The following is an 86937-nucleotide window of genomic DNA, read 5'->3' as shown; positions in this document are numbered from 1 at the left end:
CGCCGCGCCGCGCCGTCCCGGCGGCCAGCCCGTCCAGCACGACCCGCACCGCCCGCTCCAGCTCCCCGCCGCCCGCCCGCGACAGCAGTCGCGCCGGCGCGGCGGCGTCGGTCCGTGCGGGCGTGGGGGTGTCGGTCCGTGGGGGTGCGGCGGTTGCGGGCGTGGTGGCGTCGTCCTGCCGGAGGGTGTCCGTCATGCGGGCCGCCCGGCCAGGCGGGGAGCCGTCACCGTGGCGATCGCGTCGGCCAGCCGGTCCACGACCGTCTCGGCCTGCTCGTCCGAGATGACCAGCGGCGGCAGCAGCCGCACCGTGGAGTCGTACCGCCCGCCGAGCTCCACGATGATCCCGCGTTCCAGGCAGGCCGCGCGGACCGCGGCCGCCGTCCGCGGTGCCGCGGGGAAGGCGCCGCACGCGTCGGGTGTCCCCGTGGGGTCGACCAGCTCGACGCCGATCATCAGGCCGCGCCCGCGCACGTCGCCGACCGCCGGCAGCTCGTCCCGCAGCGCGCCGAGCCGCTCCAGCATCCGGGCGCCGACCGCGGCGGCCCGCCCGGCGAGCCCTTCACGGGCGACGTGCCGCAGCGTCGCCGTGCCGGCCGCCATGGCCAGGGTGTTGCCGCGGAACGTGCCGGTGTGCGCGCCCGGCAGCCAGCCGTCGTAGTCCTCGTGATAGACGATCACCGCCAGCGGCAGGCTGCCGCCGATCGCCTTGGACAGCACCATGGCGTCCGGCACGATCCCGCTGTGCTCCACCGCCCAGAACGCCCCGGTACGTCCGACGCCGGTCTGCACCTCGTCCACGATCAGCGGGATCTCCCGCTCGGCGGTGACGCGGCGCATCTCGCGCAGCCAGGAGTCCGGGGCCGGCACCGCGCCGCCCTCGCCCTGCACCGCCTCCACGATCATCGCCGCGGGCGGCACGACGCCGCCCGCCGGGTCGTCCAGCAGCCGCTCCGTGTACGCCGCCGACAGCTCCGCGCCCGCCTGCCCGCCCACGCCGAACGGGCAGCGGTACGGGTACGGGTACGGCAGCCGGGTCACGTCGGCCGCGATGCCCGCCACCGGCTCCTTGACCGCGACGTTCGCGGTGGCGGCCAGCGCGCCGAGCGTCATGCCGTGGTAGCCGCCGGTGAAGGCCAGCAGGCCGCGCCGGCCGGTCGCGGTCTGCATGAGCTTCAGGGCCGCCTCGACCGCGTCGGTGCCGGCGGGCCCGCAGAAGTGGACGCGCGCCCGGTCGGCGAACCCGCGGGGCAGCGTGCCGAACAGCTCTTCCACGAACGCGTCCTTCTCCGGCGTCGCCAGGTCGAGGACGTGCAGCGGGGCTCCGCTGTCGAGCGTGCGCCGGATGGCCTCCAGGACCACCGGGTGGTTGTGGCCGAGGGCGAGGGTGCCCGCGCCCGACAGGCAGTCGAGGTAGCGGCGGCCGTCGGCCCCCTCGATCACCATCCCCTCCGCCCGTACCGGGACGATCGGGAAGGACCGGGCGTAGGTGCGGGCGGACGACTCGCGGTCACGCTGCCGGCGCAGGAGCGCACCGGCGAGGGGAGCGGAGTCGAGGGCGGAGTCCGGGGCCAGGTCGGCCGGATGCGCGGTCATGGGTCTCCAGGACATAGGGGGACAGGACGTCAAGGAACGTTCAGATCAGGTGGCGCTCGGCGACGGGGTGGCCGAGGAAGCGGTGCATGGCGAACTCCCAGCCGTAGGAGCCCGCGTACGGGAAGACGACGAGGTCGCCGGCGCGCACGCGGTCCACCCGCACGTCGCGCAGCAGCGTGTCCTCGGGGGTGCACAGCTCGCCGGTGACGGTCACCTCGGTCCCGGCGGCGGCCGGCCGCGGGCAGTCCTCGGGCCAGCTCTCGACGGGCAGCACCGCCATGTTGTGCACGATGTCCCACGACGTGGGGAGCTGGAAGTGGTTGATGCCGCCGCGGATCAGCACGAACGTCGTCCCGTACGAGGTCTTCACGTCGATCGCCTCGGCGGCGTACCAACCGCAGTCGGCGACCAGGAAACGGCCGGGCTCCAGCAGCACCTTCACGCCGGGCGGCGGCTCCACCTGGGCGGCCAGCTCGCCGAAGCGGGCCACGTCGAACGGCTTCTCGCCCTCGAACGCGACGCCGATGCCGCCGCCGACGTCCACGAGCCGCAGGTCGACGCCGCAGGCCAGGGCGGTGCGGGTGCTCCACTCGACGCACCAGCGCAGGTACGCGGCGTGGGCGTCGGCGTCGAGGTTGCCGGAGGCGGCGTGCACGTGGAAGCCGGTCACGTCCAGGCCGGGCAGCCGCAGCGCCTCGCGCAGCACGTCCGGCACGTCGGGCTCGGCCACCCCGAACTGGGACGCGACGCCGCCCATCCGCAGCGAGCCGGTCACCGGGATCGTCGCGGGGTTCACCCGCAGGGTGACCCGGGCGCGCAGGCCCTCGGCGACGGCGATGCGGCTGATCCGGTGCAGCTCCAGCAGGCTCTCGGCGTTGATCGCCTCGACCTCGGCCCGGACGAGCGCCGCCAGGAACGGCGGTGACTTGGCCGGTCCGGAGGCGACGACGGGAGCCGGCGCGGCCGTCGCGGGACGCGCGCCGAGGGCGAGGTCCAGCTCGGCCCGCGACGCCACCTCGAACCCGTCCACGTGCGGGGCGAGGGCGGCGACGACGCCGGGGAAGGAGTTGGCCTTGACGGCGTAGTGGACGGCCGCCCACTCCGGTAAGGAGGCCCGCAGCTCGCGGGCCCGTTCGGCGGCCACCTCCCCGTCGTAGACGTAGGCCGAGACGGGGGTGCCGGTGGCGGCGAGGTGGAGGAGGAGACGGCGGAGCCGGGCGGGGAGCACGTCCGCGGGGTAGGCGGAGCGCGGCGCGGCGGAGGGCGGGAACTGCACGGACATGGAGCTTCTGCCTCCGAAGTCTTAGGTAAGCCTAACCTAAACTGCGGATCATGCCCTGGCAAGGCGGCAGTGGCTCCCAATTATCTGATCTACAACGTAAAGGCGCCCGCATCGGCTGTCGCGATCGTGAGCGCCCGGGGGCATCCGGACCACCCTCTGGAAAGGGGAGCACCCGGCCCGAGGAGGAACGGCTCCTCGGGCCGGGTGACGTCACTCGCCGGTCATCGCCGCATGGAGACGCAGGTACGGCTCGGCGTCCTGCGGCCTGTTGCGGCGTTGCAGCGTACGGCCGAGCAGCAGGTACGCGTACCCCTCGGCGGGGTCGCGCTCCAGGACCAGCCGGAGCTCGGCCTCCGCCCGGCCGAGCTGGGCGGAGTGGTAGTAGGCGCGGGCCAGCAGCAGCCGGGCCGCCAGGTTCTCCGGGGCCGCCGCGACCACCCCGGCCAGGATGCGCGCGGCCCCGATGTAGTCCTGCGAGTCGAAGAACAGGCGGCCCCGCTCGTACTCCTCGGCCGCCGTCTCGATCCCCGTCTTGATCCCCGTCTCGATCTGCATGGTCACTCCTGTCCCGGGACGGGCCCGTCGGTGTGCGGAAGGCGCTCGGCGGGGGCGACGCCCAGGCGGCCCGCCTGGTAGTCCTCCATCGCCTGGATGATCTCGGCGCGGTTGTTCATCACGAAGGGGCCGTAGTGCACGACCGGCTCGCGGATCGGCTGCCCGCCGAGCAGCAGCACCTCCAGGTTCGGCTCGGCCTGGGGCTGGGCCGGGCCGGCGGCGACGGTGAGCGCGCCGCCCGGGCCGAAGACGGCCAGTTGCCCCTTGCGCACCGGCCTGCGCTCCTCCCCGGCGAAGCCGCTCCCGGCGAGCACGTAGGCGAGGGCGTTGAAACCGGGGTTCCACGGCAGCTCCAGCCGCGCGCCGGGGCTCACGGTCGCGTGCACCATCGTGATCGGGGTGAACGTGACGCCGGGACCGGCGTGCCCGTCCAGCTCACCGGCGATCACCCGCAGCAGCGCGCCGCCGTCGGCCGAGGCCAGCAGCGCCGCCTGCCGGCCGCGGATGTCCTGGTAGCGGGGCAGGTGGAACTTGTGGGCGCGCGGCAGGTTGACCCACAGTTGGACGCCGTGGAACAGCCCGCCCGAGACCACCAGGTGCTCCGGGGGCTTCTCGATGTGCAGCAGCCCCGCTCCCGCGGTCATCCACTGGGTGTCGCCGTCGGTGATCGTGCCGCCGCCGCCGTTGGAGTCCTGGTGCTCGAAGATGCCGTCCATGATGTAGGTGACGGTCTCGAAGCCGCGGTGCGGATGCCAGGCGGTGCCCTTGGGCTCGCCGGGCGCGTACTCGACCTCGCCCATCTGGTCCATGTGGATGAACGGGTCCAGCAGCGACTGCGGCACCCCGGCGAACGCGCGCCGGACCGGGAAGCCCTCGCCCTCGAACCCGCTCGGCGCGGTCGTCACCGACCGCACGGGCCGCCGCGCGACGGCGGCCGGATCGGGTACGGCGATGCGCGGCAGCGTCAGCGTGTCGGCGGTGATGGCGGGCATGATCCCCTCCGGTTTGTTGAAAATTCAACTTGTGCCCGGCTCAACACCCCATCCCCCTCGGGCATTCCCGGCTCTCGCGGATCACCCGGACACTAGGCTGGGATCATGACGCGTGAGGCGCTGTTCGCCTATCTGGCGGTCGTCGGAATGATCACGATCACGCCAGGGCCCGACACCGCCCTCGTGGTACGCAACGCGATGCGCCAGGGGTGGGGCGCCGGAGTCCGGACGGGCCTGGGCAGCGCGGCGGGCCTGCTGCTGTGGGGGCTGGCGGCGGGTGCCGGCATCTCCGCCGTCCTCGCCGCCTCCGCCATCGCGTTCACCGTGCTCAAGCTGGCCGGAGCCGCCTACCTCGGCTACCTGGGTGCCCGCATGCTCTGGCGGTCCTGGCGGTCGAAGGAGAACGTGGCTGCCGCCGCGGCGCCGGTGCCGGCGCCCGCTTCGTCTCCCGCGCTGTTCCGCCAGGGGCTGACCACCAACCTGCTCAATCCCAAGGCCGCGGCCTTCTTCACCGCGCTGCTGCCGCAGTTCGTCACCGCCCACGACGGCACGGCGATCCCTGTGATCATCGGCTTGACGCTCATCGCCGCCACGGCCAACCTGACCGGCCAGTTCGCCTTCGCGATCACCGCGCACCACACCGCCCGGCTGGTCGGCCACCGCCGCTTCGAGAAGATCCTGGACCGCCTGGTCGGCTCCGTCCTCCTGGGCCTCGGCCTCAGGATCGCCACCGGCGACCGTCCCTGACGGGCGTCCGGCTCGGGCGCGCGGCGGTCGGAGCCGGTTTCACGCGGCGGTTCCGGTGACGAGGCGCAGGGCCGACAGGGCGCGCGAGACGTCCTCCGGGGTGTTGAACCCGTGGAAGCCGAACCGGAGCGCGCCCACCCGTGCGGTCACCCGCACGCCGAGGTCCTCCAGCCGGCGCACGGCGTCCCCGGCGTCCGGGACCTCGACGGTGACGATGTGGCTGGGCCGCTCGCTCGGCGGGCAGCGCAGACCCAGCTCGGCGGCGCCCTCACGCAGCAGTCCGGCCAGCGCGAGGCAGTGCCGTTCCAGCCGTACGGGGTCCAGGCCGGCGACCAGGTCGAGCGCCGCGGTCGCGCCCGCCCAGCTCGGCCAGCACAGCGACAGGTCGAGCCGGCGGGCGTCCGGCGCGTAGGCGAGGGGGCCGCCGTAGAACTCGGACCACGGGGCGGCGGTGGACTTCGGGCCGGGGGCGAGCGGATGCAGCTCGGAGAGCCGGTCGGGCCGCACGTACAGCCAGGCCGCGCCGCGCGGGCACAGCAGCCACTTGTACCCGTGCACGGCGACGTAGTCGGGGTCCACGCCGGGCGGCAGGGGGAGCACGCCGGCGCTCTGGGTGGCGTCCACGAACAGCCGCGCGCCCGTCTCGCGGCAGCGGGCGGCGACGGGCTCCAGGTCGACGCGCCAGCCGGTGGCGGACTGCACGTGGCTGACGGCCACCAGCGCCGTCCCCGGGGTGACGGCGCCGGCCAGGGCCTCGCCCGAGAGCCGCCCGTCCGGCATGGGGACGAGCTCCACGCGCAGGCCCCGCCGTGCCGCGTCGAGCCAGGGGAACAGGTTGCTGCGGTACTCCTCGGCGCCGACGACGACCCGGCTGCCGGGCGGGAGGGAGGCGGCGACGGTGGCGGCGGCCTCGGCCACGGACTGCACGAGCGCCACCTCGCCCGGCCCTGCCCCCGGTGGGGCGGCCCTCATCAGCCGCGCGAACTGGCCGCGGGTGCGCTGGGCCGCCTCGTCACGGCGGGGCCAGGACACCTCGCCGGCCTCCCAGTCGTCGATCTCGGCGCGCAGGGCGCGGGTCACGGGGAGCGGGGCCGGCGGGCTGCTGGGCGTGGTGAACCACGCGAGCCGGTCGAGGACGGGGAAGCACGCACGGAAGGCGTCGAGGTTCACGGGCGCGCCTCCTGAATCCGTTTACGGCATTCGTCCCTTTCTACCTTGCCCCGTGTCGCCGCCCTGCCGTCCGGAGACGTTAACTGTCATTCCATTGCAACGATCTCGGTCGGGTTGTTGCGTTAACCAACATTGTCATTGCAACAATGTCCCCTGATGTGGGGAATTCTGCGATATTTCAATTGACAGTAAAGTGAATGCAATCTAGCTTTTGTCGCGACCGAACACGTACTATCGCGAAAAGGCGGACGACATGCCCCCATCCCCCTCGGCGGCCCAGCCGGCGAGCGTCAGCGTCCGATCGCTGGCCCCCGACCTGGCCCGCGGACTCATGCTGCTGCTCATCGCCCTGGCGCACGCGCCGGCGTTCGTCAGCGACTGGCGTCGCGGGCCGCTGCCGCTGGACGCCGCCGCCGAGTTCCTCAAGTCGCTGGTGGCCGAGAACCAGGCGCGCAACATGTTCGTGTTCCTGTTCGGGTACGGCCTGGTCCAGCTCACCCGGCGGCAGGAGGAGCGGGGCGCCGACTGGCCCGCGATCCGCGGCCTGCTGCGGCGCAGGGGCCTGTGGCTGGTGGTGATCGGGTTCGCGCACACGGTGCTGCTGGTGCCGCTCGACATCGTCGCGGTGTACGGCCTGACGCTGCTGGTGCTGACGTCCCTGGTGCGGGCCCGCGACGCGGTGCTGTGGCGGACCGCGCTGGCCACGCTCGTCCCGGCCACGCTGCTGCTCGCCTGGCAGAGCGTGACCGCGTGGACGGCCGCCGCGGCGGGCAGTCCCGTCACGATGGCCCGCTTCATGGAGCCCGACGTGCTCACCCACCTCGTGGCAAGCATCCCGTCCTGGCCCGTGGAGACCGCCGTGGGCACGATCACGGTCGTGCCCGGCATGGCGCTGGGCGTGTGGGCGGCGCGGCGCCGCGTCCTCGAAGAGCCGGAGCGGCACGAGGCCCTGCTGCGCCGCGCGGCCGTGCTGCTCATCGGCGTGTCACTGGCGGGCCGGCTGCCGGCGGCGTTGCTGGCGGCGGGCGCCTGGTCGACCACCTCGGCTCCGGCTCTGTGGGCGGTGGCCGTCGCCCACGACCTGACCGGGTACGCCGGGGGCATCGGCCTGGCCGCCGCCGTCGGGCTCGTCGCCCTGCGGGCCGGCCGCCGGCGCGGGCGGCTCACCGAGGCGCTGGCCGCCCTGGGACAGCGGTCTCTGACCTTCTACCTGTTCCAGTCGGTGGTGTGGCTGGCGCTGTTCTACCCGTTCACGCTGGACCTGCGCGACGACATGGGGGCGGCCGGCTCCTTCGCCGTCGGGGCGGGGAGCTGGGCGCTGTCGGTCGTGCTGGCGGAGTGGATGCGGCGCGGGGGACACCGGGGGCCGGCGGAGGTGCTGCTGCGGCGCCTGTCCTACGGCCGCGCGCCTCGATGATCAGGCCGCGCCGAGCAGGATCTTGAGCAGCTCGTCCGGGGCGTCGCGCATGAGGTTGTGGCGGCCGTCCACCGTGTGGGCCGTCCACGCCGGGTCCTGCCGCAGCCGCTCGTAGAAGACGGTGAACGGCGACTCGCCGTCCCATCCCGCCGCGTACACGTAGTCCCTGCGGCGCACGTGCGCGAGGTCGCCCGTGAGGCGGAGCGGCTGCAGGACCGAGGCGAGCGGGTGCGGCGTGGCCCGCGGGTCGAAGAAGGACTGCGGGCGCACCCCGTACCCGGTCTCGTCCACGTCGGTGTACCACCGGCGCTCCTCGTCACGGACGAGGGACCAGCAGGAGTCGCCGTCGGAGGGGACGACCGCGTCGATGTAGACCAGTGAGCGGGCCCGGCCGGGGGCGCGGTCGGCGGCGCCGGTGATGACCATGCCGCCGTAGCTGTGGGCGACGAGCACGGCGTCCTCGATCTGCTCGGCCTCCAGGAGGGCGGTCACGTCCTGGATGTGGGTGTCGAGGTTGACCCCGCCGGCCATCAGGTGGCGGCGCTCGCTCACTCCGCTGAGCGTGACGGCGTGGACCCGGTGGCCGAGGGCGCGCAGCCGCTCGGTGAGCGGCTCGAAGCTCCAGCCGCCGTGGCACATGCCGGGGACGAGGACGAAGGTGGCCATGATGGGTTGCTCCCTGTCGAGGTTCCGGTTGGTCTGTCCAGGGTGCCCGGCGGGGAGGCAGAAGTCCAAGAGATGGTTGTGATGCCTACCAGAAGCAGTTGTTATGGAAGGCGGTCAGCGGCCCTCGACGGCGACACGCAGTCCGAGGGCCACGAGCACGGTCCCGCTCACCGCGTCCAGGCGGCGGCGGACGACCGGGCGGCGGAACCACGCGCCCGCGCGGCCCACGACCGCCGCCAGCGAGAGGTAGAGGATCGTCTCCATGGCCACCTGGAGCAGGGCCAGCAGGGCGGTGGTGGTGAGGAGCGGCCGGTCGGCCGGGACGAACTGGGGATAGAAGGCGATCATGAACGCGGCGGCCTTCGGGTTGGCCAGCATCACGACGGCGCCCTCCCCGAACGCCTTCCACCAGGTGCCGCGGGCGGATGCCGCCACGGGCTCCTCCACCTCCGCCTCCTTCGTGGCGGCGGTCGTGCCGCGGCTGCGCCATGCCGACCGCCAGGACTTCACCCCGAGGTACAGCAGGAAGCCGGCGCCCACCACGCGCAGGACGACGAAGGCCACCTCGGAGGCGGCGACGAGGGCGGCCAGGCCGGCGGCGGCGCACAGCGCCCACACGTAGAGACCGGCTTCGAGGCCGAGCACCGTGGGGACCGCGCCGGAGAGCCCCCGCACCGCGGCGCGGCGCAGGATGAGGGCCATCGCGGGGCCCGGCGAGGCCGAGATGAGCACGACGGCGACGGCGAAGGCGGGCAGGGAGGCGAGGAGATCCATGCCGGGATGATGACGGGACGGGCGTTCCCGCCGCAATCGGATTCCCTGGGACGCGATCGAGGCGGCGCCGGCGGGCTCGCCGCCGATCATGCGGCGAGCCCCTTCCGTGGCTGCGACTTCGCCAGGAGCGACCGCGCCATGACGGGCCGCTGCACGCCGCGCTGCTCGACCGCGGGGTCGGGCGTCCCGCGCCCCCGCCGAAGGCGACCCCCTCGAAGGCCGGAGTCCCGGGTCCGACGCGACGGTTCAGTCGAGGATCTGGACGTACCCGTCGGTTCCGTGCACGCGGATCCGCTGCCCGTCCCGGATCAGCCGGGTGGCCTGCTCCACACCCACGACGGCCGGCAGGCCGTACTCCCTCGCGATCACCGCCCCGTGCGTCATGAGGCCGCCCACCTCCGTCACCAGTCCGGCGACGGCGACGAACAGGGGGGTCCAGCTGGGGTCGGTGTAGGCGGTGACCAGGATGTCGCCCGCCTCCAGGTCGGCCCGCGCCATGTCCATGACGACACGGGCACGGCCCTCGACGACCCCGGCCGAGACCGGAAGGCCGGCCAGCGCGCCGGGCGGGGCGTCGTCACGCCGGTACCGGCCGGTGATGACCTCGCCGTCCGACGTGAGGACGCGGGGCGGCGTGAGCGCCTCGTAGGACCGGAACGCCTCCCGCCTCTCCGCGATGAGTCGGGCGTCCGCGTCGCCGGTGCGCACGACTTCGTGCAACTCCTGGAACCGGAGGAAGTAGATGTCGTCCTTCTCGCGCAGGGTGCCGGAGCGGACGAGGCGCTCGGCCTCCCGCAGCAACGCCTGCTTGTAGAGGAAGTAACGGCTGACCATGCCGTACTTGGGGTACTCCCGGTACCCGGCGAAGGTGCGGACGCGGTCGATCATCCGCTTGGTCTCCTCGGCCTGCTGCTCCCCGTGGGGAAGGGCGCGCAGTCGCGTCAGCAGTTCCTGCTCCTTCCGTCGGGCCTCCTGGAGTCCTTGGTCGAAGTGTCGCTTGCCGGCGCCGGGCTCGAAGTTCTTGATGTTGCCGAGAATGGCGGGCACGAGCGTGGCGGGCTGCTCGCTCCAGCGCGTTCTGGTGATGTCGATCTCGCCCGCGCAGCGCATGCCGTACCGGTCGAGGTAGCCCCGGATGGCGTCCCGCGCTTCCCGGCCGCCGGCCAGCCCGGCCAGCTCGTTCAGGAAGCCGTCGCCCTCACGGCACTCGTCCACGACGCGGTGCAGGAACGCCACGACGTCCGCGTGCGGTCTGATGGTGTCCGCGACGTCGAGGAGCGCCAGCCCCATCTCCGACGTGACGTTGTGGGGGACGGACTGCGTGAGCACGTCGGCCGCGTTCTTCTCGCCCAGCCACTCCTCGAGGTGGTCGTTGAGCCACCAGGCCGCCTCCATCCCCGCCATGATCACCTGGTGGCTCCGCGGATCGAACAGGACGCGCTTCAGCTCCGCGATGTCGGCCAGGATGAAGTCGAGCAGCGCCGGCCCGGACAGATCGCGGATCTCGCGCCGCAGGGTGGCGACGGACTCCTGATTGCGCCGGATCAGCTCGGTGACGACGGCAGGATCGGTCTCGATCGGGACGGGTGCGTCACCCGCGGGTCCGGCGGGCGCGGCGCCGGAGCCCTCGTCCGGAAGCGAGCGGATGAAGTCGCCGCGGTCGAGGACGGTCTGCAGAGCGTCCCGAATCAGCGGATCGGACCTCCCCAGGGTCCCGACGAGGTACGCGCGACCCGCGGGCGTCGCCAGGATGGGGGCGACGTCGACGAACAACCGTCCGCCCGCCTCGTGCATCGGCCGTGGGGTCGTCAGCTGCCACAGGGAGAGTCCGAGCGGCTTCATCGCGTCGGTCATCATCTGCTGGTGACCGACGGAGACGTAGACGTGGTTGTCCTGGTCGTCGGTCGCGGGGAGGGGGAACAGGGTGGTGATCGGCCGGCTCTGGACGATGTGGAAGTCGTCGCCGACCAGGCACCATTCGATGTCCTGGGGCCGGCCGAAGTGCGCTTCGATGCGCCGGCCCAGCCGCACCAGGCGCACGACCTGAGCCTCCGTCAGAGCCGGCTGCCCCTGCCGCTGCGGCTCGACCGGCGCGTCCTGGACGCCGCCTCCCGGCGACGCCTGGACGGACCGCGGCTTGGTGGCGACCGCCGTGGTGACGACCTGATCGCCGCGCACCGTGTAGACGTCGCCGGTGACCAGGCCGGAGACGAGCGCCTCGCCGAGCCCCCAACCGGCCTCCACAGTGGCGATCTTCCGGTTCGAGGTCACGGGGTCCGCGGTGAACAGGATCCCGGCCGCCTCCGGGAACACCATCCGCTGGACGACCACGGCCATCCGTACTTTCCGGTGGTCGAAGCCATTACGGCGCCGGTAGGTCACTGCCCGCTCGGTGAACAGCGAGGCCCAGCACCGCCGGACGTGCCGGAGAATCGCCTCCGGGCCCACGATGTTCAGGTACGAGTCCTGCTGGCCGGCGAAGGACGCGGTCGGCAGGTCCTCGGCCGTCGCGCTGGAACGCACCGCGTAGGAGGCTTGCTCCCCGAGCCGGGCGAGCGATTCGCCGATCTCCGCCACGAGATCGTCGGGCACCGCGACGCCTTCGATGGCGCGGCGGACATCCGCGCTCAGGGCGCTGATCGCCGCGCGGTCGTCCGGCTCCACGCGCGACAGCACGTCGAGCTGAGCGTCGATCGACGGCGCCTCGGCCATGACCCGCCGGAAGGCGTCCGTCGTGACGCAGAAGCCGTCCGGCACGCGGATGCCGTCGATTCGCGAGAGCTCGCCCAGGTGCGCCCCTTTCCCGCCGACCTCTGCGACATTCGTCGAATCAATGTGCTCGAAACCCATCACGTAGCCCAATTGCGTTGCTCCATCGTTCGTCGGGTCTGTTCGCAACGGGCAAGTATGGAGCACTTTTTGGCGCCTCATGAGGCGCGAGAATCTGATATAGAGTAAAAGTGGCGGGGAACGGTGCGCATCGCCATCGTCATCCGGGGTTGTCAAGCAGGTCAGCCGGCCAGATGCCCGGACCGCCCGCCTGGCGGTCTTTCGCCGGATCACCCGTCACAACACGGTTCGACGGCGCTCCCCGCACAAAGCACTACGAGGGTCAGCAGCCACTTATCGTCAGAAACGAAAAACCGAACCGTGAGATGAGGCCCCCACGGGCCGTTGGTCTTGCCGCTCTCTTCGCCACGTTTCTCGCCCTTGGCACCGCGATCGGGCTGGCCGTCGACCACCTCCTGGTGGGCATCGGGATCGTCATGCCGGTCTACGCTCTCGTCGCCGGCACGATGGCGGCCAAGGCCCGCAAGGCCGAGCAGTAGGGCAGCCGCGTCGCCGCGGTGCTCGTCTCCGGGCTGGGGCGCCGATCACCCATTTCCATGGGCACGTGATCGCGCGCCCGGCACCACCAGGCCCGTCTCGTACGCCGCGACCACCGCCTGCGTCCGGTCGCGCAGCCCGAGCTTGCCGAGGACCCGGCTCACGTGGGTCTTCACCGTCTCCTCCGTGACGGTCAGCCGGGCGGCGATCTCCGGGTTCGACAGGCCCTCGGCGATGAGCCGCAGCACCTGCGTCTCGCGCGGCGTGAGCGTGGCCAGCGCCGCCGCCGACTCGGCGTCGGGCCCCGGCTGGAGCCGGGAGAACTCGCCGATCAGCCGCCGGGTCACCGCCGGGGCCAGCAGCGCCTCGCCCGCGGCGATCACCCGTACCGCGTCGAACAGCCGCTCGGCGGTGACGTCCTTCAGCAGGAACCCGCTGGCCCCGGCGCGCAGCGCGTCGTAGACGTACTCGTCCAGGTCGAACGTCGTCAGGATCAGCACCCGCGGCCCTTCACCGGGGGCCGCGGCCAGGCGGCGGGTGGCCTCGATGCCGTCCATGCCCGGCATTCGCACGTCCATGAGAACCACGTCCGGGCGCAGGTCACGGCACACCCGCACGGCCTGCGCGCCGTCGGCGGCGGTCCCGACCACCTCGAAGTCCGGCTGGGTGGCGAGCAGTTCGGCGAACCCGGTGCGGACGACGAGATGGTCATCGGCGACGACGACGCGCACGGCGGGGGAGAGGCCGGAATCATCCGTCATCCGCCCCAGCCCCCTTCCCGACCGCCACGTCGACGCCTGCCCCCGCCCAGCAACCCACGCCTCCGCCCACGCCTGTGCCCGTCTCCGCGTCCGGACGTGCGCCCGCGCCGCCGTCTGTGCCCGTGTTCGCCTTCGTGCTCCTGCCCGCGTCCGAGGGCTGGTCCGGGTTCGGGGGTTCGCTCGGGTTCGGGGGCTCGTCCGGGTTGCGCAGTTCATTCGGGTTCGGGGGCTCGTCCGGGTTCGGGGCCGCGCCGGGGAGAGTGGCTTCGACCAGGAAGCCGCCGCCGAGGGCGGGCCCGGTCGTGAGCCACCCGCCCACGGACGCCGCCCGCTCCCGCATCCCGGCGAGCCCGTGACCACCCAGGCCATGACCGCCCAGGCCATGACCACCCAGACCATGACCGGCCACCCCATGTCCGCCGGGTCCGTGCCCGCCGGGTCCGTGCTCGCTCGGTCCCTCGCCGGCCGTCGCCCCGTGCCGGACATTCGGTGGCGACAGGGAGTGGTGTGACGGTCCGGGGCCGTTGTCGCGGACCCGGACCCGCAGCGCCTCGTCCGTGTAGTGCAGCTCGACGTCCACGGCGGCCCCCGGCGCGTGCCGGCGGGCGTTGGTGAGCGCCTCCTGCACGATCCGGTACGCCGTCAGCTCCACACCCGGATCCAGCCGGACGGGACGGCCCCGCAGGATCAGGCGCATCCCCGTTCCGGAGGCGTCGCGGGCCGCGTCGAGCAGCTCGTTCAGCTCGCCCAGCCCCAGGCCGGGCTGCGGGCTGCGAACCCCCGGGGCGGCGCCCGCGTCCTCCCGCAGCACGCCGAGCAGCCGCCTCATCTCGGTCAGCGCGGCGCGGGCGGTGTCGCCGATGGCCGTCAGCCGCTCCGCGCCCGCGGGAGGCATGCCGGGCGTGGCCAGCCGGGCCGTCTCGGCCTGCACGGCCACCATCGAGATGTGGTGGGCCACCACGTCGTGCAGGTCGCGGGCGATGCGGGCCCGCTCGCCCCGCGCCACGTGCTCCAGCAGCCCTTCGGTGGCGACCTGGCGGGCCGCCGCGCTCTCACGCGCCTCGCCGCGGGCCCGCCGAGCGATGCCGGCCAGCGCCGCGGCCGGTGCCAGAGAGGCCAGCACCAGCGTGAGCAGCCGCGCCTCGCCCTGGGCCTGGCCCATCAGCGCCAGCAGCGGGAACGGCACCGCCGGCGCGACCGCCACGACCCGCGGTGACACCCGGCCGAGGCGGTGACCGGTGACGAGCTGAGCGACCGCGCCCGCGACGGTCAGGGTCTGGAACGCCGTCAGGGACAGCACGCCCGCCGCCGAGACGGCCAGCCCGGCCGCCACCGGCTGCCCCCGCAGCGCCGCCACCGGCAGCGTCGTGGCCAGGGCCAGCAGCCCGTACACGATGACGAACAGCGGCCGGTCGGTGGTCAGCGCGAGCGCCGGGCCCACGGCGTGCGCCGTCGACTCCACCAGCGCCCCGACCACCAGGAACGCCCCCACCACGACCGGCCCGTACGCCCCGCCGAGACGCTCCCCCCACGACCGCCCAGCCCCAGACCGGTCCTCGCCCACACTGCCCCCGTCGGGTCGGCCCCCGTCCGGTCCACTCGCGGCGGCTCCACCGGCTCCCGGCCTGTCCGCACCCAACGCTGCCGTGACATCCAACGAGCCCGCAGTCCCCGACGAGCCCGCAAACCCCGACGAGGCTGCGGCATCCGGCGGGGCTGCGGCTCCCGGCAGGGAGGGGCGCTTCGGCTGGTCGTGCGTTCCGTCCACCCTGGTCATTGTCCTGGTCGTCCAGGTTCGCGGCATCCCTCGATCGAGGGATGCCGCGCCGGTGACGATGGCTCCTCCGCGTGACGCGCCCGCCCGGCGCCGCCGCCTAGCCTGCGGTGCCATGGAAACCACCATCGAGGTCGCCGGACTGCGCAAGCGGTACGGCTCGACCCTGGCGCTGGACGGCATGACGTTCACCGTGTCACCGGGACGGGTCACCGGGTTCGTCGGCCCCAACGGCGCGGGCAAGTCCACCACCATGCGGGTGGTGCTCGGTCTGGACGCCGCCGACGAGGGCAGCGCGCTGGTCGGCGGCCGGCCGTACCGGAGCCTGCGTGAGCCGCTGCGGCACGTCGGCGCGCTGCTGGACGCGGGCGCGTTGCAGCCGAGCCGCACCGGCCGCCACCACCTGCTGTGGCTGGCCCACTCGCAGGGACTGGGCGCCCGGCGGGTGGACGAGGTGATCGACCTGGTCGGGCTGGGGCCGGCGGCGCGGCGCAGGGCCGGCGGGTACTCGCTCGGGATGCGCCAGCGGCTGGGCATCGCGGCGGCGCTGCTGGGCGACCCGCCGACGCTGATGCTGGACGAGCCGTTCAACGGGCTGGACCCCGAGGGCATGGTGTGGATCAGGGGGCTGCTGCGCTCGCTGGCCGGCGAGGGCCGGGCCGTGCTGGTGTCGAGCCATCTGATGAGCGAGCTGGAGGACACCGCCGGGCACGTGGTGGTGGTGGGCCGTGGCCGGGTGGTGGCGGACGCCGCCGTGGCCGATCTGGTCGGCGCCGCCTCCCGCGGCCGGGTCACGCTGCGCACCTCCGACCGGACCGCGGCGATGACGGTGCTGGCCGGGGCGGGCGGCGTCGTGGCCGTGACCGGCCAGGACACGGTGACGGTCTCGGGGGTTCCGGCCGAGCGGGTCGTGGGGCTGCTCAACGCCGGCGGGGTGCCGTTCTCGGAGGTGTCGGCGCACCGGGCGACGCTGGAGGAGGCGTACATGGAGCTGACCCGCGACGCGGTCGAGTTCCGTGCGTCGGGTGGAGCGGCGCGATGAGCGCGGCGGGCACGGACTCCCCGGCAGGCCGCGGGAGCGGTGCGGTGAGCGCGAGGACAGACTCCGCGACGAGTCGCGGGAGCGGCGCGGTGAGGGCGGGCACGGACTCCGCTCGGGGTGGCGGGTTCGGGCGGCTGGTGCTGGCCGAGTGGACGAAGTTCCGCACGGTCCGCGGCTGGGTGGCCGGCATGGCCGCCGCCGCCCTGGTCACCGTGCTGCTCGGGCTGATGACGGCGACCGGCAGCCACACGTCGTGCGGCGGTCCCGACGACGCCTGCCCCGCCTCGCCGGTCGGACCGGGCGGCGAGGCGGTGACCGACCACTTCTTCTTCGCGCACCGGACGATCACCGGCGACGGCTCCGTCACCGCCCGAATCACGTCCATGACGGGCCAGGTACGGCTGCCCGACCTCCCCCAGGGCGTCCGGCGGGTCGAGGACCGGGTCGTGCCGTGGGCCAAGGCAGGGCTCATCATCAAGGACGGCGTCCGGCAGGGCTCCACGTACGCGGCCGTCATGGTGACGGGCAGTCACGGCGTGCGGATGCAGGACGACTTCACCCACGACACGGCCGGCCGGCCGGCCGGAGTGTCGGCGTCGTCGCCGCGCTGGCTGCGGCTGGTCCGCTCGGGTGAGGACATCACCGGGTACGAGTCCGCCGACGGCGAGCGGTGGACCAAGGTGGGGACGGCACGGCTCGCCGGGCTGCCGGCCACGGCCGAGATCGGGATGTTCGCCTCCTCGCCCGGCGACCTGACCGTGCAGCGGGCCGACTTCGGCGGCAGCATCGAGCAGGTCCGCTTCTCCGAGACCACCGCCGTGTTCGACCGGGTCGGCCTGTCGGGCCGCGTCGCGGGTGGGGCGTGGAGCGGCGACGACATCGGCGCCGCCAGGGAGCCCGGCGGGGCGATCCACCATCCGGGCGGCTTCCGGCAGTCCGGCGGCACGTACACCGTGGTCGGCGTCGGTGACATCGGGCCGGCCACCGACGGGCAGAGAGTCGAGAACACCCTGACCGGCGTGGTGGCCGCGCTCATCGTGGTGATCGTCGTGGCGGTCATGTCCGTCACGTCGGAGTACCGGCGCGGGCTCATCCGGACCACGCTGCTGGCGGTCCCGCGGCGTGGACGGGCGCTGGCGGCCAAGGCCGTCGTGATCGCCGCGGTGACCTTCGCCGCCGCTCTGTCGGCCACCGCCGTCACGGTGCCGCTGGGCACGAGCATCCTGCGCGACAACGGCAACGTCGTCCTGCCGGTGTCCTGGCTGACGCAGGTCCGGGTGGTGGCGGGTGTGGCGCTGCTGATGGCCGCCGCCGCAGTCCTGGCGCTCGCGCTCGGCGCGCTGTTCCGGCGCGGGACGGCGGCGATCACGGCCGCCGTCGTGGCCGTCGTGGTGCCGCATCTCCTGGCGACCGCGTCGATCCTGCCGGACGAGGCCACGCGGTGGCTGCTGCGGCTGACTCCGGCGGCCGGGTTCGCGATCCAGCAGAGCATCCCGGCCTACCCGCAGGTCCTGGCCAACTACGTGCCGTCGGCGGGCTACTACCCGCTCGCGCCGTGGGCCGGCCTGGCGGTGCTGTGCGGTTACGCCGTGCTCGCGCTCGCCCTGGCCGCCCACCGCCTGAACAGGAGGGACGCGTGAGCCGCGGACCGGTGGCCCGAGGAGGGTGGATGAGGCGCGAACTGCGGGCCGAGTGGACGAAGCTGCGCACCGAGACGGGCCCCGGCCGGCTGCTGCCGGCGCTGGTCGCCCTGACGGCGGCGGCGGGCGCCGGGGTGAGCGCGAGCGTGACCTGCGGCGCCGCCGGCTGCGGCCACGACACGGTCAAGCTGGCGCTCGCCGGGGTGCAGGTGGGGCAGGCGGTCGTCGCCGTGCTGGCCGTCCTGCTCGTCGGCGGCGAGTACGGCACCGGCATGATCCGCACCACCCTCACCGCGATGCCGCGCCGGGGCGCCGTGCTGGCCGCCAAGGCGGCCGTGCTGATCGGCGTGACGGTGCCCGCCGGAGCTCTCGCCGTGCTGGCCTCGCTGCTGGCCGGGCGGCTCATCCTGCCCGGGCGCGGCTTCACCGCCGGCAACGGCCACCCGCCGCTGTCGCTCGCCGACGGGCCGACGCTGCGCGCCGCCGCCGGGTCGGTCCTGTACCTGGCGCTGGTCGCGCTGCTGAGCCTGGGGATCGCGCTCGCCGTGCGGGACTCGGGGGCGGCCATCGGGGTGGTGCTCGGGCTGTTGTACGTGTCGGCGATCCTGCCGCTCATGGTCGCCGACCCGGACTGGCAGCTGGCGCTGTGGCGGCTGTCGCCGTCGAACGCCGGCATGTCCATCCAGGCCACCACGAACCTGGCGAGTCTGCCGCTCAGCCCGTGGGCGGGCCTCGGCGTGCTCGCCGCGTGGGCCGCCGCGGCGCTCGCGGGCGGCGGCGTGCTGCTGCGCGTACGAGACGCCTGACGCGCCCTGAGGGCTACTGGGGGCGGCGCCGTCAGGTGAGAGCGTCGATCCAGCGCTCCAGACGGTCGCCCTCGGTCTTCATCAGCGCCGGGTCGCGCAGGGTGTTGGTGAGCAGCGAGATGCCCTGGTAGGAGGAGAGCAGGGCGACGGCCAGCTCGCGGGCGTCGTCGCGGCCCAGGGCGGCGAACTGGCGCTCCATCCAGTCCAGCAGCTCCCGCATCAGCACGGCCACCGCCTGGTCCAGCCCGTCGGCCCGTTTGTCCAGCTCGGAGGCCAGCGTCCCGGTGGGGCAGCCGTAGCGGGCGGCGACGTCGCGCTGGTCCACCCAGCCGCGCACGAGCGCCTTGAGTCGCTCCGCCGGGCCGGGCATCCCGTCGAGCCGGTCGAGCAGGCCGCGCAGCGCCCCGGCGTGCGCGTCGATGGCGGCCTCGACGAGCTGGTCCTTGGTCTTGAAGTAGTAGTAGACGTTGCCGACGGGCACGTCCGCCTCGCGCGCGATGTCGGCCAGCGTCGTCTTCTCGACACCCTGCTCGTGCAGCACCTTGGCCGCCGCGCTCGCCAGGCGCTCCCGCTTGCCGCCACGGGCGCCCTTAACTGAGTTGGTCACCTGACTCACTATAGTCGCCGCTTCGGCGGGCCGTCGTCGCGAGCTCCCTCGTACACCCACTGCCCGTCGAGCCGGACGAACCGGCTGTGCTCCTCCATCGAGCCCTCGCGCCCGCGCTCCACGTAGTGGGCGCGGAAGCGGACGGTCCCCTCGGTGTGCAGGACCGTGCCCCGGCCGGTCTCCAGGATCTCCAGCCGCACCCACCGCACCCCGCGGTCCAGGTCGAGGCGCGCCGGCCGCGTGGCCGGATGCCAGGTGCGCAGCAGGTACGCCTCGTCGCCCACGCCGAACGCGGAGAACCGCGACCGCATGAGCAGCTCGGCCGTGGGCGCCGAGCCCTCGCCCCGGTGGAAGCGGCCGCAGCAGTCACGGTAGGGGGCGGGCAGGCCGCACGGGCAGCCGGCGGGTTCGCGACGGGACATGACCCCTATTGTGCCGGGACGGCGGGAACGAGAGCGCCGTCCGAGGGGGGCAGGCGAGTCGTCAGCTCCGTGAGCGTGGCGCCGAGCGGCGCGTCCAGCCGCAGCGCTGCCTCGGCGTCGCCGCGCGTCGGACCCTGGTTGACGATGGCGATCGGGATGCCCAGCTCGGCGGCCCGGCCGACGAATCGCAGCCCGGACCGCACCGCCAGCGACGACCCCAGCACCAGCAGCGCCCGCGCCCCCGCCACCAGCGCGAAGCACTCGTCCACCCGCGGCTTCGGCACGTTCTCGCCGAAGAACACCACGTCCGGCTTGAGCAGCCCGCCGCAGCCCGTGCAGTCCACCACCTGGAAGCCCGCGACCTGCTCGTCGGTGAGGTCGGCGTCGCCGTCGGGCTTGATCGCCGTCGCGGCGGCCTGCCAGCCGGGGTTGGCGCGGCGCAGGCGGCGGTCCAGCTCCATGCGGGGCGTGCGCTCCCGGCACGACAGGCACACCACCCGGTCGAGGCCGCCGTGCAGCTCGACCACCCGCCGTGCGCCGGCCGCCTGGTGCAGGCCGTCGACGTTCTGGGTGATGACGGCGTCGACCAGGCCGCGCCGTTCGAGGTCGGCCACCGCCCGGTGGCCGGAGTTGGGGGCGGCCCCGCCGATCCGCCGCCAGCCGACGTGGCTGCGCGCCCAGTAGCGGCGCCGGGCCTCGGCGCTGCCCACGAACCGCTGGTACGTCATGGGGTCGGCCCGCTGAGCCCGTCCCGTCGGCCCGCGGTAGTCGGGGATGCCCGACTCGGTGGACAGCCCCGCCCCGCTCAGCACCACCAGGCCGCCCCCGGCGACGAGTTCGGCCAGGGCGGCGAGCGGCGCCGTCTCGCGGTCCTCTGCGCTCACGGTCACCCGTCCATGGTGCCCGACGCGGGGGAGTGCCTCGGCGCAGGGGCCATAGGCGCACCGCGCCCTTCGGCGAGCGGGCTGCCCTCTACCCTAAGACTCCCTCGCTGGTGCTAGTTTAGGGAGTCATAGGGAGTTCAAGGGAAGGACGGCGATGGCGGAGCGGTACTACTCGGTGGAGCGTGTGGCCGAGCTGCTCGGCCTGCACGTCAAGACCGTGCGCGGCTACGTCCGCGACGGACGGCTCAGGGCCACCCGCATCGGCCGGCAGTACCGGATCGCCGCGGAGGACCTGGAGGCGTTCACCGGGCGACCGGCCACGACGCCCGCTCGCGGCGGACCCCACGCCGAGACGTCCGCCATCGTGCGGATCGACGGCATCGGCCGTGAGGCGGTCATCCGGCTGGTCAACACCGTCATGGCGGCGGCCGGGAGCCGTCCCCGCGACGGCGGCACGCTGCGCGTCGAGACCGTCTACGACGAGGAACGGGCCAGTCTCAAGGTCATCGTCCTGGGCGACCTCGACGGCACCGCCGAACTCCTCAAAATCATCAACCTGCTCGTGGACGAGGAGCCCTGATCCCGTTGCCTGACACCCTCCAGCATGTCGCCGGCACGCCCGTTCTCGTGTGCGCCGCCGACGGCGAGCCCCTGCGCGGCGAGCGCGAGGCGGTGGACCTCCTCGGGGAGGCGTTCTCCTGCCAGGCCACCTGGGTGGCGATCCCGGCCGAGCGGCTCGGGGAGGGCTTCTTCCGGCTGCGCACCCGCGTCGCCGGGGAGATCCTGCAGAAGTTCGCGAACTACCGGCTGGGCGTGGCCGTCGTCGGAGACATCTCCCACCACGTCGAGGCCAGCACCGCGCTGCGCGACTTCGTGGTGGAGAGCAACCGCGGCAGGCACGTCTGGTTCGTCCCCGACCTCGAGGCCCTGCGCGAACGGCTGGACCAGGCGTAGAACGGGTTCGGCGGAGCTAGGCGGTGGAGGGCGTGACGGGGGCGGCCAGCAGGCCGGTCAGCGCGTCGACCAGGGCGGTCGCCGTCTCCCGCCACACGGTCACCGGGTCGGCCGCCGGGTCCTCGTGCAGGGCGCGCTCCCGCTCGGCCAGCATGTGGACGACCAGTACCCGGCACATGTCGGTCCGCTGCCGGTGGACGGCTTCCGGCACCCCCGGCACCAGCCGGAACAGGTGCTCCACGATCGGCCCCACCGACGGCGTGGCGACCGCCTCCTCGATGACCACCGCCCGCATCGTCGGCTCCGTGTCGGCCTGCGCCAGGAAGCGGGCGTACCAGGTGGGGGCCGGCAGCGAGGCCAGGTGGTCGGTGGCCGGCCGTACCAGGCAGGACGCCCACTCCCGCACACCGGAGTCGTCGCCGACGGACTCCAGCATGCGCGCCCGCCGCTCCTCCATGCCGCCGTTGTGGCGGCGCAGGACGGCCCGCACCAGGTCGGTCTTGGTGCCGAAGTGGTAGCCGACGGCGTAGTTGTTGGACTGGCCGGCGGCCTCGCCGATCTGCCGGTTGGAGACCGCCGCGATGCCGTGCTCGGCGAACAGCCGCTCGGCCGCCACCAGGATCCGCTCGCGGGTGCCCGCCCCGCGCTCGGGCCTGCGCGTACGGGCCGTCGCGCCGGTGCTCGTCGTGCCCGCTGTGCTCACCACCGGACCGGGACCGCCCGCAACCCGCCGACCAGCAGCCCCTCGCGGGGCGCCAGCTCGGCCGCCGGGACCGCGAGCTCCAGGCCAGGCAGCCGCCGCAGCAGCACGTCGAGAACGGTCTGCAGCTCGGTGCGGGCCAGCGCCTGCCCGAGGCACGAGTGAGGGCCGACGCCGAAGGCGAGATGCGTGTTGGGAGAGCGGCGCAGGTCCATCTCGCCGGCGTGCTCGAAGGCCCGCTCGTCCCGGTTGGCCGAGGCCATGCTGCAGATCACCGTCGTGCCCGCGGGCAGCTTGCGGTCGGCCACCTCCACCTCCTCGGTCAGGTAGCGCGGCATCCCGAAGCCGGGGTTGGCGTCGAAGCGCAGCACCTCCTCCACCGCCGGCTGGACGAGCGACGGGTCGGCCAGCAGCGCCGCCCAGCGGGACCGGTCGGCCAGGAGCATCGCGGCCATCTTGCCGATCATGTTCGCGGTGGTCTCGTGGCCGGCCACCAGCAGGCCGCGGGCGGTGCCCACGAGCAGCGGCTCGGTCAGCCGCCCGTCGGCCGCGTCCACGATCCCGATGAGCTCGCTGAGCAGGTCGCCGCCCGGCTCGGCCCGCTTGGCGGCGACGTGCGCCGACAGGTACGCGTCGAACTCCGCCTGCGCCGCGTCGATCTCCTGCTGCTCGTACCGGGTCATGCTGAGCATGGTGTCCGACCAGTAGGAGAACCGGTCGCGGTCGGAGTCGGGCACGCCCAGCAGGTCGCAGATCACCCACACGGGCAGCGGGAACCCCAGCGCCGCGACCAGGTCGGCCGGCGACCCCTGCGCCACCATGGCGTCCACGAGCTGCCCGGCCATCTCCTCCATGCGCGGCCGCATCGCCAGCACGCGCTTGGCCGTGAACGCCCTGCCCACGAGGCGCCGCCACTGCATGTGCGCCTCGCCGCCCGCCGCGGAGGCCGTGTCGGAGCGGCCGAACACGCCACCGGACTCGTTGGCCGTCACGCGGGCGGCGTCGTCGGCGTCGAGCTGCCGGGTGAAGCGCGGGTCGGACAGCACCTGGCGGACGTCGTCGTAGCGGGTCAGCAGCAGCGCCTGGTCGCCACTGGCCAGCCGGATCGGCGCGACCGGGCAGCCGTCGCGCAGGCTCGCCCACTCGGGCGGCGGCTCCAGCGCGGAGGGGTTGCGGAAGGGGTAGTCCGGGACGACGTCGCTCACGGGTTCTCCTCGCTCGGGCCGACCCTCCTATCTAAGCCATGTGACTTAACTCCGTCAACCGAACCTCTCGTCTCGGAGCGGGCCGTCTCACGACGGGCCGTCTCACGACGGGCCGCCGAACCAGGTGCGCAGGGCGGCCTCCAGGAGGGCGGTGTCGGACGGCCTGCCGGGGACGCGGGCCCAAGCCACGGCTCCGTCGGGACGGACCAGCGCGGCCGCCAGCGAGGGGTGGCCGACGGACGTGACCTCGGCCACCTCCACCCGGTCCCGCCAGCGGGCCGCCACGCCGACCGCCGGGTCGCCCGCCGGAGCGGCCAGCAGAGGCCTCCCCCCGGTGGTCAGCCCGCTGAGGCTCACCTTCCGTCCGAAGTCCGCCTCGAGGGTGAGCGGGAGGTCCGGGACGTGCGTGCCGGTCAGCGGGTGGGCGTCCGGCGTCGCGTACGGGAAGGCGTACCGCGTCGCCAGCCCCGACAGCAGCCGGCCGAAGTAGCGGTTGACGTCCGGGAGGTCCATCAGGTCCGCGACGATGTCGCGCAACGCGTCCGTGTGCGGCCCCGGCAGCATCAGCGCCGACTGCGCACGCGTGTTGTGCAGCACGGCGGCCCCCGGAGGATGCCGCTCGGTGGTGTAGCTGTCGAGCAGCCCTTCCGGAGCGGTCCCGCGCACCTGGGCGGCCAGCTTCCAGCCGAGGTTGACCGCGTCCATGAGGCCGAGGTTCAGCCCCTGACCGCCGTTCGGGCTGTGGACGTGGGCGGCGTCACCGGCCAGCAGGACCCGGCCGAGCCGGTACGTCCCCGCCTGGCGGGCCTGGTCGGTGAAGCGCAGGGCGTCGTCCAGTCGGGTGATGGTCACCTCCGCGCCGGAGACGCGCCGGACACTGGCCCGCAGCTCCTCCACCGTCACGGGCCCCTCGTGACGCTCGTGGGCGTCGCCGAAGTCGAACGTGCCGATGCCGCCCGGGCCGTGGAGGAGCATGCCGCCCGGCAGGCGGCCCGGGGGCGGCAGCGCGCCGGGGTCGGCGACCTCGGCGTGCGCCTGGCGGGCCGTCATGAGCGGCGGCGTGCCGGGGAAGGCGAACCCGGCCAGCTTGCGCACGGTGCTGCGCCCGCCGTCGCATCCCACCACGTACGCCGCCCTGAGCCGCCGCTCGCCGTCCGGGGCGGCGACGGTGACGGTCACGCCGTCCTCGTCCTGGGCGAGCCCGGTCACGGTGTGCCCCCGGCGCACGGGCACGCCGAGCCCGGCGGCGTGATCGCCGAGAACGGTCTCCAGATCCGGCTGCCAGATCAGGATGCCGCGCCGGCCGGGCTCCTCCTGGAGCGACGGGTCGATCTTGTGGATCCACGCGAAATGGTCCTTGTCGCTGCCGTGCTCGCGCTGCTTCTGCGCGCCGCGCTCGGGCTGGTGCGCGCTCAGCCGCTCACCGAGCCCGCGCCGCCGCAGGGCCTCGGCGGCCAGCGGCCCGATCCCGCGCGACTTGCGCTGCCCCGACGGCTCGGCCAGCCGCTCCAGCACCAGCGGCTCGGCGCCGGCCAGGCGCAGCTCGGCCGCCAGGCTCAGGCCGACCGGCCCGGCTCCCACCACGATCACCTCGGCGTCCACGACGCCACCTCCTTAACTTGTTAAAGAGTCACCGTGCCTTTAACTTGTTAAAGTGCCAAGCCGGACGACAGGAGGGAGGCCGGCGCGCGTGCCGATCGACAAGGACACCGCGGCCCGGGCCGCGCTGCGGCTGCTGGACGAGGACGGGCTGGAGAAGCTGACCGTGCGGCGGGTCGCGTCGGTGCTCGACGTGCGGGCCCCGGCGCTGTACTGGCACTTCGCCGACAAGCGGGCGCTGCTCGACCAGATCGTGGACGTCATGCTCGCTCCCGCCGCCGCCGGGCTCGGCCGTCCGGGCCCCGGCGAGCCGTGGTGGCGGTGGCTGGAGGAGTCCCTCGGAGCGCTGCGGCAGGCGCTGCTCGCCCACCGCGACGGGGCGCGCGTGGCGGCCGGCGCGGTGGTCACGCGTGCCGTCGCGCTGGGGACGTTCGTCGAGCGGATCACCGAGGTGCTGCACGAGGCCGGCTTCGGGCTGCCGGACGCCTCCCGGGCCGCGGGGGCGCTCGTCCACTTCGTCGTCGGCCGCACCCTGGAGGAGCAGTCGCGGCCGGAGCCCGCGGACGAGGCGCGGGCGGTGGCGAGCGAGAGCTTCCCGTTCCCCGTGCTGGCCCGCGCGCTGCGCGAGCGCCACACGGCCGGCGCCACCCCGGACGAGGACTTCGCCTACAGCCTGACCATCATGCTGACCGGCCTGCGCACGCTGCATTCCGCGACATCCCGCGGCGGCGCGGGGGAGGGGTGACACCTGTCACGGGCGAACCCTGACAGGTGGCACAGGGTGCCCGGCACGTCACCGGCCAGGCTGGCCGCATGACATCCATTCCCCACGCGGTGGCCGCCTCCGGCCTCCGCAAGTCCTACGCCGGACGGCCCGCCGTCGCCGGGGTCGACCTGCTCGTGGCGCCCGGCGAGATGGTCGCGCTCCTCGGCCCGAACGGCGCCGGCAAGTCCACGACCGTCGACATGATGCTCGGCCTCACCACCCCCGACGCGGGCCAGGTCTCCCTGCTCGGCCGGCCGCCGCGCGAGGCCGTCGCCGGCGGCGCCGTCGGCGTGATGCTCCAGGAGGCGGCGCTGCCGGACGACGCCACCGTCCACGAGACCGTGGCGATGATCTGCTCGCTGCACCGCGCCCCCATGCCGGTGGAGCGGGCGCTGCGGCTCGCCGGGGTCGAGGACCTGGCCGGGCGGCGCGCGGCGGCGCTGTCCGGCGGGCAGCGGCAGCGGGTGCGGCTCGCCATGGCACTGGCCCCCGACCCCGGCCTGCTCGTGCTCGACGAGCCCACCTCCGCGATGGATGTGGCCGCCCGGCGCGCGTTCTGGCACTCCATGCGGGAGTACGCGCGGACCGGGCGCACCGTGCTGTTCGCCACCCACTACCTGGAGGAGGCCGAGGCGCACGCGGACCGCGTCGTGCTCATGCGCGCGGGCGCGATCGTGGCCGACGGGCCGGTGACCGCGGTCATGGCCCGCGTCGGCGGGCGCATCCTGCGCGCCACCGTGCCGGCCACCGTGCCGGCCACCGTGCCGGCCACCGTGCCGGGTGCCCAGCGGCAGGACCTGGCCGGTCTGCTGGCCGGTCTGCCAGGCGTCGCCGCCGCCGAGCTGGACGGCGAACGCGCCACACTGCGCTGCGCCGACTCCGACGCGGCGCTGCGCGCGCTGCTGGCCCGCTTCCCCGCCGCCCGGGACATCGAGGTGCGCGCACCCGGCCTCGAGGAGGCTTTCGTCCTGCTGACCGAAGAACCGGCGCGGCCTCGGCGGGCGCGCGTGAGAGGAGCGGTGTGATGAAGGCGGGATACCTGCGTTTCGAGGTCAGGCGCGTCCTGCGCGACCCCCGGTTCCTGGCCTTCTCGGTCGGGCTGCCGGTCGGCCTGTTCCTCCTCCTGTCGAACGTCTACCGGTCCCAGCAGATCCCGGCGGCGTACCTGATGGGCGGGCTGACCGCGTTCGGCGCGTTCAAGGCGGCGCTGGACACCGGCGCCCGCACCGCCGTCGAGCGCGGCGCCGGCTGGCAGCGCCAGCTCCGGCTGACCCCGCTGTCGGGCCTCGGCTACCTCCTGGCGAAGGGGACCGTGGCCATGCTGGTGGCGCTGCCGCCCGTGGCCGGGGTGTCGCTGGCGGCGGCGTTGACCGCCGGGGTGAGGCTGTCCGCCGCGGGCTGGGCGCTGGCCGTGCTGGGCGTGTGGGCGGGCACCGTGCCGTTCGCGCTGCTCGGGCTGCTCGTCGGCCAGGTGTCCACGCCGCGCGGCGTGCAGGCCTACCAGGGCGGCGCCCTGCTGCTGCTGAGCTTCGTCGGCGGGCTGCTGGTGCCGGTGAGCGCCTTCCCCGAGAGCCTGGCGGCCGTGGCCAGGGTGCTGCCGAGCTACTGGCTGGCCGAGATCAGTCACGGGGCGGCCCTGTCCGGCGGCGGCCGGGTGGGAGAGGCGGCGGCCGTCCTGGCGGCGTACACGATGGTGCTGGGCGTCGCCGTGGCGGCCCGGTACCGTCGCGACAGCGCACGCTCCTGACTTCCCCCGGCGAGGTGGACATCATGCTCCGGCAGCGACCCTTCGGGCTCACGGCGTGGCCCGCGTGGTCGCCGATCCGTCCCGGCCGGGGCCGGCGAGAGGCCCGCGGCCTGCTCGTGCTGGTCGCGTTCCTGATCTGGCCGTTGTGGGACCTGCTGGGGCGTGAGCACGCCGGGCCGCTCGCCGTCGCCCTCATGCTGGTGTACGGGGCGAGTTGGGTGACGGCCATGGCGTACGGCGTCGGCCGGCCGCCCAGGGAGCGGGTCGCGCTGCTCGCCTGGCTGCTGGTCCTCACCGTCGCCCTGACACTCGTCCGGCAGGACCAGGCCGGTCACGTCCCGCTCGGCGGGCTCGCGTACGCGCTGACGGCGGCGGTGTGGCTGCTGCCCGCCCTCTGGGGGCTGCTGGTGGCGGTGGCCGCCGCGGCGGCGCGGCTGCTGATCCTGTACGGCACGACGGGCGGGGCGGTGTGGGGTGCCGTGCCGTCCGTGCTCGCCGACACGCTCGCGCCCGTGGCCGTGGTGCTGCTCGTCCGGCTGCTCGTGCAGCTCGGCCAGGCGAACCAGGAGATCGAGGCGCTGGCGACCGCCGCCGAGCGGGCCCGGCTGGCCCGCGACCTGCACGACGTGCTGGGCCACAGCCTCACCGCGATCACCGCCAAGGCGGGGCTGGCCCGCCGCCTGCTGGAGCGCGGCGCCGGCCCGGAGCAGGCGCTGGCCGAGCTGCGCGACGTCGAGCGGCTCTCCCGGCAGGCGCACGCGGAGATCCGCGCCACCGTGTCGGGCGTGCGCAGGCCCTCGTTGACGGCGGAGCTGAGCGGGGTACGGGTGGCGCTGCGCGCCGCGGACATCGCGGCCGTCCTGCCGTCGAGCGTGGAGGAGGTGGCCGAGGACCTCCGGGAGCCGTTCGCGTACGTGCTGCGTGAGGGCGTCACCAACGTCATCCGGCACAGCGGCGCCACCCGTTGCGAGGTACGCCTGGACGCCTCCAGCCTGGAGATCCGCGACGACGGCCACGGCGGCGGCACCGGGGCGGGGACGGCGGGCAGCGGCCTGGCCGGGCTGGGCGAGCGGCTGCGGGTCGTCGGTGGGAGCCTGGAGGCGGGCCCGCTGCCGCAGGGCGGCTTCCGGCTGCGGGCGAGCCGTCCGTGAGCGGGTTCGCGGGGCGTGGTCAGGGTCGGCCGGAGGAGCGGACGTGATCAGGGTGGTGCTGGCCGACGACCAGGCGCTGGTGCGGGGCGCGCTGGCCTCGATGCTCGGCCTGGAGCCGGACATCGAGGTGGTGGCGCAGGCCGGCTCGGGCGAGGAGGCGCTGGAGGCCGTCGCGCGCACCCGCCCCGACGTCGCGCTGATCGACGTGCAGATGCCCGGCATGGACGGCCTGGACGTCACCGAGCGGGTGCGCGCGCTGGTGCCGTCGTGCCGGGTGGTGATCTGCACGACGTTCGGGCGGCCCGGCTACTTCGCCCGCGCCATGCGCAACGGCGCGTCGGGCTTCGTGGTGAAGGACTCCTCGCCGGAGCACCTGGTGGACACCGTCCGCCGGGTCCACGCGGGGCTGCGCGTGGTCGATCCGGCGCTGGCCGCCGAGTCGCTGGCCAGCGGCGCCAGCCCCCTGACCGCCCGGGAACGCGACGTGCTGCGCGAGGCCAGGCAGGGCGGCACGGTGTCGGAGATCGCCAGGGCGCTGCACCTGTCCAACGGGACCGTGCGCAACCACCTGTCGGCGGCCATCGGCAAGACCGGCGCCGCCACCAGGGCGGAGGCGGCGCTGATCGCCGAGGACCGCGGCTGGCTGTAGGGGGCGCCGGGCGGGGGCCAGGTGCGGCTACGTCGCGAAGGGCAGGTGCGGCTACGTCGCGGGGTCGGGGATCCAGCTTCCGTGGAAGCCGGCCGGGACGCGGCGCGGCAGCCGTACCGAGGCCGTACGGGACAGGTCGGCGGCGTCCAGGACCAGCAGCTCGGAGCCGTGCCCGGCCCGGTCGGACACGATCGACAGCAGCCAGCCCTCGTCCTCCGCGCGGGCGCCCTCGGCCGGGACGAACACCGCCTCCCCCGGCGCCAGGTCCGCGCCCAGGTCGAGCGCGGCCGAGGAGCCGGTGCGCAGGTCGTGCTTGACGATCGCGTCCCTGGCGACGGTGTAGAGGTAGCGGTGCGGGCGGCCGGTGCGGGTGTCGTCGTGGGTGGGGAACTCCACGGCCCGGTCGTCGATCGGCTCCTCCTTGACGGCGCCGGTGGCCGGGTCGAGGGTCCAGCGGTGCAGCCGGGCGTGCCCCGTGGCGGCCGCCGCGACCGGGGCTCCTCCGGTGCCCGGCGTGCCGCCGGAGGGCCCGCCGATGCTCGGCCAGAACGCGGTGAACTCCTCCGGCCGGTAGCGGACCCCGTCCACGACGACCCGCCCCGCCTCGTCCTCGTACGCGTTGCCCACGTGGAAGACGTAACAGGGGTCCACCTCGAACCAGCGCGCCGGGCCGCCGGCGCGCGGCATCACGCCGAGCCGCGCCCCGTAGCCGTCGTCCCAGCGGAACGGCATGCCCCCGCCCCGGCGCGCCAGCGCCATGTCGAAGACCACCGGCAGGTCCAGCCAGACCACGTGGTTCGCGGTGATGGCGAAGTCGTGCATCATCGTCGGGCCGGGCACCTCGACCTCGCGGCTCTCCACCAGCCGGCCGTCCGCCGACAGCCGGTGGTAGGTGAGGTACGGCGGGACGAGCCCGTACCCGAAGAACAGCAGTTCCCCGGTGACCGGGTCCTCCTTGGGGTGGGCGGTCATCCCGCTGGTCAGCAGCCCGCCGAAGTCGCGCGGGCCCACCGTGTCCAGCTCGGGCGTCAGCTCGTACGGGAGGCCGGTCTCGACCAGCGCGAGGATCCGCCCGGCGTGCGGGACGACGTGGGTGTTGGCCGGGACCGCCGCGTGGTCGAACGTGCCGTCGGCGCGCACGAACGGGGCGCCGTCCGTCAGCTCGGTGGTGCGCACCCAGCGGTTGCGGTACCACTCGGCGCGGCCGTCGCGCAGCCGCACGCCGTGGACCATGCCGGCCCCGGTGAACCAGTGAGCCGACGGGGTGCCCGGCAGCGGGTTCGGGCCGTTGCGGAAGTAGCGGCCGGTCAGCTCGGGCGGCAGCGCACCCTCGACCGGCAGCTCCGCAGCGTCGATCTCGTCGGGGACGGGAGCCATGTGGCCGTCGAGCCACAGGGACGGGGAGTCGTCGTTCGACTCGGACATGTGGGGGCTCCTCACAGGCTCGGCCGCGCGGCGGCGGTGGTGGCGGCCCTCGCGCGCTCACGCGCCTTGGCGGAGTAGCGCGCGGTGACCACGGCGGGCAGGGTGAAACCGGCGACCTTGCAGGCCACCAGCACGGCGGTGGCGTGCGGCGCCCAGTGCTGCACGCAGGCCAGCGCGATCGCGGTGACGGTGAAGCCGGCGGCCCAGGCCGTGGTGATGACCACGTTGACCCGGCGGAACCGCTCCGTGGCGGCGATCTCGGGGGCGACCTGGCGGCGGGCGATGCCCGCGGTGAACGGGCGGCCGGCGGCGAGGGTGCCCCACGCGGTGACGGCGAGCCAGGCGATGGCCAGCGACGCCCCGTAGCCCAGCACCGCCGAGCCGGGGACGGCGAAGGAGAGCGCGGTCAGCAGCGCCATGTAGACGGTGGTCGAGATCTCCAGGATGAGCGCGTCCCAGGCGATCCCGGAGCGCAGCCGGTCGAGGGCGAGCAGGACGAGCGCGGCCACGAGCCCGGTGATCGCCCCCGCGAGAGCACTGAAGTCGCTCACGATCGCCAGGGCGATCCAGGGCAGAAAGGTACGGGCGTAGTACTTCAGCATGACGCCGCCTCTCGGTGACATTCCAACTTAGACACGTCGAACGTAGACCTTCCGCTTTTGACATGTCAACTCAGGACGGTATGGTCTGAGGTATGAGTCTGCGGCATGCGGTGCTGGGCCTGATCGTGGAGCTTGACGGCGCGAGCGGGTACGACCTGATGAAGCTCTTCGAGATCTCGCTCGCCAACGTGTGGTCGGCGACCCAGAGTCAGCTGTACGGGGAGCTGGCCAAGCTCACGGCCGACGGCCTGATCGAGGTCGCCGCCGAGGGTCCGCGCGGCCGCAAGGAGTACCGGGCGACCGACTCCGGCCGCGAGGAGCTGCGCCGGTGGCTGGTCGAGGAGGAGCCCAAGCCGGCGCAGCGCGACGGCACGCTCCTGCGCGTCTTCTTCCTCGGCCAGCTCGAACCCGAGCAGGCCCGCGCCTACCTGCGCGACCGCGCCGCCCTGATGGGGGAGCGGCGCGACGAGCTGGCCGCGCTCCAGGAGCAGGTGCCGTGGGGCGAGGACAACCTGTCGTTCTACGGGCGGCTGACCATGGAGTACGGCCGGCGTTTCTTCGCCATGCGCAAGGAGTGGTCCGAGTGGGCCGAGGCCGAGCTGGCCCGGCTGCCCGCCCCCGGCGATCGCTCCGGGCGGGGCGACACCGACGCGCCGCCTGCCACAGACCGCGCCCAGCCGTAGGGAGTGTCCCGTGGATCATTGAACCGGGTCACGAAGCCAGATCCTGATCGAGGCGACGTCGAGGGTGCCCTGGTAGATGCGCTCACGCTTGTCGGTGCGAAGGGCCATTGCACGGTAGCCCTTCAACTTGTCGATGCACCGCTCGGCGGTGTTGCGCTCCTTGTACCGCTCGGCGTCGAACCCAGGCGGTGCGCCCGGGACGTTTGCGGGGACGGCCCAGCCCGCGGCGCTGGATGCGCACACCCTCCAGCACACGCCGGAAGTACGGACCGTCGCCATGCTGGCCGGGGCTGATGATCCGGGCGATCGGACGGCAACGCCGGTCGGCGACCAGGTGCATCTTCGTGCTCAGCCCGCCACGCGAACGGCCCAGCGTCTCCCGCCCCTTCACCGGTTTGTGATCTACGCCGTCCCCTTTGACGGGGAATCGGCCGGCGGCCGGCGGCGGGCTCCGGCGGCATGCTGATGGGCACGCACCACGGTGGAGTCCACACTCACCGTCCAGCCATCGCCTTCGGCCTTGTCACATCCGGCCCGCAGCCCGTCCAGGATCTTCTCCCAGGTACCGTCCATCGACCAGCGACGATGCCGGTTACAAACGGTCTTCCAGTTCCCATAGCAGAACGGCAGGTCACGCCATAATGTTGGTCCGGACCCGGAAGAACACCCCGTAATGACGATTCAGGCGATCTTCCACCGGACTGATCTACACCAAACCGCCACTAAAGATCCACGGGGCACGCCCTAGTGCCTCCTCGTCTGTCACCGGAACGCCGCGGCGTTCCGGGCCGCCCAGTCAGCATAGGTGTGCGGAGCACTGCCAGTCAGCTCCTGCACGACCGGCGACACATCCGCAGCCCTGCCGACGAACGAGGCAAACAGCGTGAGCATCGAGTCCACGACCACTGCGGGGGTTTGCTTGATCATCTGTTCACGGGCCTGTTCGGGGGACAGCTCCTCGAGGCGCAGGTCGCGGCCGAGGACCTCGCCGAGGATCCGTACCCGCTCTGCCGTCGTCAGCGAGGCGGGCCCGGTCAACTCATATGCCTTGCCCGCGTGCCCGTCGTCGAGCAGCGTCCGCGCGGCCACCGCGGCGATGTCGCGCTCGTCGATCGGCGCGGTCGCGGCTTCGGCGAAGGGAGCGCGCACCACGCCGCCGTTCTTGACGCCGGGCGCCCACCGCAGGTCGTTCGCCATGAACGCGCCAGGGCGCAGGAAGGTCCAGGGCAGCCCTGACCTGGCCACGGCCTGCTCGTACTCGGCGTGGACGCTGCCGAACACACCCGCCTGCTTCATGGTCACCGCCAGCGCGGACAGCAGCACCACGTGCCCGAGGCCTGCTTTCGTGGCCTCGCGCAGGAAGCCGTGCACCTGACCGGTGGCCGGGAACAGGAACGCGCGGTCCGCTCCCTGCAGTGCGGCACGCAGGTCCTCCGCCTGGGACATGTCGGCTCTGATCACCTCCACGCCGTCGGGCAGGCCGGCCCGCTCGGGGTTCCGGCTGATCGCTCGGACCTGCTCGCCCGCCTGGAGCAGCAGGTTCACTAGATGACGGCCGACGTTACCCGTCGCCCCTGTCACCAGTATCATTTGGACCTCACTTCGGATATCCGAACTGTTTGGATATGCGGACTGTATCCTGAGGCCGTGATGGATGACGCCCCGCCCCCTCGACTGCCACGACCGGAGGAGGTCAAAGAAGCCCTTGGCTTCGTACCCCTGGTGGAGGCCTATTTCCGGCGAGCACAGGCCGAGATGCCGGACAAGCTACGGGAGATCTTCCGCAGCCACCGGCTAACCGCCAGGCACGGCGCGGTCATTCCACAGTTGACGGTCGAACCGTCACTAAGCGTGAGCGAACTGGCCGACAGGATGGGCATGTCGCTGACGACCGCGAGCGAGCTCGTGGGCGACCTCAGCCGGGCCGGCCTGGTCGAGCGCCGGGAGGATCCGGCCAATCGCCGCCGCACCCTGGTGTCGCTGGTTCCTCACCATCGGGCCATGGTCGAGGGATTCGTCGCCCTCCGTGCCGCACCTCTGCTGCGCGTCCTGGACAACCTCTCGCCTTCGGACAGGCAGGGATTCGTGGTGGGGCTGACCGCGTGGGCCTGCGAGGTGCGGAACTGGTGACGTACGGCTGAGGCGGTGCGCCGCCGGATCGACGCCGCGACCGGGACCATGTTCATCGGCCAGGGCGTCACCCTCGCCGTCGAACGCTGACCCACGTGGCCGCCGCCGGCCGCACCGCCCCGAACTCCAGGCCAAGTCCTGCGGCTGTGACCTGCGGCGTCGGCTGGCGTGTTGACCTGTACCTCAGGGTACGGGTTTAGGGTTCCGGGCATGCGAGTGGGCGAGTTGGCGCGGCGTACCGGTGTCACGGTGCGCGCGTTGCGCTACTACGAGGCGGTCGGCTTGGTCGTCCCGCGCCGCGGTGCCAATGGCTACCGGGAGTACGACCCGATCGCGGTGCGGCTGGTGGAGCAGATTAGGTCGCTGATGGTGTTGGGCCTTTCTGTGGAGGAGACGCGGCCGTTCGTCGAATGCCTGGTCAGCGGCGCCGACTCCGGTGATGTGTGCCCGGCATCGCTGGCGACCTACCGGCGGGCCGTCGACCAGTTGGAGCAGCGCATCATGCAGCTCGCCGAACAGCGTGACGTGCTACGCGCCCAGCTCGACGCGGCCGCGCAGCGCGGGATGCGGCCGCAGCCGGGTTCGCGGCGGGCCGTCGCAGCCGTGGATCCGGCCGGGCTGATCGGGGCTGAGCTGCCGGAGCTGGAGTTCATGGCCACCGACGGCAGCCGGGTCCGCGTGCAGGCCCTCGGCCGGGGGTGCAGCGTGCTGTTCGTGTATCCGCTGACCGGGCGGCCTGGCGTGGACCTGCCGGAGGGATGGGAGACGATCCCGGGCGCGCGCGGCTGCACCGAGCAGGCGTGCGGGTTCCGCGACCATCACGCCGACCTGCTGAAGGCTGGTGCGGCGCGGGTCTACGGGCTGTCGGCGCAGTCGAGCGGGTATCAGCGGGAGGTGGCGTATCGGCTGCGGCTGCCGTACCCGCTGCTGGCCGACCCGCGCCTGACGCTGGGTGCCGCTCTCGGCCTTCCCACGTTCGACGCCGGCGGGATGACGCTGTACCGCCGGCTGACCCTCATCGTGGCCGACGGCCGGGTGGAGCAAGTGTTCTATCCCGTAGAGGATCCGGGCGGCCACGCCGAACAGGTCGTGCGGTGGCTGGCCGGACATCGGATCTGAAGGCGGGTGAACGTTGGCAGTGGTGCAGTCTCTCCTGGCGGCGGTGGCGGTCCTCGCCCTGTTGACCGTGGTGCCAGGGCCGGACATGGCGGTGGTGAGCAGCAGTGCGCTGAGCGGCGGTCGCCGAGCGGCGATCCAGGCAGCGGCCGGGGTGGTGACGGGGTTGCTGGTCTGGGGGATGCTCGCGGTCGTCGGCCTGGCCGCGGTGCTGGCCGCCTCGACGCAGGCTTACACGGTGGTCAGGATCGCGGGCGCGGTGTACCTGGTGGTGCTCGGCTTGCAGGCGTGGTGGCGCAGCCGCAAGGGCACGGTGGCAACGTCCGAGCGTACGCGCTCGAGCCTGGCTGCGGGCTGGCGGGCCGGGCTGGTGACCAATCTGCTCAACCCCAAGATCGCCGTGTTCTACACCAGCCTGCTGCCGCAACTGATCCCGGCCGACGCGCCCGCGACCGTGACCACGGCAGGACTGGTGCTCACCCACGGGATGCTGTCGCTGGCCTGGCTCACCACGTATGCCCTGCTGCTGGACCGCTTCCGACCAGTGCTGAACCGGCCGCGGATCCGGCGGTTGCTGGAGCGGGTGACCGGCACCGTACTGATCGGCTTCGGGCTACGGCTGGCAACGGAGGGCCGGTGAGCACGATCCGGCGCCTGTACTCCTGCCCCTGCCAGGACACGCCGGGCCGAGCGGAACCATCGCCTCTTCCGGTGGGCCAGGTCGTCGAGCTGGCGCGGTATCCGGTGAAGTCCCTGGGCGGTGAGCGGCTGACGGATGCGCGCTTCACTGCCGGCGGCGTGGCGGGGGACCGAAGCTGGGCGGTCTACACCGCGGACGGCGGGATCGGCAGCGGCAAGGCCACCCGCCGCTTCCGCCGCATCGACGGTCTGCTCGCCCTGCGCGCCCGCCTGGACGAGCCCTCCGCCGCTACCCCTCTAGGAGACGGTGAGGTGCCGTTGGTCGTCTTCTCGGACGGGCGAGAACATCGTGCCGATGACCCGGCAGCGGATCGGCTGCTCAGCACGCTGGTGGGCCGGCCCCTGCACCTGCGTCGGCAGTCCTCCGTGCCGCACCACGACGAGGCCCCGGTTCATCTCGTCACCACGGCCGCGGTGCGCATGCTGGAGCAATTGCTCGGCGAACCCGTCGATGTCGCCCGCTTCCGCGCGAACATCGTGCTGGAGACGGAGGGCGTCGGCTTCGTCGAGGACGACTGGCAGGGCCGCCATCTCACCATCGGCGACCAGGTTGAGCTGTGTCTCGGGCCGGGCATGCCGCGCTGCGTCATGGTCGGCATAGCCCAGCCCACCGAGGGGCTGGGACCGGACGTGCGGCTCCTCAAGCTGCTCGGACACGCCCACCAGGTACGGTTCGGCCTGCAGGCCGGCGTCGTGCGCGGCGGCACCGTCCAGCGGGGAGACCTCGTGGTTCTCCGCTAGAGGAGGCGCTAGGGTCTACCCGTAGATCTTGACCGCCTGGCGGTCACCCTCCGATGAAGCTCACTGTTTCCGTCATGTCCGCGCGCCCGGTACGCAGCCCAGCCCGCGGCGCTGGATGCGCACACCCTCAGCACACGCCGGAAGTACGGACTGTCGCCATGCTGGCCAGGGCTGATGATCCGGGCGATCGGACGGCAACGCCGGTCGGCGACCAGGTGCATCTTCGTGCTCAGCCCGCCACGCGAACGGCCCAGCGCTTCCCGCCCCTTCACCGGTTTGTGATCTACGCCGTCCCCTTTGGCGGGAAATCGGCCGGCGGCCGGCGGCGGGCTCCGGCGGCATGCTGATGGGCACGCACCACGGTGGAGTCCACACTCACCGTCCAGTCATCGCCTTCGGCCTTGTCACATCCCGCCCGCAGCCCGTCCAGGATCTTCTCCCAGGTGCCGTCCATCGACCAGCGACGATGCCGGTTATAAAACCAAACGCCACTAAAGATCCACGGGACACCCCCTAGATCGCCTTGGTGCGGGCCTCGATGGCGTGCAGGACCGCCACCATGTCGCCCCCGCCGTGTCCGAGGTCCACGGTCTCGCGGAACAGGTCGTGACACACGTCCAGCAGCGGCGAGGCCAGGCCCGACGCCCGTGCCGCCTCGGCGATCAGCCGGTTGTTCTTCAGCACGTCCAGCGCCGCCGCCTGCACCCCGAAGTCCCGGGCCAGCAGCTTGGGCGCCTTCATCCGGGACACGGCGCTGGCCATGGGGCCGGCGTCCAGGATGTCGGCGAACCGCAGCCGGTCGAGCCCGTGCCGGTCGGCGAAGTGGAACGCCTCGGTGAGGCCGGTGACCATGGTGATGAGGAACAGGTTCACCGCGAGCTTCGTCAGCAGCGCGTTCGGCACCGGCCCGCAGGCGAACGTCTCCCGGCACATCGGCGCCAGCAGCGGCGCCACCTCCTCCACGTCGGCGCGCTCCCCGCTGAGCATGGCCACCAGCCGCCCGGCCTCGGCGGGCTCGCGGGAGCCGGAGACCGGCGCCTCGACGTAGCCGCCGCCCGCCGCCCGCACGTCCGCCTCCAGGTCGCGGGAGTAGCCGGGCGACGTCGTTCCCATGTGGACGACGGCGCGTCCCGCGACCCGGGCGGCGAAGTCCGGGGTGCCCCGGCACAGCACCGCGTCCATGGCGGCCTCGTCCGACAGCATGAGGATCACGGCCCGGGCCCGCCCGAACACCTCTCCGGCCCCTGACGCGACGGCCGCGCCGGCCGCGCGCAGCGGCTCGGCCCTGGCGGGGGTGCGGTTCCACACCACGAGGGGAGTCCCGGCGCGGGCCAGGTTGAGCGCCATGGGCTGCCCCATGACCCCGAGGCCGATGAACCCGACGTCCACGCAGCACCACCGCCTGACCTCTCCGTATATGACAGTCGTCATAATAGACCGGCCTATGACAAGCGTCATAGAGCGGGACCGGTAGTCTGTGCCTGTACGGGCTGGACGTCTGGCCGGAGCGGGAGGCCGGGATGGCGGGTGCGGAGCGGGGGCCGCGGGAGCGGATGGTGTTCAGCGCGGCGCAGCTCATCCGCCGTGACGGGGTGGCCGCCACCGGCATGCGGGACGTGGCCGCCCACGCGCGGGCGCCTCGGGGCTCGCTCCGCCACTACTTCCCGGGCGGCAAGGAGCAGCTCGTCAACGAGGCCGTGGACTGGGCGGGCCGCTACGCCGCCGGCCGCGTCGCCCGGTTCCTCGCCGCCATGCCGGAGCCGTCGCCGAGCCGGCTGTTCGCCGCGATGGCCGCCCAGTGGATCGACGAGTACGGCTCCGCCGGGTTCGAGGCGGGCGGCTGCCCCGTCGCCGCGGCCACCGTGGACTGCGCGGACGCGGCCGAGTCGACCCGGGCCGCCGCCGCGGCCGCGTTCGCCCGCTGGACCGTACCGGTGGCGCGGGCCCTGGCCGGCATGGGCGTTCCCGAGGAGCGGGCCGAGCCGCTCGCCACCCTGATGATCAGCGCGCTGGAGGGGGCGATCCTCATCGCGCGGGCGGAGCGGGACGTGCGCGCCCTGACGACCGTGACCCGTGAGCTCGCCCCGCTCCTGGACGCCGCCACGACCCCACCACGCGCCTGACCCGCCGGGCCGGCTCAACCCCAGAGCGTGTGCTCGTAGTCCGGCAGGACGAGGGCGGTGTGGGCGGCGCTCCCCTCGGTGCCGGACGGCAGCACCGTCCGGCCGCGCAACATCGCGTTCCGCTCGTCGAGGCGCTGCCGGGTGCGTGGGGCGACCACGCCGCCGCCCTCCGTGGCGAGGGCCTGGTTCCGCTCCACGAAGTCGCGGACCGTCTTCTCGTACGCCGCGAAGGCGGTGACGTGGTCACCGTGGCCGGCCAGCTCGCCGGCCAGGACGTACGCGCCCACCAGCGACACGCTAGACCCCTGGCCAGACATGAACGACGTCGCGTAGGCGGCGTCGCCGACGAGGGCGACGCGGCCGGTGGACCAGGCGGGCATGCGGATCTGGCTGACGACGTCGAAGAACAGGTCGTCGGCCGCGCGCATCGCCGCCACCATCCGCGGGATCTCCCACACCGTGTCGGGAAAAGTCGAGGCCACGAGGTCGCGCTGCGCCTGCGGGCTGCGGAAGGCCGCGAAGGGCGGCTCGTCCCGCGCGAAGGTCAGGAAGCCGTGCATCGGCTCGCCGGCTTCGTGCGCGTACAGGGCGGCGGCCCTGCCCGGAACGTTCCACAGCACTCCCTCACGCTCAAGGCCGAAGTCGTTGGGCATGGTGAAGCCGGCGAAGCAGAAGCCGAGGTAGCGGTGGTAGCGCTCCTCCGGCCCGAAGACGAGGCCGCGGGTGTTGGAGTGCAGCCCGTCGGCGCCGATCACCAGGTCGAACGTGCGGCGGACGCCGCTGTCGAAGGTGACCTCCACGTGGCCGCCGCGGTCGTCGAGGGTGGCGACGGAGTCGCCGAACAGGAACTCGACCTTGTCCCCGACCAGGTCGTAGAGGCAGTCGGCCAGGTCGCCCCTGCGAACTTCGAGGTCGAGGCCCTCGGCGCCGCCGGTCATGGCCTCCGGGCGCAGGCCGGCGAGGACGGTGCCGTCGGGGGAGAGGAAGGTGATCTGGCGGGTGTCCACGTGGAGCCGCCGGAGCCGCGGGAGCAGCCCCATGCGCTCGACGACGTCGCGGGCGGTGCCGCGGATGTCGATGGCGTACCCGCCACCGCGCAGGTGGGAGGCCTTCTCCACGACGGTGACCTCGAAGCCGTAGCGGTCCAGCCAGTACGCGAGCGACGGGCCGGCGATGCTGGCCCCGGAGATGAGGATCTTGCGCTTCATGGGCAGTCCTTCCTGTTCAGGCCTGCGGCAGCAATAGATGCATGCTTTAGGTATCCTTATGGTGAGCGTGGTGCGGCCATGGGCACCACCACGGACCACCATATAGATACATGTTTTAAGTATGCAACTGGAGCTGCGATGAACGCCGGACCCGAAGACCCCGTCGGCGGGGACGACGACCAGGTGCTGGCCGTGATGCCCCGCCTCGCGCAGCTCGGCACCGCCATCAGCCGCGGCCGCCTGACCGAGCACGCCATGGACGCGGCCGGGATCGAGGCCGACCGGCCGGCCTTCTCCGTCCTCGTCTCCGTGCACATGGCGGGGCGTCCGCTGCGGATCAGCGAGATCGCGGAGAAGATGCAGCTCGTCCAGCCGCACGTCACGCGGCAGGTCCAGCAGTTGGAGCGGCGCGGGCTGGTCCGCCGCATCGGCGATCCGAACGACCGCCGGGTCAGCTTCATCGAGCCGACCGACAAGGGCAGGGAGGCCGCCGACCGCTACGCCCGGACGCTCATCGGCTGGTTCACCGGCGCCATCGCCCACTGGTCCGAGCAGGACCGCAAGGACCTCGGCCGGCTGCTGGCCCGCTTCGCCGACGACGTCACGGCCCACCTGTCCACCCTTGGGGACACCTGAGCCGTCACGCCTGGCAGGGCATCTCCCGGCCGCGAGCATCGGTCAGGGTCGTCATGGGTGGTCCCCGTCCGCCAGGGAGCGCAGGGTCGAGATGAGGGAGGCGTGGTCGGGCGCCGCCGCGAAGAAGGCCGTGTCGGTCCGCTCCACCTCGGCGACGGCCCGCTCGATCAGGCCGCTGCCCCGGTCGGTCACCCGCAGCAGCTTGGCCCGGCTGTCGGCCGGGTCGGTCTCGCGTACGAGGAAGCCCTTGTCCTCCAGCTTGCGCAGGACCTGCGAGGCCATCTTCACGTCGGCGCCGGCCTGCCTGGCCACGGCGAGCTGGTTGGGGAGCTCGCCCTGCCGGTTCAGCCACCACGCGCACGCCAGCAGGACGAACTGGACGTGCGTAAGGTCGAAGGGCTCCAGGGCCGCCGTGACGGCGCGCTGCCAGCGCAGCGTCGTCCGCCACAGCAGGAACCCCGGGCTGTCGTCGGGGGTGAGGCTCACGCCGTCTCCGCGAGCTTGACCAGGGCCGCCACCGCGTCGGGCAGGTCGGCGGCGACGGCCGGGCCGATGTGCTCGGCTCCGGGGCCGGTCACCTCCACGCGGTGCGTCACCCGGGTGCCTCCGGCGACGGGCTCAAGGGTGTGCGCGAAGCGCAGCGTCACCTCGCCGAACGGCGTCTCGTCAGTGAACGCCGCGTTCTCGTCGGCCCTGGTGATGCGGGCACGGACCTCGCGCTGGCCCTGGGGTGTCATGGAGATCTCCGACCCGGCCACGAACGGGCCGTGCAGCTCGGCCCGCTCCAGGCCGGCGTCCCAGCGCACCCATCCGGGGACGTCCGCGTACAGGGCCCACACCGCCTCGGCGGGGGCCGTCGTCTCGACGCTGTGCTCGTAAGCCCACATGATCTTCTCTTTGAAGTCTGCGCGTAGATTGTCTACGCGGAGACTATATCCGAGGAGGTGCGCCCGTCGCCAGTGGCGGATCGACCGTGCCCGGGGTCCGTGACGAAGACCCCGGCCGCGTCGGCGGCCGGGGTCTTCGGTGGTCTCTCGCCGCGCCGGTGGCGCGGGCCGGTCTGCGGGTTATCGGGGGGCTGAGACGGTCTCCGCGGGCGTCGACCGGTGGGAGCCGGCCGTGGCCTGTACGGGCTCGTCGCGCTCGGGGGTCTGCTTGACGTCGGAGCAGTCGCCTCGGCAGTAACCGTTGGTGACGATCAGCCGTCCGCGAGCGGGCGTGTAGGCGGCGGATTGCGCGGCGACGACCACGCCCTGGCAGCTCGGGCAGATGAGCGACTGATCGGCTGACATGGGAGCCCTTTCAAGATCTTGGCGCGAGCGGTGATGCGACGCGCTGTGAGCCGGGATGACCTACCCGGGAAGACGATCCTCATGCGCCTGGCCGGACAGTATTGAGGAACATCTCGGTCCGGGAGCCATGGTGCCGGACGCCACCGACAATTCCCGGCCGGGTCACCAGACCTTCAGGCTCTCCAGGCCGGCCGCGGCCAGCAGGGGCGTGAACTCCACGACGCTGTGGGTCGCGACGTCGTTGAGGACATAGGGGTCGGTGGCGAGGATGCGGTCGAGGTCTTCGGCGGGCATGTCGGCGGCGAGGTAGACGCCGCCGGTCAGCGGGACCCGGCGCCCGGCCACGAGAAGCAGCCGTCGTGCGATGAGGTCGGTCAGCCAATCGCCGTGGGCCGGCCGCCACTGGTCCACTTCATCCAGGGGCGCCGTGTAGGTCACTGTGACGACGAACATCCTGAAAGTGTGACAGACGGGAGACGTAGGAAGATCACGAGCGGTGGTGGGCGCGGATGGCGGCGGCCGCTGCTCCTGACGGTGCGGCGCCGGGCCGCGTGGCCGACGCAGGGGATGCCGTCACCTCTGAGGCGACCGGCACGGGAACCCGCCGCGGCCCGGACGTCGACAGCCACGAGCCCAGCAGGATGAACGGCAGGCCCATCGCCAGCCCGGCGCCCGGCTGCTCGCTGAGGACGACCACGCCGAGCACCACCGCCACGACCGGGTTCACGTACGTGATGACCAGGGCCCGGGCCGGGCCCGCCTCGGCGACGAGGACGCCGTACCAGACCATGCCCACCGCCGTGCACAGCACGCCGAGGACCACCACGGCGACGACCACCGGCCCGGACGGCATCGCCCGCGGCGGGTCCAGGGCCGCCACCGGGGCGAGGAGCACCGACGACAGCACCAGCACCGCGGCCATCGACACGCGCGGGTCCAGGTCGGACAGCCGGCGCTTGAAGATCATCGGGCCGGCGGCGTAGCTGAACGCCGCGCCCAGGAGCGCCGCGGCGCCCAGCAGCTCGTCCGGACGTCCCGTGACGTCCACCCCCACCAGGGCCGCCACCCCGCCCAGGCCCGCGAGCAGCCCGGCCAACCGCCGCCCGCCCACCCGCTCGGCCGCGTCGAAGCGCCGCGCGAGCAGCGCCACGAACAGCGGAGCCGCCGCGATCAGCGTCGCGGCGAGCGAGGAGGAGACGTGCCGCTCGCCCACCGCGATCAACGGGTACGGCACCACGACCTCCGCCAGGGCGAACGCGGCCAGCCATCGCAGCCGCCCGCGGAACGCCGCCAGCACCTCCTTCACCGGCACCAGCGCCAGGAGCGTCACCGCGCCCAGCACCACCCGCGCCCACGCGAGGAACCCGGGCGGCATCCCGCCGTCCATCCCCACCTTCAGCAGCAGGTACGGCATGCCCCACAGGACGGACACGGCCGCGAAGGCCACCCAAGCACGTGCGTTCACACGACACCACCTCACCTCAGTCAGCGGATGGCCTTCTGATCCCGGCCTCCAACCGAACGCTAGGCGGCAACCGGTACGCGGATAAGCTCCAGTTCAATGTCTGTCGAGTGGACCGGTTCGGGACCCGAACTACTTCTGCGCCTCGACCGTGAGAGCGCCGAGCCGCTGCGCGCCCAGCTCGAACGCGAGCTGCGCGAGGCGATCCGCGCGGGCCGGCTGGCGGCGGGGGAGCGGTTGCCCTCCTCCCGCGTCCTGGCCCGCGGGCTCGGCGTCTCGCGCGGGCTCGTCGTGGACTGCTTCGCCCAGCTCCAGGCCGAGGGGTACCTGGTCACGCGGGCCGGCTCGGCCACGCGGGTGGCCGCGTGCGCCCCGATCCCGCCCCCGCCGGCGAAGGGGCCTGCGTCACCGGCGTCCGCTCCGGGAGCACCGCCGCGCCCGGCCGTCGACTTCCGTCCCGGCGTGCCGGACCTGGCGAGCTTCCCCCGGCAGGACTGGCTGTGGGCGCTGCGCGAGGCCACCCGGATCATGCCGGACTCCGGGCTCGGCTACGGCGCACCCTACGCAGCGACGTCCGCGGAGGCGTTGACGGAGGCGCCCGGAGGGACGGCCGCGGCCTCCTACGGCGACGCGGAGCTGCGGGCGGTGCTGGCGGCGTACCTCAGCCGGGTGCGCGGCGCGGTCGCCGGGCCGGACCGGCTGGTGATCTGCTCCGGGTTCGCGCAGGGCTACGGCCTCGTGCTGCGCGTGCTGGCGGACCGTGGGGTGCGGCTCGTCGCCGTCGAGGACCCGGGCGACCCCGACCAGCGGCTGCTCGCCGCGCGGGCGGGCCTGGAGACCGTGGCCGTGCCGGTCGACGAGGACGGCGTGGACGTCCGGGCCCTGGCCGCGACGGGCGCCCGCGCGGTGGTGCTCACCCCCGCGCACCAGTGCCCCACCGGCGTCGCCCTGGCCCCGGCCCGGCGCCTGGAGTTGGTCGCGTGGGCCCGGGAGCGCGAGGCGACGATCATCGAGGACGACTACGACGCCGAGTTCCGCTACGACCGGGACCCCGTGGGCTCCCTGCAGGGGCTGGCCCCCGGCCACGTGGCCGCGCTCGGCTCGGTCAGCAAGGCGCTGGTGCCCGTGCTGCGGCTCGGCTGGATCCTGTGCCCGCCGCACCTGGCTCCCGCGGTCGCCGCCGAGAAGCACCTGGCCGACCGCGGGTCACCCGGCCTGGACCAGCTCGCCCTCGCCCTGCTCATGCGCTCGGGCCGCTACGACCGGCACCTGCGCCGCGTCCGCGCGGTCTACGCCCGCCGCCGCGACGCCCTGGTGGCGGCGCTGGCCCGCCACGCCCCGGGCGTCGAGCTGCGGGGGCTGGCGGCCGGGTTCCACGCGGTGGCGCGGCTGCCGGAGACGGTGACGGAGGAGGCGGTCGTCTCCGCGGCGCGGGAGCGCTCTGTCGGCCTGTACGGCATGAGCGGCTACCGGGCGGACCCGGCTTCTCAGCCGGCCCGGCCTCCCGAGCTGGTCATCGGCTTCGGCAACGTCCGGGAGGATGCCATCGGGCGGGGCATCGCCGCGATCGCCGACCTCCTCACCGGCCGCTGAGACAGGACCGGCAGGTCCGTGTGCGCGCCCGCACGGCCTGACGCGGCGCTAGATCTCGCAGTTGCTCTCGGTCTCGGCGGTGCAGGTGTCGATGCCGGCGGCGCCGTTGGCGGTATCGATGTCGCCGCCGCCTTCCAGGATGTCGTCCCCGGAGCCGCCGTTGAGATTGTCGCGGCCGGGGCCGCCGGTCAGGCGGTCGACGCCGCTGCCGCCCAGCATCGACGACTGCACGGAGGTCTGGTTGTTCACCGAGTCGTCGCCACCGATGGTGCCGGCCTCGATGAACAGGATCCCGTTGCCGGTCCCGGTGCAGTCGACCACGTGGGGGCCCTTCTTGACGCACCCCGCGCCGGCCGTCACCGATGTATCGACGCCCACGCTGACCTTGCCGGCGAGCTCGGTGATGTTGATGACGTCCTTGCCGGGCGTTCCCGTGATGAACACCGTGCGGCCATTGACGTGGACGGTGATCACCTCCGCGGCCGCATGGGCGGGGGAGGTGGAGGCGGCGGCGGTGACCAGGCCGACCGCCAGGGCGGCCAACCAGGAGCGTTTGTCGAGCGAAACGGTCGTCATTACCGTGTTCCCTTTCTTTTCTCTTTCTTGTGCGGGCCGGGGCCTTGGTGAGCCGCCGGACACCGGCTGCTCATCGGATTTCCTCTGCCGTCGCCGCTCAGGCGCGGTATACGGGCTGCTTCGCATACCTGACGGGGATGGAGGAGATGGGTTCGTCGAGTGGGGTGTCCGATCGACGCCGGGCCACCGCGCGCACGTACCCGAGGTGGCGTCCGCGATCAGCGGTAAGGGCCTTGATCTCTGGCTCGTTGTCCGGTGCGATCGCGTGTTGCCATTCCAGCCAGTACTTCCAGCCATCCGTCATGGTGTCGGCGAGGTCCACACAGGCGATGCCGCTGCGTTCCCAGTGACGGTGCCACCAGCCGGCCGAGTGCAGGCAGGCCATGCTCGGCTCCCACCAGCCTCGCAGGTGCTCGGGGACCGGCCCGTCGATCTCCTGGGTCAGTCCCGCGCCGGCGATGCCGATCTGGCCGCCCGGCCGGACGAACCTGGCCAGATAGTTCAGGTACAGGTCGTCGGTGCCGTAGTAGACGAAGGAGTCGAGGCTGATGACGGCGTCGAAGAAGCCCGCCGCGAACGGCAGGGATCGGGCGTCGGCGTGGATCGGGAACACCGCGTGGCCGGCGCCGGCGTCACGGATGCGGCGCAGTCGCTCGTCCGCACTGAACCACAGGTCCGTTGCCCAGACCTGGACGTCGAACTCGCGGTGCAGGAAGACCGATGACGCGCCACGGCCGCAGCCCAGATCCAGCACCCGCATCCCGGGCTGTAACGTCATCGCCTCGGCGAGCCATTCGGCCAGCCAGAGCGAGTTGGCTCCGCCGCTGACGCTGGAGCGGATCCAGTCGGGATGGTAGCGCGAGGTTCGCGGGAACAGCGGTGTCGACAGAGCGTCTTGCTTGGTCATGTCCTCCAGGGTCGCCGGGTGACGGCCGGCTGCGCGTCCGTGCCGGCTACTGACGTTGACGGGGCGCGTACGTACGCAACTGGATCCGGTCGGCCGCGCCGGTCTTGGCCAGCAGCCGGCTGACGTGGGTTTCCACCGTGCGTACGGACAGGTGCAGCCGTGCTGCGATCTGCGCGTTGCCCAGTCCCTCGGCCACCAGGGCGAGCACCTCGGCCTCACGGTCGGTGACCCCGGCGGCGCGCAGCCGGGGCGGCACGCTCGCGCCCCTGCCGCGGCGGGACGGCGCACCCGCCCGCCGCAGCAGGTCCCGGCACCGCCGCGCCAGCGCCTCATCGCCGTTGACCTCGTGCCAGGCCAGGTCGGCGCGCAGTCCGGGTACGGGATCGCCCCATCCCTCGGTCACCGCGGCGGTCCACACCGGCAGCCGCAGCAGCCGATGCCACCACGGATGCGCCTCGATCGCCGCATCCCCGCGGGCCAGCGCCTGCGCCGACTCCTCCGCCCTGCCCGCGCGGCCCGCGGCGACGGCGTCGGCATACAGCAGCGCGCCCCGGTTGATGCGCCGGCGGCCCGCCCGGGCGCGCTGGAACACCGCGCGGGCGTCCTGCGGCTCGTGGCCGGTCACTTCGCGCAGCAGCAGCCACAGCCCCCACCAGTGGGTGGGGGCGGCCGAGGCGTGAGCGGCCAGGATCGCGCAGCCGTCGTCGGCCTGCGTGGCCGCTCCCGGCAGGTCTCCGGCCACCACCGAGCAGATCGCGCGTACCAGGTCAAGACCGGCCCGCACCTCCCATGGCGCGTCCGGTCGGGCTCCGGCCCGGCGCAGCCATCGCTCCACGCCGTCGCGGTCCCCGGCGCCTGCGTGGGCGGCCGCGACGAACAGCTCGGCGACCGCCTGTACGCTCGTCAGCCGCAGCCGTGCCGCCAGCTCGGCACAGCGGCGGGCCACCGGCTCACCGGCGTGAGGACCGCGCGCCACGAGCGCCAGGTCGGCCACCAGCAAGTCGATCGAGGCCAACTGCCCCAGCAGTCCGGCGGACTCGGCGATCTCGCGGGCCTGGGCCAGCGCGGGCGGGTCGGGCTGCCCGCGCTGAACGGCGGCCAGGTGGAACAGGGCGGCCACGCGCAGCGGGGTCAGACCGCGCTCAGCGGCCACCTGCACCGCCCGCCCGAACGCCGCCCGCGCCGCAGCCGCATCGTGTCGGGCCAGGCAGCGCCCCTGCACCAGCAGCGCACCCGCCAGGGACTCGCCGTCGCCGGAGCGCTCCGCCTCGCGGACCGCTTCGGCGGCGAGGGCGTCGGCGCGTTGCGGATCTCCCTCGCCGTAGGCGGCGTCGGCCCGCACGATGGCGAAACGCGGATCGTGCGGCCGGCCGGCTCGCTCGGCGTACTCGATCGCCGCCGCCCGGCGTCCGCCCACGATGGAGCTACGGGCCAACTGCAGGCAAAGCTCGACGTACTCGTCCCCTGTCGCGGTGTCGATGACCTGTTCCCCGGTACGCAACGCCGCTTCCACCTCGCCGGCCAACGTCAGCAACCGGACCTGCTCGACGGCCCAGGCGACGCGGATCGCGCCGGTGGCCTCCACGCGAGTTAGCAGCGCCTGCGCGCTGCGTAACGCCCCTCGTGCGAGATCGTGGCGGGCCGGCCGGAGCAGGATCCGGCCGGCCCGCTCACGCTCTCCCACCGCGGCCAGGAGCTCGGCGGCCCGTACGTCGGTCTCACCGACGCCACCGCCGTCGAGCAGCTCCGCGGCGCGGCGCGCCATCGCGGCCCGCTCCGGCGGCAGCAATCCCGCCAGCACCGCCTCGCGGGTGAGCGAGTGCCGCCAGGTCAGCTCCCCGGCCTCGGTACGCAGCAGATGCGCCTGGGTGGCGGCGCGCAGACCCGTCAGCAGCACCGGCTCGTCCGCCTGCGCCACCGAGGCCACCACGTCCCAGCCCAGGTCCACCCCCACCACCGCCGCCACGTGCAGCAGCCGGCGATGCTCCCCGGTCAGGGCCGCCATCCGCTCACTGACGAGCGCCCGCAACGTCGGCGGCACCGCGATGTCGTTCAACGCCCCCCGTGGGGCGGCCAGATCCACGCCCGTCTCGCGCAGCCCCGCCGTCAGCTCCTCCACCAGCAGCGGCAGCCCGTCGCAGCGCTCCACCACGAACGAGGCAGTCGCCGCCGCGAGCGTCACCCCGGCCCGGTCGCCGGCCAACTCTGCCACCTGAGCCGCGTCCAGCCGGGCAGGCCGTAGCACCCGCACGGCCGGCCGCCGGCAGATCCGCTCGATCTGATCCGCGGTACGCGGCTCCTCACGCGCCGTCCCACAGATCATGATCCGCTGGTCGGTCACCTGATCGACCAGGTATTCCAGGGCCGCGAGCGTGTCCGGGTCGGCCCAGTGCAGGTCATCCAGCACCAGCAGGCATCCGCGTCCGGCGCCGACCACGCGCAGCAGCCTCAGCACGCCCTCCCCGACCACCACGGCGGGATCCACCATCGGGTCGGCCCTCTCGGCATCTCCGACCGGCCCGAAATCGGGAAGGATCCGCCCCAGTGCCGCCCGATACGGGCGCAGCTCGACGTCGCCCACGAGCACCGTGTCCCGCAACCGACCGACCAACGCGGTGGCCAGCGCCCGGTACGTGCCGCCCGCCGGCACCGCCCGGCCCGCCAGCACCTCCATGCCCGCCGCCGAGGCCCGGGCCGCCGCCTCCGCCAGCAACCGCGACTTGCCGATGCCCGCCTCGCCGACGATCATCACGGCCGTCCCACGCCCATCGGCGGAAGCCGCGATGAGCTCGTCGATCGCCGCCAACTCCGCGGCCCGGCCCACGATCCGCCCTCCTGGCCGCCCTCCTGGCCGCCCTCCTGGCGGCCCTCCTGGCGGCTCGATCAATCCCACCAACCGCATACACCCCTGTCGCGAGCCTGGATCACCTGCGTCGACGGTGGACGGAAACGATGCGAGGCACCCGTACACCGTGAGTCGCAGGAGAGTGCGGGGACCCTCACGTGATCCTGCCGCGTCCGGAGCGCGTATGGACGCGTTCCCTTCGATGCCGTACCACGACACGGATCACCAACAACTGACAAAGATTGAAATCTGTCATCTGTAATGCCATAGTGGTAAGGACTGACGACGGCAGCACATCCCGCAAGGAGTCCTCATGCTCACTCGTACACTCGGATCGACCGGACCACGTGTCTCCGCCCTCGGGCTCGGCTGCATGGGCATGTCCGCCCTGTACGGCGAGGCCGACCGCGGCGAGGCCGTCGCCACGATCCACGCCGCCCTCGACGCCGGAGTCACCCTGCTCGACACCGGCGACTTCTACGGCATGGGCCACAACGAGATGCTGATCGGCGAGGCGCTGCGCACGGCCCCGGCCGGGCTGCGCGATCAGGCCCTGATCAGCGTCAAGTTCGGCGCGCTGCGCGCCCCGGACGGCGCGTGGATCGGCCACGACGGCCGCCCCGCCGCGGTGCGGAACTTCGCCGCGTACTCGCTCCAGCGGCTCGGCGTGGACCACATCGACGTCTACCGCATCGCGCGCGTCGACCCGGACGTCCCCATCGAGGAGACCGTCGGCGCCATCGCCGAGCTCGTCCAGGCCGGGTACGTCCGCCACATCGGGCTGTCCGAGGCCGGCGCCGACACCGTCCGCCGGGCCGCCGCCACCGCGCCCATCGCCGACCTGCAGATCGAGTACTCGCTCATCTCCCGCGGCATCGAGGAGCGGATCCTGCCCACCACGCGCGAGCTGGGCATCGGCATCACCGCGTACGGCGTGCTGTCGCGGGGCCTGATCTCCGGCCACTTCACGCCGGACCGGACGCTGTCGGCCGGGGACTTCCGGGCGCACTCCCCCCGCTTCCAGGGCGACAACCTGCGCCACAACCTCGGCCTCGTCGAGGCCCTGCGCGAGATCGCCGAGCGCAAGGGCGTCACGGTCGCGCAGATCGCCATCGCCTGGGTGCTCTCGCGCGGCGAGGACATCGTGCCGCTCGTCGGCTCCCGCACGCGCGAGCGGCTGGCCGAGGCGCTCGGCGCGCTGGACGTCACGCTGGAGGAGGCCGACCTCGCCGCCATCGAGCGGGCCGTGCCCGCCGACGCCGCCGCCGGCGAGCGCTACCCGGAGGCGCAGATGGCCTTCCTCGACAGCGAGCGCTGACGCCGGCACCCGGTACGGTCGTCACCATGGCCACGACCGACGTCCTCACCGCCGAGCGCATCCTCGAAGCGACCGAGGAGGTGCTGCGCCGCCACGGCCCCGCCAAGGCGACCGTGGTCGACGTGGCCCGCGCGCTCGGGGTCAGCCACGGCAGCGTCTACCGCCATTTCCGCACCAAGACGGCGCTGCGCGAGGCCGTCACCCAGCGCTGGCTCGACCGGACGTCCGCGTCGCTGTCGGGCGTCGTGGCCGGCTCCGGCGCCCCGGAGGAGCGGCTGCGGTGCTGGCTGGCCGAGCTGTTCTCGGCCAAGCGCCGCAAGGTCGGCGACGATCCCGAGCTGTTCGCCACGTACATGGTGCTGGTGGGGGAGAGCAGCGCGGTGGTGGACCGCCACCGCGCCGACCTCACGGGCCAGCTCGCGCAGATCATCGGCGAGGGGCTCGACCGGGGGGACTTCGCGGCGGCGGGCGCGACGCCGGAGGTGCTGGCACGCGCGGTCTTCGACGCCTCGGGCCGCTTCCACGACCCGGCCTACGCCCGCGAGTGGGACCAGCCCGGCATCGACGCCGAGTTCACGGCCCTGGTCGACCTGCTGATCCGCGGCCTGCGGGCCGCCTGACCGCGGCGCCGGGCCGGGCTCAGGGGCGGCGGCGGGCCACGAGGACGGCGTCGTGGATGGTGATGTCACGTCCCTCCGGGTCCACCGCGGGGCGCGGACGGGCCTCGGCGGCCAGCACGTCCCACGCGGCCGGGTCCAGCGACGACGCCACCTCCTCGGCCGTGAACATCATGTCCGGGAAGTGCATGCGGTTCGCCGTGGTCCGCAGGTCTCGCGGGTGGTGCCCGACGATCAGCAGCGTCCCGCCCGGCGCGACCGCGGCGGCCAGCCGGGCGAACAGCCGCCGCCGCGTCTCGCCCGGCAGGTGCATGAACTGCGACGACACCAGGTCGTACGCCCCCTCGGCCGGCTCGTGCTCGCGCAGGTCCGCCTGGACCCATTCGACGCGGTCGGCGACGCCCGCGGCGGCGGCGTGGGCGGCGCCCCGCTCCAGCGCCGTGACCGAGATGTCGGCCGCCGTCACCCGCCAGCCGCGCTCGGCCAGCCACACCGCGTCGGAGCCCTCGCCGCTGCCCACGTCCAGCGCCCGCCCCGGGGCCAGCCCGGTGGCCTCGGTCACGAGCTGCGGATTCGGCCGGCCGCTCCACACGGCGGGCCGGGAGCGGTAGCGCTCCTCCCAGGCGGCCTCCTCGAACAGGGTGCCGATCTGGTGCCGGTACGCCTCGACGGCGACGCGGCCGTCCTCGGCGACGAGGTCGGCGTTGATCGCCGCCGCCGCGCTGAGCCCCGCCGCGGCGGAGGTGATGACCTGGGCACGCGGGTCGGCCACGTTGCCCGCCACCCACACGCCGGGCTCGGCCGTGGCCCCGGTGGGGTCCGCGGGGATGCGGTCGCCGACGATCTGCCCGCCCATCTCGACCTCCACGGGCTTCAACCCGAGCGACTCCAGCACCCCGGCGCGGGCGGTGAGCCGCGGCGAGACGACCAAGGCGTCCAGCTCGACGACCTCGCCCGAGGCCAGCCGCACGCCGGTGAGCCGGTCGCCCGACCCCTCCACGGCCGCGACCGGGCCCTCGACGACGGTGATGCCGCGCGCCGCGAGCCGCTCGGCCTCCTCGGCGCCGGGAGCCGGAGCCCGGTGCAGGAGCAGCAGCACGTGCGGGCTCCACTGCCGCCACAGGTGCGCCTGGTGCGTCGAGATCGGCCCGGTGGCCAGGACCCCGATCCGCTGGTCGCGTACCTCCCAGCCGTGGCAGTACGGGCAGGTCAGCACCTCGCGGCCCCACCGCCCGGCCAGGCCGGGCACGTCGGGCAGCTCGTCGGTGAGCCCGGTGGTCACCAGCAGCCGCCGTGCCCGCACCCCCCGGCCGTCGTCCAGCGTCACGAGGAAACCGCCGTCCTGGCGCGCCGCGGTGACGGCTCGGCCGGTGACGACCTCGCCGCCGTAGCGGGCCACCTCCTCGCGGCCGTCGGCCAGCAGCTCGGCGGGCGGGGTGCCGTCCCTGCCCAGGTAGTTGTGCATGTGGGCGGCGGGGGCGTTGCGGGGCTCGCCGGAGTCCACCACCAGCACGGACCTGCGCGCCCGCGCCAGCGCCAGCGCCCCGTTCAGCCCGGCCGGGCCGCCGCCCACCACCACCACGTCGTACGTCTCGTCCGTCATGCGGCTCTCCTTGCCGTTCGTCCGTTGCGGCAAAGGTGCCGTGCGGATGGCGAGTTCGACAAGTATTGTTGCCGTTATGGCAAACGACGAGGACGCGGTCCTGGCGGCCGTGGGCCCCCGACTGCGCGCGCTGCGCAGGCAGCGGGGAACGACGCTGCACCAGCTCGCCGAGGCGACCGGCATCTCGGTGAGCACGCTGTCGCGCCTGGAGTCGGGCGGGCGCAGGCCCACGCTGGAGCTGCTGCTGCCGCTGGCCAAGGCCCACCAGGTGTCGCTGGACGACCTGGTCGGAGCGCCGGCCACGGGCGACCCCCGCGTGCGCCCGCAGCCGATCGTCCGCCACGGCGTGACGTTCCTGCCGCTGACCCGCCGCGCGGGCGGCCTCCAGGCGTTCAAGCAGATCTTCCCGCCGGGCACGCCCACCGGCGACGCCACGCCGAAGACGCACGAGGGCTACGAGTGGCTGTACGTGCTGTCGGGCCGGCTGCGGCTGCGACTGGCCGAGCACGACCTCGTCCTCACGGCGGGCGAGGCGGCCGAGTTCGACACCCACCTGCCGCACCGCATCTCCAATCCCGGCCCGGAGCCGGCGGAAGTCCTCAGCCTGTTCGGCCCGCAGGGCGAGCGCCTGCACGTCCGCGCCCGACCGCAGGCGAGCTGACTCCCGCAGCCCGCTCAGCCGCCGTGGCGCCGGAAGGGCGGGCGGCTGCCCCAGGTCGCCCAGCGCCAGAGCCACTCCATCGGCCCCTGCCGGTAACGGCGCAGCCACAGGGTGGACACCAGCCACTGAGCCGGCAGGACGATGGCGGCGGTGACGTACACCGCCGTCCACGACGCGGCGTACTCCACGTGCAGCAGCCGGCCCGCCGCGAGGACGAGGAGCGTGGCCGTGAGGTAGTTCGTCAGCGCCATCCGGCCCAGCGGCGCGAACACGGCCCGCAACGCCGGCCGGAGCGGCGTCCTCAGCAGGACCAGCAGCGCGCACACGTACACCCCTGCCAGGAGCAGCCCGGCCAGGGGGAACCAGAGGGCGACCGGGCCGGGCCCGTGGCTCCGCTGCACCCACAGCGCGGGGACCGCCCCCGCGAGCAGGACCAGGCCGACCGCCGCGGGCCCCTTGGCGGACGACTCGATCCGGTCCACCACCCCGTACCGGACCAGTGCCGAGCCCAGCAGGAACAGGCCCGGCACCAGCGCGGGCCCGCCGTTGCCGAGGAGCGCCGCCACCAGGAGCACCGGGGACAGCCCGGCCACGGCCCACCGGGGCAGCCACGTCGAGGGCAGCAGCACCACGAGCCCCACGGCGGCGTAGATGGTCAGGATGTCGCCGCGCCACAGCAGGAACATTTGGACGAGCCCCATCGCGAGCAGCGTCAGCAGGCGGCGCAGCAGGAGCAGCCGCGGCCGTTCGACGCGCTCCCCGGCGGAGCGCAGCAGCAGCGAGAACCCGACGCCGAACAGCAGCGAGAAGATCGGGAAGAAGCGCTGCTCCACGAACAGGCCCATCCACGCGCTCATCGGGATGGCCGCGGGGTTTCCCAGGGCGGGGCCGGTGTTGGCGATCGGCTGGACGTTGGCGAGCAGGATCCCGCACAGGGCGAACCCGCGCACGACGTCGAGCGCCGCGATCCGCGGCCTGCCCGGAGCCGGGGAGTGGGTTTCAGGTGACAGCTCAGGTGACGTCTCAGGTGACATGGGGCGATCCTCCGGGTGGGGACCGCGGGCGGGGCACCGGTCGAAAGCAGGGTTCGGCCGGGCGGGACGGTACTTTCGGCCGGTTCACCGCAGGCGCGCGGATCTCTAGTCTGTACGTCGTGACCTCCGCGCGCCTCGCCGATCCCGCCACGGACCTGGCCGGAGTGCGCAGGTGGGTGGTGGAGGCCGGGCTGGGCGGGCTGTTCGCGGGGACGATCGTCTTCGTGGCGTACCGGATCGCGGTGAGCTGGGGCGGCGCGTCCTGGTGGTTCGGGGCCGCCGCCGGGGCGGTGGTGTGCGGGCTAGCGCTGCTGCGGCGCCGTCACCGCGTCCGGGCGGCCGTCGCGGGCCTGGCCGTGGCGGCGGCGGCCATCCTGACCGCCCGCCTCGCCCACCTGCCCGCCGAGCCGAGCCCCGCCATGGCGCTGGCCCTGGCCGTGCTCACCGGCTCCGCCGTCCGGGCGCTGCCGTGGCGGCAGGCGGGTGGCATCGCGGCGGGCGGGCTCGCCGTGGCCCCCGCCGCGCTGGCCTCCTTCTCCGGCCGTCCCGCCGTGGCGGTGCTCAACGGCGCGGCGTGGCTCGCCGCCGTCGGCCTCGGCCTGGGGGCGCGTCTGCTCCGCGCCCGCCGCCAGGCCGCGGTCGAGCGGGTACGCCGGGACGAGCGCCTGCGGCTGGCCCGGGAGCTGCACGACGTCGTCGCCCACCACGTCACCAGCGTGGTGCTCCAGACGCAGGCCGCCCGGGTCGTCGCCCGCAGGCACCCCGAGCGGGTGGACGACTGCCTGGCGGACATCGAGGCCGCCGGCTCCGACGCGCTGGCCGGGGCGCGCCGCGCCGTCGGGCTGCTGCGCGACGACGCGCCTCCTCCGGACCCGCCCGCGCGGCTGAGGGAGCTGGTGGAGCGGTTCGCCGGTCCCCCGGTGCGCCTGACCCTGCCCGAGGAGGAGCCGGTGTGGCCGCCCGAGATGGCCCGTACCGTCTACCGGATCGTGCAGGAGTCCCTGACGAACGTCTCCCGGCACGCCCCCCACGCCCGCACGGTGACGGTCTGCGTCACCGAGGACCTGGACACCCTCACGGTCGAGGTCACCGACGACGCCCCGCCCGCCCCGGCCCGTTTCCTGCACCGCGGCGGGTACGGCCTGGCCGGGATGCGGGAGCGGCTCGACGCCCTCGGCGGCACGTTCGCCGCGGGCCCGCGCCCGGACGCCGCCGGCTGGGCCGTGCGGGCCACGCTGCCCCTCCCTCCCCGGGAGCGCGGATGACCATCAGGGTGCTGCTGGCCGACGACCAGGCGATGGTCCGCGCCAGCCTGCGGATCATCCTGGAGGACGAGCCCGGCATCAGCGTGGTCGCCGAGGCCGCCGACGGCGAGCGGGCCGTCGCGCTGGCCCGCGAGTTGCGCCCGGACGTGTGCCTCGTGGACGTCCAGATGCCCCGCCTCGACGGCGTCGCGGTGACCCGCGCCCTGGCGGGCCCCGGCGTGGCGGACCCGCTGCGGGTGGTCGTGGTCACCACGTTCGATCTCGACGCGTACGTCCAGGGCGCGCTGCGCGGCGGCGCGGCCGGGTTCGTGCTGAAGGACGCCGGCCCCGCCCTGCTCGTGGAGGCCGTCCGGGCCGCGCACGCCGGTGACGCGCTGATCTCGCCGTCGCTCACCCTGCGGCTGCTGCGCCGCCTCGCGGACGCCCGGGGCGCCGCCCGCACGCCCGCGCGGCCGTTGTCGGCGCGTGAGGCCGAGGTCGTACGGGCCGTCGCCCGGGGACGCACCAACCAGGAGATCGCCGCCGAGCTGTCGATCTCGCTGAGCACGGTCAAGGGCCACGTCGCCGGGGTCCAGGCCAAGCTCGGCGCCCGCAACCGGGTCGAGATCGCCGCCTGGGCCTGGGAGAGCCGCGCCGTCTGACCCGTCGCCGCGTGCCGCCGCAACGCGCCGCCGCCGGCGCGGAGGCATCATGAGGGTGGGGAGACGTCGAACCACCGTGTCGTCACGCGGCCACGGGGGCGCCGCGGTCACCACACGCAGCAGCGCAACCACCTCCCGGCCGCCACCACGGCGGTCTTGATGAGATGAGAGGCATCTTGACCGTCACACCCGCGCAACTGCGCGATCTCGCGAGCCGCGCCGAAGCCCTCGCCGCCGAGGTCCGGTCGCTGTGCGACAGCGAGCCCGCCGGCTCACCCGAAAGTGACCGGCTCCGGGCGGCGCGGCACGCCGCGGACTGGCTGGCGAGGGGCGGTGAGGACCTTCAGCGCGCGGCCGGAGACCTGGCCAGGCTGCGGTCCCAGCCCGAGCAGCCCTGTGGCATCCCGTGGGGCGTCTGCCCCGAGCACGGCAACACCCTTTCCGCCGCCGCGGGCGTCACCACCTGCCGGGTGTGCCGCCGTACCTGGAACGACGACCGGACCGGCCGGCCATGCCCCGAACCGGTGACCTGGAAGGTGACCGACCCGTCCGGGACGGAGACGAAGGTGTGCAACGGGCACGTCCTCGCCGCCCGCGCGGCCGTCCAGGCCGCCACCTTCACCCGCCTCGACACCGAGGGCGAGCGGCTGTGAGAGTAAACATGTATATCAAGTAGGAAATGTTGACATTCCCTCGCGGTCCGCGTAGTTTCATGATCATGATACAGGGCTACGCGGAACGGGGGAGGCGGCCGGCCGCGGTCGTGGTGGTCGGCGCCGGGCCCGCGGGCACGTGCGTGCTCGAACGGATCTGCGCCAACGCCCCGGACCTGATCGGCGACGGCGGCCTGGACGTGCACGTGGTGGACCCGTACCCGCACGGCGCGGGCCGCGCGTGGCGGGCCGGACAGTCCGAGCGGCTGCTCGCCACCTCGGCGGCCGGCGACGTGACCGTCTTCGCGGACGTGTCCCCGGACGGCGGGTCCTACGCGGACGGGCCCTTGCCCGGCGGGCGCTTCGCCGGGGCGTCACCGGCCGGCGGGCCGTTCGGCGACGCGCCGGCGCGCCGTCCCGGACCGGTCGGCTCGGGGCCGTCGCTGGCGGAGTGGCTCGGCCGCGAGCCGGGGTACGTCCCCGCCCGGTCCGAGGTGGGCCGCTACCTGGCGTACGCGTTCGAGCGGGCCGTGCGCGGGGCGCCGCGCGGCGTCCGGGTGCACCTGCACCGGGATCGGGCGGTCGGGCTCACCGGAGCCGCAGGCCGGGAGCGGGTGGAGCTGTCCGGCGGGACCCGGCTGGACGCCGACGCGGTCATCCTGGCGCAGGGACAGCACGGCGTGCGGCCGTCGCCGGACGAGGCCGGGCATGCCGCCTTCGCCGCCCGCCACGGGCTCCTGTACCTGCCCTCCGGGGACGCGGTCGACCCCGGGCCGCTCCCGGCGGGGGAGCCGGTGCTGGTGCGCGGCGCCGGGCAGGCGTTCGCGGGGCTCGTGGCGCTGCTCACGTCGCAGCGGGGCGGCCGGTTCACGAGCGGGCGCGGGGGCGAGCTCGTCTACCTGCCCAGCGGCGCCGAGCCGCTCCTGTACGTGGGCTCGCGGCGCGGCGTGCCGTACCAGGCCGGGCCCGGCCGCCCGCGCACCGGTCCGCCGCCCCTCCTGCCCAGGTTCCTCACCTCCGCCACCCCGCCGGAGGAGCTGCGGCAGGCCGTCGCCAAGGAGCTGGCGTACACGTACTACCACGAGCTGTTCACCGCGCACCCGGCGCGCACCCGGACGGGCTGGGACGCCTTCGAGGCCGCCTTCGAACGGGCCGAGTGGGGCGGCAAGGAGATGCGGGCGCTGGTCACCCGGTCCGTGCCCCGCTTCGCGGACCGGCTGAACCTGGACCGGCTGGACCGGCCGCTGCACGGCATGCGCTTCGGCGACCTGGCCGGGCTGCAACGGTGGATGCACGGCTACCTGGCCGCCGGACTGGAGCGGCGGGCGGACCCGGCGAACAGCGCGGACCTGGCCATGATCCACGGCCTTCGCTCCGCCCGTGCGGTCCTGGCGGACAGGGCGCCCGATCCGTGGTTCGAGCGGCTGTTCCGCTTCCTGGCCGGTGGCCCGCCCGTGTCCCGGCTGGCCGAGCTGCGGGCGCTGGCCAGGGCGGGCGTCGTCACGTTCCTCGGCGGCGGCCTCCGCGTGGAGCAGGACGAGCGGGTCGCCGGCTGGCGCGCGTCAGGCACCGCCGTGCCCGGCTCGGTGGGCGCGCGGGTCCTCGTCGAGGCGCGGCTGCCCGAACCGGACGTGAGCCGCGCCGCCGACCCGCTGGTCGCCGGTCTGTACGGCCGGGGCGAATGCCGTGAGACCTGGGGGCTGCTGGACGTACGCCTGACGGACCGGCGGCTGATCAGCCGGGCGGGCGACGTCCATCCCCGCCGATTCGCCCTCGGGCCGTGGACGGCGGGAGGCGCCGCCGGGTTCGCCCGCCCCGGCGGCGACGACGCCATGCTGCGCCAGGCGGACGCGGTGGCGCGCGCCGTGCTGACCCAGGTGGCGGGTGCCCGCCTGACCGCCGCGGCCTGACCCGCCGGGCGCCTTCGGACACCGCCACACCGGGCGCCGCGGCTCGGCCGAGCACGCGCTCGGCTCGTGGATCGCCGTTAGACTCCGGGGATGTCCCCGTACGGGGGCACGTCGCGATACTCCTGTGTCTGGCCCGGCCCCGTCCACACGCGGCCGCTCGGGTGGTAGTGCGGCTGCTCGGCGGCCAACCCGCCCCCGGGATTCCCGTGCACGGTCACCTTGGGCGCGAAATCGAACCTCAGGTCGTCCAGGTCCCGGTCCGCCTGCCTGGCGCGCGTGACGAGGTCGTCGGCCCATTGCCGGGACCTGCCGACCTCGCTCACGTCGAAACCGGGATGGTCCCTGGCCAGATCGTCGACGGCTCGCAGGTGCGTGCGGGCCTCGCTCACGCGGGCCGACACGGTGTCGCCGACGGGGCGCAACTCGTTGTACACAGTTCGGGCGTGGCGCTCCAGATCGGCCTGTTCCACCCGTGTCAGATAGGGGTTCAGCTGCGGCTGGTACCTGTACACGCCGCCGGTGTAGTCGTGGAAGTCCTCCGGGCCGAGCCCGCCCTTCAGCTTCAGCCTCGCCTGCTCGTACCGGCGGGCGTCCGCCAGATCGCTCGTGATCGTCCGGATCTGGCCCTCGCGGGTGAGCAGCGGGCGTTCGGCCCTCGCCAGAAGGGTGTTGGCCCGCTCCAGGCGGAATCCGATCGCCGGGCTGGCGCCGTTCGAGAGGTCAAGGCTCGCCTTCCGGGCGAGCTTCAGCTCGTCCGCGGTGATCTTCAGGATGCGGCCCTCCTTCGCGGTGAGGACGCGCATGTTGCTGTACATCTGGCGGGCCACCGCTCTGACCCGGGCCAGGACGGCCAGGCCCTGGGGATTGACGGCACTGGCCCGCATGGCCAGGGTCGCGATCACGGAGGCGGCGGCGATGCCCCCCGCCGCCCATACGACGGTCTTCCCCGAGACGGACACGCCGCCGGACGCGATCGCCACGTGGTGGGAGAGCTGTCCTGCCTCCGGCAGGACGCCCCCTTGGCCCGCCAGGTAGGTGCGCGTCGCGTCGGCGCTCCCACCCTGATCTCCACTGGCGGGCTGGAAGGCCAGCGCGCCGGCATTCTGGAGCTGCCCGTGAAATTCGGCGGCCTTGCCCAGCGCGTCGGCATGTCCGCTGACCGCGCTGGTGTCCGGGAGCGGGCTGATCCCGAGGAGACCGTAGTCGATGTCTGTCATCGCGCACCTCCCATGCTCACGCCTCGGGCGCTTGTCGGATGCGGCCGGTGGCTTCGGTGATGGCGTCCTCGGTCTCCCTGAACGTGGCCGCCCCCTTCACCTGTCCGTCGCCCGCGTGGCGCAGCCGCGTCTCCATCTCCCGGCACCTTTCATGGAGGTTCGAGACCAGCTCGCCGTACGGGCCGTTGATCTCCGGGAGGTCCAGCAGGCCGCCGCTCAGGCTGCCGCGCAACCCCGCGGCGAGCTGGGCGTACTCGTCGGCCAGAATCCGGTAGTTCCGACCCGCCGTCTCCCGTCCGCCGAGGCTGGCCGACACCTGTTCGCGATCACTTGGCACGCCCGTCATCTGTTTCCCTCCATGCGCCGCAGCATCTCGTCCAGGGTCGCGTTCAACGACGCGAAGTCGCGGAGGGACTGGACCTCGAGCTCGTCCAGCCGGTGCATCAGCTCGGCCGGATCGATGGCCTCCGCCTCCGCGTCGGGCGGAGGCTCGCCGGCACGCGCCATCTGATCCTGTTGTGCCGCCCGTACGGCTGAGACGACGTGCTCCGCGAGCTCCTCGGAACCCATGCGCAGCGATCGGGGATTCAGGCGCAGGTGTTCGAGCAGCCCATCGGCCCCGACCACGGCGACGACCTGGCCCGCGGCGGACTCGCCTCGACCGCGGGGCTCATCGGCTTCCTGATCGGCAGTCATGCACAACCTCCAGAACACTTCCGGGAAACCGGATCACGAGACGGCCGAAGATGATCGGCGCCGTCGGGGCCTCCCGGTCGGCTTGCAGGCTTGTCGAGGTGGGAAACGTCCCTCACGTCGACGGGCAGCCGCGCGTGATCATGGCAGCCAGTTATACATAACAGGCATGTAGGCGTCAAGGCCGGGCAAGGGACCGGCCGATCGCGGAACCCGGCAAGGGCGAAGCGCCTGGTCGTGCGGTTGTGACGCCGGCCAGATCAGGTCGGCAGGCGAGTCACGGTGCAGTGCGATGATCCCGGCTGATGCCTGCTCACGCGCCCTGGTGCGGCGTGACGCTCCTCTTGCCGACCGAGCCGCGGACCACGATGTGCGTGCCGAGGACGACATGCTGCGGCTGGCTGAGGTCCAGCGCCAGCCGTACGGCCGTTCGGCCCAGCTCCTCGGTGGGGATGTGCACCGTGGTGAGCCCGGGCACCAGGTCGGCGGCGAGCGGGATGTCGTCGTAGCCCGCGACCGACACGTCCTCGGGCACCCGCACGCCCGCCTCGCGCAGCGCGGCCAGCACCCCGGCGGCGACCATGTCGGTGCCCGCGAAGATCGCGGTGAACTCCGTCCCGGCCGCCAGCAGGCGCTTGGTGGCCTCGTAGCCGGCGCTTCGGGAGAAGGAGCAGGGCAGGACGAGGTCCGGGTCGTGGGGAACGCCGTGGTCCTCGTGCGCGCGGCGGAAGCCCCGCACGCGGAAGATCTTGGTGGTGTTCTGGTCCTCGGCGGTGGCGGCGCCGAGGTAGACGATCCGGCGGTGGCCGTGGGAGAGCAGGTGGCTGGTCATGGCGTAGGCGCCGGCCTCGTTGTCGTACTCGACCACGGTGGTCGGCACGTCGTCACCGAGCGGCGGACGACCGCAGAGCACGAGCCGCGAGCCGGCCTTGTCGAGGGCGTGCGCGAAGTGCGTCATGCGCCGGCGGTAGGCGTCGTCGGCCGAGCCGCCGCCGACCAGGATCACCGCGTCGGCGCGCTGCTCGCGCATGGCCTCCACCACCCGCAGCTCGCGCTCCGGATCGCCGTGCGTGGTGCAGACCATGCACAGCCGGCCTTCGGCCGTGGCCTGCTGCTCGACGCCCTTGGCGACGTAGGCGAAGGAGGGGCCGGTGACGTCGTCGAGCACGAAGGCGACCATCTGGGTGCTGGCTCCGGACAGGGCGCGGGCGTGCACGTTGAGGACGTAGTCCAGCTCGCGCATGGCGCGGAGCACGCGCGTGCGGGTGGCCTGCGCGACCGGGTAGTCGCCCTTGATCACCCGGGAGACGGTGGAGGCGGAGACCCCGGCCCGGGCGGCGACGTCGCGGATCGTGGCGCGCTCGTCGTCGTCCACGGCAGCCTTCCGCGGCGTGGGCGCGGCGTGCTGTGGGTTTCCCGGCTTTCGTGGCAAGGCGCACCTTTCCTCAGTCGTCAGGTCCTCAGTCGTCAGGCGAAGCGGTGGTGCCGAGCACGGCTCGCGCAGCACCACGCGAAGCGTGGCCCGGCCGGTCTCGGCAGCGGACGGGAAGTCCGGCGGACACGGCGAGTCAGAGCAGCTCGATTGTCGCGGACGGCGCGCTCGCGCGCCACACGGAGCCGCACCGTCCCATCAGGCCACGCGGTCCAGGTCGTCGTGGTGCACCCGGTGCGCCAGCGGCAGCCCGGCGCTCAGCCGTTCCAGCTCGTCCACGACGGCGGCGCCCATCCGTGACAGCTCGTTGCCGTGCGAGCCGGCGATGTGCGGGGTGAGGAAGGCGTTGGGCAGGTCGAACAGCGGCGAGTCGGACGGCAGCGGCTCCGGTTCGGTGACGTCGAGCATCGCGGACAGCCGCCCGGACCTGAGCTCGGTGACCAGCGCGTCGGTGTCGACCAGCGACCCGCGGGCGGTGTTGATGAGCACCGCGCCGTCCGGCATCAGCGCCAGCCGCTCGCGGTCGAGCATGTGCCAGGTCTCGGGGGTGGCGGGGGCGTGCAGGCTGACGATGTCGCTGCGGCGCAGCAGCTCCTCCAGCGACGCCTGCGGCACGCCCGGAACCCGGGTGTAGGGGTCGTACAGGCACAGGTCCAGGTCGTACGGCGCCAGCAGTTCGAGGACCTTGCGGCCGATGCGGGAGGCGCCCACGATGCCCACCCTGCGGCCGTTGTTGCCGATGCCCTGCTCGATCTTGGCGAGGGTGAAGGCGCGTTCGCGCCGGTAGCGCTCGTTGAGGGCGAAGACGCCCTTGCCGGCCAGCAGGATCGCGCCGACGGTGTACTCGGCCACCGGGACGGCGTTGGCCGCGGCGGCCGAGGAGACCAGCAGGCCGCGTTCCCAGCAGGCGGGGGTGACCAGGCTCTTCACCGAGCCGGCCGCGTGCAGCACGGCGCGCAGGCGCGGGGCGGCGGCCAGCAGCGCCTCGTCGAGCGGCGGGCAGCCCCAGCCGGTGAGGAGGATCTCGGTGTCGGCCAGCGGCAGGCGCGGGTCGTCGAAGCGCTCGGCCACCAGGGTGACGTCGATGTCGGCCAGCGTGTCCAGCCGCCGCAGCAGGGGCGCGGGGAAGAGCAGGGCGAGATGTTCCTCGCTCATGGCGAACAGCGCCTTCGGGCGTGGGGACACTGGGAAAGCCCTCCATTCGGGGTAGAGACCGGTTTCTAATCTAGGAGCACGGCCGAACATGGTCAACGGTCCGTCGTGAGGGATCATGCAAGCCCCGTACCAGGATGCTCAGGTTGCCTGAAGCCGTTGTGTAACGTCTCCGTAACGCAACCTTGAACGTGTCCGCCGCTCGGACGTAGCGTTCGCAGCGACCGGTTTCTATCAACGTCGAAACCATCTGCTGCCGCCTCGCGACGGGACTTCGGTGATGAGCACGCTACAGACGAGGCAAGAGCCTCAGACGAGACCGCCTTCCGGGCCGCCGGGCAGGCGCCGTGTCCGGCTCGGAGCGGCCCGCGGCAACTGGATCATCGGGCTGCTCGCGCTGCCGGCGGTCGTCTACTTCCTGGTCTTCAACTACCTGCCGATGGCCGGCCTGGTGGTGGCGTTCAAGCAGTTCGACGTCAATCTGGGGATCTTCGACAGCCCGTGGAACGGCCTGGAGAACTTCGCCTACTTCCTGGAGTCCGGGGACGCGGCGAGGATCCTGTTCAACACCCTCTTCCTCAACATCCTGTTCCTGGTCGCGACGCTGGCCGCCGGCATCATTCTGGCGATCATGCTGAACGAGATCCGCAGCACCTTCTTCAAGCGGGTCTCCCAGTCCGTCGTCTTCTTCCCCTACTTCGTCTCCCCGGTCGTGATCAGCATCATCCTGCAGGTGCTGCTGGCCGGGGCCTCCGGCGGGGGCGGGGCCGTCAACGACGCCCTCGGAGGTCTGGGGTTCCCCGCCGTGGACTGGTACACGGAGCCGGGACCGTGGCCGTGGATCCTCACCGTGGTGAAGATCTGGCAGCTCGGCGGCTACCTGAGCGTCATCTTCCTGGCCGCGATCACCGGCATCCCCGAGGAGGTCTACGAGGCCGGGATGATCGACGGAGCCTCGCGGGCCCAGATGGCCTGGCGCATCACCCTCCCGCTGCTGAAGCCCACCACGGCGGTCCTGCTCGTGCTGGGGGTGGGCCGCATCTTCTACGGCGACTTCGGCACCATCTACGCGATCGTCGGTGACAACGGCACCCTGTTCGACAGCACGGATGTCATCGACACCTACGTCTTCCGCGCCCTGCGCCAGCTCGGTGACTTCGGCACCACCGCCGCGGTCGGCCTGTTCCAGTCGGTGGTGGGTTTCGTCCTCGTGGTGATCGCGGTGCTGATCCAGCGCAAGTACTCCAAGGAGACCAGCATCCTATGAGCGCCAAGAAGCTGGAACCGTTCACCGTCGTCAGCATCATCGGCGTGGCCTTCGCCGTGCTCGCCTGCGCGATCCCGTTCTGGATGATCATCTCGGGCTCGTTCACCAGCGAGTCGGAGCTGGCCACGACCGGGTACAGCCTGTTCCCCGCCGCCTTCGACCTCACCGCCTACAAGATGATCTTCACGGGTCCGGCGGTGCTGGACGCCTACGTCGCCAGCGTCTTCATCACGGTCGTGGGGACGGCCCTGTCCCTGGCGGTGACCTCGGGGCTGAGCTGGGTGATCGCCCGCCGGTTGCCCGGCATCAGCCGGCCGCTGACCGTCTTCTCGTACCTGCCGATGTTGTTCTCCGGCGGCCTGGTGCCCCTCTACCTGCTGGTCACGCAGTACCTGAAGCTGCAGAACAGCTACTTCTCGGTGATCCTGCCGCTGCTGGTCATGCCGTTCCTGGTCTTCGTCCAGGTCAACGCCTTCCGCCAGCTCCCCGAGTCGATCTTCGAGTCGGCCAAGATCGACGGTGCGGGGGAGCTGCGCATCTTCTTCACGATCGCGTTGCCCCTGTCCAAGCCGATCCTCGCCGTCATCGGCCTCTTCTACGCCGTGCACTACTGGAACGACTGGTTCATGGCGCTGCTGTTCATCGACGACGTGCACAAGTTCCCGCTCCCCCTCGTGCTGCAGAACCTCATCTCCAACGTCTCGTTCACGCAGATGCTGCCGCAGCTCGCCGAGGCGGCCACCCCCGTCTACCAGCTCCGGCTGGCCCTCACCGCCGTCACCATCGGCCCGATCCTGCTCGCCTACCCCTTCGCCCAGCGCTACTTCGTCAAGGGCATCACCCTCGGGGCCACCAAGGGCTGATTCCGCTCCCCGCATCTCAGGAGTAACCGTGTCCCACCCCATCATGTCGCGGCGCCGCCTGCTGGCCACCGGCGGCGGCCTGTCCCTCGCCGCCCTTCTCGCCGCCTGCTCGGACTCCCAGCAGCCGCAGACCGGCGGCGGCGCCCGGAGCGGCGGAGCGCTCACGCTGAGCCTGCTGCTTCCCGGCGACGTGCCGGCCGGCTGGGACGCCGTCCTGGCCGAGGTCAACAAGAAGCTCCAGGCCGACCTGGGCTTCACCGTCAGGCCGCAGTTCATCCCGTGGGCCAACTACGGTCAGCAGACGCTGCTGAAGTTCACCGCGGGGGAGAGGTTCGACACCGCGCTGCAGGCGCGCTGGCTCAACATGTCCCAGCTCGCGGCCAGCGGCTCGATCGTCGAGCTGAGCGGCCTGCTGTCCAGCGGCAAGTACCCCAACCTGACCGCCACGATCGACCCGAAGATCATCGAGCTGAACCGCTGGGGCGGAAAGCTGTACGGCCTGCCGCAGATCAACTCGGTCGCCCGCTTCCACCACTTCGCCGTTCGTCAGGATCTTGCCGACAAGTACGGAATGAGCGAGATCACGGACTTCTCCGGGTTGGAGAGGTTCTGGTACACCGTCAAGCAGAAGAACAAGGACATCATCCCGATCGGGGTGAACTCCCGCATGCCCAAGCTGCTCGTCGCGTGGAACCCGGTCGGCTGGCTCAACCCCTCCATGTGGGAGAACCCCCGGACCAGCATCGTCTCCTTCACCGGCGAGTCGCTCGCCTTCGTCCTCGCCGCCGACGGCAAGCAGACCGGCTCCTCCCACCCGGTGCCGTTCTGGGAGGCGCCGGGCATGGTCGACGCGCTCCGCCTGGTCCGCAAGTACTACCAGGACGGGCTGATCAACAAGAACGCGCTCACCCTCGACTCCAAGGCGCTCGAATCCCAGCTCAAGGCCGGCCGCTTCGCCACCGCCTGGGCCATGACCGACGGCCTGACCTCGCAGCTTCTCCCCGAGCTGGCCAAGAACGTCCCCGGGGCGACGCTGGCCAACGTGATGCCGCTCAAGGGCGGCAAGGACGCCAAGCCGTACCAGACCTTCCAGGCCGACAACTTCCTCGTGCTCAACGCCAAGGGGCAGAACAACGAGAAGGCCATGCAACTGGAGGACTGGCTGTCCATCAAGGACAACCACGACCTGATCACCTACGGCGTCCAGGGCAAGGACTGGAACCCCGTCGGGGACGACAAGTACGAGATGCTGTCCACCTACACGTTCCCGGGCTTCGGGCTCTCCTGGCGGGCCAAGCTGGAGCGCCGGATCAAGGACATGACCGAGTCCGAGACGACCTGGTTCGACTGGGCGCAGGACATCGACAACTTCACCGTCGACCCGTACGCCAGCTTCGTCCCCGACCCCGAGCCGGTGAAGCGGGAGAACACCCAGATCACCGCGGCCATGACGCAGTTCGCCAACCCGCTGTTCATCGGCGCCGTCGATGTCGACCAGGGGCTGGACAAGCTGAAGAAGGCCCTGGACAGGGCCGGCCTGGCCAAGGTGCAGGCGGAGCTGGCCAAGCAGGCCGACGCCTACCTGAAGGGCCAGTGACCCATGGCGCACCACCTCAGCCGCCGAGCCGTGCCGGCGTCCGCCGGCACGCCGGCCGCCGCCACCTGGTTACGGAACGGCGAGAAGCGCCCGCACCATGCACGTGACCGGCTCCGGTCACGCCCGTGATCTCGTCACCGGCCGCCGCGTTCCGCTCGGCCGCCCGATCGAGATCGGACCGCTCAGCACCGTGGTGCTCTTCCTGGAGGACTGAGCTCGCATGATCCGCAATCCCGTCCTGCCCGGCTTCCACCCGGACCCGTCGATCCTGCGGGTGGGGGAGGACTACTACCTGGCCACGTCCACGTTCGAGTGGTACCCGGGCGTACGCGTCCACCACTCGCGCGACCTGGTGAACTGGCGTCCGCTGGGCGGCATCCTGACCGAGCGCAGGCTGCTCGACCTGTCCGGCGTGCCCGACTCCGGCGGCGTCTGGGCGCCGGACCTGACCCACCACCACGGGCTGTTCCACCTCGTCTACGGCGTGATGGACAACTACGCCCTCGGATACAAGGACATCGCCAACTACCTGATCACCGCGCCTTCGATCGAAGGGCCGTGGTCCGACCCGGTACGGCTGCCCGGCCGCGGGTTCGACGCCGCCCTCTACCACGAGGACGGCCGGAGCCAGCTGCTCACCATGGTCTTCGACTCCCGGCCGGGACGAGGGTTCGCCGGGATCGAGCTGCAACCCCTCGACGGCGGCAAGCCCGAGCTGATCCTGCCCAACCGCAACGTCACCGAAGGTCCGCACCTCTACAAGGTCGACGGCTGGTACTACCTGATGGTGGCCGAGGGAGGCACCGGTTTCGAGCACGGGATCACGGTGCTGCGGTCCCGCTCGCCGGCCGGGCCGTACGAGGAGGATCCGGCGGGGCCGATGCTCACCTCGCGGCACGACCCGAGCCTGGAGCTGCAGAAGGCGGGGCACGGCTGCCTGGTGCGGACGCAGACGGGGGAGTGGTACGTCGCCCACCTCGTGGCGCGGCCGTACCACAACCGCAGGTGCGTGCTCGGGCGTGAGACCGCGCTGCAGCGCGTGGTCTGGGAGGACGGCTGGCCGCGCGTGGCGGGCGGTGTGCCCGCCGTCGAGGTGGTCCCGCCCGCGCTGCCCGCCCATCCGTGGCCGGTGACCGAGGACTCCCCGGGCGGGCTCGGACCGGACTGGAGCACGCTGCGGCGGCCCGCCTCACCGGACTGGCTGGTCGCCGGCCCCGGCGGCCTCACCGTCCGGGGCGGGCAGTCCCCGTACGGCCTGCGCAGCCCGAGCCTGGTCGCCCGCCCGGTCACGGCGCGCCAGTGCTCGCTTGAGACGGTCATGCGGTTCGAGCCGGACAGCGTCCATCAGGCGGCGGGCATCACCGCGTACTACAACTCACGCAACTGGCACTACCTCGCACTGACCACCGACGGCCTGGTGCTGACCAGCAGCGACCGGGGCACCCGCACCGAGCGCCTGCTCGGCCCGGCGGGGCCCGAGGTCAGGCTGCGGGTGGAGCTCGACGGGCCGGTCGTGCGGTTCAACGACGGCCCCGAGCTGGACGCGACCATCCTGTCGGACGAGCACGCCGACGAGTTCGTCGACGGTCACGTGCGCTCGTTCGGCTTCACCGGCGCGTTCGTCGGACTCTGGGTGCAGGACCTGGCGGGTGAGGGCTGTGCCGCGCGGTTCGAGCAGATCCGGTACGACACGTGAACGTGTACGCGGAGACCCGGGGGAGTGAGGGACCCCCGCTGCTCCTGGTGCACGGCTGGGGCGGTGACCACCGGGTGTGGCGCGCGCTGGACTTCGGCGAGCGCCGGGTGATCGCCCCCGACCTGCGCGGCCATGGCAGGTCCCCGGCTCCGGCGACCAGGTATCGGCCGGTGGACCTGGCCCGCGACCTGCTCCCGCTGCTGGACGAGCCGGTGCTGGCCATCGGGCACTCCATGGGCGCCCAGGTGGTCACCGCGCTGGCGGTGGAGCATCCGGAGCTGGTCAGCGCTCTGGTGGTCGTCGCCCCCGCCTACGGCGCGGACGAGGCGGAGGAACGGCTCATCCCCGGGCGGCTGGCGGCGTTGCGCGCCGACGGCGCTGCCGCGGCGTCGCGGCAGCTCGGGCCGCTGCCCCCGCCGATCACCGGGCAACTGCTGGCCACACCCGGTCACGTGCTGGCCGAGTGCTACGCCGGGATGTACACCGTGCCGGGCGCGTTCGGGGTGCGCCGGGAGTCCGAGCGTTACCTGGCCAGGCGGACGTGCCCGGTGCTCGCCGTACACGATGTCCCGGAGGCGGCGCGGTGGGAGGCGGGACTGTCCGGACACCGGCGCTCGGCGACCGTGCTGTGGCCGGAAGCCGGGCACTTCCTGCACCTGGACCGTCCCGCTGCGTTCGTGGACCTGGTGGCATCCTGGGGCGACCGGCTCAAGACCAGGGACGACTGGCAGGACCTCTCGGTGGGGGCCCACGGCGACCTCGATCAACAAGATCGCTGACAAGTGAGAAGCCTACGACAGCCGGACGGGCCCGGGTCCGGGCGAGCGGCTGACGATCCTCGCCGCGCCACTGAACGCGCTCGAGACGGCATCCGTATCCAGGGATGGGCCGGTGCTTGCCCTGCTATGAGAGATAGTACGTCTCGCTCCCGACGACAATTGCCACGAACAGGATAACAAGGCCCGCCGCTTCTGTACGATCTTGGCCCAAGGGTGGGTTTTTACGAGGAGGCATCGTAGTGGCCGTGCCGACAAGGCTTGGGCAGCTGGCAGCGGTCGCGGCGCTGGCATCCGGCGCATTGGTCTCCAACGCCGGTGTCGCCGCCGCGGAGCCGTCGCCGGCCAGGGTCAGGGCCAAGCTGGTGAAGCTGAACGAGCGGGCCGACCAGATGGTCGAGCGGTACAACCAGGCCACCGAGGCGTACAAGAAGGCCAAGGAGAAGCACGACGTCCTCGACGCCGAGGTCGGACGCAAGGACGCGCGAGCGGAAGCGCTTCGCGGGGATCTCGTCACGGCGGCGGTCAGCGACTACCAGTTGGGCCCGATCACGACGTGGGGAAGAGTCGCCTACGAAGGCAGCCCGCAAACGATGTTGAGCGGCATGGCCTCCCTTGAGCAGATCGCGGACAGCCGGACGGCGAAGCTGCTCGCCTTCCGGGCGGCCACCAAGGACCTGCGCGACCGGCGCGACGAGGCCCGGAGCGTGCTGGCGGAGGCCGAAACGGCCCGCGAGAAGGTACGCGGGGAGAAGGCGAAGGTCGACAAGCTGGTGGCCGAGCAGACCAGGCTGTTGCGGAGGCTGGGCACGTTCCGGGCCGGCGACCCCGACAGCACGGGCATCACGTACACCGGACCGGCCTCCGGCAACGCGCTCGTGGCCCTCCAGTTCGCCTTCGCCCAGGTCGGCAAGCCGTACCGGTACGGCGGCACCGGACCGGGCTCCTTCGACTGCTCCGGCCTGACCCAGGCCGCCTGGCGTACCGCAGGGGTCGCGTTGCCCCGGACGACGTGGACGCAGTGGAGCTGGGGCGCGTCCCGCCGGGTCCCCCTGGACGCGTTGCGCCCCGGGGACCTTCTCTTCAGCAGAGGGCTGGGACACATGGGCATGTACGCGGGCAACGGGAAGATGGTCCACGCACCGCAGACCGGCGACGTCGTCAAGGTGGTCGACCTGGACGACTACTGGCGCAACCGCCTGCTCGGTGCCGTCCGCCCTTGACGGGCCAGGCCGGGGCGTCCGCGAAGGAGGTCAGCGGGTGAAGGCGGTGGAGGCGCGTTCGATGAGGTCGGGCTGGAAGATGACCTGGCGGTGCTCGTGGAAGTCCGGGTGGTTGGCCTCCTCCAGGAGCATGAGCGCGCCGGTGTGGCCGAGCTGCTCGCGCGGCTGCCTGATCGACGACAGCGGCACCGCCGCCGCGGCCGCGAAGTCGATGTCGTCGTAGCCCAGGATCGCGACGTCGTCCGGCACCCGCAGGCCGTACTGTGTCAGCTGCTGCAGCACGCCGAGCGCGACCAGGTCGTTGGCGCAGAACACCGCCGTCGGCCGGTCGCCGGGGGGCCGGGCGGCGATCTCCCTGCCGGCCGTGCGGCCGGTGCCCACGGTGAGGTCCGGCAGCGGGATGACGGTCAGCTCGTCCGCCGGCGACAGCACGCCGGCCAGGCCGCGGTGGCGCTCCTCCACCTGGCGGACGGTGAACGGCCCGCCCGCGAACGCGATGCGGCGATGCCCCCGCTCCCGCAGGTGCAGGCCGGCCAGCCGGCCGCCGAGCACGTCGTCGGAGGCGACGGCGCACCCCCGGCCGTGCCGCGACGAGCTGTCGAACAGCACCACCGGGATGCCGCGGGACACGAGCCTGCCCAGCCGCTGCTCCTGGCCCTCGGCGTTCACCGGCGTGATCAGCACCCCGAAGGGGCGCTCCTCCTCGAACATCTCCAGCAGCCGCGCCTCGCGGGCGGCGTCCTTGCTGCTGTTGACCACCATCACGTTGAGGTCCGCGGTCTCGGCCGCGCTCTCGACGCCGCGCAGCACGTCGATGACGAACGGGTTCGACAGGTCGAGCGCGACCACGCCGATGGTCCTGCTGCGCCCGGCCCGCAGGTGACGCGCCGAGCCGTTGCGGACGTAGCCGAGCTGGGTGACCGCCGTCTGAACCCGCAGCCGCGTCTCGGGAGCCACCAGCTCGGGGCGGTTGAGCACGTTGCTCACGGTGCCGACGGAGACGCCGGCGAGGCGCGCGACCTCTTTGATGCTCGACATCGTTCCTCGTCTGGTGGGCGTTCCTCGTGCGGTGAGCCGCGTGCCGGATGGGCGGGTGAGCGGGCGTGGGCGGGCCGTGCGGGTCACGCGCGTCTGTGGGATGGAGACCGGCGCCGGATCGTGCCGGCTCTGGCGCGCCGAGGGCCCGCATGATCATAGCGCAAGCCCGACGGCCTCATCGAAACGATTTTACCGCGTTAAGGCGATTGTCTTATTAAGGCGGCTGCCTTAACGTCGAACATGATCAGACATCGACATGAGGGGGCGTCATGACCGAGTCCGTGCCGACCTATCCCTTCGACCGGAAGGAGACCCTGGAGCCGCCGCGCGAGTGGAGCGAGCTGCAGGAGCGGTGTCCCGTGGCGCACGTGCGGCTGCCCAGCGGCGACACCGCCCAGCTCGTCACCCGTTACGACGACGTGCGCGCGCTGCTCACCGACCCGCGCTTCCAGCGCGGCGGCCAGAACGCCGCACGGGTGGCGACCACGCAGGACGGCGGCCTGTTCGCCCGCAACACCATGAGCATCACCGAGGGCGAGGGTCACCGGCGGTGGCGGCGGCTGCTCACCCGCTCGTTCACCATCAAGAAGATCGAGGCGTGGCGACCCCGCGTCCAGCGGATGGCCGACGACCTGGTCGACGCCATGCTGGAGGCCGGGCCGCCGGCCGACCTGTCGGCCCGGCTGGGCCTGCCGCTGCCGGTGCAGGTCATCTGCGCCCTGGTGGGCGCCCCGGCCGAGGACCAGGACAGGTTCGCGCACTGGTCGCAGGTCATGCTGACCCTGACGCGCCACACCCAGGACGAGGTGCAGCGGGCGTACGAGGAGTTCGACGCGTACGTGTCCGACCTGGTCGACGCCAGGCGCGCCGACCCCGGCGACGACCTGCTCAGCGAGCTGACCCAGGTCTCCGACAGCGAGGACGGCCGGCTCAGCCACGAGGAGCTGATCGCGACCGTGCGGGCGCTGCTGCTGGCCGGGCACGAGACCACGTCCAACATGATCGTCATCATGACCGCGATGCTCCTGTCGGAGCGCGAGCGCTACCAGGCGGTGATCGACGACCCGGGCCTCATCCCCGGCACGGTCGAGGAGGTGCTGCGCCTCGACAGCACGCTCAGCGTGGTCGGCTTCCCCCGGGTCGCCGGCGAGGACCTCGAGGTCGGCGGCGTCCCGGTGGCCGCGGGCAGCACCCTCATCCCGTGCCGCCCCGCCGCCAACCGGGACCCGCGCAAGTTCGACGACCCCGACCGCTTCGACCCGCTCCGGACCAACGCCAACCAGCACCTCACCTTCGGGGCGGGCCCGCACTTCTGTCTCGGCCAGCCGCTGGCCCGCCTGGAGCTGCAGGTGGTGCTCGACACGCTGACCCGCCGGCTGCCCACCCTCGCGCTGCGCGACGGCGCCGAGGCGCTGCGCCTGCGCACCGGCCTGCTGTCGGGCGGCCTGGAGAACGTCTGGGTGACCTGGTGAGCGGGTCACGACGACCGTGACGGTCTCGACATGCACGATATGCACGACATGCGAGACATGAGGGTCGTCGCGGACCGGAGCGGGGCGCTTCCCCCCGCTCCGGCGAGCGCGTCCTCGCCGCGCTCCGCCACCGCGAGGACTCTCATCATGCGCGCCGCCGAGAGGCTCTACGCCACCCGCGGCCTCGCCGGTGTGTCGATCCGGCAGATCGGCGAGGCCGCCGGGCAGCGCAACAAGTCAGCGGTTCAGTACCACTTCACCGGGCGCGACGCGCTCATCAAGGCGGTCCTCGCCGAGCACGCCGACGCGATCGAGCGGCACCGGCTGGCCATGATGAGCGCGCTCGGCGACCCGGCCGGCATGTCGCTGCGCGACCAGCTCCGCTGCGCCGTGCTGCCCCGCATCGAGCACCAGATCGACCTCGGAACCCCGTCCTGGTACGCCCGGTTCCTCGCCCAGATCGTCGTCGAGCCGGCCCTGCGGGAGCACGCCGTCCGCGCGCACCTGGACACCCCGTCCCTGCGCCGCCTGTACGACGCCATCCACGCCGCGCGGGCGGCCGTACGCGCCGGGAACGCAGGAGTGGCGGAGCGCGACCCCGGTGCGACCGCGCGCCGGGAGGCCATGACCCGCCAGCTCATCGTGCACATGTGCGCCGAGTTGGAGACGGACCTGGCGGCCGGCCGCGCCCGCGCCGAGGCGGCGGCCCAGGCGTGGCGCCGCCTCGGTGACGACCTGGTCACGGCCCTGTGCGGCATGGTCGGAGCCCTGGACGCGGACGACCCGGCCGCGGGCGCCTCCGGCGAGGACCTCCGGGGGAGCCGCCCGCCGGAACGGTGACGGGCGGCCGGCCCCGCGGCACGGTCACCTCACGGGTAGGACGTTCTGCGCGTAGCGGCCCGACACGTTGCCCGGCGCCTGGTAGGCGCACGCGATGTACGTCTCGTAGCCCCGGGTGCCCTGGCCGGCGGCCCGGGCGCAGCCGAGCCGGGTCGTGCCCTTCCAGACGACCTGGGTGAAGAAGCCCGTGCGGGAGGAGAACCCCGGGGCCCGGAAGTCGTAGGACCCGACGCCGGCGTACCACTTCTTCACCGCGTCCGCGCAGGTCGCCGCCCGACCGGAGGAGGTCAGGAACCAGTGGATGTTCTGGCCGTACCCGGGATCCCTGCCGGCCTGTTGGAGGCCCTCGTACCGGCTGAGTTCGGTCACCCGCCGGCTGGCGTGGTCGACGAGTCCCTGGTCGGTCGTGAGGGCGGGCGCGCCGTGGCGGGCGCGGAAGGCGTTGTGGGTGGCGAGGCATTGGCTCTGGAAGGCCGCGTCCGTGCGGAGCGGCAGGGGCGGGCGGGCCCGCGTCGCCTCGGCGGGCCCCGCCACGGCCGTGAGCGCGGTCACGAGCGCGACCCCGGCGCCCACCGTCGTGGTGGCCTTGATCGTCCGTCCAGTGAGTCGGGACATCTCATCTCCAATCTGCCCACGCCTCGGTCAGGCGGTCCTGCCTGGTGAGAGGCGAGGCGAGGGACAGATCGAAAGTCTCACCACGATGACGGCCGGCGCGATGTCGGCTGGAGATACTCGTTGGCCTGCGGATTTGCGGCGTGTCCCCCGTAACGGCCGCGTGGGCTCCCGCAGAGCTCGGGCACAAGCCGCGTAAGGTGAGAATCTGTCAGGCGAACGGGATTCGCGGTGCTCTGAAGGCGAACTGGTGCGCCATTTGTGGTGAAATGCCCGGTCGTCGGGACATATGGCAACGCGGTCCGGCGGCGTGGCAGGATGGTCCGGTTGTGCCGTCGCGATTTGCTGATTTGGAGCATTATGTCGTCCGCTCGCGATAGGGGGAACGTGACCGGAAATCCCCATGCCGGAGTGCCGGAAAGCGGAGCCGGCAGAGAGGCCCGTCGCTCCGGGCCCACGGCGCTGCGGATCCTGGTCGGCGCGCACCTGCGCCGGCTGCGCGAGGCGCGGGGGATCTCCCGCGAGGAAGCCGGGTACCTCATCCGGGGCTCCCACTCCAAGATCAGCCGTCTGGAGCTCGGCCGGACCGGCTTCAAGCTACGCGACGTGGCCGACCTGCTCACCCTGTACGGCGCGGACGAGGCCGAGCGCTCGGCGCTGCTCACCATGGCCGAGCAGGCCAACGCGCCCGCCTGGTGGCACGACTACCGCGACGTGGTGCCCGACTGGTTCGAGGACTACCTGGGGCTGGAGCGCGACGCGTCGCTGATCCGCGCCTACGAGATCCAGTACGTGCCCGGCCTGCTGCAGACCGAGGAGTACGCCCGCGCGGTCATCACGCAGGGACGCGAGGGCAGCCCCGCCGAGGAGATCGAGCGCCGGGTCAGGGTGCGCATGCGCCGCCAGCAGATTCTCGTCTCGGCCGCCCCGCCCAAGCTGTGGGCGGTGATCGACGAGGGCGCGCTGCGCCGGCAGGTGGCCGACTCCGCGACGATGCGCGCCCAGCTGGAGCACCTCGCGACGCTGGCCGAGCTGCCGCACATCACGATCCAGGTGCTCACGTTCCGCTCCGGCGGCCACGTCGGCGGCACGGGGCCCGTCACCATCCTGCGCTTCGCCCCGGCGGAGCTGGACGACGTCGTCTACCTGGAGCACATCGCCGGGGCGCAGTACCTGAGCCGCAAGCAGGACGCCCTGCCGTACCAGCACCTGCTGGACCAGCTCGTCGTGCACGCGCGGCCCTCGGCCGCCACCCCGTCGATCCTGCGGCTGCTCGCCGCCGGGGTCTAGCGCCCGCGTCCGTACGACCTGTCACGGCTTGCGGCCCACGCCGCAGAAGGCGTCCACCTCGTCCGGCACGCCGAACACGCCCGCCTCCACCCGCCAGCGCGACACCGACACGACGCCCGGCTCCACCAGCTCCAGCCCGTCGAAGAAGCGGGAGATCTCCTCGGGGGTGCGCAGCCGGTACGAGTAGACCTTCCCCTCGTCGCGAAGGCGCTCGGCCTCGGCGGCGGCATCCGGGTTGACCGTCTTCGTGCCGTCCTCGAACACCAGGTGGCTGCCCGGCGGGAGCGCGTCCAGCAGCCTTTCGACCAGCGCGTACGCCTCGTCGTCGTCGAAGATGGTGCCCATCACGCCCAGGAGGATGAGCGCGGTGGGACGGGTGAGGTCCAGGGTCTTGGCCGCGAAGTCCAGGACGGCGCCGGGATCGCGGACGTCGGCCTCGATGTAGTCGCAGGCGCCGAGGGGATGGCTCGTGAGCAGGGCCTGAGCGTGGACCAGCACCAGGGGGTCGTTGTCCACGTACACGATGCGGCAGGTCGGATCGACCCGCTGGGCGACCTCGTGGGTGTTGTCCACGGTGGGCAGCCCAGTGCCGATGTCCAGGAACTGCCGGATTCCGGCCTCTTCGGCGAGGTATCGCACTGCGCGTCCCAGAAAGGCCCGGGTATGGCGGGCGATATTCTCCATGCCGGGATATACCTGGCGGAGCTGCTCGGCGAGTTCGCGGTCGACCGGGTAGTTGTCCTTTCCGCCCAGCCAGTAATTCCACACCCGAGCCTGGTGCGGCCTGGTGATGTCGATCCTGGGGAGAGGCGTTTCGTCGGCCACGCAAATTCTCCTCTTGTGTCGCATCTGTAGTCATTCAAACCTAATGCCGCCCCCCTTTCCGCGCCACCGGCGATCACCGGCCGGACAGGGCCATGGGGATCACCGGTGGCGGCGCGTGGCTGCCAGGCAGGCGAGGGCCGCCACCGTGAGGGCGGCGTGGACGGCGAACCCGACGGCGGGACCCGAGGACAGCAGGACACCGCCGAGTGCGGTGCCGTCAGGAGCGGCCGCGGCCGGTGAGGGCGTCCCTCAGGCGGTCGATCAGCCCCGCACCGGGCGCCAGCAGCTTGTCGGCGGGCGGCTTGTCGGGCGCGGACGGGTGCGGGCGGGTCGGGGCCAGCTTCTTCGCCCGCTCCACCTTGGCCCCGAGCTCGGTGAGCGCCTCGGGCGGGCACGCCGCGCGCAGCCGGGGGAACAGGTCGCCCTCCTCCTCCTGGACGTGATGGCGGATCTCCCTCATCAGCTCCTCCAGGACGGGCCAGAAGTCGTCGTCGCCCGGCTCCAGGCGCTCCAGCCGCTTCATGGTCTCCTCGGCCTCGGCGTGCTCGGCGAGCTCCTTGTCGGCCAGCTCGTCGCCGCCCGGCACGTGCTCGCGGACCGCCGGATACAGGTACGCCTCCTCCGCCACGGAGTGGCGGACCAGCTCGATGACGGCCTGTTCGGCCAGGGTCTGCGGCCGCTCCCCGATGGCGCCGATCATCGTCTCCAGCTCCGCGAAGAGCTGTTCGACCTCGCGATGGTCCGTCACGAGCACGGTGATCACGTCCCGCTGCTCGCTTCCGCCCTGCTGATCGTTCATGTCGATTCCTCCCCTGTCACCCCTCTCCGCGCTGTGACCTGGCCAAACGCACCCCGTCGGCGGGGAGGTGGCCGGCCGCCTTGAGGGTGGCGAGGACGGGGGCGGTCTCCAGCGTGCGTACGCCGTCGAGGGCGCCGAGCCGGTGGACGAGGTAGCGGTGCAGGTCGGCGGGGCCGGAGCAGAGCGCGTGGGCGAGCAGGTTCGTGGTGCCGGTCGTGGCCATGACCACGGCCAGCTCGCGATGGCCGGCCAGGGCGGTGGCCACCCGCTCCAGGTCGGCGGGCGCGACCGCCATCCAGAGCAGCGCCTGGGTGGTGACCCCGTAGGCGGCGGCGTCGATCTCCACGTCGAAGAACAGGACGTCGCGGGCGCGCAGGTCGGCCAGGCGGCGGGCCACCGTCGCCTGGGACCAGCCGGTGACGGCGGCCAGGTCCGCGTGGCCGGCGCGCCCGTCGTGGCGCAGCGCGTCCATCAGCGCGCGGTCCGCACCGGTGAGCGGGGCGCTGCCGGACGGGGCGGGCAGGGTCGGGCGCAGCCGCTCCTGCTGCGCGTCGTCGAGGGTCTGGAGCCGGCCGCGCCAGGCCGCGGGGCCGCCCAGGTACGTGTGCAGCAGGCAGTGCGCCGAGACGCCGGTGATCCCGCTCCTGCGGGGGACGTCGTGGAGCAGCGGCGGGCGGGTGGCGTCCGGCGCGTGCACGATGGCGAAGATCTCCGTGCCGCCGGAGGTCAGCTTGACCCAGGAGGTGTCGGCGCGGCGGGCCAGTGAGTGCGCGAGCGTCCGGGCGGCGGCGGGGGTCGTGGTGAGGCGGACCACCCACTGGGTGTGGCCGGACCGGCCGTGGTCGGCCAGGCCCACCACGCGCAGCCCCGCCTCGCGGCGGAGCCGCCGGTAGCGGCGTGTCACCGTCTGCGCGGACACGCCCAGCACCTCGGCGACGCGGCTGAACGGGGCCCGGCCGTCGATGTGCAGGGCGTGGACCAGCGCGCGATCGAGGTCATCCATGGCGACCATATTTCCTCATATATCGCCCCTGGATGGAAAAAATCACCACTTCAGGCCGCCTGGCTGGAAGGCCACCCCCCTCCGCCCGACCCTGTTCCCCGGAACGACTCCGAGGAAGAGGGAACCCGATGCTGCTCCATCACCACGTCGCCCACCGGTGGCGATGGGCCGGGCTGGCCGCCCTGCTCGTCGCCGAGGCGATGAACCTGCTCGACGCGACGATCGTGACGGTCGCCGCGCCCGTCATCCACGCCGACCTCGGCGGCGACGCCTCGGCCATCCCGTGGTTCAACGCCGCGTACACGCTGCCGTTCGCGGTGCTGCTGATCACCGGCGGCCGGCTGGGCGACCTGGCCGGGCGGCGGCGGGTGTTCGCCGTCGGCGTGGCCGCGTTCGCGCTCGCCTCGGCCGCCTGCGCGCTCGCGCCGGACGCCGGGACGCTGATCGGCCTGCGGGCGGTCCAGGGCGCCGCCGCCGCGCTGGTCATCCCGCAGACCATCGGGCTGATCCGGACCATGTTCGACGGCGCGGAGCTGGCCAGGGCCATGGGGAGCATCGGGCCGGTGATGGGGCTGGCCGCCGTCACCGGGCCGGTCCTGGGCGCCGTGCTCACGCACGCCGACCTGCTCGGCTCGTCGTGGCGGTCGGTCTTCCTGGTCAACGTGCCCCTGGCCGCCGCCGTGCTGGCCGTCGTCCCCCTGATGCCGCCCAGGGAGCCCCGTACGGCGGGCGGCCCGGCCCTCCCGCGCCTCGACGGGACGGGGACCGTGATCGCGGCGCTCGGCACCGGCCTGCTGGTGTACCCGCTCATCCGGGGCGACGCCGCCGGAGGGCCGGCGGGGGGCTGGACCATGGCGGTGGCAGGGGTGGTCCTGTTCGTGGTGTTCGGCATCCACCAGCGTCGCCGGGCCCGGACGGGTCGTGGCGGGCTGGTCGAGGTGAGCCTGTTCCGGGACCGCGGCTTCCCGGCCGCGCTGGCGACCTCGGCCCTGTTCTTCGCGGCGATGAACGGCCTGACGCTCGTGGTGGTCCTGGAGGTCCAGCTCGGCCTGGGGCGCGACGTGGTGACCGCCGGGCTGTCACTGCTGCCCTGGTCGGCGGCCATGGGGGTGGCCTCCCTCGTCGCGGGCGCCCGCCTGGTGCCCCGGTACGGTTCACGGCTGATGTTCGCCGGGCTCGCCGTCATGCTCGCCGGACTGGCGATCACTCTCGTCGCCGGCACGGGAGCCGCCGGGGGCCTCGGATCGCCCGGATCGCCCGGATCGCTCGGGTGGCTCGTGGTGGCGGGACTGGCCGTCACGGGCGCCGGGAACGGGCTGTTCACCACCCCGTTCTTCACCGCCGCGCTGTCCCGCGTTCGCCCGCACGAGACCGGCTCCGCCGCCGGGCTGCTCAACGCCGTCCAGCAGTTGGGCGCGACGCTCGGCACCGCGGTCCTCGGCGGCGCCTTCCTGCGCGGCCTGGCGGAGGGCGCCGGGCACGTGTCCGCCGCCCGGTCGGCCGGCCTGCTCGCCGCCGCGCTGCTGGCTGCCACCGCCGTCGCCGCCGCCCTCATGCGCACGGATGAGCCGGGCGCCGCCACGTAGGGGGCCGGAGCGGCCTGTCGAAGGCGTGGACAGGTGTTTCGGACATCCCGCTCCGGGCCGGGGCGCGGCGGCCCCCGCCGTCAGTCGAAGATCACCACCTGGCGGATCACGTCCCCGCCCTTGTCCAGGATCTTGACGGCGTCGGCCAGGTCCTCGAAGCGGATGCGGCGGGTGATGAGGCTCTCCAGGTCCAGCCGGCCGGCCCGCCACAGGTCCACGAACCGCTTGGCGTCGCGGCGCAGGTCGGAGCAGCCGTAGATGGAGCTGAGCATGTTCTTGCCGTCGAACAGCAGGGAGAAGGCGTCGATCTCGACCTGGTCGTCCGCGGCGCCCGCGCCCACGACCACGACGTTCCCGCCGCGCCTGGCGGCCTGCCAGGCGGCCTTCACGGTGCTCGACCGGCCGACGGCCTCGAAGGCGTGGTCGAAGCCGCGCCCGCCGGTGAGCAGGCCCTTGACCGCCTCCATCTGGTCCGGCGTGGTGGCGTGGGTGGCGCCGAAGCCCTTGGCGACCTCGTGCTTGGCCGCGACCGGGTCCACGGCCAGGATGGTCGCCGCGCCGGCCAGCCGCGCCCCCTGGATGACCGACAGCCCGATGCCGCCCGCGCCGATGACGACGACGGACGAGCCCTCCTCGACCCTGGCCGTGTTGATGACCGCCCCCACGCCGGTGGCGACCGCGCAACTGAGCAGCGCGGCCAGCTCGAACGGCACGTCCGGGTCGATTCTGATCGCGGCCTGGGCGGGGACGACGAGCTCCTCGGCCCAGGCGCCGACGCCGCCGAAGCCGAAGCACGGGGTGTCGCCGGCGAGCCGGAAGCGCGGCTTGGTGAAGCCCTCCAGGACGTACGTGATGCACAGGTACGGCTGGCCGCCCAGGCAGTCGGGGCAGGTCCCGCAGGCCGGGATGAACGACAGGACCACGTGGTCGCCCGGCGCCAGCCCGGTCACCCGGGAGCCGATCTCGACGACCTCGCCCGCGGCCTCGTGCCCGAGCACGGCCGGCAAGGAGGTGGGCAGCACGCCCTTGAGCGCGGAGACGTCGGAGTGGCAGACGCCGGTCGCCCGGACGCGGATCCTGACCTCGCCGGGGTCGGGCCCGGCGACCGTGACGTCGTCGCGCAGTTCGAGGGCGGCACCGGGCTCGTGGACTATGGCGGCGCGCATGGTCGGTTCCTCCCGGACGGGATCTGGAGTTCCTTGGTAGAACCTGTTTCACAACGGATGTATTGTCGCCTCGCACTCGTGCTCCAAGCAAGCGTTTGGTCGAATGGAGGGGAGGTCGCCGCGGCTGAAACGTTCCCCAAGATTGACGGGACGCGGGCACGCACGAGCCCCGGCCGCGTCCCGGCGCCGATGAGCATGGCTGCGAAGGCACCACCACGGGGGACGCGCATGGCCATCGAACCAGGGACACCCGACCGCCTGCTGGAGCTCGCCGCCGAGCGCCGGACCGCGCCCGGTGAGGCGCTGGCCCGCGACGCCGGACGGATCGTCCGCGCGGCCGGGGACATGGCCGAGCGCTTCCGGCGCGGGGGACGGCTCATCACCTTCGGCGACGGCGCGGCGGCGGCCGACGCCGGGCACGTGGCCGTCGAGTTCACCCACCCCGTGATCGTGGGCAAGCGGGCGCTGCCGGCGATCTCGCTGGCCGGCGACGCGGCGGCGCTCGGCGGCCTCGCCTCGTCCGGCGGTCCGGACGAGGTGTTCGCCGCGCAGGTCAGGACGTTCGGCCGGCCGGGGGACATCGCGCTCGGCGTGCCGGTCGGCGAGCGGGACCGGCGCGTACTGGCCGGGCTGGCGGCGGCCCGCGAGCTGGGCATGCTCACGGTCGCCCTGACGACCACCTCATCGGCCTCCCCGCCCGGCGACACGGACCGCCCGCTCTGTGATGAGGACGTCCCGCTCGGCGGTGTCGTCGTCGTGGATCATGTGATCGCGGCGCGTTGCGGCGACCCGCTGATCGCCCGGGAGGTCCACGTGACGGCCTACCACCTGCTCTGGGAGCTGGTCCACGTGCTGCTCGACGATCCCGGGCTCGCGCCGCCCGGCCCACCCGCCCCCGACGCGACCGAGGACACGCCCGGCGGCTCCACCGGCGACTCCACCCGCGGCACCACCGGCGGCATCGCATGCGGCTCCACCGGCGACGGCGCCCGCGACACCGCCGGCACCTGCGTCACGTGCGCCGACACGGCCGTCCCGGTGCACGTCACCGAGCTGCGACCGGGTGGCCTGGCCCTCGTCGAGACCGGCTGCGGCACCGAGGAGGTCAGCGTCGCCCTCGTCGAGGCGCGGGTCGGCGACGTGGTCCTCGTCCACGCCAAGGAGGCCATCGTGGTGCTCGGCGGTGACGGCTCGTGAGCGCGATCTACCCGTTCCTGACGCCGGCCGGCGACGCGGCCGGGGACGCCCGGGGAGACGCCGCCCGGGACGCCCGGGAGAACGCCGCCCGGGAGCTCGTCCGCTCCACCGCGGCCAAGGCCGCCGACAGCCTGGAGCTGCGCCTGCGGGTCCTGGCCACGCTGGGCCCGGCGCTGGCCGCCTGCGCCGTGGCCATGGCGTCGGCCTTCCGGGCCGGTGGCACGCTGTTCGCGTTCGGCAACGGCGGCAGCAGCACCGACGCCCAGGCCGTCGCCCAGTTGTTCCGCACGCCGGACCGGGACGGCGGCCGGCCATGGCCGGCCCTGCCGGCGATCTCGCTGACCGGTGACGCGGCGCTGCTGACGGCGCTGGCCAACGACGTCGCGTTCGACGTGGTCTTCGCCCGGCAGCTCGCCGCGCTCGGCCGCCCCGGCGACGTGGCGATGGCCCTGTCCACCAGCGGCGGCTCCGTCAACGTGCTGCGTGGCTTGGAGCAGGCGCGCCGCACCGGCATGGTGACGGTGGGGTTCGCCGGGTCGGGCGGCGGCCGGATGGCCGAGGAGGGCCTGGCCGAGCACCTGTTCGTCGTCCCGTCGTCGTCGGTGCACCGCGTCCAGGAGGCGCAGACGACGGCCTGCCACGTGCTGCGCGAGCTCGTGCGCGCGGAGCCGGCGGAGGCGTGAGCGGGCGGGTGCGCTCGCTGATCCGGGTCGAGGGCATCGTGCAGGGAGTCGGCTTCCGGCCGTTCGTGCACGGACTCGCCTCCCGGTACGGGCTGGCAGGGCTGGTCGGCAACGACGGCGGCGGCGTGTTCATCGAGGCGGAGGGCCCGCCCACCGCGGTCGCGGCGCTGGTGGAGGCGGTGCGCGAGCGGGCGCCCGCGCTGGCCGTCGTCGAGCGGGTCAGCGTCACCCCCGTGCCGCCGACCGGCGCCGGCGGGTTCCGGATCGTGCCCAGTGTCGCCGGCGACCCCGGCGCCCCCGGCCGGGCGCTCGTCCCGCCGGACGTGGCCACCTGCGACGACTGCCTGGCCGAGCTGTTCGACCCGGCCGACCGGCGCTTCCGGTACCCGTTCGTCAACTGCACCGCCTGCGGGCCGCGCTTCACGATCATCACGGCGGTGCCGTACGACCGGGCGGTGACCACGATGGCGGGCTTCGCCCTGTGCGCCGCCTGCGCCCGCGAGTACCACGACCCGGCCGACCGCCGCTTCCACGCCCAGCCCACCTGCTGCCCCGCCTGCGGCCCCCGGCTCGCGCTGCGCGCGCCGGACGGCACGGCGCTCCCCGGGGACCCCCTCACGCGGGCGGCCGCCCTGGTCGCGGACGGCGCGGTGCTGGCCGTCAAGGGGCTGGGCGGCTACCACCTCGCGGTGGACGCCGCCGACGAGGCCGCGGTCGCGCGGCTGCGGGCCCGCAAGCGGCGGCCGGACAAGGCGTTCGCGGTCATGGCGGCGGACCTGTCCGCCGCGCGGGAGCTGTGCGAGGCCGGTGAGGCCGCCGCGGCCCTGCTCACCGGGCCACGCCGGCCGATCGTGCTGCTGCCCCGGCGGCCCGGCGCGCCGGTCGCGCCCTCGGTGGCGCCCGACGGCCCCGACCTGGGCGTGCTGCTGCCGTACACGCCGCTGCACCACCTGCTCTGCCGCGAGCTGGCCCGGCCGTACGTGCTGACCAGCGGGAACCTGGCCGACGAGCCGATCGCGCACGACGACGGGGACGCGCTGCGGCGCCTGGGCGGCGTCGCCGACGCGTTCCTGTGCCACGACCGGCCGATCCACGCGCCCGCCGACGACTCCGTGCTGCGGGTGTTCCGCGGCGCGCCGGCACCCGTACGACGGTCGCGCGGGTACGCCCCGGAGCCGCTCACACTGCCGTGGCCGTTCCGCCGGCCCGTCCTGGCCTGCGGCGCCGAGCAGAAGAGCACCTTCTGCCTCGGGCGGGGACGGCACGCGGTGCTGTCGCAGCACCTCGGCGACCTGGAGAGCCACCTGGCCCTGCGCGCCTTCACCGACGAGGTCGTGCGCTTCCGGCGGCTGCTCGGCGTCGATCCCGAGGTCGTCGCCCACGACCTGCACCCCGACTACCTGTCCACCAGGTACGCCCAGGACCTGGACGGCGTGGAGACGGTCGCCGTGCAGCACCACCACGCCCACATCGCCTCGTGCCTGGCCGACAACGGCGAGGCCGGCCCGGTCGTCGGGGTGGCGTTCGACGGCACCGGGTACGGGCCCGACGGCACCGTCTGGGGCGGCGAGCTGCTGGTGGCGAGCCTGGCGGCGTACGAGCGGGCCGGCCACCTGGAGCCGGTGCCGCTGCCGGGCGGCGTCACGGCCATCCGCCAGCCGTGGCGGATGGCGGCGGCCTGCCTGGGGGCGGCGGGGGAGCCGCCGGACGGGCTCGCGGTGGCCCGCCGCAACGCGCGGCACTGGCCGGCCGTGTCCGCACTGGCCGCTTCCGGTGGCCCCGCCGCGCCGCTCACCTCCAGCGCCGGGCGGCTGTTCGACGCGGTGGCGGCGCTGCTCGGCGTCCGCGACACCGTCACCTACGAGGGACAGGCGGCGATCGGCCTGGAGCAGCGGGCCGATCCCGACGTGCGCGACGGCTACCCGGTGGCGGTGACCGGGACCGCGCCCGTGGTGATCAGGAGCACCGACCTGGTGCGGGCCGTCGCCGGCGACCTGCGGCGCGGGGTGCCGGCCGGGGTGATCGCGGCGCGCTTCCACCACGGGCTGGCCGGGGCGGTGGTGACGGCCGTCGGCGTGGTCGCCGGGGCCACGGGGATCGGCACGGTGGCGCTGTCGGGCGGCGTGTTCGCCAACGGGCTGCTGCTCGGCGGCGTGGCCGACGGGCTGCGCGCCCGTGGGTTCCGGGTGCTGACGCACCGGCGGGTGCCCTGCAACGACGGGGGGATCAGCCTCGGCCAGGCGGTCGTGGCCGCCGCCCGCCCCTGACCCACCGCCTGGCTCACGACCTGACCCACGGGCCGCCCCTGACCCGCCGTTCCCGTCGGGTCAGGGGCGGGCGGTCCTCAGCAGATGCGGGGGAGCGGGTCGCCCACGAGCAGGTCCACGATGCGGGTGCCGCCGAAGGCCGTTCGCAGCAGGACCAGCCCCGGCGGGTCGTCCCGCACCGTGCCGATCACCGCCGCCCCCGCGCCGAGCGGGTGCCCGCGCAGCACCTCGACCGCGCGCTCCGCGTGCCCGCCGTCCACCACGGCCACGAACCTGCCCTCGCACGCCACGTACAGCGGGTCGATGCCCAGCAGTTCGCACACGCCGGTCACCTCGGGCCGCACCGGCAGCGCCTCCTCCTCGGCCACCACGGACACGCCGGAGGCGGAGGCCACCTCGTTGAGGATGGTGGCCACCCCGCCGCGCGTGGCGTCGCGCAGCGCCCGCACCTGACCGGGCAGGGCGTCCAGCAGCGCGGAAACGATCCCGTGCAGCGGAGCCGTGTCGGAGACGATCGGCGCCTCGATGCCGAACTCGCCGCGCGCCAGCATGATCGCGGCGCCGTGCTCACCGATCGGCCCGGACACGATGACCGCGTCGCCCGGCCGGGCGTGCGCGACCGACAGCTCCGCGGGCCGCTCCAGGAGGCCGACCCCGGTGGTGGTGACGTAGCAGCCGTCGGCCTTGCCGCGCTGGACGACCTTGGTGTCGCCCGTGACGATCTCCACCCCGGCCGCGGCCGCCGCCGCCGCCATGGACGCGGCGATCCGCCGCAGGTCCGCGACGGGGAAACCCTCCTCCAGGATGAACCCGGCGGCCAGGTACGCCGGCCGCGCCCCGCACATCGCGAGGTCGTTGACGGTGCCGTTGACCGCGAGGTCGCCGATGTCGCCGCCGGGGAAGAACAGCGGCGACACCACGAACGAGTCGGTGGTGAACGCCACCCGCGCCTCGCCCATCCGCAGCGTCGCCCCGTCCTCCAGGGGAGCCAGGAGCGGGTTGCGGAACGCCTCCAGGAAGACCGCCTGGATCAGTGTCTGCGTGGCCTTGCCGCCCGCGCCGTGGGCCAGCGTGATCCGCTCCTCCCTGACCACCGGCCTGCGCCGCCTGGCGCGGGCGATCCGGTCGAGGACCTGCTGCTCGCGGTCGCGGTGCGGGGTGCCGGGAGCGGGGAGCGGGTCCTCGTCGGAGGCCGGCGCGCGCACCGGGTCCGGGAGGTCCTCGTGGAGCGCGCCCCGCGGGGTGCCGGTCATGACCGGGTCGCCTCCCT

At 73.4% G+C, this 86937-nt stretch carries 88 protein-coding genes and 2 pseudogenes (1 of these 90 cut by a window edge); 41 read left to right on the top strand and 49 right to left on the bottom strand.

Annotated elements, in window-relative coordinates; all coding sequences use genetic code 11:
* The 5 genes from AB0H64_RS28300 to AB0H64_RS28280 form a co-directional block, all read right to left on the bottom strand.
* A partial coding sequence (locus AB0H64_RS28300; RefSeq protein ID WP_357630355.1) for a hypothetical protein occupies positions 1 to 196 on the bottom strand: 196 nt, incomplete at its 3' end.
* On the bottom strand, positions 193 to 1596 hold the full coding sequence (locus AB0H64_RS28295; RefSeq protein WP_357630352.1) for a diaminobutyrate--2-oxoglutarate transaminase: 1404 nt from the start codon (positions 1594 to 1596) through the stop codon (positions 193 to 195). The genes AB0H64_RS28300 and AB0H64_RS28295, both read right to left, overlap by 4 nt.
* Before the next feature lie 40 nt (positions 1597 to 1636).
* Entirely contained in the window at positions 1637 to 2878 is a 1242-nt protein-coding gene (locus tag AB0H64_RS28290) for a hypothetical protein (protein WP_357630349.1), read from the bottom strand.
* Positions 2879 to 3088: 210 nt separating this feature from the next.
* The gene (locus tag AB0H64_RS28285; RefSeq protein ID WP_357630347.1) at positions 3089 to 3433 is read right to left on the bottom strand and encodes a tetratricopeptide repeat protein; all 345 of its coding nucleotides are present in this window, start codon (positions 3431 to 3433) and stop codon (positions 3089 to 3091) included.
* Between the two features lie 2 nt (positions 3434 to 3435).
* Positions 3436 to 4425, bottom strand: a complete 990-nt coding sequence (locus AB0H64_RS28280) for a pirin family protein (protein ID WP_357630344.1) — start codon at positions 4423 to 4425, stop codon at positions 3436 to 3438.
* A gap of 105 nt (positions 4426 to 4530) precedes the next feature.
* On the opposite strand from AB0H64_RS28280, the gene AB0H64_RS28275 reads away from it, so the two are divergent.
* A complete protein-coding gene (locus AB0H64_RS28275; protein WP_357630342.1) occupies positions 4531 to 5172 on the top strand; it encodes a LysE family translocator in 642 nt (213 codons plus the stop codon).
* Positions 5173 to 5211: 39 nt separating this feature from the next.
* Here the strand turns inward: AB0H64_RS28275 and AB0H64_RS28270 are convergent, their stop codons facing one another.
* Positions 5212 to 6342 carry an aminotransferase class V-fold PLP-dependent enzyme gene (locus AB0H64_RS28270; protein WP_357630339.1) on the bottom strand — a complete coding sequence of 377 codons (1131 nt, stop codon included), beginning with the start codon at positions 6340 to 6342 and terminating at the stop codon, positions 5212 to 5214.
* Between the two features lie 253 nt (positions 6343 to 6595).
* On the opposite strand from AB0H64_RS28270, the gene AB0H64_RS28265 reads away from it, so the two are divergent.
* Positions 6596 to 7759, top strand: coding sequence for a DUF418 domain-containing protein (locus tag AB0H64_RS28265; protein ID WP_357630337.1), 1164 nt, complete (start codon positions 6596 to 6598; stop codon positions 7757 to 7759).
* Here the strand turns inward: AB0H64_RS28265 and AB0H64_RS28260 are convergent, their stop codons facing one another.
* From AB0H64_RS28260 to rph, 3 genes are all read right to left on the bottom strand, one after another.
* Positions 7760 to 8425, bottom strand: coding sequence for an alpha/beta fold hydrolase (locus AB0H64_RS28260; protein WP_357630335.1), 666 nt, complete (start codon positions 8423 to 8425; stop codon positions 7760 to 7762).
* A gap of 114 nt (positions 8426 to 8539) precedes the next feature.
* The gene (locus AB0H64_RS28255; RefSeq protein ID WP_357630332.1) at positions 8540 to 9199 is read right to left on the bottom strand and encodes a LysE family translocator; all 660 of its coding nucleotides are present in this window, start codon (positions 9197 to 9199) and stop codon (positions 8540 to 8542) included.
* A 246-nt stretch (positions 9200 to 9445) separates the two neighbouring features.
* Positions 9446 to 12052, bottom strand: a complete 2607-nt coding sequence (rph, locus tag AB0H64_RS28250; RefSeq protein ID WP_357630370.1) for a rifamycin-inactivating phosphotransferase — start codon at positions 12050 to 12052, stop codon at positions 9446 to 9448.
* Positions 12053 to 12354: 302 nt separating this feature from the next.
* Between rph and AB0H64_RS28245 the strand changes: the two genes are divergently transcribed.
* On the top strand, positions 12355 to 12528 hold the full coding sequence (locus AB0H64_RS28245; protein ID WP_357630329.1) for a hypothetical protein: 174 nt from the start codon (positions 12355 to 12357) through the stop codon (positions 12526 to 12528).
* A 45-nt stretch (positions 12529 to 12573) separates the two neighbouring features.
* Here the strand turns inward: AB0H64_RS28245 and AB0H64_RS28240 are convergent, their stop codons facing one another.
* Complete coding sequence (locus AB0H64_RS28240; RefSeq protein WP_357630327.1) at positions 12574 to 13287, bottom strand: response regulator transcription factor; 714 nt, start codon at positions 13285 to 13287, stop codon at positions 12574 to 12576.
* Positions 13277 to 14851 (bottom strand): histidine kinase, encoded by a 1575-nt coding sequence (locus tag AB0H64_RS28235; RefSeq protein ID WP_357630324.1) that lies wholly within the window; start codon positions 14849 to 14851, stop codon positions 13277 to 13279. The genes AB0H64_RS28240 and AB0H64_RS28235 overlap by 11 nt, the downstream gene beginning before the upstream one ends.
* A gap of 325 nt (positions 14852 to 15176) precedes the next feature.
* Here AB0H64_RS28235 and AB0H64_RS28230 point away from each other — a divergent pair, with 325 nt between their 5' ends.
* From AB0H64_RS28230 to AB0H64_RS28220, 3 genes are all read left to right on the top strand, one after another.
* Positions 15177 to 16103, top strand: a complete 927-nt coding sequence (locus AB0H64_RS28230) for an ATP-binding cassette domain-containing protein (RefSeq protein WP_357630321.1) — start codon at positions 15177 to 15179, stop codon at positions 16101 to 16103.
* 89 nt (positions 16104 to 16192) lie between these two features.
* On the top strand, positions 16193 to 17743 hold the full coding sequence (locus AB0H64_RS28225) for a hypothetical protein (RefSeq protein ID WP_357630318.1): 1551 nt from the start codon (positions 16193 to 16195) through the stop codon (positions 17741 to 17743).
* Positions 17744 to 17772: 29 nt separating this feature from the next.
* Entirely contained in the window at positions 17773 to 18549 is a 777-nt protein-coding gene (locus AB0H64_RS28220; protein WP_357630316.1) for an ABC transporter permease, read from the top strand.
* 31 nt (positions 18550 to 18580) lie between these two features.
* Here AB0H64_RS28220 and AB0H64_RS28215 read toward each other — a convergent pair whose 3' ends face one another.
* The 3 genes from AB0H64_RS28215 to AB0H64_RS28205 are packed head-to-tail and all read right to left on the bottom strand — an operon-like array spanning position 18581 to position 20468.
* Positions 18581 to 19156, bottom strand: a complete 576-nt coding sequence (locus AB0H64_RS28215; protein WP_357630313.1) for a TetR/AcrR family transcriptional regulator — start codon at positions 19154 to 19156, stop codon at positions 18581 to 18583.
* 8 nt (positions 19157 to 19164) lie between these two features.
* Positions 19165 to 19578: a YchJ family metal-binding protein gene (locus AB0H64_RS28210; protein WP_357630311.1), complete on the bottom strand. Its 414-nt coding sequence runs from the start codon at positions 19576 to 19578 to the stop codon at positions 19165 to 19167.
* A gap of 5 nt (positions 19579 to 19583) precedes the next feature.
* Complete coding sequence (locus AB0H64_RS28205) at positions 19584 to 20468, bottom strand: NAD-dependent protein deacetylase (RefSeq protein WP_357630308.1); 885 nt, start codon at positions 20466 to 20468, stop codon at positions 19584 to 19586.
* A 148-nt stretch (positions 20469 to 20616) separates the two neighbouring features.
* Between AB0H64_RS28205 and AB0H64_RS28200 the strand changes: the two genes are divergently transcribed.
* Entirely contained in the window at positions 20617 to 21042 is a 426-nt protein-coding gene (locus AB0H64_RS28200) for a helix-turn-helix domain-containing protein (protein WP_357630305.1), read from the top strand.
* A 5-nt stretch (positions 21043 to 21047) separates the two neighbouring features.
* The gene (locus tag AB0H64_RS28195; RefSeq protein ID WP_357630304.1) at positions 21048 to 21416 is read left to right on the top strand and encodes a DUF4180 domain-containing protein; all 369 of its coding nucleotides are present in this window, start codon (positions 21048 to 21050) and stop codon (positions 21414 to 21416) included.
* 16 nt (positions 21417 to 21432) lie between these two features.
* On the opposite strand, the gene AB0H64_RS28190 is transcribed toward AB0H64_RS28195, so the two are convergent.
* The 3 genes from AB0H64_RS28190 to AB0H64_RS28180 form a co-directional block, all read right to left on the bottom strand.
* Positions 21433 to 22119, bottom strand: coding sequence for a TetR family transcriptional regulator (locus AB0H64_RS28190; protein WP_357630302.1), 687 nt, complete (start codon positions 22117 to 22119; stop codon positions 21433 to 21435).
* Entirely contained in the window at positions 22116 to 23321 is a 1206-nt protein-coding gene (locus AB0H64_RS28185; protein ID WP_357630299.1) for a cytochrome P450, read from the bottom strand. Before AB0H64_RS28185 ends, AB0H64_RS28190 begins: the two co-directional genes overlap by 4 nt.
* A gap of 102 nt (positions 23322 to 23423) precedes the next feature.
* Positions 23424 to 24923 carry an FAD-dependent monooxygenase gene (locus AB0H64_RS28180; protein ID WP_357630297.1) on the bottom strand — a complete coding sequence of 500 codons (1500 nt, stop codon included), beginning with the start codon at positions 24921 to 24923 and terminating at the stop codon, positions 23424 to 23426.
* 88 nt (positions 24924 to 25011) lie between these two features.
* Here AB0H64_RS28180 and AB0H64_RS28175 point away from each other — a divergent pair, with 88 nt between their 5' ends.
* From AB0H64_RS28175 to AB0H64_RS28155, 5 genes are all read left to right on the top strand, one after another.
* Positions 25012 to 25665 carry a TetR/AcrR family transcriptional regulator C-terminal domain-containing protein gene (locus tag AB0H64_RS28175; protein WP_357630294.1) on the top strand — a complete coding sequence of 218 codons (654 nt, stop codon included), beginning with the start codon at positions 25012 to 25014 and terminating at the stop codon, positions 25663 to 25665.
* A gap of 68 nt (positions 25666 to 25733) precedes the next feature.
* Positions 25734 to 26711, top strand: a complete 978-nt coding sequence (locus tag AB0H64_RS28170; protein ID WP_357630291.1) for an ABC transporter ATP-binding protein — start codon at positions 25734 to 25736, stop codon at positions 26709 to 26711.
* Entirely contained in the window at positions 26711 to 27433 is a 723-nt protein-coding gene (locus AB0H64_RS28165) for an ABC transporter permease (protein ID WP_357630288.1), read from the top strand. Before AB0H64_RS28170 ends, AB0H64_RS28165 begins: the two co-directional genes overlap by 1 nt.
* A 23-nt stretch (positions 27434 to 27456) precedes the next feature.
* Entirely contained in the window at positions 27457 to 28584 is a 1128-nt protein-coding gene (locus AB0H64_RS28160; protein WP_357630285.1) for a histidine kinase, read from the top strand.
* Between the two features lie 43 nt (positions 28585 to 28627).
* Positions 28628 to 29233 carry a response regulator transcription factor gene (locus AB0H64_RS28155; RefSeq protein WP_357630282.1) on the top strand — a complete coding sequence of 202 codons (606 nt, stop codon included), beginning with the start codon at positions 28628 to 28630 and terminating at the stop codon, positions 29231 to 29233.
* Positions 29234 to 29284: 51 nt separating this feature from the next.
* Here the strand turns inward: AB0H64_RS28155 and AB0H64_RS28150 are convergent, their stop codons facing one another.
* Together AB0H64_RS28150 and AB0H64_RS28145 are read right to left on the bottom strand one after the other, a co-directional pair.
* A complete protein-coding gene (locus AB0H64_RS28150; protein ID WP_357630279.1) occupies positions 29285 to 30658 on the bottom strand; it encodes a carotenoid oxygenase family protein in 1374 nt (457 codons plus the stop codon).
* An 11-nt stretch (positions 30659 to 30669) separates the two neighbouring features.
* Entirely contained in the window at positions 30670 to 31260 is a 591-nt protein-coding gene (locus AB0H64_RS28145) for a hypothetical protein (protein ID WP_357630276.1), read from the bottom strand.
* Positions 31261 to 31352: 92 nt separating this feature from the next.
* On the opposite strand from AB0H64_RS28145, the gene AB0H64_RS28140 reads away from it, so the two are divergent.
* Positions 31353 to 31943, top strand: coding sequence for a PadR family transcriptional regulator (locus AB0H64_RS28140; protein WP_357630273.1), 591 nt, complete (start codon positions 31353 to 31355; stop codon positions 31941 to 31943).
* 15 nt (positions 31944 to 31958) lie between these two features.
* Here the strand turns inward: AB0H64_RS28140 and AB0H64_RS28135 are convergent, their stop codons facing one another.
* The 3 genes from AB0H64_RS28135 to AB0H64_RS28125 all read right to left on the bottom strand — a co-directional run bounded on the left by AB0H64_RS28135 (position 31959) and on the right by AB0H64_RS28125 (position 33533).
* Positions 31959 to 32222: a hypothetical protein gene (locus AB0H64_RS28135; protein WP_357630271.1), complete on the bottom strand. Its 264-nt coding sequence runs from the start codon at positions 32220 to 32222 to the stop codon at positions 31959 to 31961.
* 123 nt (positions 32223 to 32345) lie between these two features.
* Positions 32346 to 32573 (bottom strand): hypothetical protein, encoded by a 228-nt coding sequence (locus AB0H64_RS28130; protein ID WP_357630368.1) that lies wholly within the window; start codon positions 32571 to 32573, stop codon positions 32346 to 32348.
* 132 nt (positions 32574 to 32705) lie between these two features.
* Positions 32706 to 33533 carry an SDR family oxidoreductase gene (locus AB0H64_RS28125; protein WP_357630268.1) on the bottom strand — a complete coding sequence of 276 codons (828 nt, stop codon included), beginning with the start codon at positions 33531 to 33533 and terminating at the stop codon, positions 32706 to 32708.
* Between the two features lie 60 nt (positions 33534 to 33593).
* Here AB0H64_RS28125 and AB0H64_RS28120 point away from each other — a divergent pair, with 60 nt between their 5' ends.
* The 4 genes from AB0H64_RS28120 to AB0H64_RS28105 all read left to right on the top strand — a co-directional run bounded on the left by AB0H64_RS28120 (position 33594) and on the right by AB0H64_RS28105 (position 36629).
* The gene (locus AB0H64_RS28120) at positions 33594 to 34073 is read left to right on the top strand and encodes a MarR family transcriptional regulator (RefSeq protein ID WP_357630366.1); all 480 of its coding nucleotides are present in this window, start codon (positions 33594 to 33596) and stop codon (positions 34071 to 34073) included.
* A gap of 210 nt (positions 34074 to 34283) precedes the next feature.
* Positions 34284 to 35192 carry a MerR family transcriptional regulator gene (locus AB0H64_RS28115; RefSeq protein ID WP_357630266.1) on the top strand — a complete coding sequence of 303 codons (909 nt, stop codon included), beginning with the start codon at positions 34284 to 34286 and terminating at the stop codon, positions 35190 to 35192.
* Between the two features lie 22 nt (positions 35193 to 35214).
* Positions 35215 to 35829 carry a LysE family translocator gene (locus AB0H64_RS28110; RefSeq protein WP_357630263.1) on the top strand — a complete coding sequence of 205 codons (615 nt, stop codon included), beginning with the start codon at positions 35215 to 35217 and terminating at the stop codon, positions 35827 to 35829.
* Positions 35830 to 35900: 71 nt separating this feature from the next.
* On the top strand, positions 35901 to 36629 hold the full coding sequence (locus AB0H64_RS28105; RefSeq protein WP_357630260.1) for an MOSC domain-containing protein: 729 nt from the start codon (positions 35901 to 35903) through the stop codon (positions 36627 to 36629).
* A gap of 140 nt (positions 36630 to 36769) precedes the next feature.
* On the opposite strand, the pseudogene AB0H64_RS28100 reads toward AB0H64_RS28105, so the two are convergent.
* The 3 genes and pseudogenes from AB0H64_RS28100 to AB0H64_RS28090 form a co-directional block, all read right to left on the bottom strand.
* Positions 36770 to 36883 (bottom strand): annotated as a pseudogene (locus tag AB0H64_RS28100) (IS5/IS1182 family transposase); the annotation flags it as partial.
* A 59-nt stretch (positions 36884 to 36942) separates the two neighbouring features.
* Positions 36943 to 37107, bottom strand: a pseudogene (locus AB0H64_RS28095) (IS5/IS1182 family transposase); the annotation flags it as partial.
* Between the two features lie 35 nt (positions 37108 to 37142).
* On the bottom strand, positions 37143 to 38060 hold the full coding sequence (locus AB0H64_RS28090; protein ID WP_357630257.1) for an NAD(P)-dependent oxidoreductase: 918 nt from the start codon (positions 38058 to 38060) through the stop codon (positions 37143 to 37145).
* An 89-nt stretch (positions 38061 to 38149) separates the two neighbouring features.
* Here AB0H64_RS28090 and AB0H64_RS28085 point away from each other — a divergent pair, with 89 nt between their 5' ends.
* Entirely contained in the window at positions 38150 to 38752 is a 603-nt protein-coding gene (locus AB0H64_RS28085; RefSeq protein WP_357630254.1) for a TetR/AcrR family transcriptional regulator, read from the top strand.
* A gap of 14 nt (positions 38753 to 38766) precedes the next feature.
* Here the strand turns inward: AB0H64_RS28085 and AB0H64_RS28080 are convergent, their stop codons facing one another.
* Entirely contained in the window at positions 38767 to 39960 is a 1194-nt protein-coding gene (locus tag AB0H64_RS28080; RefSeq protein WP_357630251.1) for a hypothetical protein, read from the bottom strand.
* 138 nt (positions 39961 to 40098) lie between these two features.
* On the opposite strand from AB0H64_RS28080, the gene AB0H64_RS28075 reads away from it, so the two are divergent.
* Positions 40099 to 40596 (top strand): MarR family transcriptional regulator, encoded by a 498-nt coding sequence (locus AB0H64_RS28075; RefSeq protein ID WP_357630248.1) that lies wholly within the window; start codon positions 40099 to 40101, stop codon positions 40594 to 40596.
* Positions 40597 to 40647: 51 nt separating this feature from the next.
* Here AB0H64_RS28075 and AB0H64_RS28070 read toward each other — a convergent pair whose 3' ends face one another.
* The 5 genes from AB0H64_RS28070 to AB0H64_RS28050 form a co-directional block, all read right to left on the bottom strand.
* Positions 40648 to 41082 (bottom strand): MarR family transcriptional regulator, encoded by a 435-nt coding sequence (locus tag AB0H64_RS28070; protein ID WP_357630245.1) that lies wholly within the window; start codon positions 41080 to 41082, stop codon positions 40648 to 40650.
* Positions 41079 to 41483: an SRPBCC family protein gene (locus AB0H64_RS28065; RefSeq protein WP_357630243.1), complete on the bottom strand. Its 405-nt coding sequence runs from the start codon at positions 41481 to 41483 to the stop codon at positions 41079 to 41081. The genes AB0H64_RS28070 and AB0H64_RS28065 overlap by 4 nt, the downstream gene beginning before the upstream one ends.
* 180 nt (positions 41484 to 41663) lie before the next feature.
* Positions 41664 to 41888, bottom strand: coding sequence for a hypothetical protein (locus AB0H64_RS28060; RefSeq protein ID WP_357630241.1), 225 nt, complete (start codon positions 41886 to 41888; stop codon positions 41664 to 41666).
* Positions 41889 to 42050: 162 nt separating this feature from the next.
* On the bottom strand, positions 42051 to 42341 hold the full coding sequence (locus AB0H64_RS28055; RefSeq protein WP_357630238.1) for a YciI family protein: 291 nt from the start codon (positions 42339 to 42341) through the stop codon (positions 42051 to 42053).
* 34 nt (positions 42342 to 42375) lie between these two features.
* Complete coding sequence (locus AB0H64_RS28050; protein WP_357630236.1) at positions 42376 to 43353, bottom strand: DMT family transporter; 978 nt, start codon at positions 43351 to 43353, stop codon at positions 42376 to 42378.
* 96 nt (positions 43354 to 43449) lie between these two features.
* Here AB0H64_RS28050 and AB0H64_RS28045 point away from each other — a divergent pair, with 96 nt between their 5' ends.
* Positions 43450 to 44943 carry a PLP-dependent aminotransferase family protein gene (locus tag AB0H64_RS28045; RefSeq protein WP_357630234.1) on the top strand — a complete coding sequence of 498 codons (1494 nt, stop codon included), beginning with the start codon at positions 43450 to 43452 and terminating at the stop codon, positions 44941 to 44943.
* Between the two features lie 48 nt (positions 44944 to 44991).
* Here AB0H64_RS28045 and AB0H64_RS28040 read toward each other — a convergent pair whose 3' ends face one another.
* From AB0H64_RS28040 to AB0H64_RS28030, 3 genes are all read right to left on the bottom strand, one after another.
* Entirely contained in the window at positions 44992 to 45519 is a 528-nt protein-coding gene (locus AB0H64_RS28040) for a hypothetical protein (RefSeq protein WP_357630231.1), read from the bottom strand.
* Between the two features lie 97 nt (positions 45520 to 45616).
* Positions 45617 to 46426 (bottom strand): class I SAM-dependent methyltransferase, encoded by an 810-nt coding sequence (locus AB0H64_RS28035; protein WP_357630229.1) that lies wholly within the window; start codon positions 46424 to 46426, stop codon positions 45617 to 45619.
* 46 nt (positions 46427 to 46472) lie between these two features.
* Positions 46473 to 49250: an AAA family ATPase gene (locus AB0H64_RS28030; RefSeq protein WP_357630227.1), complete on the bottom strand. Its 2778-nt coding sequence runs from the start codon at positions 49248 to 49250 to the stop codon at positions 46473 to 46475.
* Positions 49251 to 49584: 334 nt separating this feature from the next.
* Here AB0H64_RS28030 and AB0H64_RS28025 point away from each other — a divergent pair, with 334 nt between their 5' ends.
* Complete coding sequence (locus tag AB0H64_RS28025) at positions 49585 to 50589, top strand: aldo/keto reductase (protein WP_357630224.1); 1005 nt, start codon at positions 49585 to 49587, stop codon at positions 50587 to 50589.
* A 26-nt stretch (positions 50590 to 50615) separates the two neighbouring features.
* The gene (locus tag AB0H64_RS28020) at positions 50616 to 51209 is read left to right on the top strand and encodes a TetR family transcriptional regulator (protein WP_357630223.1); all 594 of its coding nucleotides are present in this window, start codon (positions 50616 to 50618) and stop codon (positions 51207 to 51209) included.
* A 19-nt stretch (positions 51210 to 51228) separates the two neighbouring features.
* On the opposite strand, the gene AB0H64_RS28015 is transcribed toward AB0H64_RS28020, so the two are convergent.
* A complete protein-coding gene (locus AB0H64_RS28015; protein ID WP_357630220.1) occupies positions 51229 to 52809 on the bottom strand; it encodes an FAD-dependent oxidoreductase in 1581 nt (526 codons plus the stop codon).
* 76 nt (positions 52810 to 52885) lie between these two features.
* On the opposite strand from AB0H64_RS28015, the gene AB0H64_RS28010 reads away from it, so the two are divergent.
* Positions 52886 to 53470 (top strand): XRE family transcriptional regulator, encoded by a 585-nt coding sequence (locus tag AB0H64_RS28010; RefSeq protein WP_357630219.1) that lies wholly within the window; start codon positions 52886 to 52888, stop codon positions 53468 to 53470.
* A gap of 14 nt (positions 53471 to 53484) precedes the next feature.
* On the opposite strand, the gene AB0H64_RS28005 is transcribed toward AB0H64_RS28010, so the two are convergent.
* Positions 53485 to 54504, bottom strand: coding sequence for a DUF418 domain-containing protein (locus AB0H64_RS28005; protein WP_357630217.1), 1020 nt, complete (start codon positions 54502 to 54504; stop codon positions 53485 to 53487).
* Positions 54505 to 54623: 119 nt separating this feature from the next.
* On the opposite strand from AB0H64_RS28005, the gene AB0H64_RS28000 reads away from it, so the two are divergent.
* From AB0H64_RS28000 to AB0H64_RS27985, 4 genes are all read left to right on the top strand, one after another.
* Positions 54624 to 55769, top strand: coding sequence for a histidine kinase (locus AB0H64_RS28000; RefSeq protein WP_357630214.1), 1146 nt, complete (start codon positions 54624 to 54626; stop codon positions 55767 to 55769).
* Positions 55766 to 56410 carry a response regulator transcription factor gene (locus AB0H64_RS27995; protein WP_357630211.1) on the top strand — a complete coding sequence of 215 codons (645 nt, stop codon included), beginning with the start codon at positions 55766 to 55768 and terminating at the stop codon, positions 56408 to 56410. The genes AB0H64_RS28000 and AB0H64_RS27995 overlap by 4 nt, the downstream gene beginning before the upstream one ends.
* Positions 56411 to 56586: 176 nt before the next feature.
* Positions 56587 to 57063 (top strand): hypothetical protein, encoded by a 477-nt coding sequence (locus AB0H64_RS27990; protein ID WP_357630208.1) that lies wholly within the window; start codon positions 56587 to 56589, stop codon positions 57061 to 57063.
* 59 nt (positions 57064 to 57122) lie between these two features.
* A complete protein-coding gene (locus AB0H64_RS27985; protein ID WP_357630207.1) occupies positions 57123 to 58973 on the top strand; it encodes an FAD/NAD(P)-binding protein in 1851 nt (616 codons plus the stop codon).
* A 77-nt stretch (positions 58974 to 59050) separates the two neighbouring features.
* Here the strand turns inward: AB0H64_RS27985 and AB0H64_RS27980 are convergent, their stop codons facing one another.
* From AB0H64_RS27980 to AB0H64_RS27960, 5 genes are all read right to left on the bottom strand, one after another.
* On the bottom strand, positions 59051 to 60190 hold the full coding sequence (locus tag AB0H64_RS27980) for a hypothetical protein (protein WP_357630204.1): 1140 nt from the start codon (positions 60188 to 60190) through the stop codon (positions 59051 to 59053).
* A gap of 16 nt (positions 60191 to 60206) precedes the next feature.
* The gene (locus AB0H64_RS27975; RefSeq protein ID WP_357630201.1) at positions 60207 to 60536 is read right to left on the bottom strand and encodes a hypothetical protein; all 330 of its coding nucleotides are present in this window, start codon (positions 60534 to 60536) and stop codon (positions 60207 to 60209) included.
* Positions 60533 to 60886: a hypothetical protein gene (locus tag AB0H64_RS27970; protein WP_357630198.1), complete on the bottom strand. Its 354-nt coding sequence runs from the start codon at positions 60884 to 60886 to the stop codon at positions 60533 to 60535. The genes AB0H64_RS27975 and AB0H64_RS27970 overlap by 4 nt, the downstream gene beginning before the upstream one ends.
* A 310-nt stretch (positions 60887 to 61196) precedes the next feature.
* Positions 61197 to 62258 (bottom strand): LacI family DNA-binding transcriptional regulator, encoded by a 1062-nt coding sequence (locus tag AB0H64_RS27965; protein ID WP_357630196.1) that lies wholly within the window; start codon positions 62256 to 62258, stop codon positions 61197 to 61199.
* Between the two features lie 255 nt (positions 62259 to 62513).
* Positions 62514 to 63500 carry a hydroxyacid dehydrogenase gene (locus tag AB0H64_RS27960; RefSeq protein ID WP_357630193.1) on the bottom strand — a complete coding sequence of 329 codons (987 nt, stop codon included), beginning with the start codon at positions 63498 to 63500 and terminating at the stop codon, positions 62514 to 62516.
* A gap of 247 nt (positions 63501 to 63747) precedes the next feature.
* Here AB0H64_RS27960 and AB0H64_RS27955 point away from each other — a divergent pair, with 247 nt between their 5' ends.
* The 6 genes from AB0H64_RS27955 to AB0H64_RS27930 all read left to right on the top strand — a co-directional run bounded on the left by AB0H64_RS27955 (position 63748) and on the right by AB0H64_RS27930 (position 70889).
* Positions 63748 to 64734, top strand: a complete 987-nt coding sequence (locus AB0H64_RS27955; RefSeq protein ID WP_357630190.1) for an ABC transporter permease subunit — start codon at positions 63748 to 63750, stop codon at positions 64732 to 64734.
* Positions 64731 to 65597: a carbohydrate ABC transporter permease gene (locus tag AB0H64_RS27950; RefSeq protein WP_357630187.1), complete on the top strand. Its 867-nt coding sequence runs from the start codon at positions 64731 to 64733 to the stop codon at positions 65595 to 65597. The genes AB0H64_RS27955 and AB0H64_RS27950 overlap by 4 nt, the downstream gene beginning before the upstream one ends.
* A 28-nt stretch (positions 65598 to 65625) precedes the next feature.
* Positions 65626 to 67194 carry a DUF3502 domain-containing protein gene (locus AB0H64_RS27945; RefSeq protein WP_357630185.1) on the top strand — a complete coding sequence of 523 codons (1569 nt, stop codon included), beginning with the start codon at positions 65626 to 65628 and terminating at the stop codon, positions 67192 to 67194.
* Positions 67195 to 67414: 220 nt separating this feature from the next.
* The gene (locus AB0H64_RS27940) at positions 67415 to 68890 is read left to right on the top strand and encodes a glycoside hydrolase family 43 protein (protein WP_357630182.1); all 1476 of its coding nucleotides are present in this window, start codon (positions 67415 to 67417) and stop codon (positions 68888 to 68890) included.
* On the top strand, positions 68887 to 69669 hold the full coding sequence (locus tag AB0H64_RS27935; protein WP_357630179.1) for an alpha/beta hydrolase: 783 nt from the start codon (positions 68887 to 68889) through the stop codon (positions 69667 to 69669). Before AB0H64_RS27940 ends, AB0H64_RS27935 begins: the two co-directional genes overlap by 4 nt.
* Positions 69670 to 69914: 245 nt before the next feature.
* Positions 69915 to 70889 (top strand): C40 family peptidase, encoded by a 975-nt coding sequence (locus AB0H64_RS27930; protein ID WP_357630177.1) that lies wholly within the window; start codon positions 69915 to 69917, stop codon positions 70887 to 70889.
* 30 nt (positions 70890 to 70919) lie between these two features.
* Here the strand turns inward: AB0H64_RS27930 and AB0H64_RS27925 are convergent, their stop codons facing one another.
* The gene (locus AB0H64_RS27925) at positions 70920 to 71927 is read right to left on the bottom strand and encodes a LacI family DNA-binding transcriptional regulator (protein ID WP_357630174.1); all 1008 of its coding nucleotides are present in this window, start codon (positions 71925 to 71927) and stop codon (positions 70920 to 70922) included.
* 269 nt (positions 71928 to 72196) lie between these two features.
* Between AB0H64_RS27925 and AB0H64_RS27920 the strand changes: the two genes are divergently transcribed.
* Both AB0H64_RS27920 and AB0H64_RS27915 read left to right on the top strand, forming a co-directional pair.
* Positions 72197 to 73399, top strand: coding sequence for a cytochrome P450 (locus AB0H64_RS27920; protein ID WP_357630171.1), 1203 nt, complete (start codon positions 72197 to 72199; stop codon positions 73397 to 73399).
* Between the two features lie 147 nt (positions 73400 to 73546).
* Positions 73547 to 74239, top strand: coding sequence for a TetR family transcriptional regulator (locus tag AB0H64_RS27915; protein ID WP_357630168.1), 693 nt, complete (start codon positions 73547 to 73549; stop codon positions 74237 to 74239).
* A gap of 24 nt (positions 74240 to 74263) precedes the next feature.
* Here AB0H64_RS27915 and AB0H64_RS27910 read toward each other — a convergent pair whose 3' ends face one another.
* A complete protein-coding gene (locus AB0H64_RS27910) occupies positions 74264 to 74854 on the bottom strand; it encodes a CAP family protein (RefSeq protein ID WP_357630165.1) in 591 nt (196 codons plus the stop codon).
* Between the two features lie 408 nt (positions 74855 to 75262).
* Here AB0H64_RS27910 and AB0H64_RS27905 point away from each other — a divergent pair, with 408 nt between their 5' ends.
* Positions 75263 to 76141 (top strand): helix-turn-helix transcriptional regulator, encoded by an 879-nt coding sequence (locus AB0H64_RS27905; protein ID WP_357630163.1) that lies wholly within the window; start codon positions 75263 to 75265, stop codon positions 76139 to 76141.
* 21 nt (positions 76142 to 76162) lie between these two features.
* On the opposite strand, the gene AB0H64_RS27900 is transcribed toward AB0H64_RS27905, so the two are convergent.
* The 3 genes from AB0H64_RS27900 to AB0H64_RS27890 form a co-directional block, all read right to left on the bottom strand.
* Complete coding sequence (locus tag AB0H64_RS27900) at positions 76163 to 76966, bottom strand: SAM-dependent methyltransferase (protein WP_357630160.1); 804 nt, start codon at positions 76964 to 76966, stop codon at positions 76163 to 76165.
* A gap of 217 nt (positions 76967 to 77183) precedes the next feature.
* On the bottom strand, positions 77184 to 77765 hold the full coding sequence (locus AB0H64_RS27895) for a hemerythrin domain-containing protein (protein ID WP_357630157.1): 582 nt from the start codon (positions 77763 to 77765) through the stop codon (positions 77184 to 77186).
* 16 nt (positions 77766 to 77781) lie between these two features.
* On the bottom strand, positions 77782 to 78768 hold the full coding sequence (locus AB0H64_RS27890) for an AsnC family transcriptional regulator (protein WP_357630155.1): 987 nt from the start codon (positions 78766 to 78768) through the stop codon (positions 77782 to 77784).
* Positions 78769 to 78896: 128 nt separating this feature from the next.
* Between AB0H64_RS27890 and AB0H64_RS27885 the strand changes: the two genes are divergently transcribed.
* Complete coding sequence (locus tag AB0H64_RS27885) at positions 78897 to 80354, top strand: MFS transporter (RefSeq protein ID WP_357630152.1); 1458 nt, start codon at positions 78897 to 78899, stop codon at positions 80352 to 80354.
* 80 nt (positions 80355 to 80434) lie between these two features.
* Here the strand turns inward: AB0H64_RS27885 and AB0H64_RS27880 are convergent, their stop codons facing one another.
* Positions 80435 to 81520, bottom strand: coding sequence for a Zn-dependent alcohol dehydrogenase (locus AB0H64_RS27880; protein ID WP_357630150.1), 1086 nt, complete (start codon positions 81518 to 81520; stop codon positions 80435 to 80437).
* Between the two features lie 228 nt (positions 81521 to 81748).
* Between AB0H64_RS27880 and AB0H64_RS27875 the strand changes: the two genes are divergently transcribed.
* From AB0H64_RS27875 to hypF, 3 genes are read left to right on the top strand one after another with little or no spacing between them, the layout of a single operon-like run.
* The gene (locus AB0H64_RS27875; protein WP_357630147.1) at positions 81749 to 82717 is read left to right on the top strand and encodes an SIS domain-containing protein; all 969 of its coding nucleotides are present in this window, start codon (positions 81749 to 81751) and stop codon (positions 82715 to 82717) included.
* A complete protein-coding gene (locus AB0H64_RS27870) occupies positions 82714 to 83400 on the top strand; it encodes an SIS domain-containing protein (protein ID WP_357630144.1) in 687 nt (228 codons plus the stop codon). Before AB0H64_RS27875 ends, AB0H64_RS27870 begins: the two co-directional genes overlap by 4 nt.
* Entirely contained in the window at positions 83397 to 85667 is a 2271-nt protein-coding gene (gene hypF, locus AB0H64_RS27865) for a carbamoyltransferase HypF (RefSeq protein WP_357630142.1), read from the top strand. Before AB0H64_RS27870 ends, hypF begins: the two co-directional genes overlap by 4 nt.
* A 77-nt stretch (positions 85668 to 85744) precedes the next feature.
* Here the strand turns inward: hypF and hypE are convergent, their stop codons facing one another.
* Both hypE and hypD read right to left on the bottom strand, forming a co-directional pair.
* Positions 85745 to 86920, bottom strand: coding sequence for a hydrogenase expression/formation protein HypE (gene hypE / locus AB0H64_RS27860; protein ID WP_357630139.1), 1176 nt, complete (start codon positions 86918 to 86920; stop codon positions 85745 to 85747).
* Positions 86917 to 86937: the 3' portion of a hydrogenase formation protein HypD gene (hypD, locus tag AB0H64_RS27855; protein WP_357630136.1), read on the bottom strand. 1107 nt of this gene lie beyond the right edge of the window; the window shows 21 of its 1128 coding nt (coding positions 1108-1128); its start codon lies off the right edge, out of view; its stop codon occupies positions 86917 to 86919. Before hypD ends, hypE begins: the two co-directional genes overlap by 4 nt.

Origin of the sequence: Nonomuraea sp. NPDC050733, from assembly GCF_040654215.1 — a bacterium.
Classification (GTDB): domain Bacteria; phylum Actinomycetota; class Actinomycetes; order Streptosporangiales; family Streptosporangiaceae; genus Nonomuraea.
Note: the sequence above shows the minus strand (reverse complement) of the source record. Positions and strands in the feature narration are given on the sequence as shown.

Coding starts and splice junctions, on each gene's coding strand:
- AB0H64_RS28295 (WP_357630352.1), bottom strand. CDS start 1,596: ATGACCGCGCATCCGGCCGACCTGGCCCCGGACTCCGCCCTCGACTCC.
- AB0H64_RS28290 (WP_357630349.1), bottom strand. CDS start 2,878: ATGTCCGTGCAGTTCCCGCCCTCCGCCGCGCCGCGCTCCGCCTACCCC.
- AB0H64_RS28285 (WP_357630347.1), bottom strand. CDS start 3,433: ATGCAGATCGAGACGGGGATCAAGACGGGGATCGAGACGGCGGCCGAG.
- AB0H64_RS28280 (WP_357630344.1), bottom strand. CDS start 4,425: ATGCCCGCCATCACCGCCGACACGCTGACGCTGCCGCGCATCGCCGTA.
- AB0H64_RS28275 (WP_357630342.1), top strand. CDS start 4,531: ATGACGCGTGAGGCGCTGTTCGCCTATCTGGCGGTCGTCGGAATGATC.
- AB0H64_RS28265 (WP_357630337.1), top strand. CDS start 6,596: ATGCCCCCATCCCCCTCGGCGGCCCAGCCGGCGAGCGTCAGCGTCCGA.
- AB0H64_RS28260 (WP_357630335.1), bottom strand. CDS start 8,425: ATGGCCACCTTCGTCCTCGTCCCCGGCATGTGCCACGGCGGCTGGAGC.
- AB0H64_RS28255 (WP_357630332.1), bottom strand. CDS start 9,199: ATGGATCTCCTCGCCTCCCTGCCCGCCTTCGCCGTCGCCGTCGTGCTC.
- AB0H64_RS28245 (WP_357630329.1), top strand. CDS start 12,355: ATGAGGCCCCCACGGGCCGTTGGTCTTGCCGCTCTCTTCGCCACGTTT.
- AB0H64_RS28240 (WP_357630327.1), bottom strand. CDS start 13,287: ATGACGGATGATTCCGGCCTCTCCCCCGCCGTGCGCGTCGTCGTCGCC.
- AB0H64_RS28230 (WP_357630321.1), top strand. CDS start 15,177: ATGGAAACCACCATCGAGGTCGCCGGACTGCGCAAGCGGTACGGCTCG.
- AB0H64_RS28220 (WP_357630316.1), top strand. CDS start 17,773: ATGAGGCGCGAACTGCGGGCCGAGTGGACGAAGCTGCGCACCGAGACG.
- AB0H64_RS28210 (WP_357630311.1), bottom strand. CDS start 19,578: ATGTCCCGTCGCGAACCCGCCGGCTGCCCGTGCGGCCTGCCCGCCCCC.
- AB0H64_RS28200 (WP_357630305.1), top strand. CDS start 20,617: ATGGCGGAGCGGTACTACTCGGTGGAGCGTGTGGCCGAGCTGCTCGGC.
- AB0H64_RS28170 (WP_357630291.1), top strand. CDS start 25,734: ATGACATCCATTCCCCACGCGGTGGCCGCCTCCGGCCTCCGCAAGTCC.
- AB0H64_RS28165 (WP_357630288.1), top strand. CDS start 26,711: ATGAAGGCGGGATACCTGCGTTTCGAGGTCAGGCGCGTCCTGCGCGAC.
- AB0H64_RS28160 (WP_357630285.1), top strand. CDS start 27,457: ATGCTCCGGCAGCGACCCTTCGGGCTCACGGCGTGGCCCGCGTGGTCG.
- AB0H64_RS28150 (WP_357630279.1), bottom strand. CDS start 30,658: ATGTCCGAGTCGAACGACGACTCCCCGTCCCTGTGGCTCGACGGCCAC.
- AB0H64_RS28145 (WP_357630276.1), bottom strand. CDS start 31,260: ATGCTGAAGTACTACGCCCGTACCTTTCTGCCCTGGATCGCCCTGGCG.
- AB0H64_RS28140 (WP_357630273.1), top strand. CDS start 31,353: ATGAGTCTGCGGCATGCGGTGCTGGGCCTGATCGTGGAGCTTGACGGC.
- AB0H64_RS28135 (WP_357630271.1), bottom strand. CDS start 32,222: ATGGCGACGGTCCGTACTTCCGGCGTGTGCTGGAGGGTGTGCGCATCC.
- AB0H64_RS28125 (WP_357630268.1), bottom strand. CDS start 33,533: ATGATACTGGTGACAGGGGCGACGGGTAACGTCGGCCGTCATCTAGTG.
- AB0H64_RS28120 (WP_357630366.1), top strand. CDS start 33,594: ATGGATGACGCCCCGCCCCCTCGACTGCCACGACCGGAGGAGGTCAAA.
- AB0H64_RS28115 (WP_357630266.1), top strand. CDS start 34,284: ATGCGAGTGGGCGAGTTGGCGCGGCGTACCGGTGTCACGGTGCGCGCG.
- AB0H64_RS28090 (WP_357630257.1), bottom strand. CDS start 38,060: ATGACGACTGTCATATACGGAGAGGTCAGGCGGTGGTGCTGCGTGGAC.
- AB0H64_RS28085 (WP_357630254.1), top strand. CDS start 38,150: ATGGCGGGTGCGGAGCGGGGGCCGCGGGAGCGGATGGTGTTCAGCGCG.
- AB0H64_RS28080 (WP_357630251.1), bottom strand. CDS start 39,960: ATGAAGCGCAAGATCCTCATCTCCGGGGCCAGCATCGCCGGCCCGTCG.
- AB0H64_RS28075 (WP_357630248.1), top strand. CDS start 40,099: ATGAACGCCGGACCCGAAGACCCCGTCGGCGGGGACGACGACCAGGTG.
- AB0H64_RS28065 (WP_357630243.1), bottom strand. CDS start 41,483: ATGTGGGCTTACGAGCACAGCGTCGAGACGACGGCCCCCGCCGAGGCG.
- AB0H64_RS28060 (WP_357630241.1), bottom strand. CDS start 41,888: ATGTCAGCCGATCAGTCGCTCATCTGCCCGAGCTGCCAGGGCGTGGTC.
- AB0H64_RS28055 (WP_357630238.1), bottom strand. CDS start 42,341: ATGTTCGTCGTCACAGTGACCTACACGGCGCCCCTGGATGAAGTGGAC.
- AB0H64_RS28045 (WP_357630234.1), top strand. CDS start 43,450: ATGTCTGTCGAGTGGACCGGTTCGGGACCCGAACTACTTCTGCGCCTC.
- AB0H64_RS28040 (WP_357630231.1), bottom strand. CDS start 45,519: ATGACGACCGTTTCGCTCGACAAACGCTCCTGGTTGGCCGCCCTGGCG.
- AB0H64_RS28035 (WP_357630229.1), bottom strand. CDS start 46,426: ATGACCAAGCAAGACGCTCTGTCGACACCGCTGTTCCCGCGAACCTCG.
- AB0H64_RS28025 (WP_357630224.1), top strand. CDS start 49,585: ATGCTCACTCGTACACTCGGATCGACCGGACCACGTGTCTCCGCCCTC.
- AB0H64_RS28020 (WP_357630223.1), top strand. CDS start 50,616: ATGGCCACGACCGACGTCCTCACCGCCGAGCGCATCCTCGAAGCGACC.
- AB0H64_RS28015 (WP_357630220.1), bottom strand. CDS start 52,809: ATGACGGACGAGACGTACGACGTGGTGGTGGTGGGCGGCGGCCCGGCC.
- AB0H64_RS28010 (WP_357630219.1), top strand. CDS start 52,886: ATGGCAAACGACGAGGACGCGGTCCTGGCGGCCGTGGGCCCCCGACTG.
- AB0H64_RS28005 (WP_357630217.1), bottom strand. CDS start 54,504: ATGTCACCTGAGACGTCACCTGAGCTGTCACCTGAAACCCACTCCCCG.
- AB0H64_RS27995 (WP_357630211.1), top strand. CDS start 55,766: ATGACCATCAGGGTGCTGCTGGCCGACGACCAGGCGATGGTCCGCGCC.
- AB0H64_RS27985 (WP_357630207.1), top strand. CDS start 57,123: ATGATCATGATACAGGGCTACGCGGAACGGGGGAGGCGGCCGGCCGCG.
- AB0H64_RS27980 (WP_357630204.1), bottom strand. CDS start 60,190: ATGACAGACATCGACTACGGTCTCCTCGGGATCAGCCCGCTCCCGGAC.
- AB0H64_RS27975 (WP_357630201.1), bottom strand. CDS start 60,536: ATGACGGGCGTGCCAAGTGATCGCGAACAGGTGTCGGCCAGCCTCGGC.
- AB0H64_RS27970 (WP_357630198.1), bottom strand. CDS start 60,886: ATGACTGCCGATCAGGAAGCCGATGAGCCCCGCGGTCGAGGCGAGTCC.
- AB0H64_RS27955 (WP_357630190.1), top strand. CDS start 63,748: ATGAGCACGCTACAGACGAGGCAAGAGCCTCAGACGAGACCGCCTTCC.
- AB0H64_RS27950 (WP_357630187.1), top strand. CDS start 64,731: ATGAGCGCCAAGAAGCTGGAACCGTTCACCGTCGTCAGCATCATCGGC.
- AB0H64_RS27940 (WP_357630182.1), top strand. CDS start 67,415: ATGATCCGCAATCCCGTCCTGCCCGGCTTCCACCCGGACCCGTCGATC.
- AB0H64_RS27925 (WP_357630174.1), bottom strand. CDS start 71,927: ATGTCGAGCATCAAAGAGGTCGCGCGCCTCGCCGGCGTCTCCGTCGGC.
- AB0H64_RS27920 (WP_357630171.1), top strand. CDS start 72,197: ATGACCGAGTCCGTGCCGACCTATCCCTTCGACCGGAAGGAGACCCTG.
- AB0H64_RS27915 (WP_357630168.1), top strand. CDS start 73,547: ATGCGCGCCGCCGAGAGGCTCTACGCCACCCGCGGCCTCGCCGGTGTG.
- AB0H64_RS27910 (WP_357630165.1), bottom strand. CDS start 74,854: ATGTCCCGACTCACTGGACGGACGATCAAGGCCACCACGACGGTGGGC.
- AB0H64_RS27895 (WP_357630157.1), bottom strand. CDS start 77,765: ATGAACGATCAGCAGGGCGGAAGCGAGCAGCGGGACGTGATCACCGTG.
- AB0H64_RS27890 (WP_357630155.1), bottom strand. CDS start 78,768: ATGGATGACCTCGATCGCGCGCTGGTCCACGCCCTGCACATCGACGGC.
- AB0H64_RS27885 (WP_357630152.1), top strand. CDS start 78,897: ATGCTGCTCCATCACCACGTCGCCCACCGGTGGCGATGGGCCGGGCTG.
- AB0H64_RS27880 (WP_357630150.1), bottom strand. CDS start 81,520: ATGCGCGCCGCCATAGTCCACGAGCCCGGTGCCGCCCTCGAACTGCGC.
- AB0H64_RS27875 (WP_357630147.1), top strand. CDS start 81,749: ATGGCCATCGAACCAGGGACACCCGACCGCCTGCTGGAGCTCGCCGCC.
- hypE (WP_357630139.1), bottom strand. CDS start 86,920: ATGACCGGCACCCCGCGGGGCGCGCTCCACGAGGACCTCCCGGACCCG.